106 protein-coding genes and 1 tRNA gene (2 of these 107 cut by a window edge) are annotated in these 114495 nt (G+C 61.1%); 59 read left to right on the top strand and 48 right to left on the bottom strand.

The genetic code is table 11. From position 1 onward, the window contains the following. From trpA to Cth01_RS00990, 10 genes are all read right to left on the bottom strand, one after another. A protein-coding gene (gene trpA, locus Cth01_RS01035) for a tryptophan synthase subunit alpha (protein WP_045838329.1) crosses the window boundary here: on the bottom strand, positions 1-409 show its 5' portion. The gene continues 401 nt to the left of window position 1, outside the view; only the first 409 of its 810 coding nucleotides appear in the window; it begins with the start codon at positions 407-409; its stop codon lies beyond the left edge, outside the window. Further along, positions 406-1698: a tryptophan synthase subunit beta gene (gene trpB, locus Cth01_RS01030; RefSeq protein WP_003064250.1), complete on the bottom strand. Its 1293-nt coding sequence runs from the start codon at positions 1696-1698 to the stop codon at positions 406-408. The genes trpA and trpB overlap by 4 nt, the downstream gene beginning before the upstream one ends. Then, positions 1623-2408 (bottom strand): phosphoribosylanthranilate isomerase, encoded by a 786-nt coding sequence (locus Cth01_RS01025; protein WP_034353420.1) that lies wholly within the window; start codon positions 2406-2408, stop codon positions 1623-1625. The genes trpB and Cth01_RS01025 overlap by 76 nt, the downstream gene beginning before the upstream one ends. Before the next feature lie 56 nt (positions 2409-2464). Further along, entirely contained in the window at positions 2465-3295 is an 831-nt protein-coding gene (gene truA, locus Cth01_RS01020) for a tRNA pseudouridine(38-40) synthase TruA (protein WP_034389371.1), read from the bottom strand. Between the two features lie 40 nt (positions 3296-3335). Beyond that, positions 3336-6245 (bottom strand): motility hub landmark protein FimV, encoded by a 2910-nt coding sequence (locus Cth01_RS01015; protein WP_045838328.1) that lies wholly within the window; start codon positions 6243-6245, stop codon positions 3336-3338. 371 nt (positions 6246-6616) lie between these two features. Further along, positions 6617-7729, bottom strand: coding sequence for an aspartate-semialdehyde dehydrogenase (gene asd, locus Cth01_RS01010; protein WP_034378706.1), 1113 nt, complete (start codon positions 7727-7729; stop codon positions 6617-6619). Positions 7730-8104: 375 nt separating this feature from the next. Continuing rightward, positions 8105-9181, bottom strand: coding sequence for a 3-isopropylmalate dehydrogenase (leuB, locus tag Cth01_RS01005; protein WP_034353433.1), 1077 nt, complete (start codon positions 9179-9181; stop codon positions 8105-8107). Positions 9182-9471: 290 nt separating this feature from the next. Then, positions 9472-10128: a 3-isopropylmalate dehydratase small subunit gene (leuD, locus tag Cth01_RS01000; protein ID WP_003057935.1), complete on the bottom strand. Its 657-nt coding sequence runs from the start codon at positions 10126-10128 to the stop codon at positions 9472-9474. A 125-nt stretch (positions 10129-10253) separates the two neighbouring features. Further along, a complete protein-coding gene (gene leuC, locus Cth01_RS00995; protein WP_034378709.1) occupies positions 10254-11675 on the bottom strand; it encodes a 3-isopropylmalate dehydratase large subunit in 1422 nt (473 codons plus the stop codon). 57 nt (positions 11676-11732) lie between these two features. After that, on the bottom strand, positions 11733-12701 hold the full coding sequence (locus Cth01_RS00990; protein ID WP_003064272.1) for a LysR family transcriptional regulator: 969 nt from the start codon (positions 12699-12701) through the stop codon (positions 11733-11735). A gap of 350 nt (positions 12702-13051) precedes the next feature. Between Cth01_RS00990 and Cth01_RS00985 the strand changes: the two genes are divergently transcribed. Beyond that, positions 13052-14356 (top strand): tetratricopeptide repeat protein, encoded by a 1305-nt coding sequence (locus Cth01_RS00985; RefSeq protein ID WP_082085623.1) that lies wholly within the window; start codon positions 13052-13054, stop codon positions 14354-14356. Positions 14357-14420: 64 nt separating this feature from the next. Here Cth01_RS00985 and dnaJ read toward each other — a convergent pair whose 3' ends face one another. The 3 genes from dnaJ to grpE all read right to left on the bottom strand — a co-directional run bounded on the left by dnaJ (position 14421) and on the right by grpE (position 18266). Then, the gene (dnaJ, locus tag Cth01_RS00980) at positions 14421-15551 is read right to left on the bottom strand and encodes a molecular chaperone DnaJ (RefSeq protein WP_003064279.1); all 1131 of its coding nucleotides are present in this window, start codon (positions 15549-15551) and stop codon (positions 14421-14423) included. Between the two features lie 100 nt (positions 15552-15651). Then, entirely contained in the window at positions 15652-17595 is a 1944-nt protein-coding gene (gene dnaK / locus Cth01_RS00975; RefSeq protein ID WP_003064285.1) for a molecular chaperone DnaK, read from the bottom strand. A 125-nt stretch (positions 17596-17720) separates the two neighbouring features. Beyond that, complete coding sequence (gene grpE / locus Cth01_RS00970) at positions 17721-18266, bottom strand: nucleotide exchange factor GrpE (protein ID WP_045838327.1); 546 nt, start codon at positions 18264-18266, stop codon at positions 17721-17723. Positions 18267-18580: 314 nt separating this feature from the next. Between grpE and rpsF the strand changes: the two genes are divergently transcribed. From rpsF to dnaB, 5 genes are all read left to right on the top strand, one after another. Then, on the top strand, positions 18581-18943 hold the full coding sequence (gene rpsF / locus Cth01_RS00965) for a 30S ribosomal protein S6 (RefSeq protein WP_003064289.1): 363 nt from the start codon (positions 18581-18583) through the stop codon (positions 18941-18943). Between the two features lie 20 nt (positions 18944-18963). Then, positions 18964-19254, top strand: a complete 291-nt coding sequence (gene priB / locus Cth01_RS00960) for a primosomal replication protein N (protein WP_003064293.1) — start codon at positions 18964-18966, stop codon at positions 19252-19254. 18 nt (positions 19255-19272) lie between these two features. Beyond that, complete coding sequence (gene rpsR / locus Cth01_RS00955) at positions 19273-19554, top strand: 30S ribosomal protein S18 (protein ID WP_003057920.1); 282 nt, start codon at positions 19273-19275, stop codon at positions 19552-19554. Between the two features lie 11 nt (positions 19555-19565). Next, positions 19566-20018: a 50S ribosomal protein L9 gene (rplI, locus tag Cth01_RS00950; protein WP_003064296.1), complete on the top strand. Its 453-nt coding sequence runs from the start codon at positions 19566-19568 to the stop codon at positions 20016-20018. A 150-nt stretch (positions 20019-20168) separates the two neighbouring features. Then, positions 20169-21602 (top strand): replicative DNA helicase, encoded by a 1434-nt coding sequence (gene dnaB, locus Cth01_RS00945; protein ID WP_034359740.1) that lies wholly within the window; start codon positions 20169-20171, stop codon positions 21600-21602. 157 nt (positions 21603-21759) lie between these two features. On the opposite strand, the gene Cth01_RS00940 is transcribed toward dnaB, so the two are convergent. From Cth01_RS00940 to Cth01_RS00925, 4 genes are all read right to left on the bottom strand, one after another. Further along, on the bottom strand, positions 21760-22164 hold the full coding sequence (locus tag Cth01_RS00940) for a hypothetical protein (RefSeq protein ID WP_045838326.1): 405 nt from the start codon (positions 22162-22164) through the stop codon (positions 21760-21762). Beyond that, the gene (locus Cth01_RS00935; protein ID WP_045838325.1) at positions 22165-23877 is read right to left on the bottom strand and encodes a PhoH family protein; all 1713 of its coding nucleotides are present in this window, start codon (positions 23875-23877) and stop codon (positions 22165-22167) included. 220 nt (positions 23878-24097) lie between these two features. Further along, entirely contained in the window at positions 24098-24586 is a 489-nt protein-coding gene (locus Cth01_RS00930; protein ID WP_003057908.1) for a peroxiredoxin, read from the bottom strand. Positions 24587-24725: 139 nt separating this feature from the next. After that, the gene (locus Cth01_RS00925) at positions 24726-25094 is read right to left on the bottom strand and encodes an Mth938-like domain-containing protein (RefSeq protein WP_003064306.1); all 369 of its coding nucleotides are present in this window, start codon (positions 25092-25094) and stop codon (positions 24726-24728) included. 166 nt (positions 25095-25260) lie between these two features. Between Cth01_RS00925 and Cth01_RS00920 the strand changes: the two genes are divergently transcribed. The 9 genes from Cth01_RS00920 to Cth01_RS00880 all read left to right on the top strand — a co-directional run bounded on the left by Cth01_RS00920 (position 25261) and on the right by Cth01_RS00880 (position 35041). Then, a complete protein-coding gene (locus tag Cth01_RS00920) occupies positions 25261-26550 on the top strand; it encodes a pyridoxal phosphate-dependent aminotransferase (protein ID WP_003057902.1) in 1290 nt (429 codons plus the stop codon). Positions 26551-26618: 68 nt separating this feature from the next. Next, positions 26619-27953, top strand: coding sequence for a homoserine dehydrogenase (locus Cth01_RS00915; RefSeq protein ID WP_003064309.1), 1335 nt, complete (start codon positions 26619-26621; stop codon positions 27951-27953). A 91-nt stretch (positions 27954-28044) separates the two neighbouring features. Further along, positions 28045-29241: a hypothetical protein gene (locus Cth01_RS00910; RefSeq protein WP_045838324.1), complete on the top strand. Its 1197-nt coding sequence runs from the start codon at positions 28045-28047 to the stop codon at positions 29239-29241. A 155-nt stretch (positions 29242-29396) separates the two neighbouring features. Beyond that, the gene (thrC, locus tag Cth01_RS00905) at positions 29397-30821 is read left to right on the top strand and encodes a threonine synthase (RefSeq protein ID WP_045838323.1); all 1425 of its coding nucleotides are present in this window, start codon (positions 29397-29399) and stop codon (positions 30819-30821) included. A gap of 128 nt (positions 30822-30949) precedes the next feature. Next, positions 30950-31492, top strand: coding sequence for a molybdopterin-guanine dinucleotide biosynthesis protein B (gene mobB, locus Cth01_RS00900; protein WP_034389379.1), 543 nt, complete (start codon positions 30950-30952; stop codon positions 31490-31492). A gap of 14 nt (positions 31493-31506) precedes the next feature. After that, positions 31507-32763, top strand: coding sequence for a molybdopterin molybdotransferase MoeA (locus Cth01_RS00895; RefSeq protein ID WP_045838322.1), 1257 nt, complete (start codon positions 31507-31509; stop codon positions 32761-32763). 11 nt (positions 32764-32774) lie between these two features. Beyond that, positions 32775-33029, top strand: coding sequence for a molybdopterin converting factor subunit 1 (gene moaD, locus Cth01_RS00890; protein ID WP_003064318.1), 255 nt, complete (start codon positions 32775-32777; stop codon positions 33027-33029). Between the two features lie 234 nt (positions 33030-33263). Then, complete coding sequence (locus Cth01_RS00885; RefSeq protein ID WP_003064320.1) at positions 33264-34691, top strand: short-chain fatty acid transporter; 1428 nt, start codon at positions 33264-33266, stop codon at positions 34689-34691. Beyond that, positions 34688-35041, top strand: a complete 354-nt coding sequence (locus Cth01_RS00880) for a recombinase family protein (protein ID WP_034359753.1) — start codon at positions 34688-34690, stop codon at positions 35039-35041. The genes Cth01_RS00885 and Cth01_RS00880 overlap by 4 nt, the downstream gene beginning before the upstream one ends. Before the next feature lie 109 nt (positions 35042-35150). On the opposite strand, the gene Cth01_RS00875 is transcribed toward Cth01_RS00880, so the two are convergent. Continuing rightward, on the bottom strand, positions 35151-36344 hold the full coding sequence (locus Cth01_RS00875; protein WP_045838321.1) for an MFS transporter: 1194 nt from the start codon (positions 36342-36344) through the stop codon (positions 35151-35153). Positions 36345-36439: 95 nt separating this feature from the next. Here Cth01_RS00875 and Cth01_RS00870 point away from each other — a divergent pair, with 95 nt between their 5' ends. The 3 genes from Cth01_RS00870 (at position 36440) to Cth01_RS00860 (ending at position 38112) form a co-directional block, all read left to right on the top strand. Next, on the top strand, positions 36440-37006 hold the full coding sequence (locus Cth01_RS00870; protein ID WP_039049982.1) for a TetR/AcrR family transcriptional regulator: 567 nt from the start codon (positions 36440-36442) through the stop codon (positions 37004-37006). Between the two features lie 171 nt (positions 37007-37177). After that, entirely contained in the window at positions 37178-37528 is a 351-nt protein-coding gene (locus Cth01_RS00865; RefSeq protein ID WP_045838320.1) for a GIY-YIG nuclease family protein, read from the top strand. Next, positions 37525-38112, top strand: a complete 588-nt coding sequence (locus Cth01_RS00860; protein WP_045838319.1) for a hypothetical protein — start codon at positions 37525-37527, stop codon at positions 38110-38112. The genes Cth01_RS00865 and Cth01_RS00860 overlap by 4 nt, the downstream gene beginning before the upstream one ends. An 84-nt stretch (positions 38113-38196) precedes the next feature. Here Cth01_RS00860 and Cth01_RS00855 read toward each other — a convergent pair whose 3' ends face one another. Together Cth01_RS00855 and Cth01_RS00850 are read right to left on the bottom strand one after the other, a co-directional pair. After that, positions 38197-38523 (bottom strand): hypothetical protein, encoded by a 327-nt coding sequence (locus Cth01_RS00855; RefSeq protein WP_034389383.1) that lies wholly within the window; start codon positions 38521-38523, stop codon positions 38197-38199. A gap of 3 nt (positions 38524-38526) precedes the next feature. Beyond that, entirely contained in the window at positions 38527-38781 is a 255-nt protein-coding gene (locus Cth01_RS00850; protein ID WP_003057869.1) for a hypothetical protein, read from the bottom strand. A gap of 53 nt (positions 38782-38834) precedes the next feature. Between Cth01_RS00850 and moaE the strand changes: the two genes are divergently transcribed. Further along, positions 38835-39293 carry a molybdopterin synthase catalytic subunit MoaE gene (gene moaE, locus Cth01_RS00845; protein ID WP_034359810.1) on the top strand — a complete coding sequence of 153 codons (459 nt, stop codon included), beginning with the start codon at positions 38835-38837 and terminating at the stop codon, positions 39291-39293. Positions 39294-39381: 88 nt separating this feature from the next. Here the strand turns inward: moaE and Cth01_RS00840 are convergent, their stop codons facing one another. Beyond that, complete coding sequence (locus tag Cth01_RS00840) at positions 39382-40275, bottom strand: DMT family transporter (RefSeq protein ID WP_034359762.1); 894 nt, start codon at positions 40273-40275, stop codon at positions 39382-39384. 207 nt (positions 40276-40482) lie between these two features. On the opposite strand from Cth01_RS00840, the gene Cth01_RS00835 reads away from it, so the two are divergent. The 6 genes from Cth01_RS00835 (at position 40483) to Cth01_RS00810 (ending at position 48109) form a co-directional block, all read left to right on the top strand. Next, positions 40483-41319, top strand: coding sequence for a helix-turn-helix domain-containing protein (locus Cth01_RS00835; RefSeq protein ID WP_233425093.1), 837 nt, complete (start codon positions 40483-40485; stop codon positions 41317-41319). A 131-nt stretch (positions 41320-41450) separates the two neighbouring features. Further along, on the top strand, positions 41451-44063 hold the full coding sequence (gene clpB, locus Cth01_RS00830) for an ATP-dependent chaperone ClpB (protein ID WP_034359764.1): 2613 nt from the start codon (positions 41451-41453) through the stop codon (positions 44061-44063). 29 nt (positions 44064-44092) lie between these two features. After that, positions 44093-44449, top strand: coding sequence for a hypothetical protein (locus Cth01_RS00825; protein WP_034378739.1), 357 nt, complete (start codon positions 44093-44095; stop codon positions 44447-44449). Between the two features lie 180 nt (positions 44450-44629). Then, positions 44630-46069 carry a coniferyl aldehyde dehydrogenase gene (locus Cth01_RS00820; protein WP_034389384.1) on the top strand — a complete coding sequence of 480 codons (1440 nt, stop codon included), beginning with the start codon at positions 44630-44632 and terminating at the stop codon, positions 46067-46069. Positions 46070-46336: 267 nt separating this feature from the next. Next, positions 46337-46861, top strand: coding sequence for a GNAT family N-acetyltransferase (locus tag Cth01_RS00815; RefSeq protein WP_034348967.1), 525 nt, complete (start codon positions 46337-46339; stop codon positions 46859-46861). Between the two features lie 33 nt (positions 46862-46894). Beyond that, the gene (locus Cth01_RS00810; RefSeq protein ID WP_045838318.1) at positions 46895-48109 is read left to right on the top strand and encodes a methyltransferase; all 1215 of its coding nucleotides are present in this window, start codon (positions 46895-46897) and stop codon (positions 48107-48109) included. Positions 48110-48120: 11 nt separating this feature from the next. Here the strand turns inward: Cth01_RS00810 and Cth01_RS00805 are convergent, their stop codons facing one another. Next, positions 48121-48732, bottom strand: coding sequence for a hypothetical protein (locus Cth01_RS00805; protein ID WP_052703247.1), 612 nt, complete (start codon positions 48730-48732; stop codon positions 48121-48123). A 172-nt stretch (positions 48733-48904) separates the two neighbouring features. Between Cth01_RS00805 and Cth01_RS00800 the strand changes: the two genes are divergently transcribed. Next, a complete protein-coding gene (locus Cth01_RS00800; RefSeq protein ID WP_045838317.1) occupies positions 48905-49948 on the top strand; it encodes a tRNA dihydrouridine synthase in 1044 nt (347 codons plus the stop codon). On the opposite strand, the gene Cth01_RS00795 is transcribed toward Cth01_RS00800, so the two are convergent. The 9 genes from Cth01_RS00795 to Cth01_RS00755 are packed head-to-tail and all read right to left on the bottom strand — an operon-like array spanning position 49902 to position 60636. Next, positions 49902-51617 carry a phospholipase D-like domain-containing protein gene (locus Cth01_RS00795; protein WP_052703245.1) on the bottom strand — a complete coding sequence of 572 codons (1716 nt, stop codon included), beginning with the start codon at positions 51615-51617 and terminating at the stop codon, positions 49902-49904. The two genes, Cth01_RS00800 and Cth01_RS00795, sit on opposite strands and share 47 nt — an antisense overlap. A 52-nt stretch (positions 51618-51669) precedes the next feature. Next, on the bottom strand, positions 51670-52779 hold the full coding sequence (gene ribD, locus Cth01_RS00790) for a bifunctional diaminohydroxyphosphoribosylaminopyrimidine deaminase/5-amino-6-(5-phosphoribosylamino)uracil reductase RibD (RefSeq protein ID WP_045838316.1): 1110 nt from the start codon (positions 52777-52779) through the stop codon (positions 51670-51672). 30 nt (positions 52780-52809) lie between these two features. Continuing rightward, positions 52810-53250, bottom strand: coding sequence for a type IV pilin protein (locus tag Cth01_RS00785; RefSeq protein ID WP_003064356.1), 441 nt, complete (start codon positions 53248-53250; stop codon positions 52810-52812). A gap of 30 nt (positions 53251-53280) precedes the next feature. After that, entirely contained in the window at positions 53281-56976 is a 3696-nt protein-coding gene (locus Cth01_RS00780) for a pilus assembly protein (RefSeq protein WP_045838315.1), read from the bottom strand. 38 nt (positions 56977-57014) lie between these two features. Next, positions 57015-57842, bottom strand: a complete 828-nt coding sequence (locus Cth01_RS00775) for a pilus assembly PilX family protein (RefSeq protein WP_045838314.1) — start codon at positions 57840-57842, stop codon at positions 57015-57017. Between the two features lie 5 nt (positions 57843-57847). Next, a complete protein-coding gene (locus Cth01_RS00770; RefSeq protein WP_012837307.1) occupies positions 57848-58708 on the bottom strand; it encodes a PilW family protein in 861 nt (286 codons plus the stop codon). Between the two features lie 9 nt (positions 58709-58717). Next, a complete protein-coding gene (gene pilV / locus Cth01_RS00765) occupies positions 58718-59422 on the bottom strand; it encodes a type IV pilus modification protein PilV (RefSeq protein ID WP_045838313.1) in 705 nt (234 codons plus the stop codon). After that, positions 59410-59994 carry a GspH/FimT family pseudopilin gene (locus Cth01_RS00760; RefSeq protein ID WP_174446995.1) on the bottom strand — a complete coding sequence of 195 codons (585 nt, stop codon included), beginning with the start codon at positions 59992-59994 and terminating at the stop codon, positions 59410-59412. Before Cth01_RS00760 ends, pilV begins: the two co-directional genes overlap by 13 nt. A 57-nt stretch (positions 59995-60051) precedes the next feature. Then, positions 60052-60636 carry a GspH/FimT family pseudopilin gene (locus Cth01_RS00755; protein ID WP_045838312.1) on the bottom strand — a complete coding sequence of 195 codons (585 nt, stop codon included), beginning with the start codon at positions 60634-60636 and terminating at the stop codon, positions 60052-60054. A 597-nt stretch (positions 60637-61233) separates the two neighbouring features. On the opposite strand from Cth01_RS00755, the gene rpsO reads away from it, so the two are divergent. The 22 genes from rpsO (at position 61234) to Cth01_RS00645 (ending at position 81892) form a co-directional block, all read left to right on the top strand. Next, positions 61234-61500: a 30S ribosomal protein S15 gene (gene rpsO, locus Cth01_RS00750; protein WP_003057844.1), complete on the top strand. Its 267-nt coding sequence runs from the start codon at positions 61234-61236 to the stop codon at positions 61498-61500. Positions 61501-61704: 204 nt separating this feature from the next. Continuing rightward, positions 61705-63948, top strand: coding sequence for a polyribonucleotide nucleotidyltransferase (gene pnp, locus Cth01_RS00745; RefSeq protein ID WP_003064373.1), 2244 nt, complete (start codon positions 61705-61707; stop codon positions 63946-63948). Positions 63949-64079: 131 nt separating this feature from the next. Beyond that, positions 64080-65087, top strand: coding sequence for an NAD(P)H-quinone oxidoreductase (locus Cth01_RS00740; RefSeq protein ID WP_034349079.1), 1008 nt, complete (start codon positions 64080-64082; stop codon positions 65085-65087). After that, on the top strand, positions 65084-65830 hold the full coding sequence (gene tpiA, locus Cth01_RS00735) for a triose-phosphate isomerase (RefSeq protein WP_034359791.1): 747 nt from the start codon (positions 65084-65086) through the stop codon (positions 65828-65830). The genes Cth01_RS00740 and tpiA overlap by 4 nt, the downstream gene beginning before the upstream one ends. 57 nt (positions 65831-65887) lie before the next feature. Further along, entirely contained in the window at positions 65888-66283 is a 396-nt protein-coding gene (secG, locus tag Cth01_RS00730) for a preprotein translocase subunit SecG (protein ID WP_045838311.1), read from the top strand. 120 nt (positions 66284-66403) lie between these two features. After that, a tRNA-Leu gene (locus Cth01_RS00725) sits at positions 66404-66488 on the top strand. A gap of 74 nt (positions 66489-66562) precedes the next feature. After that, the gene (locus Cth01_RS00720) at positions 66563-66922 is read left to right on the top strand and encodes an NADH-quinone oxidoreductase subunit A (protein WP_003064381.1); all 360 of its coding nucleotides are present in this window, start codon (positions 66563-66565) and stop codon (positions 66920-66922) included. Between the two features lie 22 nt (positions 66923-66944). Beyond that, positions 66945-67424 (top strand): NuoB/complex I 20 kDa subunit family protein, encoded by a 480-nt coding sequence (locus tag Cth01_RS00715; RefSeq protein ID WP_003057832.1) that lies wholly within the window; start codon positions 66945-66947, stop codon positions 67422-67424. A 9-nt stretch (positions 67425-67433) separates the two neighbouring features. Then, positions 67434-68045 carry an NADH-quinone oxidoreductase subunit C gene (locus Cth01_RS00710; protein WP_012837316.1) on the top strand — a complete coding sequence of 204 codons (612 nt, stop codon included), beginning with the start codon at positions 67434-67436 and terminating at the stop codon, positions 68043-68045. Between the two features lie 29 nt (positions 68046-68074). After that, positions 68075-69328, top strand: coding sequence for an NADH-quinone oxidoreductase subunit D (locus tag Cth01_RS00705; RefSeq protein ID WP_003076498.1), 1254 nt, complete (start codon positions 68075-68077; stop codon positions 69326-69328). Continuing rightward, a complete protein-coding gene (nuoE, locus tag Cth01_RS00700; RefSeq protein WP_003057829.1) occupies positions 69325-69816 on the top strand; it encodes an NADH-quinone oxidoreductase subunit NuoE in 492 nt (163 codons plus the stop codon). The genes Cth01_RS00705 and nuoE overlap by 4 nt, the downstream gene beginning before the upstream one ends. Continuing rightward, positions 69813-71177: an NADH-quinone oxidoreductase subunit NuoF gene (gene nuoF / locus Cth01_RS00695; protein ID WP_003064388.1), complete on the top strand. Its 1365-nt coding sequence runs from the start codon at positions 69813-69815 to the stop codon at positions 71175-71177. The genes nuoE and nuoF overlap by 4 nt, the downstream gene beginning before the upstream one ends. Positions 71178-71200: 23 nt before the next feature. Continuing rightward, positions 71201-73318 carry an NADH-quinone oxidoreductase subunit NuoG gene (gene nuoG, locus Cth01_RS00690; protein ID WP_045838310.1) on the top strand — a complete coding sequence of 706 codons (2118 nt, stop codon included), beginning with the start codon at positions 71201-71203 and terminating at the stop codon, positions 73316-73318. After that, positions 73315-74391: an NADH-quinone oxidoreductase subunit NuoH gene (gene nuoH, locus Cth01_RS00685; protein ID WP_003057825.1), complete on the top strand. Its 1077-nt coding sequence runs from the start codon at positions 73315-73317 to the stop codon at positions 74389-74391. The genes nuoG and nuoH overlap by 4 nt, the downstream gene beginning before the upstream one ends. A gap of 11 nt (positions 74392-74402) precedes the next feature. Next, a complete protein-coding gene (gene nuoI / locus Cth01_RS00680) occupies positions 74403-74912 on the top strand; it encodes an NADH-quinone oxidoreductase subunit NuoI (protein WP_003057824.1) in 510 nt (169 codons plus the stop codon). A 34-nt stretch (positions 74913-74946) separates the two neighbouring features. Next, the gene (locus Cth01_RS00675; RefSeq protein WP_003076492.1) at positions 74947-75627 is read left to right on the top strand and encodes an NADH-quinone oxidoreductase subunit J; all 681 of its coding nucleotides are present in this window, start codon (positions 74947-74949) and stop codon (positions 75625-75627) included. After that, entirely contained in the window at positions 75624-75932 is a 309-nt protein-coding gene (gene nuoK / locus Cth01_RS00670) for an NADH-quinone oxidoreductase subunit NuoK (protein ID WP_003057821.1), read from the top strand. The genes Cth01_RS00675 and nuoK overlap by 4 nt, the downstream gene beginning before the upstream one ends. 30 nt (positions 75933-75962) lie before the next feature. Beyond that, entirely contained in the window at positions 75963-77999 is a 2037-nt protein-coding gene (gene nuoL / locus Cth01_RS00665) for an NADH-quinone oxidoreductase subunit L (protein ID WP_174446994.1), read from the top strand. Between the two features lie 16 nt (positions 78000-78015). Then, entirely contained in the window at positions 78016-79491 is a 1476-nt protein-coding gene (locus Cth01_RS00660; RefSeq protein WP_003064396.1) for an NADH-quinone oxidoreductase subunit M, read from the top strand. Between the two features lie 24 nt (positions 79492-79515). Beyond that, the gene (nuoN, locus tag Cth01_RS00655; RefSeq protein ID WP_003064398.1) at positions 79516-81009 is read left to right on the top strand and encodes an NADH-quinone oxidoreductase subunit NuoN; all 1494 of its coding nucleotides are present in this window, start codon (positions 79516-79518) and stop codon (positions 81007-81009) included. Between the two features lie 56 nt (positions 81010-81065). Continuing rightward, complete coding sequence (locus tag Cth01_RS00650) at positions 81066-81371, top strand: DUF2818 family protein (RefSeq protein ID WP_003076486.1); 306 nt, start codon at positions 81066-81068, stop codon at positions 81369-81371. 8 nt (positions 81372-81379) lie between these two features. Beyond that, entirely contained in the window at positions 81380-81892 is a 513-nt protein-coding gene (locus Cth01_RS00645; RefSeq protein WP_034389394.1) for a DUF1178 family protein, read from the top strand. Positions 81893-81937: 45 nt separating this feature from the next. Here the strand turns inward: Cth01_RS00645 and Cth01_RS00640 are convergent, their stop codons facing one another. The 3 genes from Cth01_RS00640 to Cth01_RS00630 are packed head-to-tail and all read right to left on the bottom strand — an operon-like array spanning position 81938 to position 83655. Then, positions 81938-82726 (bottom strand): anti-sigma factor family protein, encoded by a 789-nt coding sequence (locus tag Cth01_RS00640; RefSeq protein ID WP_034389395.1) that lies wholly within the window; start codon positions 82724-82726, stop codon positions 81938-81940. An 11-nt stretch (positions 82727-82737) separates the two neighbouring features. Continuing rightward, complete coding sequence (locus Cth01_RS00635) at positions 82738-83265, bottom strand: RNA polymerase sigma factor (RefSeq protein WP_045838308.1); 528 nt, start codon at positions 83263-83265, stop codon at positions 82738-82740. Further along, a complete protein-coding gene (locus tag Cth01_RS00630; RefSeq protein ID WP_003064405.1) occupies positions 83266-83655 on the bottom strand; it encodes a COG4315 family predicted lipoprotein in 390 nt (129 codons plus the stop codon). A gap of 718 nt (positions 83656-84373) precedes the next feature. On the opposite strand from Cth01_RS00630, the gene Cth01_RS00625 reads away from it, so the two are divergent. The 7 genes from Cth01_RS00625 (at position 84374) to Cth01_RS00595 (ending at position 92659) form a co-directional block, all read left to right on the top strand. Further along, the gene (locus Cth01_RS00625) at positions 84374-85144 is read left to right on the top strand and encodes an ABC transporter ATP-binding protein (protein WP_045838307.1); all 771 of its coding nucleotides are present in this window, start codon (positions 84374-84376) and stop codon (positions 85142-85144) included. Between the two features lie 116 nt (positions 85145-85260). Beyond that, the gene (locus Cth01_RS00620; RefSeq protein WP_003064410.1) at positions 85261-85980 is read left to right on the top strand and encodes an ABC transporter ATP-binding protein; all 720 of its coding nucleotides are present in this window, start codon (positions 85261-85263) and stop codon (positions 85978-85980) included. A 55-nt stretch (positions 85981-86035) separates the two neighbouring features. After that, the gene (locus Cth01_RS00615) at positions 86036-87232 is read left to right on the top strand and encodes an ABC transporter substrate-binding protein (protein ID WP_034378762.1); all 1197 of its coding nucleotides are present in this window, start codon (positions 86036-86038) and stop codon (positions 87230-87232) included. A gap of 48 nt (positions 87233-87280) precedes the next feature. Beyond that, complete coding sequence (locus Cth01_RS00610) at positions 87281-88165, top strand: branched-chain amino acid ABC transporter permease (protein WP_003057801.1); 885 nt, start codon at positions 87281-87283, stop codon at positions 88163-88165. Between the two features lie 12 nt (positions 88166-88177). After that, positions 88178-89170 (top strand): branched-chain amino acid ABC transporter permease, encoded by a 993-nt coding sequence (locus Cth01_RS00605; protein WP_034389398.1) that lies wholly within the window; start codon positions 88178-88180, stop codon positions 89168-89170. 221 nt (positions 89171-89391) lie between these two features. Further along, positions 89392-91821, top strand: a complete 2430-nt coding sequence (locus Cth01_RS00600; RefSeq protein ID WP_045838377.1) for a membrane-bound PQQ-dependent dehydrogenase, glucose/quinate/shikimate family — start codon at positions 89392-89394, stop codon at positions 91819-91821. Between the two features lie 157 nt (positions 91822-91978). Further along, entirely contained in the window at positions 91979-92659 is a 681-nt protein-coding gene (locus Cth01_RS00595) for a TetR/AcrR family transcriptional regulator (protein ID WP_034389400.1), read from the top strand. Here Cth01_RS00595 and Cth01_RS00590 read toward each other — a convergent pair. The 9 genes from Cth01_RS00590 to Cth01_RS00550 form a co-directional block, all read right to left on the bottom strand. After that, positions 92648-93820, bottom strand: a complete 1173-nt coding sequence (locus Cth01_RS00590) for a lipocalin-like domain-containing protein (RefSeq protein WP_045838306.1) — start codon at positions 93818-93820, stop codon at positions 92648-92650. The genes Cth01_RS00595 and Cth01_RS00590 overlap by 12 nt on opposite strands. Before the next feature lie 64 nt (positions 93821-93884). Continuing rightward, on the bottom strand, positions 93885-94325 hold the full coding sequence (locus Cth01_RS00585) for a VOC family protein (protein ID WP_034378766.1): 441 nt from the start codon (positions 94323-94325) through the stop codon (positions 93885-93887). Between the two features lie 87 nt (positions 94326-94412). Next, positions 94413-97037, bottom strand: coding sequence for an FtsX-like permease family protein (locus Cth01_RS00580; RefSeq protein WP_045838305.1), 2625 nt, complete (start codon positions 97035-97037; stop codon positions 94413-94415). Between the two features lie 20 nt (positions 97038-97057). Then, positions 97058-97792: an ABC transporter ATP-binding protein gene (locus tag Cth01_RS00575; RefSeq protein ID WP_045838304.1), complete on the bottom strand. Its 735-nt coding sequence runs from the start codon at positions 97790-97792 to the stop codon at positions 97058-97060. A gap of 38 nt (positions 97793-97830) precedes the next feature. Further along, positions 97831-98838 carry a tRNA (adenosine(37)-N6)-dimethylallyltransferase MiaA gene (gene miaA, locus Cth01_RS00570; RefSeq protein WP_045838303.1) on the bottom strand — a complete coding sequence of 336 codons (1008 nt, stop codon included), beginning with the start codon at positions 98836-98838 and terminating at the stop codon, positions 97831-97833. A gap of 121 nt (positions 98839-98959) precedes the next feature. Next, positions 98960-100282, bottom strand: a complete 1323-nt coding sequence (locus Cth01_RS00565) for a sulfatase family protein (protein WP_034408709.1) — start codon at positions 100280-100282, stop codon at positions 98960-98962. Positions 100283-100298: 16 nt separating this feature from the next. Next, the gene (locus Cth01_RS00560; protein ID WP_034378779.1) at positions 100299-101297 is read right to left on the bottom strand and encodes a tripartite tricarboxylate transporter substrate-binding protein; all 999 of its coding nucleotides are present in this window, start codon (positions 101295-101297) and stop codon (positions 100299-100301) included. A 116-nt stretch (positions 101298-101413) separates the two neighbouring features. Beyond that, on the bottom strand, positions 101414-102589 hold the full coding sequence (locus Cth01_RS00555; RefSeq protein WP_034378782.1) for a multidrug effflux MFS transporter: 1176 nt from the start codon (positions 102587-102589) through the stop codon (positions 101414-101416). A 158-nt stretch (positions 102590-102747) separates the two neighbouring features. Then, a complete protein-coding gene (locus Cth01_RS00550; protein WP_045838302.1) occupies positions 102748-103611 on the bottom strand; it encodes an alpha/beta hydrolase in 864 nt (287 codons plus the stop codon). A 182-nt stretch (positions 103612-103793) separates the two neighbouring features. On the opposite strand from Cth01_RS00550, the gene Cth01_RS00545 reads away from it, so the two are divergent. Next, positions 103794-104669, top strand: coding sequence for a methylglyoxal synthase (locus Cth01_RS00545; protein ID WP_012837335.1), 876 nt, complete (start codon positions 103794-103796; stop codon positions 104667-104669). A 16-nt stretch (positions 104670-104685) separates the two neighbouring features. Here Cth01_RS00545 and Cth01_RS00540 read toward each other — a convergent pair whose 3' ends face one another. The 3 genes from Cth01_RS00540 to Cth01_RS00530 all read right to left on the bottom strand — a co-directional run bounded on the left by Cth01_RS00540 (position 104686) and on the right by Cth01_RS00530 (position 106714). After that, entirely contained in the window at positions 104686-105048 is a 363-nt protein-coding gene (locus Cth01_RS00540; RefSeq protein ID WP_034389405.1) for a YfeK family protein, read from the bottom strand. Positions 105049-105141: 93 nt separating this feature from the next. Continuing rightward, positions 105142-105594, bottom strand: a complete 453-nt coding sequence (locus Cth01_RS00535) for a cupin domain-containing protein (protein ID WP_082085621.1) — start codon at positions 105592-105594, stop codon at positions 105142-105144. Positions 105595-105772: 178 nt separating this feature from the next. Beyond that, positions 105773-106714, bottom strand: a complete 942-nt coding sequence (locus Cth01_RS00530; RefSeq protein ID WP_080747119.1) for a Bug family tripartite tricarboxylate transporter substrate binding protein — start codon at positions 106712-106714, stop codon at positions 105773-105775. A gap of 443 nt (positions 106715-107157) precedes the next feature. On the opposite strand from Cth01_RS00530, the gene Cth01_RS00525 reads away from it, so the two are divergent. After that, complete coding sequence (locus Cth01_RS00525) at positions 107158-109863, top strand: HAD-IC family P-type ATPase (RefSeq protein ID WP_045838301.1); 2706 nt, start codon at positions 107158-107160, stop codon at positions 109861-109863. Positions 109864-109967: 104 nt separating this feature from the next. On the opposite strand, the gene gdhA is transcribed toward Cth01_RS00525, so the two are convergent. After that, complete coding sequence (gene gdhA / locus Cth01_RS00520) at positions 109968-111314, bottom strand: NADP-specific glutamate dehydrogenase (RefSeq protein WP_003064453.1); 1347 nt, start codon at positions 111312-111314, stop codon at positions 109968-109970. A gap of 524 nt (positions 111315-111838) precedes the next feature. Between gdhA and Cth01_RS00515 the strand changes: the two genes are divergently transcribed. Together Cth01_RS00515 and Cth01_RS00510 are read left to right on the top strand one after the other, a co-directional pair. Then, a complete protein-coding gene (locus Cth01_RS00515) occupies positions 111839-113335 on the top strand; it encodes an MFS transporter (RefSeq protein WP_045838375.1) in 1497 nt (498 codons plus the stop codon). Continuing rightward, positions 113332-114036 (top strand): aspartate/glutamate racemase family protein, encoded by a 705-nt coding sequence (locus Cth01_RS00510; RefSeq protein WP_045838300.1) that lies wholly within the window; start codon positions 113332-113334, stop codon positions 114034-114036. Before Cth01_RS00515 ends, Cth01_RS00510 begins: the two co-directional genes overlap by 4 nt. A 99-nt stretch (positions 114037-114135) precedes the next feature. On the opposite strand, the gene Cth01_RS00505 is transcribed toward Cth01_RS00510, so the two are convergent. Further along, positions 114136-114495, bottom strand: the 3' portion of a protein-coding gene (locus Cth01_RS00505; protein WP_034378795.1) for a MurR/RpiR family transcriptional regulator. The gene runs 516 nt beyond the window's last position; the window shows 360 of its 876 coding nt (coding positions 517-876); its start codon lies off the right edge, out of view — the gene reads right to left on this strand; the stop codon is at positions 114136-114138.

Below are 114495 nucleotides of genomic sequence, written 5' to 3'. Positions count from 1 at the left end.
GCGGATAGTCCACGATCAGCACGCCGTCGACGCCGGCAGCGGTCGCATGGTTGACGAAGGCATCCTCGCCATGGATCTGGTCGTAGCGTTCCACGGGGTTGGCATAGCCCATCAGCACCACGGGCGTGGTCTGGTCCTTTTTGCGGAACTCGGCCACATAGGCTAGTACCTGGCTCAGGCCCACGCCGTTGGCGATGGCCTTGTCGCCCGCGCGCTGGATGGTGGGGCCGTCGGCCATGGGGTCCGAGAAGGGCACGCCCAGCTCGATCACGTCGGCACCGGCTTCCACCATGCCGTGCATGAGGGAGGGGGTGATGGCTGCAAATGGAAAGCCTGCAGTCACATAGGGAATCAGGGCCTTGCGGCCTTCTTCCTTGAGCTTGCTGAAAGTGGCGGTAATTCGGCTCATAACTTGTTGCCCCCTGCGGCAGCCTTGGCTGCATCATGTCCGGGAGCGCCCTTGACGGTGAGACCGCGCATGGAGGGACGGTCGAAATATTCGGCACCCGAGAGGTCGGCCACGGTGCCGATGTCCTTGTCGCCACGGCCCGATAGGCTGACGAGAATCGACTGGTCGGCGCGCATGGTCTTGGCCAGCTTCATGGCATAGGCTACGGCGTGGCTGGACTCGAGAGCCGGGATGATGCCTTCGGCGCGGCACAGATAGTGGAAGGCGTCCAGCGCCTCCTGATCGGTGATGCCCACATACTGGGCACGGCCGATTTCCTGCAGCCATGCATGTTCAGGGCCCACACCGGGGTAATCCAGGCCGGCGCTCACCGAGTGGGTCTCGGTGATCTGGCCGTTTTCGTCCTGCAGGATGAAGGTGCGGTTGCCGTGCAGCACGCCCGAGCTGCCTTTTTGCAGCGAGGCTGAGTGCTTGCCGGACTCCAGGCCTTCGCCCGCCGCTTCCACACCGAACAGCTGGGTGTTCTCGTAGGGGATATAGGGGTAGAAGATGCCCATGGCATTGCTGCCGCCGCCCACGCAGGCGACTACCGCGTCGGGCTGCTTGTCGGCGCCCAGGAACTCGGGCATCTGCGTCAGGCACTCGTCGCCGATGACTTTCTGGAAGTCGCGCACCATCATGGGATAGGGATGGGGGCCGGCCACGGTGCCGATGATGTAGAAGGTGTTGTCCACATTGGCCACCCAGTCGCGCATGGCTTCGTTGAGCGCATCCTTGAGCGTTCTGGAGCCCGATTCCACGGGCACCACGGTGGCGCCCAGCAGCTTCATGCGGTAGACATTGGGGCTTTGACGCTTCACGTCCTCGGCGCCCATGTAGACGATGCATTCGAGGCCGTAACGAGCGCAGATGGTGGCCGTGGCCACGCCGTGCTGGCCGGCACCTGTCTCGGCAATGATGCGCGGCTTGCCCATGCGCTTGGCGAGCATGGCCTGGCCGATCACATTGTTGATCTTGTGTGCGCCCGTGTGGTTGAGGTCCTCGCGCTTCAGATAGATCTGCGCGCCGCCCATTTCACGGCTCATGCGCGAGGCGTGATAGACGGGCGAGGGACGGCCTACATAGTGTGCCAGCTCGGACTGGAATTCGGCGATGAATTCGGGGTCGTTCTGATACTTTGCGTAGGCCTCACGCAGCTCGGTGAGCGCGTGGGTCAGGGTTTCGCTGGCGAAGCTGCCGCCGTAGCGGCCGAAATGGCCGTGGACGTCGGGATACTGGTATTCAAACATGTGTCAGTCTGCAAAATTTGGGCATCAGCTGCACGTACGGCAGCAATGAAGCGATGAATCTTGTGGGCATCCTTGATGCCTTTGAGGGGCTTGCCGTCGGGGCCTTCGGCCTCGACTCCAGAGCTCACATCAACGGCCAGAGACAACCCGCGAGGGCGCACTTGCAAGATGCCATCGGTCACGTTTGCAGGCGTGAGTCCACCAGACAAAACGAGGTGAGAGTCGACGCTTGTTGGCAGAAGTGACCAATTGAATGCCTTGCCGCCGCCACCATAACCATCGACATGGGCGTCGAGCAGGATGGCTTGGGCCTTTGAATAACGTTGGGCATATTCTACGAGGTCAAATCGCGCCGCATCGTCTCCAAGGGGTATGCGCGCCGCGCGCAACCAGGGCTGCACGCCCCGGGTGGCGGCCTCGCAATCCGCAGCCGATTCATCACCATGAAATTGCACGCAGGCGTTGGGTATTAGGTCGCAAGCAGCTATCACATTGGTAGCTGTTTCATTCACAAAGAGCAAAACAGGTGTGACAAAGGGCGGCAGTCGCCGGGCCAGCTCGGCCGCGCGCTGCAGCGTCACGGCGCGCGGGCTTGGCGCATAGAGCACAAAGCCGACGGCATCGGCACCGGCGGCCACTGCAGCATCGACATCCTGCTCGCGGGTCAGGCCGCAGATCTTGATGCGGGTGCGGGGGGCAATGGAAGACATGGCAAATCTCTGACGTTGCAGCAATCGTTGGCCGTTGGCCGCTGGCCGCTGGCCGCTCAGGGCAGCCAGGCAAACGGGGGGGTGTCTACAGGCAGGCCCCAGCGCGTATCGTAAATGGGGCCGAGAAAGTACAGACCGTCAGGGGAGAAGGTGGGGGCGGCCACTTCGCGCGAGCGTGCCTCCAGCACTTGCTGCATCCATTCCACGGGCTTGGAGCCCTGACCCACGTAGATCAGGCAGCCCATGATGTTGCGGATCATGTGGTGCAGAAAAGCGCTGCCCTCGAACTCGAAACGCCAGTAGCCGCATTCCATCTGTCCGTCGCGCATGGGTGCCTGGCCTGCGGGGCGGTAGTGGATGTCGATGCGGCGCAGGGTCTTGATCGGGCTCTTGGCCTGGCAGCCTGCAGCGCGAAAGGACGAAAAATCATGCTCGCCCAGCAGCAGGTCGGCGGCTGCACGCATGCGCTGCGCATCCAGGGCCTGAAACACCCAGCCCACGCGGCCATGGTCGACGCTGGGGCGCACGGGCGACTGCAGCAGCACATAGGCATAGCGGCGTGCAGTGGCACAGGCCCTGGAGTGGAAGCCATTCGGGCCGTCGGCGACCTCGGCCGCCCATTGCACGGCGATGTCCTTGGGCAAAAAGGTGTTGGTGCCGCGCACCCAGGAGTTGGGCGCGCGCTGCAACTCGGTGTCAAAGTGCACGACCTGCATCAGGCCGTGCACACCGGAATCGGTGCGACCGGCGCAGATGGTGGAGACTTCTTGAGCAGCAAAGCGGCCCAGGGCCGCTTCGAGTTTGTCTTGTACGGTGTTGCCATCGGGCTGGCTTTGCCAGCCGCGATAGGCTTGTCCGTTGTAGCTGACGCCAAGAGCTATGCGCATGGCATGGCTCCCGGCGCGGGGTCTGAATGCATCAAATCAATCAACCAATCTGAGAGAGAAGGCTGTGAGCCTTGGCCTTGAGATCGCCATGGGCTTCGGCGATCACTTCCTCGATCAGTGTACGCGCTCCGTCGCTGTCGCCGATGGCATTGAACTCCTCGGCCAGGGCCAGCTTGGTGGCCAGCGGGTCTTCGGGTTCGGAGGGCGCTGGCACGGCATCGATTGGCGCAGCGATATCGGATGTGCCCAGATCCAGCGACAGGCCGCTGAGGTCGAAAGTCACATCGGCTTGCGCAGGGGCGGCGGCAGGGCTGGCGGCCTCTTCACCCGGCTGCTGCAAGGTCAGGGCTTCGATGTCCTGCTCTGTGTCCAGGCGCTCCTGGCTGGAAGACAGTTCCGGCGGCGCAGTTTCCTGTCCGCTCTCGGCCTCGGGCTGTGCCTGCGAAGGCAGTGTGAAGCTGTCGAGGTCGAACTCGAGCGCATTCAGGGAGCTTTGCTCGGCGGGCGCGGGAGCTGCGACAGGGGCCGGGGCTTGAGATGCCGTGGCGGGCAGGCTGAACGAGGCCAGGTCGTCGAGGTTCAGGTTCAGGCCATTGTCTGCTGCGGGTGCTGGCTCGGATGCGGTGACAGGGATGTCCCACTGTGCCAGTGCCGCGAAATCCTGCTCGTTGGGCAAGGAGACGGGTTCGGAGGCCACAGGCGCTGCGCTGGCTGCGGTGTCAGGCAGGTCCGCCGGCAGCTCCAGATCCATGTCGAAGTCCATGCCGGCGGGCTCTGTGGGTGGCCCTTCGTGGCTGGCAGCGGCTTCCGCAGCCTGTGCAGCAGCCAGTGCCGAGCCAAAGCCCACGGCGGCGGCCACACCGCCTTGCAGGGCGCTTGAGGGGGCGGTGGGGCTGAAGGCGCTTGGGGTCGCAGCTGCCGCTGCATGAGCCTGGGGAGCTCCGCCCAGCTGGTAAGTCAGATTTTCCGGGTCCAGGATACGGCCCTGATCGGCCAGCCGCTGCCATTCGGGTCCCTTGCCCTGGGTCAGGGCAAAGACGTTGTTGGCTACAGATGCGTAGGCCATGCGGTCATGGCGCTTGGCATAGATTTCAGCCAGCTTCTGGTGCAGCACCAGGCGGTTGGGGTCGCTGCGCAGCGCTTCCTTGAGGATTTCCTCAGCCTGCAGGTCGCGGCCGTAAGCCAGGTACACATCGGCTTCGGCCAGCGGGTCCACATCGCCGGCGTCAAGCTGGCTGGGAGAGTACTGCATGGACTGGCCCGACATCTGGCTGCTGCTGGTCGTGGTGTCCACGCGCTGGCCGCCGCTGGCGCCGAAGAAGGAGTCCGCCGACAGCTGGCTGTCGCCCAGCGTGCTGTCCGCGCCTGCCGCAGCGGCTTTGCGACGCTGAGAAACACGGTAGCCGCCATAGCCCAGAAGCAGGGCCAGCAGTGCTGCACCAGCCAGTGGGATGGTCGGGTCTTCCATCAGGCTGTCGATAAAGCTGGGCTCCTCGGGAATGGGGGCCGGTGCTGCAACAGGCTTGGGAGGTGCAACCGGTGCCGGTGCGGGCGCTGCAGGCTCGGCTGCGGCTTGTGCCGGTTCGCCTTCGGCCGGAGTTGGTGCAGGCGCGGTGTCGCCTGGCTTGCCAGCATCGGCTGCAGCCGCCTCGGGTGTGGCTGGGGGAGCAGACGTTGCAGCCGCATCAGCAGCCGGAGCGGAGGCAGGCGCTGCAGCATTGGCGGCGCTGGCCGCAGGTACGGTGACTGCAGGGCTTGCCGCTGGTGCAGCTGCTGCCGGTGTGCTTGCAGCGGGAGCTGCAGCCGTACCTGCAGGTTTGGTGGCTGCCGCAATCTGGCTCAGCTCGGCCATATTGCGTTTGAGCTCATCGGCGCGCGCAGATTGGTCTGCGGCCTGTTTTTGCTGGGCCACTTGCTCATCTGCGGCCACGCCCTTGACGGAGCCCTTGGACAGGGTCAGCTTGTCGGGGGCTGCGGTGTTGGCCTTGGCATCGGCGACATGGGCCTGAACCTGGCCCGAAGCGCTGCGCGATGCCGCTTCCACAGGAGCCACAGGTGCCACGCCAGCCAGTTGACGGCGGAACTGGTTGAAATCCTGAGACTGGGCCGCCATGATCTGGCGGGCTTCCTTGGCCGAGGTGGCCTGGGCGGCCGCCTGATCGGGCAACTGAATCACCGCGCCGCTGCGCATGCGGTTGATATTGCCATTGACAAAGGCCTGCGGGTTGCTGCGCAGCATGGCGACCAGCATCTGATCAAGCGAGACGCCTGCTGGCTTGTGCGCTGCAGCAATGCGACCTGCGGTGTCGCCTGTCCTGACACGAACTTCATCGCTGCTGCCAGCCGGTGCTGCAGTGCCTGCCTGGCGTTTTCGCTGAGGCTTGGTTGCAGCTTCGTCCTGATCGCGGTCATTGCGCAGGTCCCGGCCGGCCGTGTTGACAGGGCTGGACGCCGGGCGTGCAGTCACAGCGGGACGCGCAGGTGCAGGCACCACGGCAGGCGTGGCCTGGGCAGCGGTGGTGGGCGCAGGAGCAGGGCGGCGCGTTGCAGGAGGGTCGAGCAGCAAGGTGTAGTTGCGCTGCAGCTTGCCCGATGCCCAGTTGGCATCGATCACCAGGTCGACAAAGGGATCATTGACCGGCTGAAAGCTGCTGAGCTTGAGCACGGCCGAGCCGTTGGCGCGTTTTTGCACCTGCACGCGTACCGAGTTGGCCGTGCCCGTGAATTCCATGCCCTGGGCGCGGAATGCAGCTGGCGATGCGATAGCGGCCTGCAGGCTGTCGGCCTCGGCAGCGCTGAGTTGAGGGATCTCGACCTCGGCACGCAAGGGCTCGCCCAGAGCCGACTGCACCGTGATGCGACCCAGCGCCAATGCCCATGCATCGGTGGCCGGGAGGCTTGACAGTGCGAGGGTGGCTGCGGCGAGCGCAGATAGTTTCCAGCGTTGCATAGGGCTCAGACTTGATTCGTGCAGCCTACAGCCCTCTTGTTCTTGATCGGGTTTGTGGCTGCGGTGCACATAAAAATTGGAAATTCCAGCAGGCGGCAAAGGTCTCTTGGCCCGGCGGACACAGTTTGCATTGTCAACGACGCTATTGCAATGTGAGCAAAAGCATGGCTGGCAAGGCTCTCAATTGTTGTCGATTGGCAACGAGATGAAACCTAATGTAGGTTTGCTGACGGTTTGCATTCGCCCGAATAAGCGGGCAATTGTCGCCCAAGCCTGGAGCTTGGACATGAAAAAAGCGCCGGCCATCACGAGGATGACTGGCGCTTTGCTGTGCTGGATCAAGCCATTCGCAGGCTTGATGGTGGACGGGATCAGGCTGCCAGTAGGATGCGCAGCATGCGACGCAGCGGCTCGGCAGCGCCCCACAGCAGCTGGTCACCGATCACGAAGGCCGAGACATATTCGGGGCCCATGTTGAGCTTGCGCACACGACCGACGGCCACTTCCAGACCGCCGGTGGTGGCAGCAGGAGTCAGCTCCTTGACGGTCAGTGCGCGGTCGTTGGCCACGAACTTGACCCAGGGATTGCCGCCCTTGATCAGGGCCTCGATCTCTTCCAGGGGCAGGTCCTTCTTGAGCTTCAGGGTCAGGGCCAGGGAGTGGCAGCGCATGGCGCCGATGCGCACGCACAGGCCGTCCACGGGGATGGCGGCCTCGGTGCCGAGAATCTTGTTGACCTCGGCCTGGCCCTTCCATTCTTCCTTGGACTGGCCGTTGGGCAGCTGCACATCGATCCAGGGGATCAGGCCGCCGGCCAGAGGCGCGCCGAAGAATTCGGTGGGCACATCTTCGCGGATGGTCTGGGCCACCTTGCGGTCGATTTCGAGAATCGCGGAAGCAGGAGTCGCCAGCTCGTCGGCCACGGCGGCGTGCACCACGCCCATGCCCTTGAGCAGCTCGCGCATGTGGTTGGCGCCACCGCCCGATGCGGCCTGGTAGGTCATGGAGGAGACCCATTCCACCAGACCGGCCTTGAACAGACCGCCCAGACCCATCAGCAGGATGGAGTTGGTGCAGTTGCCGCCAATCCAGTTCTTGCCGCCGGCAGCCAGCTTTTGCTGGATCAGGTCGTCGTTGACGGGGTCCAGCACGATGACGGCGTCGCCCTCCATGCGCAGCGAGGAGGCTGCGTCAATCCAGTGGCCGTTCCAGCCAGCGGCGCGGATCTTGGGGAAGACTTCCTTGGTGTAGTCGCCGCCCTGGCAGGTGATGATGATGTCGCACTTGGACAGCTCGGCGATGTCGTTGGCGTCCTTCAGCTCGGTATGCACCGTGGCCATGGCCGGGGCCTTGCCGCCGGCATTGGAGGTGGAGAAGAACACGGGCTCGATCAGCGCGAAGTCGCCTTCGGCCTGCATACGATCCATCAGCACGGAGCCGACCATGCCGCGCCAGCCCACCAAACCTACCAATTGCTTGCTCATTTGAAACGCCTTTTCAGTTTTGAAAACAGTAGCTTGAGACTGCTTCGTCCGGCTCGTCAGGGCCGGAAGGGGCGCGCGACGAACCGGGCTGGGTCAGCCTGTAATCGTCTTAATGGTGATTGCGCGCGCATTCACACCGGCAAGCTTTGCGGGTGTGAGGGTCTCGGGAGCGAAGGTGCGTGCGGCAAACATAAGAGTTGTCATTCTAGCGACTAGAGCCAAAGCTTGAAGAATTAAAAGTGCTTGAAACTCTAGTCAAAACGTCGAAATAAATGATTTATTTTTGACGTTTTGTTTTGTTTGGCGCCGAAAATTGCGTCGAACAAAAAAGCCACCGCTTTGCGGCGGTGGCCTGGTATCAGCCGTTTCCGGGCCTCAGACTCCTGCCAGTGCCTTGACCACGGCATCACCCATTTCACGGGTGCTGACCTTGGTCGTGCCTTCGCTGTAGATGTCGGCGGTGCGCAGGCCGTCGGCCAGCACCTTTTGCACGGCAGCTTCGATCTTCTGGGCGGCGGCTTCCTGGCCCAGGCTGAAGCGCAGCATCATGGCGGCCGAGAGAATGGTGGCCAGAGGATTGGCAATGCCCTTGCCGGCGATGTCGGGGGCCGAGCCGTGGCTGGGTTCGTACAGGCCTTGCTTCTTGTCGTTGAGGCTGGCGCTGGGCAGCATGCCGATGGAGCCGGTCAGCATCGAGGCTTCGTCGGAGAGGATGTCGCCAAACATATTGCCGGTCACCACCACGTCGAAGCGCTTGGGTTCCTTGACCAGTTGCATGGCGGCGTTGTCCACGTACATATGGTCCAGCGCCACGTCGGGGTACTGCTTGGCGACTTCGCTGACCACATCCTTCCAGAGCTGGAAGGTTTCCAGCACATTGGCCTTGTCAACGCTGGTCACGCGCTTGCTGCGCTTCTGGGCGGCCTGGAAGGCGACATGGGCGATGCGCTCGATCTCGGGACGGGTGTAGCGCATGGTGTCGAAGGCTTCTTCGGCACCGGGGAAATGGCCGTCGGGAGCGACACGGCGGCCGCGCGGCTGGCCGAAGTATATGTCGCCGGTCAGCTCGCGGATGATGAGGATGTCCAGACCTGCCACCAGTTCGGGCTTGAGGCTGGAAGCATGGGTCAGCTCCTTGTAGCAGATGGCGGGGCGGAAGTTGGCGAACAGGCCCAGGGCCTTGCGCAGGCCGAGGATGGCCTGCTCGGGACGCAGGGGGCGGTCCAGCGTGTCGTACTTCCAGTCGCCCACGGCACCGAACAGGATCGCATCGGCTTCCTGGGCCAGCTTCAGCGTGGCAGGAGGCAGGGGGTGGCCGGCAGCTTCATAGCCGGCACCGCCCACGGGAGCGGTTTCCATCTCCAGACCCAGATTCAGGGCCTCGAGCACCTTGACGGCTTCCGCGACGATTTCGGGACCGATGCCATCACCGGGCAAAACTGCAATCTTCATGATGTTCCTTTGATTAATTTGATAGCTGCTTGCGCTCGTTATTCATAGATTTCAGATTGAATATTTATCGAAGTCTATTGATGACAATCGTAAGCAGCTCATTTATTGATAGTTTTACTTCGGGCTCAAGAGGCGGGCATCCCTCAACTGAGTGAGACCGGCACAGCAGAGAACCTTACCTCCAACATGGCCAAAGTGAGAGACGGCCAGCAAGAGCCGCCTCGCGGCAAAGGCCGTCGTCCCCCTCTGGGGGAAGCCGCGGGGCCGCCTAGGCAACGCGGCTCAGGGGGTTACTTCTGAATCAAGGTATGCGCCAGCCAGGGCTTTTGCGCCAGACGCTCGGCCTCGAAGGCCTTGATCTTGTCGGCATGGCGCATGGTCAGGCCGATATCGTCGAAGCCGTTGAGCAGGCAGTATTTGCGAAAGGCGATGACGTCGAAGGCGATCTCTTCGCCCTGGGGCCTCAGGATCACCTGGCGCTCCAGATCGATGGTCAGCTCGTAGCCGGGGAAGGCCGCGACGTCGTTGAACAGCTGGTCGATCGTGGCCTCGGGCAGCACGATGGGCAGCAGGCCGTTCTTGAAGCTGTTGTTGAAGAAGATGTCGGCAAAGCTGGGGGCCAGGATGGCGCGGAAGCCGTACTGGTCCAGGGCCCAGGGCGCGTGCTCGCGGCTGGAGCCGCAGCCGAAGTTCTTGCGCGCGATCAGGATGCTGGCGCCCTTGAAGCGGGGCTGGTTGAGCACGAAGTCGGGATTGGGCTTGCGGTCGGCTTCGGGTACGCCGGGCTGGCCGGGCTGGTCCAGATAGCGCCACTCGTCGAATAGATTGGGGCCGAAGCCGGTCTTCTTGATGGACTTGAGGAACTGCTTGGGGATGATGGCGTCGGTGTCGACGTTCTCGCGGTCCATGGGGGCAACGAGGCCCTTGTGCACGGTGAATTTTTGCATGGTGTGATTCCAGAATCTTTAGTCTTGGCGACGTTCGCGTCTTGCATCAGAGACGGCCAGCAAGGGCCGCCCCGCAGCAAAGGCCGTCGTCCCCCTTGGGGGAAGACGCGCAGCGACTCAGGGGGTTACGCAAATTTACGGATATCGACAAAGTGGCCGTGGATGGCTGCCGCAGCGGCCATGGCGGGGCTGACGAGGTGGGTGCGGCCACCGGCGCCCTGACGGCCTTCGAAGTTGCGGTTCGAGGTCGACGCGCAGCGCTCGCCGGGCTCCAGGCGGTCGGCGTTCATGGCCAGGCACATGGAGCAGCCGGGTTCGCGCCATTCAAAGCCGGCGGCCTTGAAGATCTGGTCCAGGCCTTCGCGCTCGGCCTGTTCCTTGACCAGACCGGAGCCGGGCACGACCATGGCCAGCTTGATGTTCTTGGCGACCTTCTGGCCCAGCTTCTTGACCACGGCGGCGGCTTCGCGCATGTCCTCGATGCGGCTGTTGGTGCAGGAGCCGATGAACACCTTGTCGACAAAGATGTCGTTGATGGGCTTGCCGGGTTCCAGTGCCATATAGGTCAGCGCACGTTCGATGGCGCCGCGCTTGTTAGAGTCCTTTTCCTTGTCGGGATCGGGGACGGCGGCATCGATGCCCAGCACCATCTCGGGGCTGGTGCCCCAGGTTACCTGCGGCACGATGTCGGCGGCGTTCAGCTCCACCACGCGGTCGAACTTCGCATCGGCGTCGGAATGCAGTGTCTTCCAGTAGCTGACGGCGGCATCCCATTCGCCACCCGTGGGCGCCAGGGGGCGGCCCTTGATGTAGTTGATGGTCTTGTCGTCCACGGCTACGAGACCTGCGCGGGCGCCGCCTTCGATGGCCATGTTGCAGACCGTCATGCGGCCTTCCACGCTGAGGTCGCGGATGGCTTCGCCGGCAAACTCTATGGTGTAGCCCGTGCCGCCGGCGGTGCCGATCTTGCCGATGATGGCCAGCACGATGTCCTTGGCGGTGATGCCGGGCGCGACCTTGCCGTTGACCTGCACCAGCATGTTCTTGGCCTTCTTGGCCAGCAGGGTCTGGGTGGCCATCACATGCTCGACCTCGGAGGTGCCGATGCCGTGGGCCAGCGCGCCGAAAGCGCCGTGGGTGGAGGTGTGGCTATCGCCGCAGACCACGGTCATGCCGGGCAGGGTTGCGCCTTGCTCGGGGCCCATGACGTGAACAATGCCCTGGCCCTTGTCCATGAAGGGGAAGAAGGCGGCCGAGCCGAACTCGGCGATATTGCTGTTCAGCGTGGTGATCTGTTCCTTGCTGATGGGGTCGGCAATGCCGTCATAGCCGCGCTCCCAGCCGTCGGTGGGGGTGTTGTGGTCGGCCGTGGCCACGACCGAGCTGACGCGCCACAGCTTGCGCCCGGCCATGCGCAGACCTTCGAAGGCCTGGGGGCTGGTGACTTCGTGCACCAGATGGCGGTCGATATAGAGGACGGAGGTGCCGTCTTCCTCGGTGTGAACGACGTGCTCGTCAAAAATCTTGTCGTAGAGGGTGCGTCCCATGGTGGTCTCGTGAGGTTGGTTTGTTGGGAGGATTCTGTTGTGGCTTGATGCGATGTTTCAAGCCTTGGCGCTGGCGGGGCAGAGGTGATCGACCAGCAGGCGGGTGGTCACCGGCAGCGCTTCGAAGTCGCGGGCCACCACGCAGAGTTCGCGGTGCGCCCAGTCGTCGGTGAGCTGCACGGCGCGCAGATGGCCCACGCCATGCATCAGCTCGAATGCGCGGTCGGGCAGCAGGCCCAGTCCCAGGCCGTTGTCGATCATGCGGCACATGGCGTCCAGGCTGGTGACCTGGATGCGCTGGTGCAGCGGGTGGCCTGCCTGGGCTGCAGCAGCGCGCATGGCCAGGCTGATCGAGGAGCCCGCATGAAGGCTGACGATGTCCCATTCCAGCACTTCCGTGAAGGCGACGCTTTCGCGGTCGGCCAGGGCGTGGCGCTCGGGCACGACGACGACCAGTCGGTCTTTGCGATAGCTGCGGTACTGCAGCGGCACATTGCCCTGGGTCAGTTGCACGGTGGCCTGATTGCCTTCGCTGCTCCTGATATTGCCCAGCGTGCAGATGCCGATATCGGCCGTTCCCTCGGCCACGGCGCTCAGCACGTCGGGGCTCAGGTGCTCCTGCAGATCGATCTTGATCTGGCTGTGTTCGCGCGCAAAGGCTCCCAGGTCTTCGGGCAGAAACTGCACGATGGCCGACATATTGGCGTGCATGCGCACATGGCCGCGCACGCCGTCGGCGTATTCGGAGAGCTCGCCCTGCATGCGCTCCAGCCCGTAGAGCACATTGCGCGCATGGTGCAGCAGGCTCTCGCCGGCCGGCGTCAGCGTCACGCCGCGGCTGTGGCGATAGAGCAGGGCGGTGTCCACCGTCGCTTCCAGGTCGGACAGCCGCTTGCTGACGGCCGAGGCTGCAATGAACTCGCGTTCAGCGGCGCGGCCAATGCTGCCCAGTTCGCACACGGCGACGAACAGCTGAAGCGAGGTGAGATCGATGCGGCGCGCAAAACTGCGCTCTGAATTCTTCATGGGGTAGGCTCAAGTCTTCTCGTTTCGAGAAGTTTTCAGCATTTTTACCGATTAATCTAGCTACATCCATCTTTGAATGAGATGTCTTGCTTGGCGATGGGTAAATTTTGGAGATGGGTGATTTCTTGCTTTGCGATGACTTGGCGAAACCTGGGAAAGCGATGTTGCATTTGTCAGTCTTGTGTACTTGCATTTTCATAGCGAAGACTCTAGATGCCAGAATCGTTCAAGCCTGATCAGGTCTGAGGAACAAAAGTTTTTCAGGTGCCTGAGTTCCGGCATCTTTTTACAAAGTAAATCGTCAGTAAAGCAGCCAGGAATCGACGCTATTCGCTGCAAAAATGTGAGTCATGAGAGTTCCCAATCATCCGATGTCCGACAGTGAGCCTTCCGAGTTGCCAGCTATGGCTTCGGGGTCGCTCCTCTTGCACCGCAGCCGTTGCTGGGGTCAGGTTTGCCTGCTGGCAACTGCGCTGGCGCTGGGCGGCACTGCCTTGCCAGCTGTGGCCAAAGGCAAGACCCCGGCCAAGTCCAGTGCGGCCGCGCCAGCCAAATCGTCCAAGTCCACCAAGAGCACGACTGCAGGTGCCGCCAAATCTTCATCGGCCAAGTCCGCCGGCAAGGCCGGTAAAAAAGGGCGCACCGGCCGCAATGCAGCGGTCGCTGGTGCTGCGGCAGCAGGTGCGGCAGCGGCAGCTCCGCTGGGTCGTGAGCATTGGACGCCGGAGGCCAGGAACAATCAGGCCGAAGATGCCAAGGAACTGGCCGCCATGCGTGCAGCAGCACAGACGGGCGACGCCAAGGCCCAGTATCTGCTGGGCTCGCGCTACCGTTTTGGCAAAGGTGTGAATCAGGATCTGGCACAGGCCGTGCACTGGTATCGCCAGTCGGCCGACCAGGGCTATGCACCTGCGCAATCCGACCTGGGAGTGCTCTACGCCAACGGGCGGGGTGTGACTCTGGACGAAGTGCAGGCCGTGAGCTGGTATCGCAAGGCGGCAGAGCAGGGCGACGGCATTGCGCAGAACAATCTGGGTCTGATGTATGCCGAGGGCCGCGGCGTGGCGGCCGATGATGCGCAGGCCGTGCAATGGTTCGAGCGTTCGGCCAAAAGTGGCGAGGCTGCAGGCCAGTACAGCCTGGGAGTGATGCTCTCAAGCGGCCGGGGCGTCAAGGAGGATGGCCGGGCCGCCCTGCAGTGGTTTGAACAGGCGGCCGAGAAAGGCCATGCCGACGCCCAGTACAACACCGGCATGATCTATGCCGTAGGCGCGCTGGTGCCGCAGGATCTGACGCGCGCGGCGCGGTGGCTGGAGAAGTCCGCCGGTCAGGGCAATGCGGCGGCTCAGTCGTCTCTGGGTTTTCTCTATGCCAACGGCCAGGGCGTGCCGCAGGATGCAGGCCAGGCGGCGCGCTGGTTCGATCGCGCCGCCAAGCAGGGCTACACCCTGGCACAGTCGAATCTGGCAGCCATGTATGTCAGCGGTCAGGGCGTGCAGAAAGACATGGGCAAGGCCTATTTCTGGCTGGCTATCGCTCATGCCAAGGATCCCTCGCTGCAGAGCCGCATGCAGACGGCCGAGCAGGCATTGGGCCCCGCAGAGCGGCTGAAGGTGCAGCGCGAGGTGCGCAACTGGAAGCCCGCCAAGGAGTGATTGGCGAGCCATGAAAAAAAGCCCATCAGGCACTGCCGATGGGCTTTTTGTTGGGTGCAGGAGCCTAGCTGAAGAAACTCTTCAGGCGGTCCGTCCAGCTTTCGCCGCTGGGCGAATGCTTGGAGCCACCCTTCTTGAGCGATTCGTCCAGATCCTTGAGCAGCTTGCGCTGGTACTCGGTGAGCTTGACCGGAGTCTCCACCACGATGTGGCAGTACAGATCACCGGGGTAGCTGGAGCGAATGCCCTTGATGCCCTTGCCGCGCAGGCGGAACTGCTTGCCGGCTTGCGTGCCTTCAGGGATGTCGATCGCCGCCTTGCCTTGCAGCGTGGGCACTTCGATCTCGCCGCCCAGAGCGGCGGTGATGAAGCTCACGGGCACATTGCAGTGCAGATCGTCACCGTCGCGCTCGAAGATGTCGTGGTCCTTGACGCGAATCTCGATATAGAGGTCGCCTGCCGGGCCGCCATTGGTGCCGGGCTCTCCGTTGCCGGCCGAGCGGATGCGCATGCCGTCGTCGATGCCGGCGGGAATCTTCACTTCCAGCGTCTTCTGGCGCTTGACCTTGCCCTGGCCGCCGCAGGATGTGCAGGGCTCGGGGATGATCTTGCCTGTGCCGCGGCAGTGCGGGCAGGTCTGCTGCACGCTGAAAAAGCCCTGGCGCATCTGTACTGTGCCCATGCCGTTGCAGGTGGTGCAGGTCTTGGTGCTGGTGCCGGGCTTGGCGCCGCTGCCGCTGCAGGTGTCGCAGCTGTCCCAGCTTGGAATGCGGATCTGGGCATCCTTGCCCTTGGCAGCCTCTTCCAGGGTGATTTCCATGGAATAGCTGAGGTCGTTGCCGCGGTAGACCTGACGGCCGCCGCGACCGCCGCGGCCGCCACCGTTGAACATATCGCCAAAGATGTCGCCAAAGGCCTCGGCAAAGCCGCCAAAGCCCTCGCCGCCGCCCATGCCGCGATTGGGATCCACGCCGGCATGGCCGTACTGGTCGTAGGCCGCGCGCTTCTGGCTGTCGGAAAGCATCTCGTAGGCCTCTTTGACCTCCTTGAACTTTTCCTCGGCTTCCTTGGCCTTCTCGCCCTGATTGCGGTCAGGGTGGAACTTCATCGCCAGCTTGCGATAGGCCTTCTTGATGTCATCGTCCGAGGCGCTTTTGGCAACGCCCAGAACTTCATAGTAGTCACGTTTGGACATGTGAGTTTTCGGTCGGATGGAACAGGAACGCCGCGCCAGCTCCTGAGAGCCCGGCGCGGCGGCAAGCGGTCAATGGTTTGAGGCCAGGACCTGCCCGCGCTTAGTCCTTCTTGACTTCCTTGACTTCGGCGTCAACCACGTTGTCGTCAGCGGCAGCCGATGCGCCGGCACCGGCGGAGGCACCTGCTGCGGCAGCAGCAGCTTCGGCACCGCCAGCGGCCTGTGCGTCGGCATACATCTTCTCGCCCAGCTTCTGGCTGGCCGTCATCAAGGCCGTTGTCTTGGCGTCGATGGCGTCCTTGTCCTCGCCCTTGAGCGCTTCTTCCAGCTCCTTGACGGCAGTTTCGATGGCGCTCTTTTCGGCGGCATCCAGCTTGTCGCCATGCTCGGCCAGGCTCTTGTTGACGCTGTGAACAGCGGCTTCGCCCTGGTTCTTTGCGGTCACCAGCTCCAGCTTCTTCTTGTCGTCGGCTGCGTTCAGCTCAGCATCCTTGACCATGTTCTGGATTTCTTCTTCCGACAGGCCAGAGTTCGCCTTGATGGTGATCTTGTTTTCCTTGCCGGAAGCCTTGTCCTTGGCGGACACGTTCAGGATGCCGTTGGCGTCGATGTCGAAGGTCACTTCGATCTGGGGCACACCACGACCTGCGGGCGGAATGCCTTCCAGGTTGAACTCGCCCAGCATCTTGTTGGCGCTGGCGATCTCGCGCTCGCCCTGGAACACCTTGATGGTCACGGCAGGCTGGTTGTCTTCAGCCGTGGAGAAGGTCTGCGCGAACTTGGTGGGAATGGTCGTGTTCTTGCTGATCATCTTGGTCATGACGCCGCCCAGGGTTTCGATACCCAGAGACAGGGGAGTCACGTCCAGCAGCAGCACGTCGGAGCGCTCGCCACCCAGCACCTGGCCTTGCACGGCAGCGCCCACGGCCACGGCTTCGTCGGGGTTCACATCCTTGCGGGGATCCTTGCCGAAGAATTCCTTGACCTTTTCCTGCACCTTGGGCATGCGGCTCATGCCGCCGACCAGGATCACGTCGTGGATGTCGGACACGGAGATGCCTGCATCCTTGATGGCGGTGCGGCAAGGTGCAATCGTGCGCTCGATCAGATCGTCCACCAGCGACTCCAGCTTGGCGCGGGTCAGCTTGATGTTCAGGTGCTTGGGGCCTGTGGCATCGGCGGTGATGTAGGGCAGGTTGATGTCGGTCTGTGCGGAGTTGGACAGCTCGATCTTGGCCTTTTCGGCAGCTTCCTTCAGGCGCTGCAGGGCCAGCACGTCCTTGGACAGGTCAACGCCTTGTTCCTTCTTGAACTCGTCGATGATGTAGTTGATGATGCGCTGGTCGAAATCTTCGCCGCCCAGGAAGGTGTCGCCGTTGGTCGACAGCACTTCGAACTGCTTTTCGCCGTCCACGTCGGCGATTTCGATGATGGAGACGTCGAACGTGCCGCCGCCCAGGTCATACACGGCCACCTTGCGGTCGCCCTTGCCCACCTTGTCCAGGCCGAAGGCCAGGGCAGCAGCGGTAGGTTCATTGATGATGCGCTTGACTTCCAGACCCGCGATGCGGCCGGCGTCCTTGGTGGCCTGGCGCTGTGCGTCGTTGAAGTAGGCGGGCACGGTGATGACGGCCTCGGTCACGGCTTCGCCCAGGAAGTCCTCGGCGGTCTTCTTCATCTTGCGCAGCACTTCGGCGCTGATCTGGGGAGGGGCCAGCTTCTGGTCGCGCACTTGCACCCAGGCGTCGCCGTTGTCGGCCTTGACGATCTGGAAGGGCATCAGGTCGATGTCCTTTTGCACCTCGGCTTCGGCGAACTTGCGGCCGATCAGGCGCTTGGCAGCGTAGATGGTGTTTTTGGGGTTGGTGACGGCCTGGCGCTTGGCGGATGCACCGACCAGGATTTCGCCGTCTTCTTGATAGGCAACGATGGAGGGGGTGGTGCGGGCACCTTCGCTGTTCTCGATCACGCGGGTGTTGTTACCCTCCATGATGGCGACGCAGCTGTTGGTGGTACCCAGGTCAATACCGATGATTTTTCCCATAATTCTCTCCGTAATCTGTTGAATGTTTGCTTGATTCGTCACTTGTGGGCGTAGTGGCCGGCTTCAAGAGCCGTCACTTACTATTTTTTGCCCTGACGGTTGTTTTTTTGGGGTGTCTAGCCGGCTCAGCCCTGGGCAACGGTCACCAGCGCGGGGCGCAGGATGCGGTCGGCGATCACATAGCCCTTTTGCAGCACGGCAACCACGGTGTTGGCGGGCTGGTCGGCGGGAACCATGGAGATGGCCTGGTGGTGGTGAGGGTCGAACTTCTCGCCCGCAGCGGGATTGATGGCCAGCACCTTGTTGCGTTCCAGGGCCGAATTCAGCTGGCGTAGCGTGGCGTCCGAGCCTTCGCGCAGCTGTTCGGGCGTGGCGTTCTGGATGGACAGGGCCGCGTCCAGGCTGTCGATCACGGGCAGCAGGCTTTCTGCAAAGCTCTCGATGCCGAACTTGCGTGCCTTGGCGACCTCTTCTTCGGCGCGACGGCGCATGTTTTCGGCGTCGGCCTTGGCACGCAGGTATTGGTCGGCCAGATCGGCGCTCTTGGCCTTGAGTTCTTCCAGCTCGGCCTGCAGACGTCCCAGTTCGTCCGACGCATTGGCTGCCAGGGCCGCTTCCAGTTCCTCGGGGCTGGCGTCGTTGATGGTGTTGGGGTTGTGGTTCTCGGTCATAGTTGGTGAAGGTTTCTCAAAACTTAAGACAATCTGTCTGCCAGATGCGCTCCGCCAGGTCTATTTCAAGACCCGTGCCGCTCAACAAAGGGCGACGGGCGCAGCGGATGGGGTGAGTCTGCAGCATTTGCGGGACATTCCAGGGGAGTGAGTACTTGTGATTTCAAGACATCTCGCCTTGATTGACCAATGCTAATCGCAGGTTTATAGGCCCCAGAGTGTACAGATAGTCTGCCACTCGGCTAGAATCTCACGTTTTGCCTTGCCGCACCGCTACAGACGCAGTGGGCGGCGTTTACCCAAAAGGAGTCGTTATGCGTCATTACGAAATCATTTTGTTGATCCATCCGGATCAAAGCGAACAAGTTCCCGCGATGCTGGAGCGCTACAAGGGCATGATTGCCGCTGGTGGCGGCAAGGTGCATCGCGAAGAAGATTGGGGCCGTCGTCAGCTGGCTTACATGATCAACAAGCTCGCTAAGGCTCACTACCTGTGCCTGAACATCGAAGCCGACCAGGCTGTGATGGCTGAACTGGAACACGCCTTCAAGTTCAACGATGCCGTGCTGCGTCACCTGACTGTGCAGAAGAAGAAGGCTGAAACAGCTGCTTCCGCCATGATGAAGAGCGTTGAGCGCGAAGAAGCCCGCAAGGCCAACCAGGCTGAGCACGCTTAATAGCATCAGACACTGAAGGAGTGGAAAACCGCGTTGTATTGACGGGCCTTCTCGTAGAGCAAGCTGCTTTGCGCTACACGCCCGCCGGATTGCCGGCCCTGGATTTGCGAATTGAACACAGTTCGCAGCAACAAGAGCTGGGCAGTGCGCGCAACGTGAATGCATCTGTCAAGGCTGTTGCCTTTGGCGCCCTGGCTGAAAAGCTGGCCCGCCAAGCACCCGGTAGTCAATGGACCTTTCAAGGTTTTCTGGCCACGCCGCGCAATAGCAAGATGCTGGTTTTACACATTCAGGATATTCAACAAAATTAATTTTCAAGAGGTCCAGCAATGGCCACGTTCAAGAAATTCAACAAGGACAAGCGTCCTAAGCGCAACACCCAGTCGCTGCTGTTCAAGCGCAAGCGTTTCTGCCGCTTCACAGTCGCCGGCGTCGAAGAAATCGACTACAAGGATGTCGACACCCTGCGTGACTTCATCGCCGAAAACGGCAAGATTGTGCCCGCACGCCTGACCGGCACGCGCGCCATCTACCAGCGTCAGCTGAACACAGCCATCAAGCGCGCTCGCTTCCTGGCTATGCTGCCCTACTCTGACCAGCACAAGATCTAAGGAGCACGACTATGCAAATCATTCTGCTCGAAAAGGTTGTGAACCTGGGTAACCTGGGCGATATCGTCAAGGTTAAGGACGGTTACGCTCGTAACTTCCTGATCCCCTCCGGCGCTGCACGTCGTGCAACAGCTGCTGCCAAGGCTGAATTCGAAGCCAAGCGCGCTGAGCTGGAAAAGGCTGCCGCCGAGAAGCTGGCTGCCGCTCAAGAACTGAGCGAAAAGCTCAACGGCGTGAACGTGAAGATCACTCAGAAGGCTGGCGTTGACGGTCGTCTGTTTGGTTCCATCACCAACGCCGACATCGCTGAAGAACTGGTCAAGGCCGGTTTCGCAGTGAACAAGTCGCAAGTGCGCATGCCCAACGGCCCCATCAAGACCGTTGGCGATGCCACTGTGGTGGTGGCTCTGCACACCGACGTGGCTGCAGAAGTGGCCGTCTCCGTGTACGGCGACCACTCCTAATTCAGGCTCTGTTCTGAATTGGCAAAAAGCCGCCTTCGGGCGGTTTTTTGTTTTCTGGTAATTGTTTGTCTCGCCAGCGTTTTTATCGTCACCCGCCGTGACGTCGCCACCGCCTCCCGCTACGATGGAGGACTTGTCTCTAGGAGTCTCATGTCGTCAGTAATGCCCCCGCTTGATCTGCAAGATGATGCATTCGCCCCGGTTCCCACTGCCGATCAGCAGGTGGCGCAACTGCGTGTGCCGCCGCACTCCATGGAGTCGGAATCTTCGGTGCTCGGCGGTCTGCTGCTGGACAACAATGCCTGGGAGCGCGTTGGTGATCTGCTTGGCGACGGCGACTTCTACCGGCACGAGCACAAGCTGATCTACGAAGCCATCGGCAAGCTGATCAATGCAAGCAAGCCGGCCGACGTGATCACGGTTTATGAGCATCTGCAGGGCATGGGCAAGGCCGAGGAAATCGGCGGCCTGATGTACCTGAACCAGCTGGCGCAGTATGTGCCCAGTGCCAGCAATATCCGCCGCTATGCGGAAATCGTGCGCGAGCGCGCCATCTTGCGCAAGCTGGTCACGGCCAGCGACGACATCGCGACCAATGCCTTCAATCCGCAGGGCAAGACCGTGGAGCGCATCCTCGACGAAGCCGAGCAGAAGATCATGGCGATCGGCGAGGAGGGAGCGCGCAACAAGCAGGGTTTCCAGTCGCTGGATTCGCTGGTGGTGGACCTGCTGGACCGGGTCCAGGAGATGGCCGACAACCCCATGGATGTGACCGGCGTGCCCACGGGCTTTGTCGATCTGGATCGCATGACCTCGGGCCTGCAGGCCGGCGACATGGTGGTGCTGGCGGCGCGTCCCTCCATGGGCAAGACCTCGTTTGCCGTGAATATTGCCGAGCATGTGGCGCTTAATGAGGGCTTGCCGGTCGCCATCTTCTCCATGGAAATGGGCGCGGCCCAGCTGGCGGTTCGTATCGTCGGCTCCATCGGCCGCGTCAACCAGGGCAATCTGCGTACCGGCAAGCTCAGCGACGACGAGTGGCCGCGTCTGACCGAGGCCATCGAGCGCCTGCGCACCGTGTCGCTGCATATCGACGAAACGCCGGGCCTGTCTCCAACCGAGCTGCGTGCCAATGCGCGTCGTCTGGCGCGCCAGTGCGGCAAGCTGGGCCTGATCGTGGTTGACTACCTGCAACTGATGAGCGGATCGGGATCTGCCGCCAGTTCCGACAACCGCGCGACCGAGCTGGGCGAAATCTCGCGGGGTTTGAAGATGCTGGCCAAGGAGCTGCAATGTCCGGTGATTGCGCTGTCCCAGCTCAACCGCTCGGTGGAGCAGCGTACCGACAAGCGCCCCATGATGTCCGACCTGCGCGAATCGGGCGCCATCGAGCAGGACGCGGACATCATCATGTTCATCTACCGCGACGACTACTACAACAAAGAGAGCAAGGAGCCCAATATTGCCGAGGTCATCATCGGCAAGCAGCGTAACGGGCCGACGGGGACGGTGAAGCTCTTCTTCCAGAAGAACCAGACGCGTTTCGAGAACCTGGCGCAGGGCTACGGCACGGATGAATACTAAAAATCATAGCTGCTAAGGCTTGTTGGATGAGGATTTCATAACTCTATGAATATGAAAGCTATGAATATCAAGCGCTGCCAGCTATCAAATTGAAGGGTATAAGAAAAGCCCGCAAGGCACAGACCTTGCGGGCTTTGTTTTTTGAGCAGCTGCGGGGTTAGCGGCTGAACAGGTAGACGCCAAGACCGATCACGCACAGTCCCAGCACGCCGCAGGCCCAGGCCAGGCGCTGTGCACCTGTGCGCAGCGCGCCCACGGTTGCGACGATCTGGGCATTTTGCTGGGCCAGCTTCTCGATGATCTCCAGTGACTGGCGCTGCGATTGCTCGAGCTGGGTGATGCGCTCCTCCTGCTGCTGGATCAGCAGCAGAGCCTGCTCGCCGGCGGAGGCCGGTGGCGAAATGCGCTGCGCAGCGCTTTGCGCGCTGGCGTCCTGCTCGCGCGCTTCGGCCTGGGCTTCTTTCTTCTTGAGCATGCCCTGGGCGGCCTTCACCACCTGAGGCGTGGCCTTGATGACCTCGCCCCAGGGCACGAGCTTGAGTGCCGCGATCCAGCTCGCCACTTACAGCACCTCGCTGGCGAAGTCTGCCAGGCGCGAGCGTTCGCCGCGCGCCAGCGTGATATGGCCGCTATGGGGCCAGCCCTTGAAACGGTCCACCACATAGGTCAGGCCCGAGCTGCCTTCTGTCAGGTAGGGCGTGTCGATCTGGGCCAGATTGCCCATGCAGATGATCTTGGTGCCGGGGCCGGCACGTGTGATCAAGGTCTTCATCTGCTTGGGGGTCAGGTTCTGGGCCTCGTCGATGATGACGTATTTGTTCAGAAACGTGCGACCGCGCATGAAGTTCATGCTCTTGATCTTGATGCGGCTGCGGATCAGCTCGTTGGTGGCGGCGCGCCCCCACTCGCCGGCATTGCCGCCGTCGCCCTTGGCCAGGAACTCCAGGTTGTCATCCAGGGCGCCCATCCAGGGGCCCATCTTTTCCTCTTCCGTGCCGGGCAGGAAGCCGATGTCCTCGCCCACGCTCACCGTGGCGCGGGTCATGATGATCTCGGTGTAGCGGCGCTCGTCCAGCACCTGGGCCAGGCCGGCGGCCAGGGCCAGCAGGGTCTTGCCGGTACCTGCCGTGCCTGTCAGTGTGACAAAGTCCACTTCGGGGTTGACCAGCAGGTTCATGGCGAAGTTCTGCTCGCGATTGCGTGTGGACACGCCCCAGACGGCATTCTTGGGATTGCCGAAGTCGCGCAGCGTCTTGAGCACGGCCGTCTTGTCGCGGATTTCGGTCACGCGCATATAGAGGCTGGGCTCGCCCGGTGCTTCGTAGTAGACGAACTGGTTGATCATCAACTGGTCGACGATGGCGCCGCTGACGCGGTAGTAGGTGATGGCGCCTTCCTGCCAGCTCTCCACATTCTTGCCGGCCTTGGCCCAGAAGTCGTGGGGCAGGGCCAGTGCGCCCGAATACAGCAGATCGCCGTCTTCCAGCACCTTGTCGTTCTGGTAGTCCTCGGCGGCCAGGCCCAGGGCGCGCGCCTTGACGCGCATATTGATGTCCTTGGACACCAGCACGACTTCGCGATCCTTGTGCTGCTCGCGCAGGGCTGCGACCACGCCCAGAATCTGGTTGTCGGCCTTGCCCTGTGGCAGGCTCTCGGGCAGGGATGCATCCAGAGGGTTGGTCTGGAAGTACAGCGTGCCGGTGGCGCTGCGCTGACCCGTGGCATTGAGCGGCAGGCCTTTTTCCAGACCGTCGGCGGGCTGGGAGGCAACCAGGGAGTCCAGGGTGCGGCTGACCTGGCGGCCGTTGCGCGCCACTTCGGTCATGCCCTTTTTGTGGTTGTCCAGTTCTTCCAGCACCACCATGGGCAGGAAGATGTCGTGCTCTTCAAAGCGGAACAGGCTGCTGGGGTCATGCAGCAGCACATTGGTGTCCAGCACGAACAGCGTGGTCGGGCCGGTGCGCGTATTGCGGGCGCGGCGAGCAGGCTTGGCAGTCGCGTCGGCGGGTTTGGCAGGTGCTGCAGCGGCGGTTGTGGCAGCGGTCTTGCGCGGCGCTTTGGCTGCAGCAGTTGCAGCGACAGTGGGCTTGCTGGCACTGCGACGGGACTTGGTGACTGCAGGGGCGGGCTCAGGAGCCGCACTCAGGGCGGCTCCGTCGGAGGGGTTCAGATCCTCGTCAAGTTCTGCAGTCTGCTTGGCAGGCTTGCGGATGGACGAAAAGGCTTCTGCGGAGAGCTTTGCGGCGCGGTGGCCGGGTGCGGGGGGCAGGGGCATAGTGGACGAACCGTTCTCAACAAGATTCAAAAAGCACAAAGCCGCCTGGAAACCGAGGCGGCTTTGGTGGGGTGAACAGAGAATACTGCGTAGCACTGAGGCATGCCCCATTATGCATAGGCTCCGAGGGCCTGAAGCAGTATTTCCTGTTTTGCCTTGTTTAAAGACTTTGAAATACTTTGCGTGTAGATGATTGCAAGGTTTCAGTCCCGGGCGAGGCTCAGGCCACCTTCTTGTCTTGAGTCTTTAGGCTTTTGACGGCCTTGAGTACTTCGTCCACGTGGCCGGGGACCTTCAGGCCGCGCCATTCTTGCATCAGGATGCCGTCGGCGCCGATCAGGAAGGTGGAGCGCTCGATGCCCTTGACCTTCTTGCCGTACATGATCTTGTTCTTGACCACGCCAAACATGTGGCACATCTTTTCTTCGGTGTCGGCAATCAGCTCGAACGGCAGTTCCAGCTTTTCCTTGAAGTCGTTGTGCGAGTTCATGTTGTCGCGCGACACACCGAACACGGTGGCGCCAGCCTTCACGAAATCCTTGTACTTATCGCGGAATTGCATTGCTTCCGTGGTACAACCCGGCGTGTTGTCCTTGGGGTAGAAATACAGGATCAGAATCTGGCCGTTGTGCGAGGTGTTGGACACCTTGACGCCGCCGGTGGCGTTGGCTTCAAATTCTGGGAGTGGTTTGTTGACAACGATCGCCATGCGCTTGTATCTCTCGGGTGTGTTCGTTGAAATGCCGAGGGCGTCGGTGGTATTTTTGTTTTTATCAATCGATCGCCCCCAACCGCAACCTGCGATTTTACCCTGAAATACGTATTTCTCTCAATGTAAGCTCAGAAGTCTATGCTAGCAGCAGGGCTGCGACTACGTTGCGGCCTTCGCTGGCCAGAACGTTATAGGTACGGCAGGCCGAGGCGGTGTCCATGCTCTCCAGGCCAATGCGTTTGGCGATCAGCGGCTTGAGCCAGGCCACGGGTGGAAAGCGGTTCTTGCTGCCGCTGCCAAAGAGGACGACTTCCGCATCCAGCTTGGCGAGTTCCTCGAAATGCTCGGCCGTCAGGTCTTCGAAACGGGCGCAGTTCCACTCGGTCAGCAGGCCGCGGGCCCCGACCAGCAGACTGGTTTCGTGGTTTTGCTTGTCAACCGCGATCCAGCCCGGGCCATAGCCGGTGATGGTTTGCGCATCGGATTTGTCTGCCTGAAATTTCATGATGGAGAGTGTGCGCAATCGGCGCGCTGGACGGGTGCGATGGCTGCTGTCTCCATACAGAGAGGGTGGGGACATTGCTGCAGCGCGGAACTGTGCTTAAATTATAGGTTTCACCATGGCGTTTAATGCGCCCTGGCGTGCCTGAAATCCTTTTGCATTGATTCGCATGAAAACCGTTCAAAAATCCGCCAAGTTAGCAAACGTCTGTTACGACATCCGCGGGCCGATCATGGACGCGGCGAAGAAGATGGAGGACGACGGCCAGAAGATCATTAAGCTCAATATCGGCAATCTGGCCGTGTTCGGCTTCGATGCTCCCGAGGAAGTGCAGCAGGACATGATCCGCAACCTGCCCAACTCGGCAGGCTACTCTGACAGCAAGGGCATTTTCGCGGCGCGCAAGGCCGTGATGCATGAAACCCAGCGCCAGGGCATCAAGGGCGTGACGCTGGACGACATCTATCTGGGCAACGGTGCTTCGGAACTGATCAGCCTGGCCACCAACGCGCTGCTGGACAATGGCGACGAGATGCTGCTGCCTGCGCCCGACTATCCGTTGTGGACGGCTGCCACCAGCCTGTCCGGCGGCACGCCCGTGCATTACATGTGCGACGAGTCCAATGGCTGGATGCCCAATATGGACGACATCCGCGCCAAGATCACGCCGCGCACCAAGGGCATCGTCGTCATCAACCCCAACAATCCTACGGGTGCGCTGTACTCCAGGGAGCTGCTGCTGCAGATCGTGGAGCTGGCGCGCGAACATGGCCTGGTCATCTTCGCAGACGAGGTCTACGACAAGGTGCTGTACGAGGATGCCAAGCACACGCCGCTGGGCAGCCTGTCCATCGATGTGCTGACCATCACCTTCAATTCCCTCTCCAAGGCCTACCGCTCCTGCGGCTACCGTGCCGGCTGGATGGTGATTTCGGGCGACAAAAAGCCCGCCAAGGATTACATCGAGGGCCTGAACATGCTCTCCAACATGCGCCTGTGCGCCAATGTGCCCGGCCAGTGGGCCGTGCAGACGGCGCTTGGCGGCCACCAGAGCATCGACGCCCTGGTGCAGGAGGGCGGTCGCCTGCGTGTGCAGCGCGATCTGGCCTGGGAGCTGATCAACGCCATTCCCGGCGTGAGCTGCGTCAAGCCTCAGGGCGCGCTATACATGTTCCCGCGCCTCGATCCCGCCGTCTACCCTATCCAGGACGACCAGGAATTCTTCCTCGAAGTGCTGCAGGAAACCAAGGTCATGCTGGTGCAGGGCACGGGTTTCAACTGGCCCGAGCCTGATCACTTCCGCATCGTGTTCCTGCCGCATGAGGCAGATCTGCGCGAGGCCATCAACCGGCTGGCAGCCTTCCTCGAGAAGTACCGCAAGCGCCATGGCACGGACAAGCCCAAGGCAGTGCCGGCAGAAAAGGCACTCAAGCCTGCCAAGGCTGAGAAAGCCGCGTAACACATCTTTTTGATAGCTGGTGGCGCCTGATTTTCGAGCGCTTCAGCGCTTTTTTGACCTTAGAACTTATGAAACCCATCCAAGTAGGCCTGTTGGGCATTGGCACCGTAGGCAGCGGTACTTTCAATGTGCTGGAACGCAACCAAGACGAGATTCGCCGTCGTGCGGGTCGTGGCATTGAAATTACCATGGTCGCCGACTTGGATACCGAACGCGCCAAGAGCGTGGTGGGTGACAAGGTCAAGGTGGTCGGCGATGCACGTGAAGTCATCGCCAACCCCGATATTGATGTGGTGGTCGAGCTGATCGGCGGCTACGGCATTGCCAAGGCCCTGGTGCTGGAAGCCATCGCGGCCGGCAAGCATGTGGTGACCGCCAACAAGGCTCTGCTGGCCGTGCACGGTACGGAAATCTTCAAGGCCGCAGCCGAGAAGGGCGTGATGGTGGCCTATGAAGCTGCCGTGGCCGGTGGCATTCCCATCATCAAGGCCTTGCGCGAAGGCCTGACCGCCAACTCCATCCAGTGGGTGGCCGGCATCATCAACGGCACGACCAACTTCATCCTGTCCGAAATGCGCGACAAGGGCCTGGACTTCGACGTGGTGCTCAAGGAAGCACAGCGTCTGGGCTACGCCGAAGCCGACCCCACCTTCGACATCGAGGGTGTGGACGCTGCCCACAAGGCCACGCTGATGAGCGCGATTGCCTTCGGCATTCCCGTGCAGTTTGACAAGGCCTATGTTGAAGGCATCACCAAGCTGGCCGGTGCCGATATCCGTTACGCAGAGCAACTGGGCTACCGCATCAAGCTGCTGGGCATCACCAAGCGCACGGACAAGGGCATCGAGCTGCGTGTGCACCCCTCGCTGGTTCCTTCCAAGCGTCTGATCGCCAATGTGGAAGGCGCGATGAACGCCGTGGTGGTGAACGGCGATGCCGTGGGCACCACGCTGTACTACGGCAAGGGCGCCGGGTCCGAGCCCACCGCTTCCGCCGTGGTGGCCGACCTGGTGGATATCGCCCGCATGGACGGCTCCGATCCTGCTCACCGCGTGCCTGCCCTGGCCTTCCAGAGCAGCAGCCTGGCTGCAGCCGGCAGCGAGCTGCCCGTGCTGCCCATGGCCGAGGTCGTGACCAGCTACTACCTGCGCATCCGCGTGGCTGACGAAGCCGGAGTGCTGGCCAAGATCACCGGCCTGCTGGCCGGTGCCGGCATCAGCATCGATGCGGTGCTGCAGCGCGAGGCCGACGAAGTGGGCGGCGAAGGCTCGACCCAGACCGATCTGATCATTCTCACGCACGACACGCGCGAAGGGGATATGGACAAGGCCCTGGCCGAAATCCAGGGCTTGCCCACGGTGCTGGCTCCCATCACCCGCATCCGCAAGGAAGAGCTGAACTAAGGACTTGAGCATGTACCGTCGCACTCAAACCGGTTTATTCCCTGTTCAGTGCGGTGTCGGTATTGCAAACTCCTTCAAAGGCTGGCGCCCCATGGCGCCAGCCTTTTTGTTTTTGGTGGCAGCGGGTGCGCAAGCGGCGCCCGTCGATGTCTATCGTGGCACGCTGGGCGGCTCGGCGGTGGTGATGGAGCTGGGCAAGCCGGGTGAGGGTGGTGAACGCCAGGGGCGCTATTTCTATCTGCGGCATGGAGTGGATATTCCACTCCGGGGCTCGCTGAATGCGCTGTCTGAGGCACGTCCTTTGAATAACGACTGGGCGCGTGAAAGCGGTGGCGAGCCTCCCGTGTTGACCGACTCCCAACAGCGCCGCATTGTTTGGCAACTGCGCCAGCAAGGCAGTGCTTTGGCTGGTGAGTGGTTGGATGATATTCACGGCAAAAAACTGCCGCTAGCCCTTACCCATATTGCGCAGTACGACCCTGAAAAGATAGCGCCATTCGGTGTGGAGGCCGTGACGTTGGCGATTGTGCAAGGTGCGGGCAGCGGTATTGCATCGGGCGTTGCCATCTCGGCAAAGGCCACGCCCTACGACTATCTGAAAGTGGCCGAGCAAAAGCTGGAGCAGGGCAAGGAAGTGGTGGTCAGCCCCACGCTGGCCTGGAGGCCGGTGCGCGATGCGCGTACCCAGTTCTGGTATCCGCGCCTCACGCGTCACCCGGATAGCAAAATTCTGGCGCAGACCAATACCGTTCTGGAGCAGCGCCACTGGGCCATGAGTCTGGAGGCGCTGGCCTGTGTGGGCTCGATCTACCAGAACGCTGGCCCGGCGGCAGGCTCGCTGGGGGACTTCAATAACGAGTCGATCAAGGTGACCTACCTCTCAAGCGCCTTGATGAGTGTGGTGGAGTCCGGTTCAACCGGTTGCGGTGGCGCGCACCCCAACAATCATTACGACCCCTTTGTGCTGGACTTGCTGCGGGGCGGCTATATGGACTTCACCCGCCTGCTCAAGGACGTGAAATATGGCGAGTACAAGCTGGAGTATGGTGATCGGCTGTCGCGTTTTCTGAGCAAGGCCGTGAACCGGCATTCCGAGGATGACAAGGAGTGCACCGAGTTGCTGCCCCAGTACATGGCGCTGATGTTCGACAAGCCCGACAAGATGAGCTTTGTGATTTCAGGCATAGGCCATGCCATGGGTGTGTGCCTTGGCAGCGGCGTCAGTGTCCCGTTCAAGGAGCTGAAGGCCTATACCAAGCCGGGGGCGCAACGCTATTTCCAGCCCTGAGCCCCTTCCGGCACGATATGAGGCAATGGCGTTGGCCGGTCTCTGCATTCGCGCACAGTCAAATCGGGCTTGCTGACCGATAATGGTCGGCTTGGCGGCATGACTTCTGTCCGTTTGGCTGTCCGTTCCGAATTTTAGTTTTTGGCGAGTTTGAGATGCTGTATCTGTCCACCCGCGGCCATGCTGACCGCAAGCGTTTTTGCGACATTTTGCTCGAAGGCCTGGCTCCCGATGGCGGCCTGTACCTGCCCGTCGAGTATCCCCAGATCGACGATGCCAAGCTGAGCCAGCTGCGCGAGACGCTGGCCAACAAGGGCTATGCGGCCCTGGCCTTCGAGATTCTGTCGCTCTATATCGACGACATTCCGGCCGAAGATCTGCGCGCCCTGTGTGCCAAGACCTATACCAGGGAAGTTTTTGGCAGCGACGCCATCGTGCCCGTGCGTCAACTGGACGGCGTGCTGCACATCGAAGCCCTGTCCAACGGCCCCACGCTGGCCTTCAAGGACATGGCCATGCAGCTGCTGGGCAATCTGTTCGAGTACGAACTGGCCCGCCGCAACGAGGAACTGAATATCCTTGGCGCCACCAGCGGGGACACCGGCAGTGCGGCCGAATACGCCATGCGCGGCAAAAAGGGCGTGCGCGTCTTCATGACCAGCCCACACGGTCGCATGAGCCCCTTCCAGCAGGCGCAGATGTTCAGCCTGCAGGACGAGAACATCCACAACATCGCTATCGAAGGTGTGTTCGACGACTGCCAGGATATCGTCAAGGCCGTCTCCAACGACCACGCCTTCAAGGCCCAGTACAAGATTGGTACTGTCAACTCCATCAACTGGGCACGTCTGCTGGCCCAGGTGGTCTACTACTTTGCCGGCTATCTGCAGGCCACCCGCTCCAATGACCAGAAGGTGAGCTTCACCGTGCCTTCGGGCAACTTCGGCAATATTTGCGCAGGCCATGTGGCGCGCCAGATGGGTCTGCCCATTGCCAAGCTGGTGGTGGCCACCAACGAAAACGATGTGCTGGACGAGTTCTTCCGCACCGGCGTCTACCAGGTGCGAGGCTCGGCCAATACCTACGAGACATCGAGCCCCTCGATGGACATCTCCAAGGCCAGCAATTTCGAGCGCTTTGTGTTCGACCTGGTGGGACGCGACGGCGTGCGCACCAGGCAGCTGTTCGCCGAAGGCGTGGCCAAGGCCGGCAAGTTCGATCTGAACACAGATCCCGCCTTCAAGGATGCGGCCGGCAAGTACGGTTTTGTGAGCGGCAAGAGCACGCACGCCGACCGTCTGGCCACCATCAAGGACACTTTCGAGCGCTTTGGTCAGATGATCGACACCCATACCGCCGACGGCGTGAAGGTGGCGCGAGAGCATCTGGGCGCCGAGCCCATGCTGGTGCTGGAAACCGCTCTGCCCATCAAGTTTGCGGCGACTATCGAAGAAGCGTTGGGCCGCCAGCCCGACCGTCCCGCCAAGTTCAACGGCATCGAAGACCTGCCCAAGCGTGTGGTCGTCATGTCCTCCGACGTGGACAAGGTCAAGGCCTTTATCGCCGAAAACTGCAGATAAAGTCCTGCGGCGTTAAGCTTGAAAAGCATCTGTGGCTTGGCGACAGGTGCTTTTTTCTTTGGATGAAATTGGTATTTTTCGCTTACCCATAGAGTGTTGGTAGCTATCAAAAATATATTGAAATCAAGATGAAGGTCATAGGCTTTGCCGGATATTCGGGCGCGGGCAAGACCGCCTTGGTCGAGGCGCTGGTGATGCTGATGAAGCAGCGCGGACTCAGGGTCTCGGTCATCAAGCATGCCCACCATGACTTTGATGTGGATCGCGAGGGCAAGGACAGCTGGCGTCACCGCAAGGCTGGCGCTTATGAAGTGCTGCTCGCGTCCGATAGACGCATGGCGCTGATGCGCGAATACGAGCAGCCTGCTCAGCTGAGCGTGCACCATATGCTGGCGCAGCTGGATCCCAGCGTGGACTGGGTGCTGGTCGAAGGCTTCAAGCATGGCGAGCTGCCCAAGATAGAGGTCTGGCGGCGGCAGCAGGACAGGCTGGATAAAGGCAAAAGTCTGGAGCCGCTGTTTGCGCATGACCCTCGGGTGCTGGCAGTGGCCACCGACGCTGCCCATGACCTGCCGCAAGCGCCCGTCCAGCCCGTGCTGGATCTGAACCAGCCCCAGCTTGTGCTGCAATGGCTGCTGGCTCATTCGGACTCTCTGCAATACAAGAACTAAGGAAAGACACAGCAATGCAAGCACCACAGACGCCTCGCAAGCCGCTCAAGCCTCTGGATGAAGCCCTGCAGGAGCTGCTGGCCCATGCCCAGCCCCAGGCCGGCGCACAGATGGTGGACACCTTTGATGCCGATGGCCGCGTGCTGCTGCAGGCCGCCGTCTCGCCGCTGCAAGTGCCGCCTCAGGACAACTCGGCCATGGACGGCTATGCGGTGCGCATCGCCGAATGTGCCGACGGCGCTGCGGTGCTGCCGGTGTCGCAGCGCATCCCTGCCGGCACCTCGCCCGAGGCGCTGGCCGCTGGCTCCGTCGCCCGGATCTTCACGGGTGCGCCCGTGCCGGCCGGGGCCGATGCCATCGTCATGCAGGAGGACTGCGAATTGCTCGAGGACGGCCGCGTGCGCATCAAGGCCCAGCCCAGGGCTGGGCAGTGGATTCGCCGCGCGGGCGAGGACATCACGCAGGGCGCCACCGTGATCGAAGCCGGTACCCGCCTCACTCCGGCCCATCTGGGTCTTGCAGCCAGCATGGGCTTTGCCAGCCTGCAGGTGGCACGCAAGCCGCGTGTGGCCCTGTTCTCCACCGGCGACGAACTGGTCATGCCCGGTACCGTGGCACCGCAGGACATGCCAGCGGGCAGCATCTACAACAGCAACCGCTTCTTCCTGCGTGCATTGCTGCTGCGCATGGGCTGCGAGGTGACGGATCTGGGCATTGTTCCCGATGACCGCGAGGCCACGATTGCCGCGCTGGCCGATGCCGCCATGGACCACGACGTGATCGTCACCAGCGGCGGCGTCTCCGTGGGCGAGGAAGACCATATCAAGCCCGCAGTGCAGGAGCTGGGTCAGCTGGACCTCTGGCAGATCAACATCAAGCCTGGCAAGCCTTTTGCCTATGGCCGCGTCAATCGCGAGTCCGGCACGGGCTTTGCGCATTTCATCGGTCTGCCGGGCAACCCGGTCTCCAGCTTTGTCACCTTCCAGGTGCTGGTGCGCCCGTTCCTGCTGCGTCTGCAGGGCGTGCAGCATGTGCTGCCGCGAGCCATAGAGGCGCGCGCCGATTTCGTTTGGCCAAAGGGCGACAAGCGCAGAGAGTTTTTGCGAGTGCGCTACAACGAGCGTGGCGGACTGGAGCTGTTCAGAAACCAGAGCTCGGGCGTGCTGACTTCCACGGCTTGGGGCGACGGCGTGGTGGACAACCCTGCCGGCACCACGATTGCCATGGGCGACAGTGTGCGCTTTATCCCGTTTGCCGAGCTCATGGCCTGATGGAGTTGTAGATGAAGACCGTTACGATTCGATATTTCGCCTCTATCCGGGAAGCCTTGGGTACGGGCAGCGAAAGCCTGCAGACCCCGGCAGCCACTGTGGGAGCATTGCGCGAGCAACTGATGAGCCGCAGCGATGCGGCTGCCCAGGTGCTGGCTGCCAGCAAGGCTGTGCGCATGGCGCTGAACCAGGATATCTGCGATGCCGATGCCGTGCTCAGCAATGGCGACGAAGTGGCATTTTTTCCGCCAGTGACGGGGGGCTGATGAGTCTCTGAGCGCTTGTGAGCCTCTACAAACGGTTTCTGAAGAAGCCTGAAGTCCACAGAAGGCCTGTGCAAACCGCTTGCACAGGCCTTTTTGCTGTCTGTCGGTTTCCAGGTGCCGGCCTTGAACGTGAGATTGCTTACTAGGGTTTTCTTGGGCGTATTTTCGTGAATCTGACGAGATTCATTTTGGAGAATCCGCGCTTTCTACAAGAAAGACAGAAAGCACTTACTCATGACAACTCACGTCAATATGGAGGAGACCCGCTCTGCGCGCTTTGCCATGCGCTGCGCCAGCTGGGCGGAGAAGTGGTTCCCGGATTCCTGGGTGTTTGCCGTGGTCGGCATCTTCATCGTGGTGCTGGCAGCGTTTGCCATTGGTGCGCCGGTGCAGGAAACCAGCAAGGCCTTCGGCAAGGGCTTCTGGAGTCTGATCCCCTTCACCATGCAAATGGCTTTTGTGGTGATTGGCGGTTATGTGGTGGCCAGCTCCAAGCCCGCATCTGCACTCATCAAGGCGCTGGCCCGTGTGCCCAAGACCGGCCGTGGCGCCGTGGCCTGGGTGGCGTTTGTGGCGCTGAGCGCCTCGCTGCTGAACTGGGGGCTGAGCCTGGTGTTCGGCGGTCTGCTGGTCAAGGAACTGGCACGCCGCACCGACATCAAGATGGACTACCGTGCCGCCGGTGCCGCCGTCTATCTGGGTCTGGGTGCCGTGTGGGCGCTGGGCATTTCGTCTTCGGCGGCGCAGCTGCAGGCCAACCCTGCAAGCCTGCCTCCCGGCATTCTGGCCATTACCGGCGTGATTCCGTTCACGCAGACGATCTTTCTGTGGCAGTCCGGCGTAATGCTGGGCGTGCTGATGGTGATCTCCATCGTCGTGGCTTACATGACGGCACCCGGTGAGAAGACCGCGCGTGATGCGGCCCAATGCCAGGTCGACCTGGGCACAGAAGTCGTGCAGGAAGTCAAAAAGCCCAGCCGCCCCGGCGAATGGCTTGAATACAGCCCCATCCTCATCATCTTGCTGGTGGCGCTGACCGTGGGCTGGATGGTGGAGGAGTTCTCGAGCAAGCCTTTCATTCAGGCAATCTCTGGGCTGAACACCTACAACCTGCTGTTTCTCATGGCCGGTGCGCTGTTGCACTGGCGCCCCCGCAGCTTTCTCGATGCCGTGGCACGTGCCGTGCCCACTACGACCGGCGTGCTGATCCAGTTCCCTCTGTATGGTGCGATTGCGGCCATCATGACGGACGTCAAGGGTGACGGCGGTGCCAGCATTGCCCACCATATCTCCACCTTCTTCACCAGCTTTGCCACGCATGACACCTATGCACTGCTGATGGGCACCTACTCGGCCGTGCTGGGCTTCTTCCTGCCTTCTGGCGGTGGCAAGTGGATTGTGGAAGCACCTTATGTGATGCAAGTGGCCAATGATCTGCAGTACCACCTGGGCTGGGCCGTGCAGATCTACAACGCTGCTGAGGCTCTACCTAATCTGATCAACCCCTTCTACATGCTGCCGCTCTTGGGCGTGCTGGGCCTCAAGGCGCGTGATCTGATCGGCTTCAACTTTGTGCAGTTGCTGGTTCATGCGCCCGTGGTGCTGTTCCTGTTATGGTTCCTGGGTCAGACCCTGAGCTATATCCCCCCTGTAATGCCATGACCGAAACCGCCGATTTGCCATCTACCGAAGTGAACCCAGAGATCAGCGCCCGTACCCGCAAGGCGTTGGCCCAAGCGCGTGAGCGCGGAGTCAAGCTGGGCACGGCCGGTGCGACCAATATCCGCGCCACGGTGGAAAAACGTAAATCGGCAGCCGATGCCTTTGCCAGGCAGCACGAAGCACTGTTCGCCGAATTGCTGCAACAAGGTCTGACCCACCGCGCCATGGCGGCCGAACTCAATGCGCGGGGCATTGCGGCCGCCAAGGGCGGTGAGTGGACCCATGGGCAAGTGCAGCGCATTCTGAACCGCTACGCAGACTGGAAGGCTGCCGAGTCGATCCAGGCCTGAGGCCGTCATGCCGATCAAAAAAGCCGTGCTGCGTTTGCAGCACGGCTTTTTTGATGGAGGTCGGGGACGAATGAGTCAGGCAATGTAGAGCAAGACCGCAACGCACAGTTTATGCGCCATGCCGTGCGACCGCTTTCTGCCTTGTGGCAGCCAGTGCCAGCAAGCCAAGCACAATCAGCATCAGACCATAGCCATAGGTGGTGGGCACCAGCCCCAGGCTCTGGGTCAGCAGGCCTGCGGCGATGGCAGGCAGGCTGAAGGCCAGATAGCTCAGCACATAGATGGTGGACAGCAGGCCGCCGCGTTCATGCGGCTCGGCCAGCGGCAGCACGCTGCGCAGCGCCCCTTGAAAGCCCACGCCAAAGCCCGCACCGGCAATGATGGAGGCTGCCACCATCAGTGTCAGGCTGTGGCTGGCCACGCCCAGCAGAAGAATCACGATGCCCAGCGGCAGAACCGAACCACCGAAGCGCAGCATGCGCTGGGCCGTCCAGTGGCGAAGCAGCCAGATGGCCGCTGCGGCGCTCAGGGTGTTGATGCACACGGCCAGGCCTGCCATCAGGGTGGAGCCGGTGATCACGCGCAGCAAGGTGGGGCCTAGCGACAGATAAAAGCCCGCCAGCGCCCAGGCAGCGATGTCCAGCGGTGCCATGCGCAGGAATGCAGGGCGGATATGCGCGGGAAGGCGGATGCGAGGGCGCATGGAGGCCACAGCCCCGCTGCGGCGGCTGACGGTTTCAGGCATCACGGCAATGGCCCAGGCCGATGCCGCAAATACCAGCAGCAGCCACCAGTAGACCTGGTGCAGCCCGTCATGACCGTGGCTGGCCAGTTGGTTGGCGCCGAACACGCCGGCTGCCATACCCAGCATGGGGGACAGCGTATTGATCAGCGCACCGCGTTCACGGTCCAGATCGAGCAGGGCCGCGCCCAGGGCTGCACTCGCCATACCGGTGGCAAAGCCCTGCACCACACGCGACCAGAGCAGAGCCTGCGCATCCTGTGCATGGGCGAACATCAGCATGGAGACCGCCTCCAGTCCCAGGGCGGCAAGAATGACGGGGCGCCGGCCCAGGTAATCGGACAGTGCGCCCATGGTGAGCAGGGCGACGAGCAGACTGAAGGCATAGACCGCGAAGATCAGGGTCAGCATGCCCGAGGAAAAGCCCCAGGCCTGCTGGTAGAGCCTATACAAGGGCGTGGGAGCGCTGGATGCCGCCAGAAAGCTGGCCAGGGTCAGGGCGACAGCAGCCATATTGCGAGTGCTGGACACCGCAGTCAGGGATACAGAGGATGTGGGCATGGAAAAGCAGGCTCCGCTACCATAAAAGCAAATTTTTTGCGTTTGCGTATTCTGCGTTAGTTTGCTGTTAACGCAAATATTTAGCTTTAATGACCATGATTGCAAAAGACCCAGTCCAATCCCGGCCGGGCGGGCGCAGCTCCCGTGTACAGGCCAGCGTGCATCAGGCGGTGAGGAAACTGCTGGAGCACATGCCGCGCGAGGAGCTGACCTTTCCCCTGATCGCCACCGAAGCCGGCGTGACGCCTTCCACGCTGTACCGCCGCTGGGGCGATCTGCCGCAGTTGCTGGCCGATGTGGCGCTGGAGCGCATCCGTCCCATTGCCGAGCCTGCGGACACGGGCAGCCTGCATGGCGATCTGCAGGCCTGGACCGAGCAATACATCGAGGAAATGGGCTCTCCCCTGGGACGAACCTTGCTGCGCGATACCTTGGTGGCAACCCAGGAAGACCAGGTGACCTGCGCCTGCGTGGACATCATTCGCGACCAGCTTGGCATCGTGCTGGGCCGGGCCCGTGCGCGTGGCGAAGAGGCGCCCGATGTGGAAGCCATGCTGGACCAGTTGGTGGCACCCATCGTCTATCGCATTCTTTATGGTCTGCAGCCCGATGTGGCGTTCGGACGCAAGCTGGTCGAACAACTGGTGCCTGAACAGGTCTGAGGCTCTTGCCCTAGAATCGCGGCTCACAGGTGCCAAGGGACGCCTGCCCGCACAAGAGGCTCTCACCCTTGCTTTCGACAGCGTGTTCACGCTCGATTTCGATGTTCTGTCAGACCATGGTTGTTCTAGGGGCCCAGCGCGGGAGGCTCCGATGCAACCTGGAGCACTGTCATGACTTCATCTCTCCACACCCAGGCGCGGCGCGCGCTGACGCGGGACTACAAACAGGCTTTTCCCGCCATGGGCATCTACGCGGTGCGCTGCGATGCCGCTGGCTTGTTGCGCCTGGGTGCCAGCCGCAATGTGGACGCAACGCTCAACCGCCTGCGGTTCGAGCTGAGCAATGGCTCCCGGCGCGATGCGGCACTGGCCCAGGCCTGGGCTTGCCATGGCGCACGGGCATTTCGTTTTGAAGTACTGGACCGAGTCAAGGAGCGCGACGACCCCTTGTTCGACTATGACGCCGAACTTCAGGCCCTGCTTTCCCTGTGGCAGCAAGCGCTGCAAGGGGTACAGCCATGAGCAGTGAAACCGTGAATGTCGTGTGCTCAGGCCAAGCGCTGCTCGGTGGTACTGCAGCCATTGATCCGTCGAGTCCGGCCATGGGGGCCGGTTCTGTTTGCGGATTCGTTTCGCCGCAGGCCCCGGTCGACGAACTCAAGGTGCGCGCCCGCGTGCGCCTGAACCGTGCGCGGCGCGAGGGTGCTGCGGGCTCGGCCACATTGCGCGACCATTTGCATCAGGCGGCGCGCGAGGTCGGCTTTGCCGGCTGGGAGCAGGCGCGTCGGGTGCTGGGGGCGCTGGCGGCACCGGGAGATGACATGGGCAGCTTCTGGCATGTGCCGCGTAGCGGCATTCTTCTGCACATCTGGTTCAGCGAGTACGCACAGGCGCGCAATGTGCTCGCACAGCAGGCGGATGGCTTTTTGCTGCCTTATCGGCGCCAGTGCTTCATCGTGCAAGCGCCGTTCATCGAGGCTTTGGGCTTGAACCCGGCAGATCCGGCCTGGGCTGCCATAGGGCGAGATCTGGTCGCTGCCTATGGCACGCCTGACTGGCGGGCCTTGGCTTGGCAGCGTCTGCATGCGCCTGTCGGAGCCTTCTAATCTGCTTCGACGTGGAGGAAACTCCTGAAACTGGAGCGAAAAATGCCTGTCTGAAAGCGCTGAAGATCCGTTGTGCCCGGGTTTTCAGGCCGGGTCTGCTGGAGTGGGGAACTGCGGTGTACGCCATTCCAGCAGCTCGGCCAGGCGCTGCACGATCCAGCCCGCCTCAGGCGCCGTGACGACCGAGCCCTCCGCGGCCAGGCCCGCGTGCATGCCCAGCAGCACCTGTTCTTCGGAGGAGTTGCCCGAGTGATAGAGCGTCTGTGCCTGCTCGGTCAGATGGCTTGCCAGGTCTTCGCATAGCTCATAGCGTGCGACGACCTCGGCAATCGGGACGGACAGCTTGCCGCTGCGCGTGCGAAACAGCTCGGCAAAGCTGGTCGGCGGCTGAATCTGGCTGGTGTCGTCCATGGCTTAGCTTGGTTCGAACAGGCGCTCGAAGCGCTCGATGTCCACGGCCAGCTCGCAGGTAATGAGCTGGCCCGATTTGTTGTCGCGCTTGCGGTGGGCGGCAAACAGCGTGGCCTTGCCTTTGAAGTTGTAGTCGGGCAGGTGGATCAGCTCATAGGGATAGGGCACAAAGAGCTGGAACTCGAAAATCATCCGGTGCTCATTGCGCGGAGAGGGGTACAGCGTGTACTCCGGCAGATTGATGGTTTGTGTGGCCATGGCCCAATGCTAATGCGGCAGACATGCCCATGCTGGCCTGCGACAATGCAGGCATGACTGAAGCACGTGTATCCATTCAGACCCAGGACTTTGACCTCTCGGCCGAGATTGCCGCCCTGCGCGCCGGCGATGCACGCGTGGGCGCGGTCTGCAGCTTTGTCGGCACGGTGCGCGATCGCAACGAGGGCGATGCCGTCTCCAGCATGGAGCTCGAGCATTACCCCGGCATGACCGAGAAGTCGATCGAGGCCATCATCGACAAGGCCGTGGCGCGCTTTGGGATCTATGGCGCGCGCGTGATTCACCGCATCGGCCTGCTGCAGCCCATGGACCAGATCGTGCTGGTGGCGGTGACCAGCGCCCACCGCGGCAAATCCTTCGAGGCCTGCGAATACATCATGGACTATCTGAAGTCCGAAGCGCCGTTCTGGAAGAAAGAGCAGACCGAGCAAGGCGCACGATGGGTGGATGCGCGTGTCAGTGACGAGCAGGCATTGGCGCGATGGCAATAATTCTATGAATTGATAGCTGCTTTCGCATTTATTCATTGAGTTTCAGTCGAAAAATCATCTGAAATGAAGTGCATAAGAGCGGTAGATGCTATGCTTTTTGTAGACCGTTCGGCTGCAGCCAGCGTGGCGGCCTGAAGACCAGCACATTGCCGGCCATCACCAGGGCCAGGCCCAGCAGTCCCACAGCAGTCCATTCATAGCCTTCCACCACGGCCGAGATATTGAGCGCCACTATGGGGAACAGCACCGTGGCATAAGCGGCTTTCTCGGGGCCCAGTCGACCCACCAGTGTGAGGTAGGCGGTAAAGGCAATCACCGAGCCGGGAATGGCCAGATACAGCAGTGCGCCTGCATATTGCGGGCTGGTGTCAAAGTGCCAGGGCAGACCGGCGATCAGCGCATACGCTAGCAGCAGCAGCGTGCCGGCCAGCATGCCCCAGGCATTGGTGTGCAGCGGCTTGTAGCCCAGGCCCTGCAGCGATGCAGAAAGCATGTTCCCGCAGGAAAAGCACAGCGTTCCACCCAGCGCCCACAACAGACCTTGCCAGCTGGCGTGCTGACCCTGCTGCAGCTCTGGCCAGAACAGAATCACCAGACCCGTCAGGCCCAGAGCGCTGCCTGCGAGCACATTGGGCGCAAGCCTGCGGCCATGGATGACTCGCGCCAGAAATGCATTCCAGATGCTGGCACTGGAAAACACCACGGCAGCCAGGCCGCTGGTCAGGGTCTCGCTGGCGTGCATGAAGCAGACAAAGTTCAGGCTGAACAGGCATAGTCCCTGGCCCAGCACGCGTGGAATGGCTGCGCCGCGGGGGACGCGCCACTGGCGGGTCAGCAGCAGCCAGGCAAAAAGCACCAGGGAGGCAAGACCAAAGCGGTAGGCGATGGACAGCTCTACGGGGACGCTGCCCAGTTGCATCTTGAGAGCGATCCAGGTGGAGCCCCAGATCAGCACGACCAGGGCATAAAGAGGTAAAAGCATGGCAAGTCTTGGTGCTTGGAAGAACCAGATCTTGCGCGCCTGGATTGGCTCTGCATTGCACATTCCTGCGGTTTTGTGGCGCTGCAGCAAGCGCGGCCAGATAGCTGGCGCCACAATGCAGGCATGCCCGCCAGCGCTGTATCCGCCCCGTCGCATCTGAGTCATGTACTGGCTCGGTCACGCGCCCAGATCAGGCGCAGAGCGGGTTTGAGTCAGTCGCTGGAATTGGCAATCTGGACCAATCACGATGATGAGGTGCACTACCGGCAGCAAGGCCATCACACGCTGTCTGTCTATCTGGCCGGAGGTCGGGGATCGCAACTCAAGGGCGATGCACTGGCCCGAGGCGAAGCAGGGCGCTTTTGCGTTCTCCCGGCCGAGCATGAATCGCGCTGGCTGGTGCGTGAGCCTGTGCAGTTTCTGCACCTGTATGTCTCTGACATTGCCTGGGCCGACCGAGTGGTGCGCCTGCTGGATGCCGAGCCGCGCAGCATTACGCTGACACCGCAGATTTATTCCCAGGATCCAATCTATGCGCAATGGTCGCAGGCGCTGTGGCGACTGGACTGGAGTGAGGCTCACGACATATGGCGAGCGGACTTCCTGAGCCAGCAAGTGCTGGATCGGCTGGTGCTGCAATCGGCGGCGCCCTGGCAGCGGCACAAGCTGCTGAAACCGTTGGGTGGCCTGTCATCCACGGCCCGGCGCAAGGTGCTTGACTATGTGGAGGCTCATCTGGCCGACAGCAAAGCCCTGAGCTTGCCCGCGCTGGCGCAGGTCGTGGCCTTGTCCGAATATCACTTTGCCCGTATGTTCCATCAAAGCATGGGATGCACCGTGCATGACTGGGTCATGCAGCGGCGTCTGCAGCAGGTCTGCGCCCGCCTGCTGGGCAGCGCAGGCGGTGCAAGAGGACGCACGCCGCAGCTTGCATGGCTGGCCGCCGAAACGGGGTTTGCCAATGCCAGTCATTTGCTGCGCAGCTTTCGCAAGCACTATGGGCTTACTCCTACGCAACTGGCTCGTTGCTGGCGCGATGCTTGAACTTGATATACCGCAAGCAGGGCGGTTGCGGATCTGCTTTTTGCTGTTTTTTGCGCATTCGGGTCTTGAAACCCCCTGTTTGACTATCAGATAAATGGCAATGAATCTGATTGGAGCGAAAGCGACAAACCATGCGAATTGACAAACTGACGACCAAATTCCAAGAAGCCTTGGCCGACGCGCAGTCCCTGGCGCTCGGTGCTGATCAATCCACCATCGACCCTCTGCACCTGCTGGTTGCCATGCTGCGCCAGGACGACGGCCCGCGTGCGCTGCTGCAGCGCGCCGGCGGCAATGTGCAACAACTCAAGAACCTGGCAGAACAGGCCATGGCTGATCTGCCGCGCGTGCAGCAGCAAGGCGATGTGCAGGTCGGCTCCGAGCTGGCTCGGCTGCTACAGGCCAGCGAAAAAGAAGCCCTCAAGCGCGGTGACCAGTTCATCGCCAGCGAGCTGTTTCTGCTGGCGCTGGCCGATGCCGCAGGCTCGGCCACGCGTGCCGGTGCCTTGCTCAAGCAGAGCGGCGTGAGCAAATCCAGCCTGGAGGCAGCCATCAATGCCGTGCGAGGAGGGCAGAACGTGGACAGTGCAGAAGCCGAAGGCCAGCGCGAAGCGCTCAAGAAATACACGCTGGATCTGACCGAGCGCGCCCGCAGCGGCAAGCTCGATCCCGTGATCGGCCGCGACGATGAAATCCGCCGCGCCATCCAGGTGCTGCAGCGCCGCAGCAAGAATAACCCCGTGCTCATCGGCGAGCCCGGCGTGGGTAAGACCGCCATTGTCGAAGGCCTGGCCCAGCGCATCGTGGCCGGCGAAGTGCCCGAGAGCCTGCAGAACAAGCGCGTGCTGTCGCTGGACATGGCGGGCCTGCTGGCCGGTGCCAAGTACCGCGGCGACTTCGAGGAGCGCCTCAAATCCGTGCTCAAGGAAATCGCACAGGACGAAGGCCGCATCATTCTTTTCATCGACGAGATCCACACCATGGTGGGTGCCGGCAAGGCCGATGGCGCCATGGACGCCGGCAATATGCTCAAGCCCGCGCTGGCGCGCGGCGAGCTGCATTGCGTGGGTGCGACCACGCTCGATGAGTACCGCAAGTACATCGAAAAGGATGCCGCTCTGGAGCGCCGCTTCCAGAAGGTCATCGTGGACGAGCCTTCGGTGGAAGACACCATCGCCATTCTGCGCGGCCTGCAGGTGAAGTACGAGGCGCATCACAACGTCGATATCACCGACCCCGCCATCGTTGCCGCTGCGGAGCTGAGCCATCGCTACATCACCGACCGCTTCCTGCCCGACAAGGCCATTGACCTGATCGACGAAGCCGCGGCCAAGATCAAGATCGAGATGGACTCCAAGCCCGAGGTGATGGACAAGCTCGAGCGCCGCATGATCCAGCTCAAGATCGAGCGCGAGGCCATGAAGCGCGAGAAGGACGAGGCTTCGCAAAAGCGTCTGCAGCTGATCGAGGAAGAGCTCGAAAGCCTGGAGCGCGAGTACGCCGACCTTGAGGAGATCTGGAAGGCCGAGAAAGCCAGCGCTCTGGGTTCGGAGCAGATCCGCAAGGAAGTGGATCAGCTGCGCATACAGATCGAGGAGTTCAAGCGCAAGGGCGATTTCAACAAGGTGGCCGAGCTGCAGTACGGCAAGCTGCCGGCACTCGAAAAGCAGCTGCACGAAGCCCAGGCCAAGGAAGAGGGCCAGGACGGCGCGACTGCCAACAAGCTGCTGCGCACCCAGGTCGGAGCCGAGGAGATCGCCGAGGTAGTGAGTCGTGCCACTGGCATCCCCGTGGCCAAGATGATGCAGGGCGAAAAAGACAAGCTGCTGCACATGGAAGACAAGCTGCACGAGCGCGTGGTGGGCCAGGAGGAGGCGATTAGCGCCGTGGCCAATGCCATTCGCCGCTCGCGCTCGGGTCTGTCCGATCCCAATCGCCCCACCGGCTCCTTCCTGTTCCTCGGCCCCACGGGCGTGGGCAAGACAGAGCTGTGCAAGGCGCTGGCAGGCTTCCTGTTCGACAGCGAGGACCATCTGGTGCGTATTGACATGAGTGAGTTCATGGAAAAGCACTCTGTGGCACGCTTGATCGGTGCGCCCCCCGGCTATGTGGGTTACGAGGAAGGCGGCTACCTGACGGAAGCCGTGCGTCGCAAGCCCTATAGCGTGCTGCTGCTGGACGAGGTGGAAAAAGCCCACCCTGATGTCTTCAATGTATTGCTGCAGGTTCTGGACGATGGCCGGTTGACCGATGGCCAGGGCCGCACGGTGGACTTCAAGAACACCGTGATCGTGATGACCAGCAATATCGGCTCGCATCTGATACAGGCCATGGTTGGCGAGGATGCCGATGATGTGAAGGAAGCGGTCTGGGGGGAACTTAAAAACCATTTCCGACCCGAATTCTTGAACCGCATCGATGAAACCGTGGTCTTCCATGCACTGGATGCCAAGAACATCGAGGCGATTGCCAGGATTCAGCTGAAGTTGCTGGAAAGCCGTCTGCAGAAGATGGAACTGAGCATGCAGGTGTCCGAGCAGGCCCTGGCCGAGCTGGCCAAGGTGGGCTTCGATCCCGTGTTCGGTGCCCGTCCGCTCAAACGCGCAATCCAGCAGCGTATTGAAAACCCGCTGTCCAAGTTGTTACTTGAGGGGAAATTCCCGCCCAAGAGTACGATAGCTGTGACAGTCGACCCGGTGAATGATCCCGGGGTGTTCCGGTTCGAGTCCGCAGGCGCTGCCTGAGGACCTGAACCCTAGAAAGAGGTATTGCTTTGAACGATTTCGCCGCCACTGCAACCCGCTGGGCCGTCCGCATCATGCTGATGCTGGTGGGCTTGGTGTTTTTCCTGTGCCTGATGGCCGTGGCCTGCCTCATCGCCCTGGCCTGGGGTGCGCGCGCCCTGTGGGCCAGGCTCACGGGCCAGCCCGTGGTGCCCATGAGCATGGGTGCCATGAGCCCCTTTGCCGGCTGGCAGACGGTGTACCGCTCGGGGGCCGAGTGGATGGCGCAATCGTCGGGCAATGCCGATGCCAAGAAGGATGGGCGTGAAGCCCGCGGGCGTCGCGGCGTTCTGCCGGGTGCCGGCGATGTGACCGATGTGCAGCCACGCGAGGTGCACGAGTCGTAATGACAAGCGCTTACACAGGCTTCATACTTTGGAGCAGGTGAGGCAATAAAGGGCCGCAGGCTTGTTTCGCGGTCAACACACAAGAGCCTGTGCAGTGTTGCATCAGGCTCTTTTTTTACGCTGTGTTTACGCAGTCTCGCGGTATGGTCGGGACTGTGATCTTGGGATTTTCAGACAGGCATGAACTACATGGACTTGCACCGCATTTTTGACTTGCAGTACCAAGCCAGCCGCACGCAGGTCGATGTACCTTTGCTGGTGCGCCGGGAGAGGCTGCTGCGTCTGCAGAAGATGCTGGACGAGAACGGCCCGGCTTTGTGCGCGGCGGTGGAGCAGGACTTTGGCGTGCGCTCCGAGCGCTGGACCGAGATGCTGGATCTGATGCTGGTGCGCAATATGCTCAGGCACACGCTCAAGCATCTGCCCAAGTGGAGCAAGCGTCAGCGCGTGCGCACGCCACTGATGCTGCAGCCGGGCAAGGCCTGGGTGGAGCGCCAGCCTCTGGGCGTGGTGGGCATCATCTCGCCCTGGAACTATCCGCTGCAGCTATCGCTGGCGCCGGCCATCACGGCTCTGGCGGCGGGAAATCGCGTGATGCTCAAGCCCAGCGAGCTGACGCCGCATACCTCGGCAAAAATGGGCGAGCTGGTCGCCCAGTTCTTTGCACCCGAAGAGTTCTGCGTGATCGAGGGAGACGTGGCCGTGGCCACGCAGTTCTCGGGTCTGCAATTCGATCATCTGCTGTTCACAGGCTCCACGGCCGTGGGGCGGCGTGTGGCGCAGGCGGCAGCCGTGCACCTGACACCCACCACGCTGGAGCTCGGGGGCAAGTCGCCCTGCATCATTGCGCAGGACTGCGATATGCAGGCCGCTGCGCTCAAGGTGGCCTATGGCAAGCTGGTCAATGCCGGGCAGACCTGCATTGCTCCCGACTATGTGCTGCTGCCGCGCGGCAAGGAGCAGGAGTTTGCCGAGGCCTATCAGGCGGCGGTGCAGCAGCTGTACCCGCGCATCTCGGGCAACCCGGATTACACGGCCATCATCAGCAAGCGCCATCTGGCACGACTCAAGCAGATGCTGCGTCAGGCGCAAAGCCTGGGAGCGCAGGTGCACTGGATGCATGAGGCCGCAGCCCCTGCGGTCGATGGCGACACCACGGCCTGGGGCGAGGCGGTGGAGCGCCAGTTCGCTCCGGCGCTGGTGTTCGGCGCCACGGGCGAGATGCAGCTGATGCAGGAAGAGATCTTCGGCCCCATCCTGCCTGTGATCTCCTATGAGCATATCGAAGACGTGATCAATGCCATCAACGCCAGCCCGCGCCCGCTGGCGCTGTACTGGTTTGGCAACGACGAGGCCGAGCGCAATGCGGTGTTGATGCGCACCGTCAGCGGAGGCGTCTGTGTGAACGACACCTTGCTGCATGTGGCGCATGAGAACTTGCCATTCGGTGGTGTCGGCGACAGCGGCTGGGGTGCCTATCACGCAGAGCAGGGCTTTTTGCGCTTTGTGCACCAGAAGGCGGTTTTCGTGCAGTCGCGCTGGGCGGCGACTTCCCTGCTGTACCCGCCGTTCGGGGAGAAATTCGACCGGGTGATGGACTTCATGCGACGCTGGCTCTGAAGTTTCTTGACCGTCGAACAGGGATTGAGCGCTTCGGTGCTGTCGTGAGCGCTTGCCAGATTGTCATCAAATGTGACGCAAACCATTGATGGTTGCGGGCTTGCTGCTCTGCTTAGTGGAGCGCATAGCACATAGATTGCGCCATAGCAAGAAATTGCGAACAGCCGCAGTTGAGCAAATGGCTAACCACTGCACCGCGTGCCAAAACTCTGAATCTGTAGACAATTACGCCCTTCTATTCTTACATGTTTCCGCCCCGGTTTTTCCATGTCTAGTATCCAGGTCCGTCCCGCTACTCTTCGCGATGCAAAAGCGATTGCCCAGATCCATACTGCTTCCGCACTGGAGGCTTATCGAGGTCTGGTTCCCGATGATCAACTGAAGGCCATGTCCTCGGTTGAAAAGCGCCAGGCTTACTGGCGCGAAGCTATTGAATACTGTGAGCCACAGGTCCAGGTCGCCATTGACGGCGACAAGATCGTTGGCTTTGTCGGCTTTGACCGCTCCCGTGATGAAAAGTCCCGCCAGACCACCGGCGAGATCTGGGCTATCTATGCAGCTCCCTCGCACTGGAATCAAGGTGTTGGCGTTGCCCTGTGGGACGCCGCCCGAGATGGTCTGCTGGAAGAAGGCTGCACCAATGTGACAGCCTGGATTCCGCTGCGCAACGAGCGTGCCCTGCGTTTCCATGAAATGGCAGGCTTCAAGCGTGAAATGTCCACGGCCAAGACGGCTGTGATTGGCAGCATCAAGATTGAAGAAGTGCGCGTCAAGCGTCCTCTGAACGGCTGATCACAGCGTTCAGCACTCACTGAAAGACAGGCCGTGACGTCTCCCAACAGCAAGCTCGCGGCCTCAGTCTGCGCTCCCGCATCTGCTTTCGACCTGCTGCAATGGCAGGAGCAAGCCCAGGCCCATACGGCTTTGTGGCGCAGCGAAAGCAGCTTGCCCAAGCCCCGCCGCATCGAAGTTGCCGATGACACCATGCCCGCTGATACGGCGTTTCGCCATATCAGTGAAGGTGCGTCGCTGCTGTGGCGCGGTGATTTTCAGAATGCGCGTCAGTTGTTGCTGGCACTGGGCCGCCGGCTGGACAAGAAGTCGCGACGCAAGAGCCCGGCAAAGAGCCCTGCTGCTGCAGGTTTTCCCCACGCTTTTCATCTGTACCGCCAGTCCCAGGCCCAGCGTGCACGCATGCTGGCCAGCATTCTGATCGAGCTGAATGTTCAATGGCATTGCGCCTTGCGCCGGGCTCCTGACTGGAGCCAGGCCTGCTCTGAAGCTTGGGGCACAGTTCCGGCCGAAGTGGATGCGCAGTCCGTGCTGGTGCCGCTGCGCGATCTGCTGGGGGTGGTCGGCGCCCATGAGTGGCGCAAGAAGGGGGTGGAGATTCCTGCCCTGGATGGCGCCCGCATTCATGCGCACTACGGTGTTTTCTCACCCGTGCGCGGCGAGTATCTCGATCTGGTGGCGCGTGCGAGCATTCCCGCAGCCGGTCTGGAGCAGGCCTGGGATATTGGTGTCGGCACGGGCGTGCTCTCGGCATTGCTTCTCAAGCGCGGCGTGAAGTCGGTGGTCGCCACCGATACCAGCGAGCGTGCGCTGGCCTGCGCCTGCGAGAATCTGCAGCGCCTGGGTCATGCTTCCCGGGTGGAGCTGCAGCATGCCGATCTGTTTGCGCAAGGGCAGGCCGGTCTGATCGTCTGCAACCCGCCCTGGCTGCCGGGAAAGGCAGCATCGGTGCTCGATCAGGCGATTTATGACGAAGACAGCCGCATGCTGCGCGGCTTTCTGCAAGGGCTGGCGGCACACCTGCTGCCAGGTGGCGAAGGCTGGCTCATCATCTCCGACCTGGCCGAGCATCTGAAGCTGCGCACGCGTGACGAGCTGCTGGGCTGGATTGAAGCCGCCGGACTCAAGGTGCTGGGGCGTGAAGATGTTCGCCCGCATCATGGCAAGGTACAGGACCGAGAGGACCCTCTGCACATTGCGCGCTCTGCCGAAGTGACCTCGCTCTGGCGTCTGGCCAAGGCGGGCTGACAGTCAGGCTGCTAGGCCGCTGCGCCTTGCAGTTCCTGGCAGGTTGGATCGGCTGCTTCCCCATGCGCTAGCAGGGCCGCCAGCCTCTCGCGCAGCGAATGTGCGCGCTCTTCGCCTGCATATTCCTGTACCGCCGCCAACAGGCTGATGCCTGCGCTGCGCAAGCTGTGCAGGTCTCTGGCCTCGCGCAGTTGGGTGCGCAAGGTCTGGGCCAGGGCCTCATGGCGGTTGGCAAACAGGCGCTCGCCCATATCGAATAAATACATGCGCGTGCCCGCCATATTGATGGCTGGTGTCGAATCAGTGGCTTCTTCGGCTGGCGCCAGGGCAGGTGTGGCCGGGCTGTCTCCAACTTTGGCGAGAGGGATCGCTGGATGAGTGGCCAGACTGCGCGCTTTGGAGCCGCTGGTTGGCACCAGTTGAAGATATCCCTGCTCCACCAATTGCTGGGCCAGTGCGGCATGATCGCTGCCCAACATGGCGGCAAGTTCTTCCATGCTCTTACCGCCGGCCAGCAACAGCAGGGAGCGCGCGCGCTGCGGCAACTGGCGCGATCCGGGCTGAAGTTCCTCCTGTGCCTTGGCGGTTTTCTGCAAAATCATGGCTGCTTCTGTCTGGCGCATTACAAGTGCGGATGCGCTATTGCATGGGCTGACGATGACACTGGTGTGAATCTGCGCCAATTCGCAGTGGATCGGCCAGTCATTACTGCCCAAGCTTGCCAATTGCTTCTGAATTAATAGCTGCTGGCGTTTTCTGAATAAGCGCCGCAGGCCAATCTGATTTGAATCTGAAATGAGACTGCTGCTTGCGCCCATGGAAGGGCTGCTGGATTTTGTGTTGCGCGATGTGCTGACCCGAGTGGGCGGCGCGGATCGCTGTGTGTCCGAATTCATTCGCATCAGCGGCTCGCTGCTGCCGGACAAGGTTTATCTGCGTACCATGCCCGAGCTGCGCAACGGCAGCCGGACGCTGGCCGGCGTGCTGGTGCGGGCGCAACTGCTGGGCTCGGACCCCGTCAGCATGGCCGAGAACGCGGCCAATCTGGCGCGCCTGGGCCCCGAGGGCATCGATCTGAATTTCGGCTGCCCGGCCAAGGTGGTCAACCGCCATGGCGGCGGTGCATCGCTGCTGCAGGATCCCGAGCAGATCGTGCGCGTGGTGGACGCCGTGCGCCGTGCCGTGCCCGCGCAGATGCCGGTGTCGGCCAAGATGCGGCTGGGTTTCAACGACCGGGCGCTGATGACCGAATGCGCCCAGGCCATGGAGCAGGGCGGTGCCTGTGAGATCGTCGTCCATGCGCGTACCAAGCTGGACGGCTATCGTCCGCCGGCCTATTGGGAAGAGATTCCGCGCATCCGCGAGGCGGTGGGCGTGAATGTGGTGGCCAATGGGGAGATCTGGACTGTGGAAGAGGCCTTGCGCTGCCGCGAAGTTTCGGGCTGCGACGATCTGATGCTCGGGCGTGGCATTGTGGCCGACCCGGGTCTGGCCCTGGCCGTGCGCCGCGCCGTGGAGCACGGCAGCGTCAGCACGGTCGCTGGCATTGACTGGCTGGTGCTGGTGCCCCAGGTGCAGCGTTTTTGGCATATGGTCTGCGAGGATCTGGAGCCGCGCCAGCGTGCGGGTCGCCTCAAGCAGTGGCTCAACCTCATGCGCAGACGTTTTCCCGAGGCCGAGCTGGCTTATCAGGAAGTGCGCACCCAGACCGATCAACGCGCCATCAGCGACTGGGTACATGCGCTGCCACAGCGTGATCTGCAGCAGGAATGGGCCTGGCCGCAAACCACGCCTAAAGCAGACTGTCCGGAGCCAGAGGCCCGAGCAGCAGCAGCATAAGGCGCAGCCCCAGGCTGGCATCGGGCTCCGAGTAAGAGTCCGCTAGCCCGCTGTCCTGAGGTGCACGCCAGACCAGCTTTCCCTTGGGATCCAGGTCCACCCGCCAGCTGTTTTCGGGCAGGCTTTCATCGATGCTGTCGCCGGCCAGCTGGCTGAAGCGGCGGCTGGCGATCAGCACGGCGATCTCGGTGTTCTGCAGGCGTGAGCGCATATCCAGATTCATGGAACCCACGGCGACCAGCCGCCCGTCTATGACCAGCAGCTTGGTGTGCAGCATGGCCCGCGAAGCACCGGAGCTGCCCCCGCTGGAGCCCGTGCCGCCTGCGCGCAGGGCGGAGCTGACATTGGCCGCTTCGCTGCGCATTTCGTGCAATTCGATGCCCATCTCCAGTAGTGCCTTGCGGTGGCGGGCATAGCCGGCATGTGCCAGTGGAGCATCGTTGGAGGCCAGGGAGTTGGTCAGTACCCGGATGCGTACGCCTTTGCTGCGTGCGGTGCGAAAGGCATCCATGATCTCCGACCCCGGTACAAAGTAGGGCGAAACGACCAGCAAGTCCCGCCTGGCAGAGCGAATCAGAGCCAGCAGACCATCGACCACCGACTCGGCATTCAGCGCTGGTGTGGCCAAGGGGGGGAGGCTGTTGGCGTCGTCGGCCTTGAGCACCGCTGCTTCGAATGACTCATCGGCGGCAGTCCGCTCCGCCCCTTCTGCGGGAATCTTGGTCGGGCTGTCGGCCAGCACCATGGCCTGGGCCCAGATCCATGGGATCTGGTTCAGATTCAAAGGGCTGTCTTCGGGTTCCGGCTTGGGGACGGTGGTGTTACGGGCATGCTCGGCTTCGCTCCTGGCGTCTTCCTGTTCAAACTGCTTTTTGAGTTTGAGCAAGTCAGGCTCGCTGATCAGCGACTGCACGGGGTAGGCGCGCACATTGTTCCAGTAGCGGTCGAAGCTGCGCGACAAATCCTTGACGACCGGGCCGCCGGTCAAGACATCGAGATCGACAAAATTGCCTTCATTGGAGGCGTCAAAGTAGGCATCGCCCAGATTGCGCCCGCCAATCACGGCCAGGGTGTTGTCGGCTACAAACAGCTTGTTGTGCATGCGCTGCTGCGCGCGCTGAAAGTCGGTCAGCAAGGTCCAGGCGCGGCCGATGGTGGAGGCGCGCGAGCCGGCCAGCGGGTTGAACATGCGCATCTCCACATTGGGCACAAAAGCCAGGCGCATGACCTGCGCGTCCGGCCCCGTGCTGTGGAAGTCGTCCAGCAGCACGCGTATGCGCACGCCGCGCCTGGCAGCCTGCACGACGGCGCGCAGCAGTCGCCCGGTACTTTGGTCTGCATGGATGGCGTAGTACTGCAGATCCAGCGTTTTCTGTGCGTTTTCCACCAGCGCCATGCGGCTGCTGAGGGCATGCTTGGGGCCGGAGAGCAAGGCAAAAGCCGAGGCATCTGGCTTTGCCTTGGCCGGGCGAGCCTGAGAGATGAACAGGCCCAGCTCGGTGCTTTGGGGCTGGCTCAGTGCGGTGCTGACGGGGCGCTCCACATCCTTGGGCAGCGACGCCGCGCAACCTGTGAGCAGTATCGCGGCAATGACGCCGGCAAGCAGCGCCAGATGCTTTTGCGGCCCTGATGGCTGCAGCCGTGACGATGTTGAGATAGAAGCCGTCATTGCTGCTTTGTAACCCATGATGACCGGGTTCACATGTCGGACACAGACTGCGCTAGAACTGCTCTCGGCCCTGGACTCTGGCAACAATGCGCAGGTCCGGTCCAAGGCGGGCGATATCATGGAACACCAGTGGCAGACCTTGGTCCAGGGTGTCGAGCGGGCCGAAGTTGGCAATACCCATGGCACCCATTCCCAGCAGCCTGGGGGCCTGATAGAAGAGAAGCTCATCGACCAAGCCTTCGCGAATCAGTGAGCCGTTGAGCTTGAAGCCAGCTTCCACATGCAGTTCATTCGTGCCGCGCGCGGCCAGATCCCGCAGCATGGCCGCCAGATCGACCTTGCCTGCAGCATTGGGCATAGCAATAACCGTAGCGCCTAGCGCTTGCAGTGCTTCAATTTTGGATTGCTTTGTGCTGCAGGTATAGATGAGGCAACCGCTAGGTGCTTTCAAAACATGAGCATCCAGCGGGATGTCCAGCTTGCTGTCCACCACGGCAATGCGTGGCTGGCGTGGCGTGTCTACATCACGCACATTCATGCGCGGATTGTCTTCAAGCACCGTGCCTATGCCGGTCAAAATTGTGCAGGCACGGGCACGCCAGGCATGTCCGTCGGCCCGGGCGGCCGCCGAGGTAATCCACTGGCTTTGGCCGTTGTGCAAGGCCGTGACGCCGTCCAGCGAGCTGGCAGCCTTCATGCGCACCCAGGGTGTGCCGCGAATCATGCGGCTGAAAAAGCCGATATTGAGCTCGCGTGATTCAGCTCCGCCGGGGCCGATCTCCACATTAACACCCGCAGCGCGCAGCCGCTCGAAACCCTGGCCGGCCACTTGCGGATTGGGATCCGTCAGTGCTCCCACCACCTTGCCGATGCCGGCTGCGATCAAGGCGTCGCAGCAGGGGCCGGTACGGCCATGGTGCGAGCAGGGCTCCAGCGTCACATAGGCCGTGGCTCCACGCACATCGTTGCCTTTGGCTGCAGCATCGCGCAAAGCCATCACCTCGGCGTGCGGGCCACCGGCCTGCTGGGTAAAGCCCTGGCCGATGATGCGGTCCGAGGCATCGACGATCACGCAGCCAACACGCGGGTTGGGTGAAGAAAGAAAAAGCGCCTGAGCAGCCTGCTCAAGCGCTTTGTTCATGAAGTGGGCAGAGGGTGTCATGCCCAGGATGGTAATGCAGAGGGCTCTGCGTTACTTGGTCCAGCAGTCCGAGGCCGTGGTACCGCTTGCTAGATTGTCAGCACTCTTGACCCCTGTGTTGCTGAGGGTGAAGTCTCCGCACTTGTCAGTTGCCTGCGCTCCCGGGTTTTTGCGTTTGGCGATCAAAGTGTAGGCGGCAGTGGAGCTGGCTTTCATTTCGATCTGGTAGCGCTTGCTGGCGTCGGTGGACCAGGACAGGTTGGCGGGTAGCACCTTGGTGAGGTCTGCATTGGTTGGATAGACCCCGGTTGCCGTGGCTGCACGCTCCATCCAGAGCTGGGCTTGCAGCAGGCCGGCGCGTGCATCCGCTCTATGGCCGCGGCGCACATACTCGGTATAGCTGGGGTAGGCGATGGCACTCAGGATACCGACGACGGCCACGACGATCATCAATTCGATCAAGGTGAAGCCTTTTTGCTGTTTTTTTTGCATTTTCATTTTTCCTCATGAAGCAGGCAGCGCTCAACGCAGCTGACGCCAGCTGGGGCGCAGCGACTGCTCGGGCATGCGTGCCAGCATCTCTTTATCATTCTTGGTGTCGATATCTGCGATCTTGTTTTTCTGGGCTATTAGCGTGTGGGAGCCTTTGCTTACCTTGACGCGAGACACATTCAGATCCAGCGAGTTGTAGAGACCGTCGTTGTTTTTATCAACGATCTGAACCGACGGACGAAGCCCATCCATGATGTTGATAAAGGTGCGGTACTGGCGCTCTCCATCGACCGTCGTGGATTCACAGCTTTCCACATTGGGGTCTACATCGGTGCCCTTGGCCGGAACCTGAGAGTAAATGGCCAGGATATTGCTGCCGTCATAGAACTCCATGGGTTTGAGCTGACGCTCTCCTACGGCCGGCAAGTCCAGATACCAGCCGTTGTAGTTGGCCCAGGTGCTGGTGGTGAGCTTGTTGTCGTCATTACTTGCTCCAACAGCGCCAAAGTCACCGTTGCTCAGTTCCGTAATGCTTTGCTGAGCAAGCTTGGCTGCGGTTACGCCGGTGCCCAAGGCCGTGGGGACTGGAATGCAGGTTCCGTTGGGGGTTGTGCAGGATGTATTGCCACTATTGACTTGTACGCGTGGGCCAAGGTTTGTGGTAATCAAGTTGTAGCGTGTGTTGTCCAGGACGGAGTAAATGGTTTGCACATTCCGGTTGTTTTCGTCAGCTTTGGTAGCGTTGCGGCCTGTGCCAAAAGCAACCATCATGCCGCCTACAGCAATGGTTTTCTTGTCGTTGCCTGTTCCAATGGTCATTTTCCGGTCGTTGGCACGCACAGTTGGTGGGGCCGTAATGGACTGGACAAGAGTTCTGGTGCTGTTCAAGGATGCGGGGCCTTGCGCAGTGAATAATGGCCTTCCGCTGAAAGCGACTCCCCAGTTGCTTGCATCAGCACTGGTGAGATCAAACTTCCACATATTGCCCAAGTTATCACCAGCGTATGCAATATCAGGCAATCCATCACCATTGAGGTCAACCAAGCGGGGGGCAGCCAGGCCATTGTCGTTGGCAATGCCACTACCTGTACCAATGTCTGCAGTACTCGCATCAACGGCGCCTACGACAGGGATACGCTTGAGTTCCATATCGTTGTCCAGATACTGAATCAGCAATACGGGGCGTTGGTTGCTGCTGTTGTAGCCGTTACCCATAACAACTGCCCAGCGGTTGTTATTCATGCGCGTGATCTGTGTGGTGCGCATAGGGTTGTTCTCATCAGCGACGGGTGTTGCTGTGATGTTACCAATGTCACGATCCTCCGATACGGCTTTGGCACAGGCCGTCTTTTCGGGAGTACTCATGCCAGTCAATGCGCAGTTGGGTGCTGCTGCGGCATTCATCGCAGCATCAGTACTGCGAGTTCGGTCTAATTTGACGAGGCTCGAAGCCGCTGTCGTGGAAAAGCTATCTGGGTTGGTGACATCCAAAACAAAATAACCTTTTCCGCCAGCGCCCAGTGAACCAACCAGAATTGTTTTCCAGTTGTTGCCAGGGTTGGTGTCTGTGTCGATGTTTGAGCCGATATAGATATCCCCTGTCATTGGGGAGCCGTCAACAAAATTGCGATGCTTTTGGTTGTATGTGGGGTCTGTAAGGCGACCTAAGCTAGGGATGATTCCCTGCGGAATGTATGCAATTTTCTCTGTGCCATCAGCAGCAGAGAATCCATGCAGCATTCCGTCATTGCCACCTGCATAAATCATCGGCGTTCTTGTACCCTTGGATCGGGTGAAGTCTGCATAGCCCTTTAAAGCGTAGTTGCTCGAAGGAGCTCCAGTAAACCAGATAATGGAGTTGATGATGTCTCCTTGGATACTCTTGCGCTCACGAAACGGCTTGGCTGCTGTGTAGCCGGTGCTTTCAGAGCCTTCAAGGGTTCGTATGCCTCGTATAAAGTTCAGGCGGTTTTGCCCAGCTGCTGCACCTTCGTCGGTTCCAGATCCATCAGGCTTCTTCTGTAACCATAGCTTTTGGGCTGTGCTTAGTGTGGATTCATCATTTGCCCACAGGAATGGAACGCCACCCTGATACTTGTCCTCGCTCCCCCATTTGTCACTCCAGCTGAGGATGGTTCTGCTGGTTGTATTTTTTGTGGCACCTGTTGCATTTAAGGCGTCAAGCTTTTCTGCCGTATTCTGACCACCCCATCCAGGAGTGGATATTATCGATCCATCTGTTCTGACAGTTTCAGCCTTGATGAAGCCTTTCCAGCCATTTTTGGGTTCATAATTTCCTGTGAACTTTCCAACGTCATAGCGCGTATTATTGGATCCACTTGTAGCAGTGGATGTCATATCTGGATCAGTTTGGGTGTTGATTTGCCCAAAAATTTCACGGAATGCTTTTTCTAGATCTTCACCTTTCTCAACAGCATAAAAGCGACCACGACCATTTAAGGCAGCATGCCAAAGATCAAGAGATCTCTTGTTTTCATTGTCCATCGCAGGCCAGGATTTGTTTCCTGTAACGAAATCAAGAAAGCTTCCGTTGTATCCAAATGGAACTTTATTAGTCGGTGCAATAATGTCAGATGCGCCAGGCCAAGTTACAGCCATATTGCTGAATCCAATGGTGTAGGTGACCATATGGGGCCAGTTGGCAGGGTTGAACTTTGGGTTCCAGTATCTCTCTAAAATTGCATCGTTGCCTTTTGAGTCTTTTCCGAAATTTTCTTGTTGAGGGGCATTGTCATATTCTGGAGAGGGTTGTATGGATCCTTTTAATCCTTTAACTCCATTTGTCTCGTCTTTTGCTGTTTGTAATGGCGTTCCCCAGCTGTAGAAAGCCCAATCAGCTAGGGTTTCTGTGTGGGAGTCTCTATATAAAGATGTCTGTTTTTGTTGGGCTTGTGTTCCACCATAAATGGTCTCATCTGGTAGGGTTATGTTGGTTGCATTATCTCGACGATTTGTGTCGCCGATGTCATATGATGTATTGTTCCAGCGGCCATCCGTCATCATGATATGGTAGTTTCGACGACAACCGAGGTAAGGTGTAGCTTGACTCCCCGGGTCTGATGCCCAGGGACTATTGATTGATAAGTCGCGACGCATGTAGGCGTCGGCTTGTTTGAACATTAAATGGGAAGGTGTGCCATTATTTGCATCTAATCCATTGATGAAGCTAATGAAGTTATTTCTATGCGTTTCTCCTAAGAAACGCATGGAGTTTTGATTCATTTTATCGGAGTCGACATTCTTTGCGTCAGCTGCACCTCCGTTATTCCACATGGCTTGCCAAGATAGACGAATTTTTCTATCTGGAAGTAAATTTCTATCTCGGAAAACGCCGCCTTCCCAAGTTCCATCGCTCTTTTGTGCTCCAATTAATGCATATTTAAGAACATTAATGCGGCGGCTTGTTACGGGCCAGGTTCCATCTGCATTCGGCTGAGATTCATTGGTGGCGCCACCCCAAATTGCGTTGCCTCTTCTGTCATAGCCTGTAATTACGCATTTGGATGAGCTTTCTGCATTTGAGCAGTAATCCATGCTTCCAGAATCGTCGACGGAGATAATCACATTAGGTGTGACATAGGGCTGCACTGTGCCCGGAGGGGCCTGAAGCAACTCGATGGATGTTGCGATCGAGGGTATTAGAACTGCGCCTGCTGCTATGGCAAGTGACTTTCTTTTGAAGTGAGCGGGCATTTTTTTTTGCATGGCGATCACCTGATCTGATAAGTAGAGAACATGGGTATCTAGTCTTTGAGTTTTTGTCTTGCATACGTCTGCTGAAGCACAACCATTGTGTTGGGATTGCGTCCATACGCCAGAGCTGTAATTCGATAGACGATATTAGGTGTCAGGTTTAGTGCCAAAATGCTTTGTGGGTTTATTGCATCTGTTCCAGTGTTGTTGACAAGAACACCGGAATTCTTGCTGCTATCGTCATAGGGGAGAATTTCGATCCAGTACCAGGCCCCTTGCTTGGCAGCACTTCTGTTTCGCAATATGGCGCTTGCCGGACTATCATCATCTCCGATTGCTGCGCCTGTGAATTGACCATAGCGCGCGCCGACGGGCGTAGTGGTGCCTGTATGAACACCGGTCATTTGTGTCAGCGTAATGCCCTTGGTCGAATCTGTGTTGTTCCAGAAGTCCTGTTTGTCTTTGATGTCAGGGCGATCAGCGCGCTTGATGCAAATGCCGTTTTTGCATTTCGGCGCTGTGCTGGCAATCTTGGTGGGGTCTGCCAGGTCCGCCAGAAGAGTGCCCACCTCCTGTGCTTCTAGCGGGATTTTCTCTGCAGTCGTGCGTCGGCATATGTTTCCGTCGCTGTCATTGGGTGTGCAAAAGCTGCCATCAGAGTTTTCTCCGCGAATATCGAGTTCGGCATCTTGCAAGATGGCCTGGGCTGCCTCGAAGGCTCGCTGGTAATCGGCATCATTGCCGACGATCAACTCATTGAAAAGCGATGTGCGGGATGCCCACAGGGCCAGCAGCATGGAGAGCATGACAAAGATGATTACAACGAATAGTGATATACCTCGTTGTTTTCTTTGCCGGGGAATTTTGAATGTATTCATGATATTCAGCTGACGGTAGTCAGTCCCTGGCTGCGCAGCTGGTAAATGTTGCGGAAAACCATGTGCGCTCGCCGCGTACGTGGGGCAGCCAATGTATTCATGGTGACGGATGTAGTGTTGTCGCAGTCCAGGTAGGTGGTGTTGTCCGGCATATCAATGGCTTCATTGCCATAAAGCACCAGACATATTTCCACGCCGACAACCTGCGGCCAGGCGCTTGCCACAGTAGCTGCATCGACATAGCTGATCTGCGGGGATCCACTGGATGCTGATGTCTGCAGCAAATATCGCACTTGAAAATTAGCGACATTCTGAATGATGGGCTGCGGGTTTCCTGATGCGCCCACGCAGCGCAATTCATTATTTGTGGAATTGAGCGAGAACCGGCTTTGAATCAAATTGTCATTGGGTGATTGACCGAGGCAATCGCGCAGCATGGATGCCGCATTTGTAGATGTATATACCGGCTCTTTATAGTTGCGATAACCCAAGGTGAGCTTGTATTCATTGGTGCCGGGGCTGTCCATACCGCTGATGGTATTGACCGCGGGATCGAAATCTGTGGCTTTGGTCTCAAAGGCTACCGGATCCGACATATCGATATCGGCTCCTTCTGACTTCTGTGAGGCCAGATTCAGTCTCAAGGAGCCAGCCTGGCGGATCTGTTGCCCGATGACGCGAAAAGCGTATGCGGCTTGTTGCTGCAGCATGCTGCTATCGCTGACCGTGCCGGTAACGCCTCTTGAGACCATCAGCGCACCCATGGCAACGGCTACCGTCAGAAGTCCGATGACGATGCCGACGAGTAGTTCAATCAGAGTCACGCCGCGCTGAGGCTGGCTTCTCGCGATGCTGGAGGCTTTCATAGGGATGCGTCAGGTTCCGGGGCAGAAAAACAAAGGTGCACTATTGCCTGCACGAAAGTCAGGTGCGCAGCGTGCACTGACTGGTATGTATTGAAGATGGCAAGTGAAGTTGGCGGGGCAGGAGGTGGGATCTTTGGTGCTGATGCTGCCGTCGCTCTTGATGCTGGCTCCGGTGTTGATGGCGTCCTTGTAGGCTTTTTTGGCAGCAGTGCCGGTGGCATCGCTTGCAAAGTCTTCGCGCTCGTTTTCCCGCCAGCGTATGAGCACGCCCAGTTGCCGGCGGTTGGTGATGCTGCTGGAATCGCCGTCGGCAAGGGCCAGGAAGGTGGCGGCATTGCCAAGCGGGAGAGAGCGCTCCACCAGGCGTTTCCATTCCTTGAGATCGTACTCGGCCAATTCGGCCTGGGTGCAGGTAGTGCTGCCAACGCATTTTTTGGTCGCCGCAGTGGTTGGCGGTGTTGCGGTCCAGCCCGTGACGTAGGTGTTGATGCCGCTCAGTGCATTGGGATTTACCTTCATGCGCTCGCTGAGGTCTTCAATCAAACGGATGGCTTGAGCGCGGCGCATGCTGGTCTGGGTGTCGGTCAGCGTGCGCATTTGTACGCCGAGGATGCCGAGGATGCCCAGTGCGGCAACGACAATGGCAATCAACGATTCCAGCAAAGTGATGCCTCGCTGTTTACCGGGTTGGCGAGTGTGATTCAGTTGGTGCATGGCACGTCTTTTTGTTCAATGACTCGAATTCGTCCGCCCGAAGACATGCAAATGCCCTTGGTGGCGGCAGAGGCTATTCCGGCAGGCTGAGGTGCTATCGTGAAGCCGATCAAATTGGCGCCATCCATCATTCCCCAGCGGTCGACACGGATGGTGGCGCCTGATTTGGTTCTGGTGACGGTTACTTTGGTTGGTGGTTCATAGCGCTGGATTTCCTCTCCGCTGTTCCAGCGCCTGTTGCCATTGCTGTCCACGAAGACGACCCAGCCGCAATCCCAGTCCTGGTTGGTCCCGTCGGTGACGCAGCCAACAGTGGTTCGGGGAAGCTTTTCCAGATATACGTTGCCACCGCGCTTGATAGCTTCTGAGCGGGCGAACATCAGACTGGATTTCATGATCTCCACGGCCTCCATGACGCGCCAGCGCTCAAAAATAAAATTGAAGCTGGGCACTGCAATGGCGCTGAGGACTGCGGCTATGGCAACGGTCACTATCAGCTCAATGGAAGTGAATCCGTAACTGCTGAAACCGGGGGCTGCGAGGTGCGGAGCGTTGTTTAAGCCGGGGTACATACATATTCCTCGTTGAGGGCGGGCCTGTGCCGCTGCCCAATGATCCTGTTCGTTTGGTTAACTGCATGAGCCGGTTGCAGAGTCGAGTCGCTTGATGCGTCCGCTGCTGCTGACGCAGATTGAGGATGCGCTGGCGGCGCTGCCACTTTTTGGGGTCAATCGAAATGCAAAATCGATGGCGGCATTCGTGCTTGAGAACCTTCCCCAGCGGTCGACCTTGATCGGGTCGGTCAGCTTGGCATCGCTGGTATTGGTGAACTGCACGCTTACCTTGTTGGGGGCGGGGGCAGTCTGCAATGTGTCTTCGCCGCTATCCTGCGCGCCGTCGTTGTCCAAGTCGGCAAACACAATCCAGCCGCAGCTCCAGAGGCTGGTGTCTGTGCCCACTTCTGTGCAGCCTCCGCCATCATCGCTGCGCAAAATAGTCACATTGCCGCCGCGCTTGATGGCTTCGGAGCGCGCAAAGTAAAACGTGGACTGCAATTCCTCGGATGCCTGGCGCACTCGCCAGCGTTCAATGATTGGATTGAAGCTGGGCGCGGCAATGCCGGCCAAAACGGCCAGAATGGCAACCGTGACCATGAGTTCAATGGCTGTGAAGCCTCTGGAAAAATGGCGACGCATGAGGAGCAAATTGGGCATGCTGGCATATTACGTTTCGTTGCATGCCGAATGCTTTATGACTGGATGAGTGGTCTTGATGGGGAGATCGGTGGTCGCTTTCAGCGGCGGCGGCCGGAAGCCGGGTAGGCATACCCCGCGCATGCCCCGGAGTTGGGTCTTCCCTGGCATTCCCGATAGAGTCGTCTATCGCGTTCGGCAGTTGTCTCTTCCGAACTGCTCCGGGTGTTCTGGATCTTGACCTTGCCGCTTTGCTTCTTGGCTGCTTTGTGGTTGCGCTGGCCTGCGTTGGCTGCGAGTGCTGACTGATCTGCGAGAGCGAAGGCCATCAGGGTCGCAGTGCAGAGGCTGGCAAACGAATAGCGTCTAGAAAAGCTGGTCATTGCAGATCCCCGGCTGGAGGTGATGGGCGCATTGTCCGAGTCTCGCTTAGGAGCGGGCAAGCGGGTTTGCCTGCCTTGGTCTGGTGCCTAGTCGTGCTACTGCATAGGGGATAAATCGCCTCTTGATATAATCGCCAAGTTTTGCATGGTGCAAGACGCACGCTGAGGCCTTTCCAGCCTTGGCGCAAGTAACCAAGGTGCTCCTCGTCGAGTGCCAAATCCTAAGGAAAACAAAATGATCGCTGCCGATAAGAAGGCTGAAGTTGTCAAGGCCAATGCTCGTTCCGAAAACGACACTGGTAGCCCCGAAGTGCAAGTGGCTCTGCTGACAGCTCGCATCAACGAACTGACTCCCCACTTCAAGGCTAACGCCAAGGACCACCACGGTCGTCGCGGTCTGCTGCGCATGGTGAGCCGTCGCCGCAAGCTGCTGGACTACCTGAAGTCCAAGGACGCTGACCGCTACACAGCACTGATCGCCAAGCTGGGCCTGCGCAAGTAAGCACGGTGAAAGATCGAAACGCCTGAGTTAGATTGCCTAGCTCAGGCGTTTTTTACTTCGGAGTTCGCAAAACAGAGCGAAGCTGTGTCATTCCAATGCTGCACTATTGATAGCGCTCAGCGCAGCACTGGAATGGCATCGTGTTCTGTTTGCACTCCAAATCAAGACTGGATAAGCGCATCCAGCTATTCATAAAGGAGTCATATGACCATGTTCAACAAAGTTACCAAGACCTTCCAGTGGGGCCAGCATACGGTCACCATGGAAACCGGCGAAATCGCGCGTCAGGCCTCCGGCGCCGTGCTGGTCAACATCGACGACACCGTGGTGCTGGCCACTGTCGTGGGTTCCAAGATCGCCAAGGCCGGCCAGGACTTCTTTCCCCTGACCGTTGATTACATCGAGAAGACTTATGCCGCCGGCAAGATCCCCGGCAGCTTCTTCAAGCGCGAAGCCAAGCCTTCCGAGCTGGAGACTCTGACCTCGCGTCTGATCGATCGCCCCATCCGTCCCCTGTTCCCCGAAGGCTTCTACAACGACGTGCATGTGGTCATCCACACCATTTCGCTGAATCCCGAAGTCGACGCCGACATCGCTGCCATGATCGCCACTTCGGCGGCCCTGGCTGTGTCCGGCATTCCCTTCAGCGGCCCCATCGGTGCTGCTCGCGTGGGTTACATCAACGGCGAATATGTGCTGAACCCCGGTCAGACCCAGCGCAAGGATTCTCAGATGGATCTGGTCGTTGCCGGCACCGAATCCGCCGTGCTGATGGTGGAATCCGAAGCCCTGCAACTGCCTGAAGAAGTGATGCTGGGCGCCGTGGTGTTCGGTCACGAGCAAGGCAAGATCGCCATCGACGCCATCCATGATCTGGTGCGTGAAGGCGGCAAGCCCGCATGGGACTGGACTGCTCCCGCCAAGGACGAAGCGCTGATCGCCAAGGTGGCCGAGCTGGGCGAAGCCAAGCTGCGCGCCGCTTACCAGGAGCGCAACAAGCAGGTGCGTACCCTGGCTTGCCGCACTGCATACGCTGATGTCAAGGCCGCCTTGACCGAGCAAGGCGTGGCGTTCGACGGCGTCAAGGTCGAAGGCATGCTGTTCGACATCGAAGCCGGCATCGTGCGTTCGCAGATCCTGGCGGGCGAGCCCCGCATCGACGGCCGCGACACCCGTACCGTGCGCCCCATCGAGATCCGTTCCTCCGTGCTGCCCCGCACTCACGGCTCCGCGCTGTTCACGCGTGGTGAGACTCAGGCCCTGGTGATCTCCACGCTGGGTACCGAGCGCGATGCTCAGAAGATCGATGCGCTGGCTGGCGAGTTCGAAGACCGCTTCCTGTTCCACTACAACATGCCTCCCTTTGCCACCGGTGAAGTGGGCCGCATGGGCTCGACCAAGCGCCGTGAAATCGGCCACGGCCGTCTGGCCAAGCGCGCTCTGGCGGCTTGCCTGCCGACCAAGGAAGAGTTCCCCTATACCATCCGCGTGGTGTCGGAAATCACCGAGTCCAACGGTTCCTCGTCCATGGCTTCGGTCTGCGGCGGCTGCCTGTCCATGATGGACGCCGGCGTGCCCATGAAGGCGCATGTGGCCGGTATCGCCATGGGTCTGATCAAGGAAGACAACAAGTTTGCCGTGCTGACCGACATCCTGGGTGACGAAGATCACCTGGGTGACATGGACTTCAAGGTGGCCGGTACCACCAACGGCATCACCGCCCTGCAGATGGACATCAAGATTCAGGGCATCACCAAGGAAATCATGCAGGTCGCCCTGGCTCAGGCCAAGGAAGCGCGCATGCACATCCTTGGCAAGATGCAGGAAGCCATGGGTGAAGCCAAGACCGAAGTCTCCAGCTTCGCGCCCAAGCTCTACACCATGAAGATCAACCCCGAGAAGATCCGTGACGTGATCGGCAAGGGCGGCGCCACCATCCGTGCGCTGACCGAAGAAACCGGCACCCAGATCAACATCGAAGAAGACGGCACCATCACCATTGCCGCCACCGATGGCGCCAAGGCCGAAGCCGCCAAGCTGCGCATCGAGCAGATCACGGCCGAAGTCGAGATCGGCAAGATCTACGAAGGCCCCATCGTCAAGATCCTGGAATTCGGTGCCCTGGTCAACCTGCTGCCCGGCAAGGACGGCCTGCTGCACATCAGCCAGATTGCTCACGAGCGCGTGGAAAAGGTCACTGACTACCTGCAAGAGGGTCAAGTGGTCAAGGTCAAGGTTCTGGAAACCGACGACAAGGGTCGTGTCAAGCTGTCCATGAAGGCGCTGACCGAGCGTCCTGCCGGCATGCCCGAGCGTGAGCCGCGCGAACCCCGTGGCGATCGCGAGTACCGCGAACGTGCTCCTCGCCAGAATCGCGAACCCCGCGAGAATCGCGAGCCACGTGAAAACCGCGCAGCCGCTGACGAGCAGCAGCAACAGCAGCAGTAATGGCTGAGCAGGAGTCCGCCGCGAGGCGGTCTCCTGTTTTGTCGTTTGCTGGCTGATCCTGATTTTGTAGCTGCAGGCGCTTTCTGTATAAGCGTTTGAGCTTGATTTCTTTGATAGAGCAAAGCCTGACTATGGAAGCCAACACAATGCGAGCGGTGGAAATCACCAGCTATGGTGCGCCAGACGTGCTGCGCATGGGTGTACGTCCCATGCCGGTGGCGGCTGAGGGGGAGGTGCTGATTCGCGTTGCCGCGAGCGGCATCAATCGCCCCGATGTGCTGCAGCGCAAAGGTCATTACGCGCCGCCTGCCGGGGCCTCCGATCTTCCGGGGCTGGAGGTGGCGGGTGTGATCGTGGCGGGCGATGAGGCGGCCATGGCCAAGGCGGGCTTCAAGCTCGGCGACCGCGTCTGCGCGCTGGTGGCCGGTGGCGGCTATGCGAGTTTCTGCGCTGCGCCCGTGGACCAGTGCCTGCCGGTGCCGGCGGGCTTCAGCGACGTGCAGGCGGCTGCCTTGCCCGAGACCTTTTTCACGGTCTGGAGCAATGTGTTTGACCGGGGGGCTCTGCAGCCCGGTGAAACCTTGCTGGTGCAGGGCGGCAGCAGCGGCATTGGCGTGACGGCGATTCAGCTGGCCAAGGCCTGGGGCGCGACGGTCATTGTCACGGCGGGCAGTGATGCCAAGTGCGATGACTGTCTTAAGCTCGGTGCCGACCACGCCATCAACTACAAGACCCAGGACTTTGCGGCAGAAGTGCAGCGCATCACGGCGGGCGAGGGCGTCAACGTCATTCTCGACATGGTCGCCGGCAGCTATGTGGCGCGCGAAGTCCAATGCCTGGCTCCCGATGGTCGCCTGGTCATCATCGCGGTGCAGGGCGGCGTCAAGGCCGAGTTTGATGCCGGCCTGGTGCTGCGCAAGAGACTGACCGTGACCGGCTCCACGTTGCGCCCGCGCTCCGTGGCCTTCAAGGCGGCGATCGCCGAGGCGCTCAAGCGCAATGTCTGGCCCCTGCTGGAGTCCGGCAAGGTGCGCCCAGCCATCTATCGTGAATTCGATGCTGCTGATGCGGCGCAGGCTCATGCGCTGATGGAATCCAGCCAGCACACCGGAAAAATCGTTTTGACTTGGGAAACATGAAGCAAAAACTCATTGTTGGCAACTGGAAGATGAACGGCAGCTTGGCTGCCAATGCTGCTTTGTTGCAGGCCATCAAGCAGGGTTTGCCTGCTGGCAACAAGGCGGGCGTGGCCGTGGCTGCTCCTGCGCCCTATCTGGCTCAAGTCCAGGCGGAACTTGCGGGGACATCCATTGGTGTGGGCGCACAGGATGTGTCCCAGCACGAGCAGGGCGCATTCACGGGCGAAACTTCTGCTGTCATGCTCAAGGAGTTCGGCGTGCGCTATGCGCTGGTCGGTCACTCCGAGCGTCGTCAATATCATGGCGAGACCGATGCGGTGGTCGCTGCCAAGGCCCAGGCCGCGCTGGCCAAGGGCATTACGCCCATCGTCTGCGTGGGCGAGACCCTGGCGGAGCGTGAGGCCGGTCAGACCGAGGCGGTGGTCAAGCGTCAGCTGGCAGCCGTGATTCATCAGGTCGGCCACTGCGTGAGCGAGCTGGTTGTGGCCTATGAGCCTGTCTGGGCCATAGGCACCGGCAAGACTGCCACTCCCGAGCAGGCTCAGCAGGTGCATGCCGTGCTGCGGGCGCAGCTGGCGGCGGCCAGCGACAAGGCTGATCGCGTGCCTCTGCTTTATGGCGGCAGCATGAATGCAGGCAATGCGGCACAGCTGCTGGCTCAGGCCGATATTGACGGTGGCCTGATCGGTGGCGCTGCTCTCAAGGCCCCGGATTTCCTCACCATTATTGCGGCAGCGCAATAATTCGTCTGCGCCGCACTCCGGTGTGGTGCGCAATGATTCAGACTTTTAGGTTTTGATATGAACGTCTTTTCCAGCGTCATTCTCGCGGTCCAGATGCTGGCCGCTCTGGGCATGATCGGCCTCATTCTCATGCAGCACGGCAAGGGTGCCGATATGGGGGCTTCCTTTGGTAGCGGTTCGTCGGGTAGCCTGTTTGGCGCCTCGGGCAGCGCCAACTTCCTGTCGCGTTCCACCGCGGCTCTGGCCACCGTGTTCTTCGTGGCTACATTGGCACTGGCTTATCTGGGCAACGCTCGCCCAGTGAGCTCGGGTAGTGTGCTGGAGGGCGCTGCTCCTGTTTCGGCTCCTGCGCCTGCTGCCAATGTGCCGCCCGCAGCTGCTGGCGATGCTGCCGTGCCTCCTGCTGCTCCGGCGGCTGGTGCTGAGGGCGCAGCCCAGATCCCAACGAAATAATTTGGAGAAAATCCTGAAGAACCCCAAAGAGTGGGGTTTTTCAGGCTAGAATCTAGGGATTGTCTGGGGATCAGAATCTTTGCAACGAAGGTTCCAGGGATTGCCGGACTTTGAGACGAAGCCGTCGTGGTGGAATTGGTAGACACGCTATCTTGAGGGGGTAGTGGCGAAAGCTGTGCGAGTTCGAGTCTCGCCGACGGCACCAACACATAACTAAAAACCTGCCCTGCTGATCAGGCAGTGATCGGTGAGGCATGTTTTCATAACAAGGCCCACTCGATGAACATCGATCAGTACCTTCCCGTTCTTCTGTTCATTCTTATTGGCATGGCTGTGGGTGTTGTACCCCTGGTGCTCGGCTACGTGCTGGGTCCCAACCGCCCTGATGCTGCCAAGAACTCCCCCTACGAATGCGGTTTCGAGGCGTTTGAAGACGCTCGAATGAAGTTTGATGTGCGCTACTACCTGGTCGCCATCCTGTTCATTCTGTTCGACTTGGAAATCGCATTTCTGCTGCCCTGGGCTGTCGCACTCAAAGATGTCGGCGGCGTGGGTTTTGTTGCTGTCCTGATTTTCCTGGCCATTCTGGTCGTGGGCTTTGCCTACGAGTGGAAAAAAGGCGCCCTGGATTGGGAATAAGCAGCTTTTCTGAGGAAACACGATGATCGAAGGCGTGATGAAGGAAGGCTTCGTCACCACCAGTTATGACACGGTGGTGAACTGGGCCAAGACAGGGTCGATCTGGCCCATGACATTTGGCCTGGCCTGCTGTGCGGTGGAGATGATGCACGCAGCAGCTGCTCGCTATGACATCGGTCGCTTCGGCTCCGAAGTGTTCCGTGCCAGCCCCCGCCACTCTGACCTGATGATTGTTGCCGGTACGCTGTGCAACAAGATGGCTCCCGCGATGCGCAAGGTGTACGACCAGATGTCCGAGCCGCGCTGGGTAATTTCCATGGGCTCCTGCGCCAATGGTGGCGGTTACTACCACTACAGCTACTCGGTGGTGCGTGGTTGCGACCGCATTGTTCCCGTCGACGTCTATGTGCCTGGTTGCCCCCCGACAGCGGAAGCGCTGATCTACGGCATCATCCAGCTGCAGCAGAAGATTCGTCGTACCCACACCATCGCTCGCGTTTAAAGGGCTGAGATGACTGCAATTGCAATTCACCCCGAGAAGCTTCGGGATGTGGTTACTGCTGCCTTGGGTGACAGGGTGCGCTCCGTCACTCTGGCCTATGGCGAAGTGACGGTGGAAGTATCCGCTGACAAGTATCTGGACGTGATGCAGATTCTGCGCAATGCCCCGGACTGCCAGTTCGAGATGCTGCTGGATCTGTGCGGCGTGGACTATTCCACTTATGCGGAAGTCGGCAAGGACGGTCCGCGTTTTGCCGTTGTATCCCACCTGATGTCTCTGACGTTGAACCAGCGCCTGCGTGTGCGTGTGTATTGCGCCGACGACGACTTCCCCGTGGTGGCCTCGATCAACCCCATCTGGAACTCGGCCAACTGGTTCGAGCGCGAAGCCTTCGATCTGTTCGGCATCGTGTTCGAAGGTCACGAAGACCTGCGTCGTATCCTGACTGACTATGGCTTCATCGGCCATCCATTCCGCAAGGATTTCCCCCTGTCCGGTCACGTGGAAATGCGCTACGACGCCGAACAGCAACGTGTGGTGTACCAGCCCGTCACGATCGAGCCTCGCGAAATCACGCCGCGCATCATTCGTGAAGAAAACTACGGCGGAGGCCTGCACTAAAGGCGCACGTCGCCTTTTGACGGAAGACCATGGCTGAAATCAAGAACTATTCCCTGAACTTTGGTCCGCAGCACCCGGCAGCGCACGGTGTGCTGCGTCTGGTGTTGGAGCTCGATGGCGAAGTGGTGCAGCGCGCCGACCCGCACATCGGTCTGCTGCACCGCGCGACCGAAAAGCTGGCCGAAAGCAAGACCTATATCCAGTCGCTGCCCTATATGGACCGTCTGGATTACTGCTCGATGATGAGCAACGAGCACGCTTACTGCCTGGCCATTGAAAAACTGATGGGCATCGAAGTGCCCATCCGTGCCCAGTACATCCGTGTGATGTTCTCGGAAATCACCCGCATCATGAATCACCTGATGTGGCTGGGTTCCTCGGGCAACGATGCCGGCAGCTCGACCATCCTGATCTACAGCTTCCGCGAGCGCGAAGCGCTGATGGACATGTACGAAGCAGTGTCGGGTGCGCGCATGCACGCGGCTTACTTCCGTCCCGGTGGCGTGTATCGCGACCTGCCGGACAGCATGCCCCAGTACAAGGCCAGCAAGGTGCGCAATGTGCGCTCCATGGAGGCCATGAACGAAGACCGCAAGGGCTCGCTGCTGGACTTCATCGATGCTTTCACGCAGCGCTTCCCCAAGTGCGCGGACGAGTACGAAACCCTGCTCACCGACAACCGCATCTGGAAGCAGCGTAACGTCGGCATCGGTGTGGTGTCTGCGGAACGCGCCATCAATCTGGGCCTGACCGGTCCCATGCTGCGCGCCTCGGGCCTGCCCTGGGACATGCGCAAGACCCAGCCCTACGAGGTCTACGACAAGCTGGACTTCGATATTCCTGTGGGTGCCACGGGCGACTGCTACGACCGCTACCTGGTTCGCATGGCCGAGATGCGCGAGTCCAACAAGATCATCAAGCAATGCGTGGACTGGCTGCGTGTCAATCCCGGCCCGGTGATCACGGACAATCACAAGGTTGCGCCCGCAAGCCGTGAAGCCATGAAGTCCAACATGGAAGAGCTGATTCACCACTTCAAGCTCTTTACCGAAGGCTTCAAGGTTCCCGAAGGCGAGGCTTACGCTTCCGTCGAGCATCCCAAGGGTGAGTTCGGCATTTATTTGATCAGCGATGGTGCCAACAAGCCCTATCGACTGAAGATTCGTCCACCAGGATTTGCGCACATGGCTGCTCTCGATGAACTGAGCCGTGGCCATATGCTGGCTGACGCCGTGATGGTGCTCAGTACCCTGGACATCGTGTTTGGAGACGTTGACCGATGATTACCGAAGCGACCAGAGAACGCTTTGCGCGTGAGGTGGCAAAGTATCCGGCTGACCAGAAACAGTCTGCCGTCATGGCTTGCCTGTCTATCGTGCAGCAGGAGCAGGGCTGGGTCAGCCAGGAAAGCGAGGCAGTGATTGCCGAAGTCCTGGGCATGGCCGAGATTGCGGTGCACGAAGTCACCACTTTCTACAACATGTACAACCAGCAACCCGTTGGCAAGTACAAGCTCAATGTCTGCACCAATCTGCCATGCCAGCTGCGTGACGGCTACAAGGCCTTGCACCACCTGGAGCACAAGCTGGGCATCAAGATGGGCGAGACCACCAAGGATGGCCTGTTCACGCTGCAGCAGTCCGAGTGCCTGGGCGCCTGCGCCGATTCGCCCGTGATGCTGGTCAACGACCGTTGCATGTGCAGCTTCATGAGCAATGAAAAGCTCGACGAGCTGGTCGACGGCCTGCGCGCAGCGGAGGGCAAGGCATGAGCACGATTCTGAACAATCCTGCCGCCAATGCCGTGCTGGCCAAGTTCGCATCGACCGGCAATGAAACCTGCTTCCACGACCGTCACATCAACCCCCAGATCTATGCGGATCTGAACGGCAGCAACTGGTCCATCAAGGACTATGAAGCACGCGGCGGCTATCAGGCCCTGCGCAAGCTGCTGGGCAAGGATGGCGGCGAAGGTCTGACGCAAGATCAGGTCATCGCGACGCTCAAGGAGTCCGGTCTGCGCGGCCGTGGCGGTGCGGGCTTTCCCACGGGTCTGAAGTGGAGCTTCATGCCCCGCCAGTTCCCCGGTCAGAAGCACCTGGTCTGCAACTCGGATGAGGGCGAACCCGGTACCTGCAAGGACCGCGACATCCTGATGTTCAACCCGCACATCGTGATCGAAGGCATGATCATTGCCGCTTTCGCGATGGGCATCAGCATCGGCTACAACTACATCCACGGCGAGATCTTCGAAGTCTATGAGCGCTTCGAGGCGGCCCTGGAAGAAGCCCGTGCGGCCGGCTACCTGGGTGACAACATCCTGGGCAGCAGCTTCAGCTTCCAGCTGCATGCCCACCATGGCTTTGGCGCCTACATCTGCGGCGAAGAAACCGCGCTGCTGGAATCGCTGGAAGGCAAGAAGGGTCAGCCCCGCTTCAAGCCGCCATTCCCCGCCAGCTTCGGTCTCTACGGCAAGCCCACGACCATCAACAACACCGAGACTTTTGCGGCCGTTCCCTGGATCATCCGCAACGGTGGCCAGGCCTATCTGGAATGTGGCAAGCCCAACAACGGCGGCACCAAGATCTTCTCGGTCAGCGGCGACGTGAACCTGCCCGGCAACTACGAAGTTCCCATGGGCACGCCTTTCAGCAAGCTGCTGGAGCTGGCCGGCGGTGTGCGCACCGGACGCAAGCTCAAGGCCGTGATCCCCGGCGGCTCTTCGTCGCCCGTGCTGCCTGCCGACATCATCATGGACTGCACGATGGACTATGACTCCATCTCCAAGGCCGGCTCCATGCTGGGTTCGGGCGCCGTGATCGTGATGGATGATTCGCGCGACATGGTCGAGTGCCTGCTGCGTCTGTCGTACTTCTATTCGCACGAGTCCTGCGGCCAGTGCACGCCCTGCCGTGAAGGCACGGGCTGGCTGTGGCGCGTGGTGAACCGTATTCAGCACGGCGAAGGCCGTCCGGAAGATATCGAGCTGTTGGACTCGGTATCCGTGAACATCATGGGCCGCACGATCTGTGCGCTCGGCGACGCGGCAGCCATGCCGGTTCGCGCCATGATCAAGCACTTCCGCCACGAGTTCGAAGCGAAGATCCAGAACGCTTCCAAACAGGCAGCATGAGCGCCTGATCGCGAGACAAGCATATGGTTGAAATTGAACTGGACGGAAAAAAGGTCGAGGTGACGGAAGGCAGCATGGTCATGCATGCAGCCGAGAAGGCCGGCACCTACATTCCTCACTTCTGCTACCACAAGAAGCTATCCATTGCGGCCAACTGCCGCATGTGCCTTGTGGATGTGGAAAAGGCTCCCAAGCCCATGCCCGCCTGCGCCACGCCAGTGACGCAGGGCATGATCGTGCGCACCAAGAGCGAGAAGGCCATCAAGGCACAACAGTCGGTGATGGAGTTCCTGCTCATCAATCACCCGCTGGACTGCCCCATCTGCGACCAGGGCGGCGAATGCCAGCTCCAGGATCTGGCAGTGGGTTATGGCAGCAGCTCTTCGCGTTACGAAGAAGAAAAGCGCGTGGTGTTCCACAAAAACGTGGGGCCGCTGATTTCCATGGAGGAAATGAGCCGCTGCATTCACTGCACACGTTGCGTGCGCTTTGGCCAGGAAGTGGCCGGCGTCATGGAACTGGGCATGATTCACCGCGGCGAGCACTCCGAGATCACCACCGTGGTGGGCGATAGCGTGGACTCCGAGTTGTCGGGCAATATGATCGACATCTGCCCCGTGGGCGCGTTGACCAGCAAGCCCTTCCGCTACAGCGCCCGTACCTGGGAACTGTCGCGCCGCAAGTCGGTGGCTCCGCACGACTCCACAGGCTCCAACCTGATCGTTCAGGTCAAGAACCACAAGGTCATGCGCGTTGTGCCCTTCGAGAACGAAGAAGTCAACGAATGCTGGATTGCCGACCGCGACCGTTTCTCCTATGAAGCGCTGAACAGCGACGAACGCCTCACCAAGCCCATGCTCAAGCAGGGCGGCGAGTGGAAGGAAGTCGACTGGCAGACCGCCCTCGAATATGTGGCTAACGGCCTGCAGCAGATCAAGAGCAACCATGGCGCCAGCGCCATCGGCGCTCTGGTCAGCCCTCACAGCACAGTGGAAGAGCTGTTCCTGGCCGGCAAGCTGGTGCGCGGCATCGGTAGCGAGAACATCGACTACCGTCTGCGCAATGCCGAGTTCGCTGCCACGCAAGGCGTGCAGTGGCTGGGTCTGCCCATCGCTGCATTGAGCAACCTGCAGTCGGCTCTGATCGTGGGCTCCAACCTGCGCAAGGACCATCCGCTGTTCGCGCAGCGCATTCGCCAGGCTGCCAAGAAGGGCTGCAAGGTCTTCGCCATCAACGATCGCATCCATGACTGGGCCTTGCCTGTCAACGCATCGGTGGTCGCTGCCGGCGACTGGGCTCAGGCTCTGGCCGATGTGGCCGCTGCCGTGGCCGAAGCCAAGGGTGTCTCGGCACCCGTGGCCGGTCAGGCCCATGACGAAGCCAAGGCGATTGCCGCTGCATTGCTGGCCGGCGAGCAAAAGGCCGTGCTGCTGGGCAATGCCGCAGCGCACCATGCTCAGGCTTCTGCACTGCTGGCTCTGGCCAGCTGGGTTGCCGAACAGACCGGTGCTGCCGTGGGCTATCTGACCGAAGCCGCCAACACCGTGGGCGCGCAATGGGTCAAGGCCATGCCTGCTGGCAACGGTCTGAATGCGGCTCAGATGATTGACGGTGGCCTGAAGGCTGCCATCTTGCTGAACAACGAGCCCGAGTTCGACAGCGCTGCCGGCAAGGCCGCCATCGCTGGTCTGAACAAGGCCGAGATGGTGGTGACTCTGAGCCCCTTCAAGGCCAATCTGGAATTCAGCGATGTGCTGCTGCCCATTGCTCCGTTCACGGAAACCTCGGGCAGCTTTGTCAACGCCGAAGGCCGTCTGCAGAGCTTCCACGCCGTGGTCAAGCCTCTGGCCGACACGCGTCCCGCATGGAAGGTGCTGCGCGTGCTGGCCAACCTGATGGGTGTGCCGGGCGTGGACTATGAGACGTCGCAGGACGTGCTGGCTGAGGCCACCGGCGGCGCTGCACAAGTGCCTGCCAATGTGCTGAGCAACGCGGCCCAGGCCGTGAGCGCAGTGCCTGCCGGCACAGTGACTGCGCCTGCAGTCGCCAGCATTTACCAGCTCGACAGCATCGTGCGCCGCGCTACGTCGCTGCAATTGACGGCTGACGCTCGTCAGGTTCGTGAGGGAGGCGCCGCATGATCGACGCATTGAAAGCCTGGGGCGCGGGCCTGTCCGCCGCTCCTTTCTGGACCGATGTGGCCTGGCCCGTCATCTGGATTCTGCTCGGCATCGTGGCCATCGTGGCTCCCCTGATGGGTGCCGTGGCCTACCTCACATTGTGGGAACGCAAGCTGCTGGGTTTCATGCAAATCCGTCTGGGCCCCAACCGCGTGGGTCCCTCGGGTCTGCTGCAGCCTCTGGCTGACGGCCTGAAGCTGCTGACCAAGGAACTGATTCAGCCCACGGCAGCTGCCAAGGGCCTGTTCTATGTGGGCCCCGTCATGGCCATCATGCCGGCCCTGGCGGCCTGGGTGGTGATTCCCTTTGCCCCCGATGTGGCCCTGGCCAACGTGAATGCAGGTCTGCTGCTGCTCATGGCCATCACTTCCATCGAAGTCTATGGCGTGATCATTGCGGGCTGGGCTTCCAACTCCAAGTACGCCTTCCTGGGCGCGCTGCGTGCCTCGGCCCAGATGGTGAGCTACGAAATCGCGCTGGGCTTCTGTTTCCTGGTGGTCATCATGGTCACGGGCAGCATGAACCTCTCGGCCATCGTGATGAGCCAGGGTCAAGGTCAGTTCGCATCCATGGGCATGAGCATCCTGTCCTGGAACTGGTTGCCCCTGCTGCCCATCTTCATCGTCTACCTGATCTCGGTCGTTGCCGAAACCAACCGTCACCCGTTTGACGTGGTCGAAGGCGAAGCCGAAATCGTGGCAGGTCACATGGTCGAGTACTCGGGCATGGGCTTTGCGGTCTTCTTCCTGGCCGAATACGCGAGCATGTGGCTGGTTTCCATCCTGGCCGTGATCATGTTCCTGGGCGGCTGGTTGCCTCCGTTCGACTTCCTGGGTTTCATCCCCGGTTGGATCTGGCTGGCGATCAAGACCTTCCTGGTGGTGTCGTGCTTCATCTGGATTCGCGCTACCTTCCCGCGCTTCCGTTATGACCAGATCATGCGTCTGGGTTGGAAGATCTTCATTCCCGTCACCCTGGTGTGGCTGGTGGTTGTGGGTGCTTGGCTGTACTCGCCCTGGAACATCTGGAAATAAGCGGAGTACGTATGTCTGCAGTAGCTGCAACACCTTTCTCCTTCAAGGATTTCCTCAAGAGCTTCATGCTCTGGGAACTGGCCAAGGGCATGGCCCTGACTGGCCGCTACACCTTCCGTCGCAAGATCACGGTGCAGTTCCCTGAGGAAAAAACACCTCAGTCGCCACGCTTCCGTGGTCTGCACGCCCTGCGCCGTTACGAAAACGGCGAAGAGCGCTGCATTGCCTGCAAGCTTTGCGAAGCCGTGTGCCCTGCCATGGCCATCACCATCGAGTCCGATGTGCGTGACGACGGCTCGCGCCGTACCACGCGCTATGACATCGATCTGACCAAGTGCATCTTCTGCGGCTTCTGCGAAGAAAGCTGCCCGGTGGACTCCATCGTGGAGACGCACATCTTCGAATACCACGGCGAAAAGCGCGGTGATCTCTACTTCACCAAGGACATGCTCCTGGCAGTGGGTGACCGTTATGAAGCCGAGATCGCTGCCAACAAGGCAGCAGATGCCAAGTACCGCTGAAGCGGCTCCTTGATCACTTGAAAAGATTCGATCCATGGACGCCAAAACTGGTTTTTTCTATCTGTTCTCGGTCGTGCTGCTGTTTGCAGCCTTCCGGGTTGTCACGGCTCGCAACCCTGTGCACGCCGTGCTCAATCTGATTCTGGCCTTCTCGCAGGCTGCCGCCATCTGGCTGCTGCTCAAGGCTGAATTCCTCGGCATCGCTCTGGTGCTGGTCTATCTGGGCGCTGTGATGGTGCTGTTCCTGTTCGTGGTGATGATGCTCGATATCCGTATCGACTCCATGCGCCGCGGTTTCTGGAAGCATTTCCCGTTCGCCGCCCTGATCGGTGTGCTGATCGCCTTTGAAATGGGCATGGTGCTGATGGGCGGTTTCGGTGATGTCGAAGACGCCAAGGCTGTTGGTGCGACCATGGTCAATGCCGCCGGCCAGACCGTTCCTTACTCGAACACACAGGCTCTGGGCAAGCTGCTGTACACGGAATACCTGTATCCCGTGGAAATTGCGGCCGTGATCCTGCTGGTGGCCATGATTGCCGCAATTGCCCTGACGCTGCGCAAGCGCAAGGACAGCAAGGCCATGAACCCTGCAGATCAAATTCGTGTACGCGCCTCTGACCGCATCAAGCTGGTCAAGGTCGACAGCACCAAGCCTGCACAAAAACCTGACGCTGAAGCCGCGGCTGCAGCGCCTGCTGTGGAGACAAAAGCATGACGCTGACTTTGGGCCACTTCCTGACGCTGGGTGCCATGCTGTTTGCACTCTCCGTGGTTGGCATCTTTCTGAACCGCAAGAACCTGATCGTCTTGCTCATGGCCATCGAGCTGATGCTGCTGGCCGTGAACATGAACTTTGTCGCGTTTTCCAGCTATCTGGGCGACATGCACGGCCAGGTGTTCGTGTTTTTCATCCTGACAGTGGCTGCTGCTGAATCGGCCATCGGTCTGGCGATCTTGGTGCTGCTGTTCCGTAACAAGACAAGCATCGATGCGGAAGATCTCAACGCCCTCAAGGGTTGAGTCCGCCGTAACTTGCAAGGTTCTCAAGAAATGAGTCAAACCCTTTCTGCATCCATGCTGCTTGCGGTGCCGTTGGCACCGCTGGTCGGCTCCGCACTCGCGGGTATCTGGGGCACGGCCTTTGGCGGCAACAAGATTGGTCGCACCGGCAGCAGTTCCCTGACGATTCTGAGCGTGCTCCTGGCCTTCGTTCTGTCGGCCCTCACGTTCAAGGCTGTCGTGTTCGACGGCGCAAAGTTCAACGAAACCATCTACACCTGGATGGTTGTCGGTGGCCTGAAGATGGAAGTCGGTTTCCTGATCGACTCCATCACGGCCATGATGATGTGCGTGGTGACCTTTGTGTCGCTGATGGTTCACATCTACACCATGGGCTACATGGAAGAGGATGACGGCTACAACCGTTTCTTCTCCTATATCTCGCTGTTCACCTTCTCCATGTTGATGCTCGTGATGAGCAACAACCTGCTGCAGCTGTTCTTCGGCTGGGAAGCCGTGGGCCTGGTGTCCTATCTGCTGATCGGCTTCTACTACAAGAAGCCTACGGCCATCTTCGCGAACCTGAAGGCCTTCCTGGTCAACCGCGTGGGTGACTTCGGCTTCATTCTGGGTATCGGCCTGATTGCGGCCTACACCGGCACGCTGAACTACTCTGAAATCTTTGCCAAGCTGCCAGAGATCCAGAACACCCAGCTGCCCGGTACGGGCTGGCTGCTGGTGACCGTGACTGCCATCTGCCTGTTCATCGGCGCGATGGGCAAGTCGGCCCAGTTCCCGCTGCACGCCTGGCTGCCGGACTCCATGGAAGGCCCCACGCCTATCTCCGCGCTGATTCACGCAGCGACCATGGTGACGGCTGGCATCTTCATGGTGTCGCGCATGTCTCCTCTGTATGAGCTGTCGGATGTTGCGCTGAACTTCATCCTGGTGATCGGCTCCATCACAGCGCTGTTCATGGGTATCCTGGGCATCATCCAGAACGACATCAAGCGCGTGATTGCGTACTCCACGCTGTCCCAGCTGGGCTATATGACCATCGCTCTGGGTGTGTCGGCCTACTCGGTGTCTGTGTTCCACCTGATGACCCACGCCTTCTTCAAGGCGCTGCTGTTCCTCGGTGCGGGCTCCGTCATCATGGGCATGCACCACAATCAGGACATCCGCTGGATGGGCGGCGTGCGCAAGTACATGCCCATCACCTGGATCACCTTCCTGCTGGGTAACCTCGCGCTGATCGGCACGCCGTTCTTCTCGGGCTTCTACTCCAAGGATGCCATCATCGAGGCGGTTCACGCTTCCAACCTGCCTGCTGCCGGCTTTGCCAATTTTGCAGTTCTGGCCGGTGTGTTCATCACGGCTTTCTACTCCTTCCGTCTGTACTTCATCGTCTTCCACGGCAAGGAGCGCTACGACCAGAACCCCGATGCCCACCATGATGACCACCACGGTCATGACGACCACGGCCATGGCCATGATGCCAAGCCCCACGAGTCGCCTCTGGTGGTGACCGGTCCTCTGGTGCTGCTGGCCATTCCTTCGGTGGTGATCGGTGCGATTGCGCTGATGCCCATGCTGTTTGGCGACTTCTTCAAGGGCGTGATCCACGTCGATGGCCCCAAGCATGGCGCCATGGCCGAACTGGCCGAGAAGATCCACGGCTGGGTGCCCATGGCACTGCACGGCTTCACGGCTGCACCGTTCTGGCTGGCTCTGGCCGGTGTGGTGGTGTCCTATGTGTTCTACATGGTCAAGCCCGAGATTCCTGCCGCCATCATGGCTTTCTCCAAGAAGATTGGTCTCTACCAGGTTCTGGAAGGCAAGTACGGCGTGGACTGGGTGTACGAGAACATCTTCGCCCGCGGCTCCCGTGCCTTCGGTACCTTCTTCTGGAAGGCCGGCGATCAGGCCATCATCGATGGCGCCATCGTGAACGGCTCCTGGAAGCTCATGGCCAAGTTCGGTCAGTGGGTGCGCGGCCTGCAAACAGGCTATCTCTATCACTACGCGTTGGTCATGCTGCTGGGTATCGTTGCCCTCATGACGTACTTCGTGTGGCTCAACAAGTAGTAGGGGAAGAACAAAAATGGGTTTGTTGAGTCTTTCTATCTGGGTGCCGATTGCTTTTGGCGCCCTCCTGCTGGCCTTCAGCAAAGAAGGGCAGGCCAACGCGGTGCGCTGGCTGGCACTGATCGGTGCGCTGATCGGTTTTGCGGTGACCATTCCTCTGGTCACCGGCTTCGACACCACGACTGCCAATATGCAGTTTGTGGAGAACGCGCTCTGGATTGAGCGCTTCAACATCCACTACCACCTGGGCGTGGATGGCATCTCCATGTGGTTTGTGCCGCTGACGGCCTTCATCACCGTCATCGTGGTGATCGCCTCTTGGACCAACATCACCGAGCGCGTCAACCAGTACATGGCCGCTTTCCTGATCCTGTCGGGTCTGATGATCGGTGTGTTCGCGTCTCTGGATGGCATGCTGTTCTATGTGTTCTTCGAAGCGACTCTGATCCCGATGTATCTGATCATCGGTATCTGGGGTGGTCCGAACAAGATCTACGCAGCCTTCAAGTTCTTCCTGTACACCTTGATGGGCTCGCTGCTCACACTGGTCGCTCTGATCTATCTGTACACCCAATCGGGCGGCAGCTTCGAGATCCTGGACTGGCACAAGCTGCCCCTGTCCGGTACCGCACAGACGCTGATCTTCTTCGCCTTCTTCGCCGCTTTTGCGGTGAAGGTGCCCATGTTCCCGGTCCACACCTGGCTGCCTGACGTTCACGTTGAAGCTCCTACCGGCGGTTCCGCCGTGCTGGCCGCCATCATGCTGAAGCTGGGTGCCTATGGTTTCCTGCGCTTCTCTCTGCCCATTGCTCCCGATGCGGCGCATGAGTGGTCGGGCCTGATGATCACGCTGTCGCTGATTGCCGTGATCTATGTGGGTGTGGTGGCTCTGGTGCAAAAGGACATGAAGAAGCTGGTAGCTTATTCGTCCGTGGCTCACATGGGCTTTGTGACCCTGGGCTTCTTCATGTTCAACAACCTGGGCATCTCCGGTGGCCTGGTGCAGATGATTGCCCACGGTTTCGTGTCCGGCGCCATGTTCCTGTGCATCGGCGTGCTGTACGACCGCGTTCACTCCCGCGAAATCGCCGCTTACGGCGGTGTGGTCAACACCATGCCCAAGTTCGCTGCCTTTGCCCTGCTGTTTGCCATGGCCAACTGCGGTCTGCCTGCAACCGCCGGTTTTGTCGGCGAGTGGATGGTGATCCTGGGTGCCGTGCAATACAACTTCTGGATTGGTCTGGGCGCTGCAACCGCTCTGATCTTCGGCGCTGCCTACACCCTGTGGATGTACAAGCGCGTGTACCTGGGTGCCGTGGCCAACGACCATGTGGCTGAACTCAAGGACATCAACTGCCGCGAATTCCTGGTGCTGGGCCTGCTGGCTGCGGCCGTGCTGGTCATGGGTCTGTATCCCAAGCCCTTCACCGATGTGATGGATGTGTCTGTGGCAGAGCTCATCAAGCATGTGGCTGTGAGCAAGCTCAACTGACCAGACTGAAACGAGAGACACGAGATGATTGACAACATCAGCTGGCTGGCGATCTACCCGGAGATCACTCTCCTGGTCATGGCCTGCGTCATTGCCTTGGTGGACCTGGGCGTTAAGAGCGCCCGTCGCACCGGCACCTATGTTCTGACCATGCTCACCCTGCTTGTCGTGGCGGTGATGCAAGGCATGTACGCCGCGAGCGGCAATACCTTCTACGGCTGGGGCAACATGGTTGTCTCGGACGCCATGGGCAACTGGCTCAAGTGCTTTGCCACTATCGCCGTGATGATCACCATGGTCTACGGCCGCCCTTATGCGGCCGAGCGCGACATGCTGCGCGGCGGTGAGTTCTTCACACTGTCCATGCTGGCCCTGCTGGGCATGTTCATCATGATCAGCGGCAACAACTTCCTGGTCCTGTATCTGGGCCTGGAGCTGCTGACACTGTCCAGCTATGCGCTGGTGGCTCTGCGCCGTGACCACACCGTGTCCGTCGAAGCCGCCATGAAGTACTTCGTTCTGGGCGCCATGGCTTCCGGTTTCCTGCTGTACGGCATGTCTATGCTCTACGGCGCCACCGGTTCGCTGGATATCGGACAGGTCTTCAAGGCCATCAATTCCGGTGAAATCAAGCACCAGGTGCTGGTCTTCGGTCTGGTCTTCGTGGTCGCCGGTCTGGCCTTCAAGCTGGGTGTGGTTCCCTTCCACATGTGGGTGCCCGACGTTTACCAGGGTGCACCTACCGCCATCACTGCCTTGATCGGTGGCGCACCCAAGCTGGCTGCCTTTGCCATGACCATCCGCCTGCTGGTGGACGGCCTGCTGCCGCTGGCCATCGATTGGCAGCAGATGCTGATGGTGCTGGCCGTCTGCTCGCTGCTCATCGGCAACCTGGCCGGTCTGCAGCAGACCAGCCTCAAGCGCATGCTGGCTTACTCGACGATTTCCCAGATGGGCTTCGTGCTGCTGGGTCTGATGTCGGGTGTGGTGGACGGCAAGGTCGATCCTGCCACCGTCGAAAATGCCTACAGCTCGGCGATGTTCTACATCGTGACCTATGTGCTGACTGCCCTGGCTTCCTTCGGCGTGATCCTGTTGCTGGCCCGCGAAGGCTTTGAAAGCGAAGAGATCGCCGATCTGGCCGGCCTGAACCAGCGCAGCCCGCTGTACGCCGGCGTGATGGCGATCTGCCTGTTCTCCATGGCCGGTATTCCTCCGCTGGTCGGCTTCTACGCCAAGCTGTCCGTGCTGCAGGCACTGGTCGCTTCGGGCAGCAGCCTATACATCGGTCTGGCCGTGTTCGCCGTGATCATGTCGCTGATCGGCGCCTTCTATTACCTGCGCGTGGTCAAGGTCATGTACTTTGATGCTCCAATCACTGCTACCAGCGTGTCTGCCCCTCTGGATGTACGCGTTGTGCTGACGATCAACGGTGCGCTGGTTCTGCTGCTGGGTATCCTGCCCGGCGGTCTGATGGCCTTGTGCGCTGACGCCGTTGTGCGTGCCCTGGCTTCCTGATAAGACGAATGTGATGAGGGCTTGATGCCCTCATCGCTTTTTCTAGGAATGGCTTTGTGTCTATAACCGCCTCTATCTGGCTCATCATCTTGGCTGCCCTTGTGGCAGCCAATTTGCCTTTTATCAACCAGCGTCTGGGCATCATCGGCCCCGTCATGGCCGGTCGCAAGCCGCTGTGGGTGCGCCTGCTGGAAATGATTGCCCTGTACCTGCTGGTGGGCGGCCTGGGCTTGCTGCTGGAGCGTCGCGCCGGTCAGATATCTCCCCAAGGCTGGGAGTTCTATGCCATTACTGCTACGCTGTTTTTGACGCTGGCATTTCCCGGCTTCGTTTATCGCTATCTGGTTCACCGCAAGGGTTGAGTGGCGCCATGAAAGTGCTTGATCTTCACTGCCCTGCAGGCCATGTCTTTGAAGGCTGGTTTGCTTCGGAAGATGATTTTCAGAATCAGCTGCAGCGCAAGCTGGTGGAATGTCCTGTTTGCGGCGACAGTGATGTGACCAAGCGCTTGAGTGCTCCCCGTCTCAATCTGGGCGCACAGCCGCCCAAAGCTGCCCAGACTGCGAAGCCGGCTCCTGCCGCAGCGCCGGAGCTTCCCGTCGCCGTACCCGAGATCAGCGCCGAGGCGCGGGCACATCTGCAGTCCATGCATGCCGCCTGGATGCAGTGGTCGCGCCAGGTTGCGCAAAATACCGAGGACGTCGGCAAAAAATTCGCCGAAGAGGCGCGTCGCATTCACTACGGTGAAACCGAGGAGCGTGCCATTCGCGGCCAGACCAGCGCCCAGGAGGCCATGGAGCTGCTGGAAGAGGGCATTGGCGTTCTGCCCCTGGCCTTGCCCGAGTCGGCCAGTGGCGAAGGCGGCAGCGGCAGCCTGCAATAAGCCCAGACCTTCACTCTCCCTTGCACGACGCCAGGGGCTGTAGCTTCAGCTCAGTTGCTGATAGATCGCGTTGGCCAGAGTCTGCAGGCGCTCGCGCGGCAGGGAGGCACTCAAGGCATAGCCTTGCCGGCCGTCGATCCAGTAAAAGCCATGGCTTGCACCGTCGCTGCTCCATTGAAAGGAGGCAGGGGCGGTGGTGGCTGCCGTCCCGGGCTTGAGCACTGAGACATACAGGGTGACGCGCTGGCCGGCCTGATCCTCGTACATGAACTGGGCGCGGGCCTGGCCGGTCTCCCCGGGCAGCAGCCGCCCGCCCATGAGATGAAAGCCCTGGGCTTCCAGCACCGGCGGCTTGAGTGCAACGCCCAGCCGCTTGGACAGCCACTGCACCAGATGCGCCTGCTGCTGTGCCGCGACCTCGACGGGGTGGCGCTGCTCGGGCACATAGACGGCATGGGCAGCAGCCGCCTCGCGGACAAAGCCTGGCAACTGCACGGCCGTGTCCGCTGGCAGCGAGCCGGATTTTTGCTGGCCTGCACCATAGCCAAGTCCCAGGCCCACGCTGAGCATGATGCCTGCGGCCAGCGCATGTTGCCAGCGCCACTGCAGCGCCGGCTTTTGCAGGGATAGTATGAGCCGGGGCGGGACCGGCTCTTCGAGCAATTGCGCATGCAGAGCCTGAAGGCCCGCGTTCTGGGCCTGAATGGCGGCCATGCGCGCTGCTTCTTCGGGGTGTTCGGCCAGCCATTGCGCCACGGTCGCAGCGGCATCGGGCTGCAACTCTCCATCCACCCAGGCATGCAGCGTGGTTTCATCGGGGCGCTGGGGTGTCATTGCACTTTCCTTCATTTGACAGCCCTCAACATGGTCGTCGCGGGTCTTTCTCCTTCCATGAGGCGCCTGAGCTGCTCGCGGGCGCGCGAGAGGCGCGACATCACCGTTCCCACGGGAACGCCCAGCATCTGCGCGGCTTCGCCATAGCTGAACTGCTCCATGCCGATCAGCAGCAGCACCTCGCGTGCCTGCGGCGTGAGATGGGACAGGGCCCGCTCCAGATCCAGTTGCAGCGTCAGTCTGGGCATGGGGTCGTGAGGCGTGTCCTGCGCCTCGTCAAGCTCCACCATGCGATGCCGCGAGGACTGCTGCCACTGATTGGCATAGAGGTTGTGCATCAAGGTCAGCAGCCAGCTGAGCAAGGCCTTTTGCACCTGCTCGGTCGAGGCGGCGGCCGGCGGCTGCCACAGGGCCCACTTCTGGCAGGCGCGCTCCAGGGTGTCCTGCACCAGATCGTCTGCCAGTGCGGCATCGCCCGCCAGCGCACGCGCATAGCGGCGCAGGCGGGGAATATGGACCAAGGCGGCGTCGACCTTCACTCAAGGCTTGGCGACATGCCAGCTATTGTTGAGAAAGCCGTCACCCGTCATGTCGCCGGGCTTGGCATCCTTGACCCAGTGATAGAGGGGGCGGCCCTTGTAAGCCCACTGCTTGCTGCCGTCGTCGCGCATCACCACGCTCCAGTCGCCGATCGGCGCCGCATTCGCGGGGGCCATCAAAGGCGGCCAGTTGGTGGCGCAGCCGCCGTTGCAGACGCTTTTGCCGGAGCCTGCGGCATCCTTGTCAAAGACGTAGAGCGTCATCTGGGTCGGTCCGACCAGCACGCCGTTGAGGGTGGTGGCAGGGGATTTTGCCGAAGTGACCGAGCCGGTCGAGCAGGCCGCCAGCAGGGCGGCGGAAGCTAGCGTCAGAGAAGCGATGCGAAACATGAGGTCTCTCCTTGTGGTTGACCTGCAGTAAACAGTTCTGCAAGGGGTTTTATTCCATTCGTTTTCACGCAGGAACTCAAGAGCAGCGCGGCAGGTCTTGCAGGCATGGCCTCAGGCATCGATTGCTGAATAATTTGATAGCTGCTATTGCCGATTGAGTATTTATTTCATGGATAAAAGAGCATGAAATTCATATGAGGCAATCGGAAGAAGCTTTTAAATTAATAGCGATATGGCTGTTCTTTGTCGCCCTTGGTTTTTAAGGACGACAAATGGCAAGCATATTTGCGAGCATTGGGCTAGTAACCCGGTTACTCCAGTGGGAATTGAGCGACTCAGGGTTTACGGCATCAGGGCCAATCTGGGGAGCGCTGTGCTATGAGGGCGCATTTCGCCCAGTCTTACTAATATTGATAGCGCAATATGTATAAGGCATAAGCTTTTTTAGAGATTCCGAAGTGGATGCTGACATTCCCGGGGATGCCGCTGTCTCTGGCGTGGCTTGCAGTTGCGATGAGTTTGAAGTTTGCAGTTACTTCTGTTGTTGCTATTTGTTTTATGGAAGATTAGGGAAAGCATAAGTCTGATGGCTCTTCATTCCTAGGAGTTTCCCGCTGCGGCACTGCAGCATGAAAGACCAAGATGCCGCTCAGGCAGAGGAAGTACAGCAAGTTGCTCCCCTCTTTGTTTTGCAGCATTCAGGACTGACGGCCAGCGCATGAGCGACCTTATTCTCGAAACCAGGCAACTCACCAAAGAGTTCAAAGGCTTTACCGCCGTCAGCAAGGTGGATCTGGCCGTGCAGCGTGGCTCCATTCACGCGCTGATCGGGCCCAATGGAGCAGGCAAGACCACTTGCTTCAATCTGCTGACCAAGTTTCTGGAGCCCACTTCCGGGAGCATCCAGTTCAACGGACTGGACATTACCCGCGAGGCGCCGGCACAGATTGCGCGACGCGGCGTGATTCGCTCGTTTCAGATTTCCGCCGTGTTTCCGCACTGCACCTTGCTGGATAACGTGCGCATAGGCCTGCAGCGCCAGCTGGGCACGGCCTATCAGTTCTGGACCAGCGAGAAGACGCTCAATCAGCTCAATGACCGCGCCATGGAACTGCTGACCGAAGTCGGGCTGCAAGACCTGGCCGATGAAGTGACCGTGAACCTGCCTTATGGGCGCAAGCGCGCCCTGGAAATTGCGACCACGCTGGCCATGGAGCCCGAGCTGATGCTGCTGGACGAACCCACACAGGGCATGGGCCATGAGGATGTGGATCGCGTGACCCAGCTCATCAAGAAGGTCTCTGCCGGCCGCACCATCCTGATGGTGGAGCACAACATGAAGGTGATTGCCACCATCGCCGATCGCATCACCGTGCTGCAGCGCGGCGCCGTTCTGGCTGAAGGGCGCTACGAAGAGGTTTCGCGCAATCCGCAGGTGATGGAAGCCTATATGGGGACCACGGACGGGCAGCTTCAGGGAGGGCATTGAATGCTCCCCCTGTGCCGCTCACGCGGCTTCCCCCTGAGGGGGACGGCAGCCTCGGTGCGGGGCGGCCCTTCCTCACTGCCTCTTTGATGGTTTCGTGCGTGATTTGAGTGATACGAATGAATAAGACAAGTACTCCGGCGCTGGAAATTTCGGGACTCAATGCCTGGTATGGCGAATCCCATGTGCTGCATGGCATGGATCTGGTGGTCAATCCCGGCGAGGTGGTGACCCTGCTGGGCCGCAATGGCGCGGGACGCACTTCCACGCTGCGCGCCATCATGGGGCTGACCGGCTCGCGCAAGGGCTCGATCAGGATCAATGGCGTGGAAACCATTCACATGCCCACGCACAAGATCGCCCACCTTGGGGTGGGTTACTGCCCCGAGGAGCGCGGCATTTTCTCCAGCCTGTCCTGTGAAGAGAATCTGATGCTGCCGCCGCCGCTCAAGACCGGCGAGCCGGGGATGAGCATCGACGAGATCTACCAGATGTTCCCCAACCTCTATGAGCGCAGGAACAGCCAGGGCACGCGCCTTTCGGGCGGCGAGCAGCAGATGCTGGCCGTGGCGCGGATCCTGCGCACGGGCGCGCGCCTGCTGCTGCTCGATGAAATTTCCGAAGGCCTGGCCCCCGTCATCGTCCAGACCCTGGCTCGCATGATCACCACGCTGCGCGAAAAGGGCTACACCGTGGTGATGGTGGAGCAGAACTTCCGCTTTGCCGCGCCGCTGGCCGACCGCTTCTATGTGGTCGAGCACGGTCATGTCGCTTTGCGCTTCGGAGCCAGCGAACTGGACGAGAAGATGTCCGTACTCAACGAGCTGCTGGGTGTCTGAGCCTGCAAGCAATTCCATTTCGTTCATAACAAAGAACCAACCCGTGGAGATAAAGATGAAAGCAAAACTGAGCGTTCTCTCGTGCATGCTGGCCGTGGCCGGCCTGTCCAGCCCTCTGGCCCAGGCCCAGGAAAAGGTGAAGATCGGTTTCGTCACCGATATGTCCAGCCTGTACGCCGACGTGGAGGGCAAGAACGGTGCGGTCGCCATGCAGATGGCAATCGACGACTTCGGCGGCAAGGTCCTGGGCCAGCCTATCGAGCTGGTCAGCGCAGACCATCAGAACAAGGCCGACATCGCCGCGTCCAAGGTGCGCGAATGGATTGATACGCAGGGCATCTCCATGGTCTTCAGCGGCACCAATTCCGGCACGGCACTGGCGGTTTCCCAGATCGCCAACGAGAAAAAGCGCGTTCACTTCAACAGCGGCGCGGGTTCTTCCGCGCTGACCAACGAGCAGTGCAACCCCTATACCGTGCACTACGCCTACGACACCGTGGCCCTGGCCAAGGGCACGGGCGGTGCGGTGGTGGATCGCGGCGGCAAGGACTGGTTCTTCCTGACGGCCGACTATGCATTCGGCCAGGCACTGGAGGCCGACACCACCAAGGTCATCAACGCCAAGGGCGGCAAGGTGCTGGGCTCGGTCAAGCACCCGCTCAACGCCTCGGACTTTTCGTCCTTCCTGCTGCAGGCGCAAAGCTCCAAGGCGCATATCCTGGGTCTGGCCAATGCGGGCGGCGACACCATCAATGCCATCAAGGCCGCCAAGGAGTTCGGCATCAACAAGACCATGAAGACCGCCGGTCTGCTGGTCTTTCTGACCGACATCCACAGCCTGGGCCTGAAGAACACCGAAGGCCTGCTGCACACCACCAGCTGGTACTGGGACATGAACGACGAATCGCGCAAGTTCGCCAACAAGTTCTTTGCGAAGACCAAGCGCATGCCTACCGATGTGCAGGCCGCCGACTACTCGGCCGTGATGAACTACCTGAAGGCCGTGGAAGCGGTGAAGACCACCAATGCCGACAAGGTGATGGCCCATCTCAAGAGCACGCCCATCAACGACTTCTACGGCAAGGGCGTGATCCGTCCCGACGGCACTTTCGCCCACGATATGTATCTGGTCGAAGCCAAGAAGCCCAGCGAATCCACCAAGCCCTGGGACTACCTCAAGGTGCTGACCAAGTTGCCTGCCGATACGGTCTGGACCACCAAGGCCGAAACCAAGTGCGCGCTCTGGAAGTAATGGCGCTACCGGTTTGATGCACACCTCACCCTCACCAGCGTATCTCTCATGGAAATCTTCGGCGTTTCATTGCCCGGCCTGATGAGCCAGCTCCTTCTGGGGCTGGTCAACGGTTCGTTCTACGCAATTCTGAGTCTGGGCCTGGCCGTGATCTTCGGCCTGCTCAATGTCATCAACTTTGCGCATGGCGCCCTGTTCATGCTGGGGGCCATGTGCACCTGGATGGCCATGAGCTATTTCGGCATCAACTACTGGGTGATGCTGATCCTGTCGCCGGTGCTGGTGGGGATTCTGGGGGTGTTGATCGAGCGCTTTTTGCTGCGCTGGATCTACAAGCTCGATCATCTCTACGGCCTGCTGCTGACGCTGGGGCTGTCGCTGCTGATCGAGGGGGTGTTCCGCTCCGTCTATGGCGTCTCGGGCCTGGGCTATGACACGCCCGAGCTGCTCGAAGGCGCGACCAATCTGGGCTTCATGATCCTGCCCAATTACCGTGCCTGGGTGGTCGTGGCTTCCATCGTGGTGTGCGTGGCAACCTGGTTTGTGATCGAGAAGACGCGCATCGGTGCCTATCTGCGTGCCGGTACCGAAAACCCGCGCTTGGTTGAGGCTTTCGGCGTCAACGTGCCCGTGATGATCACGCTGACCTATGCCTTCGGTGCCGCGCTGGCGGCTTTTGCCGGCGTGCTGGCCGCTCCCGTCTACCAGGTCACGCCGCTGATGGGGCAGAACCTGATCATCGTGGTGTTTGCCGTGGTGGTGATTGGCGGCATGGGCTCCATCATGGGATCGATTCTCACCGGTCTGGCGCTGGGCGTCATCGAAGGGCTGACCAAGGTTTTCTGGCCTGAAGCATCGTCCACCGTCGTGTTTTTCATCATGGTCATTGTTTTGCTGATTCGCCCCGCTGGCTTGTTCGGTAAAGAAAAATAAGAGGGGCACGACATGAAATCCAAGACGCTTGTTCAACGCATTGCCCCCGTGGGCTATGGCCTGCTGCTGCTGGGCCTGATCGTCGCGCCCTTCCTCGGTGCCTATCCGGTTTTTGTCATGAAGCTGATGTGCTTTGCACTGTTTGCTTCGGCCTTCAATCTCTTGCTGGGCTATACGGGTCTGCTGTCCTTCGGCCACGCCGCGTTTCTGGGCGGTGCGGCCTATGTGGCTGGCTACACCATCAAGGCCTGGGGCTTTACGCCCGAAGTCGGCATGTTGCTGGGCACGGTGGTCGGTGGTCTGCTGGGCCTGATCTTTGGCTGGCTGGCCATCCGTCGCCAGGGCATTTATTTCTCCATGATCACGCTGGCGCTGGCACAGATGCTGTTCTTTGTCGCGCTGCAGGCCAAGTTCACAGGCGGCGAAGACGGCCTGCAGGGCGTGCCGCGCGGCAAGCTGTTCGGCGTGATCGATCTGAGCAGCGATATGGTCATGTACTACGTGGCGCTGATCATCGTGGCAGCGGCCTTTCTGCTCATCGTGCGCACCATTCATTCGCCGTTCGGGCAGGTGCTCAAGGCCATCAAAGAGAACGAGCCGCGCGCCATCTCCCTGGGCTATGACGTCAACCGCTTCAAGCTGCTGGCCTTTGTCATCTCTGCGGCCCTGACGGGTCTGGCCGGCTCTCTGAAGACTCTGGTGCTCGGCTTTGCGACCTTGTCCGATGTGCACTGGACCACCTCCGGGCATGTGATTCTGATGACGCTGATGGGCGGCTTGGGCACGCTGTCGGGTCCGCTGCTGGGCTCGGCCGTCGTTGTGGCGCTGGAAAACAAGATCGGCGAGTTCGGTACCTTTCTGGCGCACACCACGGGAGTGGAGTGGTTTGGCACGCTGGGCGAATCGGTCACCATCGTCACCGGCCTGATCTTTGTGCTCTGTGTGCTGCTGTTCCGCAAGGGCATCATGGGCGAGTTGATCGCCTGGCTGTTGCGTCGCAAATAAGGCGCTTCGCCCTCTCTCCAAAGGCCGCATCTGCGGCCTTTTTTATTGTCCTGACTTCAGCGTGGAAATCGAAATTTCAGAGATTCCTGAAATTCCTGGTACACGTTTGCAAGCGATGGACTTTATTTCTCACAACAATGGACTTTTTTTCTCATTTCAAGAATGCCTGAGTGCAGCCGGATGCCGGTGCGCGTGCAGGCGCATACAGTTCGAGGTTCGATATGACACATCGGGAGCAGGCGCAGCCCTTGGCCGCGCGCATCTGGCTCTGGGTTCTGGGGGCGGCGCTGGCACTTGCCGGCCTGTTCTTCTTGATAGGCGGTGGCAAGCTCATCAGCCTGGGCGGCAGCTGGTACTTTTTGCTCGCTGGCCTGGGGCTGCTGCTATCCGGCGTGCAACTGGTTCGCCGCCGCGTGAGCGGCGCATGGTTCTACCTTGGCACTTTCGGCGCGACCGTGTTGTGGGCGCTGGCCGAAGTGGGCCTGGATTACTGGAGCCTGATTTCGCGTCTGCTGGCGCTGACCTTTGCAGCCGTGGTGGTGCTGGCCAGCATGCCCTTGCTGCGCAAGGCTGGCGAGCCGGGCAAGGCGCCATTTGCTGCAGCGGCGGTCATGCTGGTGGCTGGCATGGCGGCCTTTGTGTCCATGTTCCAGATTCACCCCGAGGTGCAGACCCCGTCTGCCGTGGCACGCAAGCCTGTGGATGCGGCCAGCGAGCAAAAGGACTGGAGTCATTACGGCAACAGCAGCAACAACGACCGCTTTGCCGCGCTGGATCAGATCAACGTGGACAACGTCAGCCAGTTGCAGGTGGCCTGGACTTTTCGCACCGGCGACGTACCCAAGTCCACAGGCGCCGGCGCTGAAGACCAGACCACACCGCTGCAGGTGGGCGACAAGGTGTTTGTCTGCACGCCCAGCAACAACGTGATCGCGCTCGACGCAGACTCTGGCAAGCAGCTGTGGCGTCATGACACCAACTCCCATGTGGGCGGTGTGTGGGAGCGCTGCCGCGGACTGGCCTACTTTGATGCGGATGCCGCACTGGTTCAGCCCAGCGTGCCGGGATCGACTCCGGTGCAGGCGGTGAGCCTGCCTGCTGGCGCCGCCTGCAAGCGCCGCATTCTGATGAACACCATCGATGCACGTCTGTTTGCCATCAACGCAGATAATGGCGAGTTGTGCGGCGAGTTCGGCGATCACGGCGTGGTCGACCTCAAGCAGGGCGTCGGCACTATTTCGAATCCCGCGTTCTACACCCTGACATCGGCGCCCACGGTGGCCGGCACCACGGTGGTGATCGGCGGCCGCGTGGCCGACAACGTACAGGTGGACATGCCCGGTGGCGTGATTCGCGGCTTCGATGTAATGACTGGCGCACAGCGCTGGGCGTTCGACTCGGGCTCGGCCACGCCCAATGAAGTGCTCAAGTCCGGCGAGACCTACACCCGCTCATCGGCCAATGTCTGGGCGGGAACAACTTACGATCCCAGCTCCAATACGGTGTACCTGCCCATGGGATCGGCTTCGGTGGACCTGTATGGCGCCACGCGCTCTGCAGCGGACCTGAAGTACGGTGCGTCCATCCTCGCGCTGGATGCTGCCACGGGCAAGGAGAAATGGGTGTACCAGACAGTGCACAACGACTTGTGGGACTTCGACCTTCCCATGGCTCCCACACTGATCGATTTCCCTTTGCCGGACGGCAAGACGACGCCAGCGCTGGTGGTCGGTACCAAGGCCGGTCAGATCTTTGTGCTGGACCGCCACAGCGGCAAGCCGCTGACCAAGGTGGAGGACATTGCCGTCAAGCCCGGTCATATTCCTGGCGAAAAGTATGCCCCGACCCAGCCTCTGTCCGTGGGCATGCCGCAGATCGGCGCCAAGACCCTGACCGAAGCCGATATGTGGGGCGCGACGCCGGTGGATCAGCTGATCTGCCGCATCAAGTTCAAGTCCATGCGCTATGAAGGCCTGTTCACCGCGCCTGGCACCGATGTGTCGCTGAGTTTCCCGGGTTCGCTGGGCGGCATGAACTGGGGCGGCCTGTCTGCGGATCCCGGCAACAATCTGATCTTTGTGAACGACATGCGTCTGGGCCTGTGGGTGCAGATGATGCCCCAGCAGAAAAAGGACAAGCTGTCCGACGGCGGTGAAGCGCCCAACACCGGCATGGGTCAGGTGCCGCTGGGAGGCACTCCCTATGCGGTGATCAAGGACCGCTTTATGTCGCCTCTGGGCATTCCTTGCCAGAAGCCTCCGTTCGGCACGCTGACCGCCATCGACATGAAGACCCAGCAAGTGGTCTGGCAGGTGCCCGTGGGCACGGTGCAGGATCAGGGTCCCATGGGCATCAAGATGCGCATGCCCATGCCTGTGGGCCTGCCCACACTGGGCGGCACGCTGGCGACCCAGGGCGGTCTGGTGTTCTTTGCCGGCACGCAGGATTACTACCTGCGCGCCTGGGATAGCGCCACCGGCAAGGAAATCTGGAAGGGCCGACTGCCAGTTGGCAGCCAGGGCGGCCCCATGACTTACAAGTCGCCCAGGACCGGCAAGCAATATGTGGTCATCTCGGCCGGCGGTGCCCGTCAGTCGCCCGACCGCGGTGACTACGTGATTGCCTACGCGCTGCCCGATAGCGGCAAATAAGCGACGCAGGCATTGAACCCGAACAGCCATGGCTCATCAGAGCCATGGCTTTTTTCATCGCCGGGCAGCGACCACACGCAGTGGGAAGCGTGGGGGCCTTTTTTCATGCCTGCGCTGCGTGTTACGCTCGCGCGCTTGAGTCAATGGAGATGTGGTCGTGAGCGAGCAGCAAGGTCCTGAAACTTCACTGAGCCAGCAGCCTTCGGCAGACGAGGCGTCGGCCGATATGCGCCGAGCCCTGCTGGATGCGGGCAAGACCGAGTTTGCCAATTACGGCTATGACGGAGCGCGGCTGGAACGCATTGCCGCCAAGGCGGGCTGCGCCAAGCGCATGCTCTACTACTACTTCGGCAACAAGAAAGACGTGTACCTCGCGGTCATCGAGCAGAGCTACTCGGATATTCGCGAGTCGGAGGAGCAGCTCAATCTCGATGCGCTGGAGCCCTTGCAGGCGCTGCATGCGCTGGCGCAAAGGAGCTTCGAGTATCACGAGCAGAACCAGGAGTTCACGCGTCTGGTGCTGCAGGAGAATTTCCAGGGCGGCGAGATGCTGGGCCAGATCTCCAAGACCGAGCTGTTGCGCAAGGCGGCGCTGGAGCCGATCGAGCGCATTCTGCAGCGCGGCGTGGCGCAGGGCCTGTTCAAGGACCAGCTGAGCGCGGTCGATGTCCACTATCTGATTTCGGCCCTGTCCGGCTTCCGCGTGGATCATGCCGCGACCTGGCAGAGCCTGCTGCAGGTCGATCTCTTGGGCGAGAGCTTGCGCGAACGCCATCTGCAGCTTCTGCTCGATCAGCTCGGCGCTCTGGTGTGCAAGCCCCAGGCCCTAAAGCCTTAGCGCATTCGCATAGCCTGTCATCTCCAGGTAGCCGTTGCCCACGCGGCGGCTTGTGCCATCGGCGCTTATGTTGCGCAGCTCGCACAGACCCTCCCAGTAAATGGCACCGGTGCTGGCGCGGCTGTCCAGTTCCTGGTCGTCCACCAACGCATGAACCTCGAAACGGCCCGCCGGTGTCTGCACGCTCCAGGCCACAGGGTAGCTTGCTTTGCTGTGCGGGCTGCTCCAGTGGCGCAGCGGTTTGAACCGTACCTGATCGGCGGCAAAGATTTGCGCAGTCTGGTTCTGTGCACGAAATGAGCCGCCGGCCCAGAGCGCCGAACCATTGTGGCGGCGAAGATGAAAGGCTGTGAGGGCGCTGCCGTCATCGAGATTCATGCCTATCCAGTCCCAGCCCTGAGCCTCAGGGTCCATGATGGCCGCGCTGCATTCATGGTCCAGCCAGGCGCGGTTGTGTGCGCTGGCTTGCACAGGCAGCTGCTGCCCGCCCACGGTGATGGAGCCGCCGACCTTGAGCTGAGGCTGACTGTAGTAGTAGCTGGCCTGTTCCTCACGCGGGCCTTTGCGTGAAAGACCATTCAAGCCCTGCAAAAGCAGTGGCTGCGTGCTGTCAAATTCAAGATCCAGTATGAAGTCCTGGTTGCTCAGCAGAGCTCTGTAGCGACTGGCTTCGCTGGCGCTTCGTCCTGGTACGGGTCGACGCTGGAGATACCAGTCGTTGATATGCACATCGGTATCGTTTTCGCTGGCTCCGGCCAGGCCCAGTCCCGCGCGCGCCATGCGCTGGTCGTGGCGTAGCTTTTGGCCCTCGACATCGCACAGGGCCGCATGGGCGAAGATCAACTGCTTGGCCGCAAGAGCCGATTGCAGGCCTTGCGCGGCTTCGATGCGCGAGCGAAAGAAAGTCAGCTGAAAGCCCCAGGGCTTGCCGCCGGCCTGCAACTGTCCGGTGATGTACCACCACTCCGTCTGCAGATCAGGGTGGCTGCCGAAGTCGCGTGGAAACTGCAAGGTTCTGGACGGCAAAGCCATGCCTGGCAGAGGCAGGCCCAGGGTAGCCCAGCCCAGCCCGGCAGCAGCCAGCCTCTGCAGGGACTGCCTGCGTGACAAGGCCAGCAGTGCCGGTTGTTGAGGCTGGGAGGGCGTGGGCTGATAAGGCATGGCCCATTGTCGCCCAGCCGATCAGCGCAATGTCATGAGCTTCGAGGTGCTGCTTTGCGCTGCCTCAGCCGATATCGATCAGGGGAACGATCACCATCCAGCTGACTCCGAAGCGGTCGGTCACCACGCCAAAACGGCGCGCAAAAAACGTGGTGTCCAGCGCCATCTGTACCTTGCCGCCCTGGCCGATGGCGGCAAAGATGCGGTCGGCCTCATTCTCGCTGGGCGCGGTGATGGACAGAGAAAAGCCTTTGAAGTCCGGCTTGCCGCTGTTCATGCCGTCAGATGCCATGATTTGCGTCTCGCCAATCTGGACATTGGCGTGCATGATTTTTTCGGGATCCATCTGTCCCGGGCCGCAGCCTTGCTGGGTCGATGACTCGGGCTGCGGAGGAGCATCCTTGTAGCGCATCAGCATGGTGATCTCGGCCCCAAGTGCGGCCTGGTAGAAATCCAGGGCCTCTTCGCAGCGGCCATCGAAAAAGAGATAGGGCTGGATTTGCATACGAACTCCTCGCAGCGGTGAAGGTTTCATTGTGCGCTGCGCAACGGCGCAATCATGTGAAAAACGCTGACAGGGGTGCAGGTATAGCTACCAGTCCTCCTTGACGGCCAGCACCGCGTCGGCACTGGCGGCCCGGCGTCCGGCCAGCCACGCGGTGATGACGCCTGCCAGCACCACGGCAGCGCCCAGCGCCAACAGGCGCAGCAGGGGCAGGCGCAGCTCCATGGTCCAGTGAAAGCTCTGCGGGTTGACCACATGCACGAGGATCACGGCCACGCCCAGGCCCAGCAGCGTGCCCGCGATGGTGCCCAGCATGGTCCAGGCCAGACCCTCGGCGGCAACCACGCTCAGCACATTGCGCCGTGTCAGGCCCAGATGGGCCAGCAGCCCGAATTCCTTGCGTCTGGCCAGTACCTGGGCGCTGAAGCTGGCCGCAATGCCGAACAGGCCTATGCCTATGGCCACGGCCTGCAGCCAGTAGGTGACGGCAAAGCTGCGATCGAAAATGCGCAGGGAGCGCTCGCGCAGCGCCTGGCTGCTGACAAACTCCAGCGCAGGGGGTGACTGCCCCGGCGTGCCGAGGGCCTGCTCTATCGCTGCTTGCAGATCGGTGCCAGACAACTGGCTTTGGGACTCCGGCCAGACGGCGATCTCGCTGATCTGCGCAGCATTGCCTGCATGACCCACCAGTGCCAGGTAGTCCTTCCAGTCCAGGGCCACGGCACCGAACTGACGCACATAGTCGCGCCACACGGATGCTATGTAAAAAGAAGCTCCCGGCGTTTGGTGGTCATGGGTTTGAAGGCTGAAAGCCTTGGAAAGCAGCGGCCACGCATCACCGGGCTTCAGGCCATAGAGCTGGGCCACGGCTTCGCTGATGTGCACGGCAATGCCTGGGCGAGTCTCATGGATGGGGCCTTCCACCCAGGGAAGCAGCATGGCCTGCTGCCCTTGAAGAGGTCGAATCAGCAGACTGATGGCCGGGCGCTCGGGGCTCAGCACCAACTGGCTGCTGCGCATGGCCTGGGCACGCGCTATGCCGGGCAACTGCTCCAGGCGCTGCGCCGCATCGGCCGGCAGCAGAGCTGCATCGACACGGCTGGAGCCGCCGGCGGCGCGCACATACATGGGGGCGGGCAACACGGCATCCAGCCACTCCATCATGCTGCCGCGAAAGCTGGTGACCATCACCGTCAAGGCTACGGCCAGGCTCAGGCTTGCCACCACACCGCCCACGGCCACGGTAGTGGCGTGGCGCATGCGCCGCGCGCGCTCCAGCGCCAGCATGGCCAGCGGCTGGCGCGAGAAGGCCTTGGGTACCAGTCCCAGCACCGAACCCAGCAGCCGGGGCAGGGCTGACATGCCGCCCAGCAACAGCAGGCCCACGGCCATATAGGCCGCCAGCGGGATACCTGCCACCGGTGGCATAAAGGCCAGCACCAGGCTGGCTGAAAGCAGCGTCACTGCGGGCCACAGGCGCGGGGCTCTCTCATGCGTGCTGCCCAGTCCCTTGAGCGTGGTCGCTGGCGGCAAATCCATGGCGGCGCGTGCGGGCCACCAGGCTCCGGCCAGCGTGGCGGCAAGGCCCAGCAGACCGAAGACCAGCGCTGCCACAGGGCTCCAGTGCAGGGCTGGCTGCACGCCGGCAAAGAAGCCGCCGCCCAGATCGCCGCCCAGCACCTGCAGCGCCACCCAGGCCAGTGCCGTACCCAGCGCAATACCGGCCAGGCTGCCTATAAGCCCCAGCGCCAGCGCTTCCAGCAGCACCAGTGCCATGCGCTGGCGCGGCGTGGCTCCGAGCACGGCCAGCAGCGCAAACTGCGGCGCGCGCTGTGCCACGCTGAGCGCCAGTACCGAGAACACCAGAAACGCTCCCGTGAACAAGGCCACCAGCGCCAGCACCGTGAGGTTGACGCGGTAGGCGCGCGACATCTCGCCCACGCGCTGCTGATCGTCGCTGGGCTGCTGGATCAATACCTGGTCTTGCCAGGCCGGCAGGGCGTGCAGGGCGGTGGTCACTTGACTGCGGCTGGCGCTGTCGGTCAGCAAAAGGTCCAACCTGTCGATACGGTCAAACAGGCCGAGCTTTTGCTGCAGTGCGCCAATGTCCATGACTGCGACCGGTGCGCCGCTGGCGGCGACCGTGCCCGCAATGCGAAGTTGCTGGGCCTGGCCGTTGAGCAGCCATTGCATGGGGGCGTTGGCGGCCTGTTCAGGATTCAGACGCAGGGCCTGCAAGGCGGCGGCATTGAGAAATACGGCATCGGGAGCAAACAGATCGAGCCGGTTGCCGCCTTCAAACAGGCGCGGCATCAGGGCCGGGGCGACAGGTGCCAGTTTGAGGGCATCGCTGCCGAGCACGCGCAAGCTCACGCCTTGCGCTGCTCCTAGCGTGCCGCGCGTCTGCAAATCTGCAGTGCTGCCCGGCAGCAACACCGTGGTTTCGACCCAGGGAACGGCGGTGGCGATGCCCCGGGTCTGCGCCACCTGCGGATAGAGTGCCAGCGGCAGACCGCCCTGCATGGCGTGCAGTTGCAGATCGGGCTGGCCGTTGACGCTGCGTACCGCCCTGGAAAATTCGTCCAGTGCCGACTGGTTGATCACATGGACGGCAAAGCCCAGTGCCACGCCAAGCATGATGGCAATCAGCGCCGTGGCCGTGCGCCAGGGATGCTGGCGCAGCTCCTGCCAGGAGAAGCTGCTCAGCAGCATAAGAAGCGGGGGGCGTGCAGTCACAGGCCTAGCGATGTTTGCTGCGACACCGAGAGCTCGGCCTGCATGCCGCCGGCCGTCAGCCGCAGCACGCGGTCGGCGCGTCTGGCCGCTTCTGCGGAATGGGTGACGAGCACCAGCGCCGTGCCGTTGTCGCGGGTTTGCTGCAGCAGCAAATCCATGATCTGCTGGGCTGTGGATGGGTCCAGATTGCCCGTGGGCTCATCGGCCAGCAGCAGAGGCGGCGAATGCACCAGGGCTCGCGCTATGGCCACGCGCTGCAACTGGCCGCCGCTGAGCTGCTGGGGCAGGCGCTGGCCCAGACCCGCGAGTCCCACGGCTTGCAGCACCTGCTGCACGCGCTGCTGACCCTGGCCGTCCATGCGCCCGAGCAGCATCAGCGGCAGGGCAACGTTCTGCGCCACATCGAGATGGGGCAGGACATGAAAGGCCTGGAACACAAAGCCCAGATGCGCGCGCCGCCAGATGGCACGCCGGGCTTCATCGAGCGTGGAAAGATCCGTGCCGTTGTGCAGAACCCGGCCTTGCTGCCAGCTGTCCAGCCCGGCCAGGCAGTTGAGAAAGGTGGACTTGCCCACGCCGGAGTTGCCGACGATGGCGACAAACTCGCCGGCGGCGATCTCGCAGCTCACCTGCGCGAAGACCGTGGTCTGGGCCTCGCCCTCGCCATAGCGTTTGGCAAGGTCGCTGACCTGCAGCAGCGGATGGGCGTAGGGTGAGTCGGTGGCAGCCATGCAGCGATCTTAACGATGGGCGGCTGCGGTCGTGGTGCTTAGCTGGCGTCTTGCTGTGCCGCGTCAATGGCAGCCATGGCGGCATCCAGCAATTGCTGCTGGGCGCCGGGTGCATCGCAGGCAATGGCATGGCGCTGGGGCATGGAGCGTAGCCAGGTGATCTGGCGCTTGGCCAACTGGCGTGTGGCGGCGATGCCGCGCTCGCGCAGGCCCGCCATGTCCAGCGGCTTGCCGGGATCGGCCTCCAGCGCGTCCAGCACTTCCCAGGCTTGGCGATAGCCCACGCAGCGCATCGAGGGCAGGTCCAGATGGAGATCGCCGCGTGCGCGCAGGCTGCGCACTTCGTCGAGGAAGCCTTGCTCCAGCATGAGATCAAAGCGCAGCGCAATGCGCTGATGCAGCCAGGCTCGCTCTGCAGGCTCCAGCGAAAAAAGCGTTGCAAGTCCCATCTGTTCGGCAGGGCCCGTCTTTTTCCTGGTCGTGTGAAAGCTTGAAAGCGGTTTGCCCGAGACATGCCAGACCTCGAGTGCGCGCTGGATGCGCTGGCTGTCGCCGGGGGCCAGGCGTGCTGCGGTGACGGGGTCCACCTGGGCTAGTCTGGCATGCATGGCTGGCCAGCCCAGCTCGGCGGCCTGCGCGTCCAGCATGGCGCGCACTTCGGGGTTGGCTGCGGGCATATCGTCCAGCCCGTCCATCAGCGCCTTGAAATACAGCATGGTGCCGCCCACCAGCAGAGGTATGGCCTGGCGGGCGCGGATTTCGGTAACCAGCTTTTGCGTGTCGCGCACGAACTCGGCCGCGCTATAAGCCTGCAGTGGATCGATGATGTCGATGAGGTGATGCGGCACGGCAGTCAGCTCGTCCCTTGTAGGCTTGGCTGTGCCGATGTCCATGCCCTGGTAGACCAGGGCCGAATCCACGCTGATGATCTCGGCCTTCTGCCCGCGCTGTGCCAGCCGCTCGGCCAATGCCAGCGCTGCCGCAGTCTTGCCCGAGGCAGTGGGGCCGGCAATGGCGATACAGGGCAGGGCGTGGGCAGCAGTCATGGGGCGAAATCCGTACAGGTCAAAGCACAAGAACCAATGACCGCCGGTCATTGGTTCTTGCTGGTTGTGAAGGATAACGCAGCCTGCCGCCTGGCGGCAGCGGCGGGGCTTAGTGCCCTGCCTAGCCCCGGCTCAGCCGTGCCGGCACATAGCGATCGGCCTGAATATCGGGCGAGAGGCCGTGGCTGTAGATTTCGGCCGTGATGGGCAGCAATTGCTCGTTCCATTCCTCCCATTGCCTGCGCAGGCCGGCAAAGATTGCTGGCTGATGCTCCTTGAGATTGGCGCGCTCGCGGGCGTCCTCCTCCACATTGAACAAGAACTCGTTGTCGTTGATCTTGAGGTATTTCCAGGGCCCCTGGCGCACGGCACGCTGGGTCTGTGATTTGTAGCGCCAGAACAGGCTGCGCTCGGTATTGGCTGCATGGCCCTCCAGGATGGGCAGGATGTTCTGGCCGTCGCTGGGGAAGTCGGGGTGTGGCCTGGCACCTGCAGCGGCCAGCAGCGTGGGCAACCAGTCGAAGCTGGCTGTGACCTGCTCCTGGACCTGGGGCTGGATGCGGGCGCTCCAGCGCAGCAATGTGGGCACGCGGATGCCGCCTTCCAGCAGCTCGGTTTTCTGGCCCGTGAAAGGCCAGGTCTTGGAAAAGCGTTCGCCGCCATTGTCGCTGGTGAAGATGACGATGGTGTTGTCGGCCTGGCCGGTGTCATCGAGCGCCTGCAGCACCTGGCCCACGGCCTTGTCCAGGGCCTCGACGATTTCTCCATATTTCTTGAGACTGCCGCCGTCGTAGTGGAACAGGTCCTTGATGCTGTGCGCGACATGCTCGTCGTCAGGCCCTTCCCAGGGCCAGTGCGGTGCCGTGAAGTGCAGCGACAGGAAAAAAGGCTTCTCCTGGTCCTTGCGCTCATGCACATAGCGTGTGGCCTCATCACCCAGGATATAGGTGTAGTAGCCCGTGCGCTCCACGGGCTCGTTGCCTTGCCAGAGGTCGGGGCTGAACTGCTCGCCCACGCCGGGCTTGTGCGTGAAGTAGTCAATGGCACCGCTGTGATTGCCGAAGAAATAGTCGTAGCCGCTGCGCTGCGGGCCGTAGGCGGGCGGCTTGCCCAGATGCCATTTGCCTATCAGCGCCGTGTCGTAGCCCGCTTGCTTGAGCAGCGATGGCAGCGTGGGGTGATCGGCAGGGAGGCCTAGTTGCGCGCCATGGCGTGCCAGCGGCTCTTCGAGCCCGGCCTGGAGCCGGTACTGATAGCGTCCGGTGATCAGCGCAATGCGTGTGGCGGAGCAGACGGCCGAGTTGGCATAGGCCTGATTGAAGCGCACGCCCTGGGCGGCGAGGCGGTCCAGATGCGGGGTCTTGAAATCGGTGGCTCCATAGACGCCCAGGTCGGCCCAGCCCAGATCGTCGGCCAGGATGAAAACGATATTCGGTGCGGTCATGAGTAGGTCGTTCTGCTTATTCGATGGCAAAGCCGGAGTTGGTGATCACGGGACGCCATTTGGCGACTTCGGCCACGCGCAACTGCTCCAGTGCCTGCGGCGTGCGAGGGTCCGGCTGCAGGGACAGCTCCGCCCATTTGGGCTGCAGCTTGGGATCCTGCAGCGCGTGGTTGACGGCGCGGTTGACGGCGGCAATGGCTTCGGGCGAAGTGCCTTTGCGTGCCCACAGGCTGTACCAGCCGCTGCCTGTGGCCTTGGGGTAGCCGGCTTCGGCAAAGGTCGGTACATCGGGCAGCTCGCGACCGCGCTGGCTGCCGAAGGTGCCCAGAATGCGCACCTTGCCTTCCTTGTGCAGCGGAGCGAGCTCGCTGGTGGTCTGGATGGCGGAGGCCAACTGGCCGCTGATCAGATCCGTCATCATGGCCGGACCGCCCTTGTAGGGCACATGCACGATGTTGACGCCGGCCGCTTCGCCCAGCAGCAGACCGAAGAAATGCGGCAGGCTGCCCACGGCAGGGCTGCCGAAGTTGGCTTTTTCAGGGTTGGCCTTGAGCCAGGCCACATATTCCTGAATATTGCGCGCCGGATGCCTGGCGGGGACGGCCAGGCCGAACTGGAAATGCGCGAGCAGACCCACCGGAGAGAAGTCGCGTGCAGGGTCGTAGCCGGGCTTTTTGTAGACGATCTGCGAGAGCACCGGGGTGATCAGCGGTGCGATCAGATAGGTGCTGCCGTCGCTGGGGGCGTTGAGCAGAGTCTGTGCGGCAATCTGGCCGTTGGCGCCGGGCTTGTTGTCCACCACCACGTAGTGGCTCCTGCCCAGCTGTGCGGCGATGTTTTCGGCCAGCACGCGTGCCAGCAGATCGATGCCGCCACCTGCGCCAAAGCCCACCAGAATGCGGCTGGACTGAGGAACGGCGGATATCTCGGCGGCCTTGGCCAGAGAGCTGAGGGAGAAACCAGCGGAGCTGGCGGCAAGCAGCGATTGCTGCAGAAAGGAGCGGCGGGAATGCATGGCTGGAGATCACAAAAGTGCGGCGCGTTGGCCAGTCCAGGCATTCTCAAAAAATCTCTATAAAAAGAAAAATAATAAAAACTGGTTTTTAAATAACACAAACATCTTATTTCAAATCATGATTTGCTGATGCCAAAACGCTGTACCAGCGTCCATGCCGTGATGGCAGTGCAAGCCGACCAGAACCAGATGCCGAAAGCCAGCGGCATGGTGGAATCCGCATCCAGATTCAGTCCCAGCCAGTGCCCCATGGCAAAAGCCATCAGCATCATCACCAGGCCGTTGATCGCCGAGGCCGTGCCCGCTGCCTGGGGGAAGGGTGCGATGGCATTGCTTTGTCCGCAGGGCATGTGAATGCCGTGGGCGATCTGGTAGAGACAGAAGGGCAGGGCATAGGCCCAGATGCTGCGCAGATCGCCCAGGGCCGCCAGGCCCATGATGGAGCCTGCCGTCAGCGACAGCACCCCCGCCACGGCCACGGTGCGCTGCACGCTCATGCTGCGCAGCAGACGGCGGCAGGCGAAGGTGCCGGCGATATAGCACAGCGCGTTGCCGCCCAGCATCAGCCCGTATTGCGTGCGCTCCATATGCAGCACGTTGATGTAGGTGAACGAAGAGGCCGCCAGATTGGTGAACAGGCCTGCATAGCTGAAGCAGGTCAGCAGGTTGTAGGCCTGGAACATGGGGTTGCGCACAATGCGCAACCAGGTGCGCAGCAGATTGCCCGCTTGCAGCGCCTGCGGGTTGCGCTGGGGAATCGACTCCCTGAAGCGCAGCACCACCAGCAGCCAGGCCAGGCAGCCCATGAAGGCCTGGGCCAGCATGGTGGAGCGCCAGCCCAGCCAGCCCACGAGCAAGCTGCCACTGATGGGGGCCAGAAAGGCCAGCACGCCCAGGCCTGTCAGCGCCTTGGACATGACTTGCGCGCCCATATGCGGTGCGTAGAGATCGCGAACCACGGCACGCGCGCACATCACACCGGCGCCCAGGGCTGCGCCTTGCAGGCTGCGCCAGGCAATCAAGGCCTCCATGCTCTGGGCGCTGGCGCAGCCCAGAGCGGCGATCACATAGCCGCTGATGCCCAGCAGCAAGACCGGGCGGCGGCCCAGCCGGTCCGACAGCGGGCCCCAGAAAATCTGCGAGCAGCCAAAGGCCAGCAAAAAGCCGGTCAGTGTCAGCTGGGCCTGCGAGACATGGGCGCCAAAGCCTTGCTGCAGCTGAGGCAGGGCGGGCAGATAGAGATCGGTTGCCAGCGGTTGCAGACCCAGCAGCAGCCCCAGTGTGAGAATCACGAGGGCTGCAGATTCAGGAGCACTCTTCGCTTGCTCATCAATGGATTGAGCGGGATTTTGCTTTGAGTTCAGGGCAGGCGGCGCAGACATAGCCAGACAGACTATCAGAACCTGCCCATTGATCCGTATGCTGACGAGACAGTATGTGGCGATGTCGCTCAGCGCGGATTCAGGCCGAACAGCTCATGCAGTGCCTGGCGGTATTGCGCCAGTGCCTTGGCCTGGGTGTTGTGGTGGCTGGCGCCCTCGACCAGGATCAGGCGCTTGGGCTCGCGCGCCGCATCGAACAGCTGCTGGCCCAGCCGGGCCGGAATCAGCGGGTCGGCCGTGCCGTGCACGACCAGCAGCGGCGAGCCGATGTCCGCCACGGTGTCGACCGAGTTGAAACGCTGCGTGATCAACCAGTTCACGGGCAGCCAGCCCCAGCGCATGGAGTCGAACACATCGGGAATGCTGGTGAAGGTGGACTCGACCAGCACCCCGCTTTCATCCTTGACGGAGCTGGCCAGATCGATGGCAACGGCGCCGCCCAGCGAGTGGCCGAAGATATAGCGCGGCCTGCCTGCGGCCTGCCGGCCCAGCCAGTCCCAGGCGGCACGGGCATCCTCGGCGGCCGAGGCCTGCGAGGGCAGGGCCGGGCTGCTCTTGCCAAAGCCGCGGTAGTCCACGGCCAGCACCGAAAAGCCCATGGCCTGCAGGCGCCGTATGCGTGGCGAGGAGCCCGTCACATTCCAGCGCGCTCCATGCAGAAACAGTAGCAGGGGAGCGCGTGCATCGCTGGATGGCATCCAGAGGGCATGCAGCCTGGCGGCGCTGCCGTCGCGGCTGCGAAAGTCTATCCATCGCTCCTGCATGCCGGCCGTGTTGGCTCCGGGCCAGCTGCGGTCGCTGGGCTGAAAAATCCAGACCCGCTGCCTGGCATCGAGTTCGCGCATGCCCCAGCTCGCGAGCACCAGCAGCAAGGCCAGACCGAGTGCAGCCGCGATGCGGCGAGGGCTCCAGAAGCGTGAGGTCTTGGGCATGGAAGAAGAGCGACGGAAGATGGCGGCTGTCAAGTGCTGTGCAAGTATGGCTGTCTGACCTGCCCCAGTCATCTGGAGTGCATGAATTGGCGATATTCTTGCGGGTGTTTCAAGCCGCAAATGCATAGCTGGTTACGCAGAGTTTGCGAGCGTTTGAAGCCTGTTTGAAGGATTAGTTCACTATGTCGATCTGCCTGGGTCTTGCCGCCAACAAACTCCACCACCAAACCGAGGACGCCGCGCTGTTTGCCCTGCTGCGCGCCTGCGAGGCCGGAATTCGCGAGCTCAAGCTGGGCTTTCATACCGTGGGCCGCACCTATGACGCCATCACGGCGGCCAGCATGCTTCAGGGCTACAAAGGCCTGGTGCGCTACCCCTATGGCCGCGAGGGCGGGCTCATGAGGCTGGTGGCCGAGGTGGTGGGCATGGAGGGTGACGAGCGCACTCTCGACGGCGCCATCTATCTGATGGACCCGGTGGATCCGTCGTCCATCTTCCCCGAAGCCCTGGCCCTGAAGCGCCAGTGCGTGATCCACGGCAAGCCTTTTCTTTCCACCGTCGCCTCCACGCGCGACTGGATAGAGATGGAGCGCATTCACGCCGGCCTGGCACGTGACCGTAATGCCGACCGCTTTCACGACTATGAAAACCAGACGCTGGCGCTGATTGCCCACGATGCCATGAAGCCCACCATGCTGGACTTTGCAGCACACAACTTCGAGTTGCTCAGCCGCTACCGCCGCCGCGTGGGCACGGGCACCACGGGTCAGAAACTCAACGAAATGGCCTGGAGCAAGGGCTGGCCTGCCGACAAGCCCTGGGTGGACCGCTATAACAGCGGTCCGCTGGGCGGTGATGCGCAGATTGCCGATCTGGTGCTGGAAAAGCGCTGCCACCGCGCCATCTTCTTCGAAGACCCGCATGTGGCACGTCAGCACGAAGCCGATATCCAGTTGCTGGAGCGCGCCGTGACCACGGTCACGCACGATGCCGTCTGCAGCACCTCGCCCCAGGTGGCGCAGCGCTGGTGTGATGCGGCCGTCAAGCGCGCAGGCTGATGCGGGTTGCTGAGCGCTACTGGCGGTTGCGGTAGCGCTTGAGCTCGGCCTGCAGCCAGCTGGCGCTGTCGGCCTCTTTGCCGCTGCAGCGCACCTGGTAGGGCTTGTGGCTGATGCTGCTCTCCGTGCCTGCGCGGGCAATGAAGTCCTCGGCTGTTGCCACCCAGCCCTTTTTGAGCAGATAGTCGTATTTGCCGCGCAGATGTTCGGCTGCCTTGGCGCTGTCATGCCAGCTGCCATTGCGCTGGAACTCGCAGCCCGAGGTTTTGAGGTGGCCGATCAGGTACTCGATCTCCTGAGTCGCGGCCGGCGTGGGCGATGCGGCAAGACTCAAGCTGCAGGCTGCACCCAGCAGCAGGGCGGTAATGGTGTGCTTCATGTGGGTTGATCCTACAGAAGAAGAGTCGAGCAAAAACAAAGGCCGCAGCGATGGACTGCGGCCTTGTGTTGGTCGGTCGAAGCTGTGCGGTGCTCAAGGGGCCGGCGTGGCCAGAGGCTTGCCCTTCTCCACGACATACACGCCAATCAGCTTGACCGTGCCATTGCTGGCATTGTGTGCGTCATGAATCACACCAGCGGGAACGACAAAGGTTTCGCCGGCCTTGAGCGTGCGCGGCGACTGGCCGTCGATCAGCAGATCGACCTCACCCTCGCTGATATAGCTGATCTCGTCGCCGGGGTGGGTATGGCGGCCCGCGCGTGAGCCTGGGGCGACTTCCACCTTGGCCACCACGGCTTCGCGGCCCGGTACCGAAACATCGGCCTTGCCGACCATGGTCCGGGACAGGCCTCCGGTCTGAGCCGCACCCGGCTGGGGCCCCCCCGCCTGGGGCGCACCCGCCTGGGCCAGGGCGCTCTGGCTGAACAGCATGAAGGCGCTGCTGCAAAGCAGGGTCGAAAAGCTGGCGCGGTGAGTCAAGGACATGAAATTACCCTCCAAGGTTTTTGACGGAGACAAGTGGTGAAACCTGTCACTTTTACCGGGAAGGAGCGCGGCCATGTCATGGGGGCTGCCCTAGTCGCAGGGTTGCCGAAAACAAACCCGGGCGCGGTGATGCAAGGTCCTGCGGGCAGAAAAGCCTATGGCGCTGCAGGCCGCTGCCTTAGTTGTCGCCCGTGATCCTCGCGAACTTCACCAGCTCGGCGTATTTATCCATGTCGGTGCGCATCACCTGGGCAAGGCTTTCATTGCCCTTGGCGGGCGGGGTTCCCGCTGCTTCCAGCTTCTGGCGGATGGCCGGGTCGGCGAGACCTGTCTGTATCGCTTTTTGCAGCTTGGTCAGCACTTCCGGAGGCAGACCCTTGGGGGCAGCCAAAGCAAACCAGCCGCTCAAGGCATAGCCCTTGAGCGCGGGGTGTTCTGCCAGCGCCGGCACCTCCTTGAGCGTGGCGATGCGGGTGGCGGTGGTTGCGCCAAGAATCTTGATTTTTCCGGACTGCGCCAGCGGTGCTGCAGCGGTTGGCGAGAGGATGGCGAAGTCCAGGTTGCCGCCGCCCAGATCGCTGGTCATGGCGGGAGAGCCCTTGTAGGGGATGTGAACCAGGTAGACACCCGCGGTCTTCTTGATCAGCTCTCCCGAAAAATGCGGCGTCGAGCCAATGCCGGGGCTGCCGTAGCTGTATTTGCCGGGGTTGGCTTTGGCCAGTTTGACGAAGTCATCCACGGTTTTGACAGGAACATGCGCACCGGCCACCCACAGATTGGGGGCCTGGGCGGTCAGGCTCACCGGGGTCAGATCTACAGCCGGATCGTACTTCTGCGCGGCATTCACAAACTTGGTGCCCGCCATTTCGTTGCTGGAGCCTGCCAGCAAGGTGTAGCCGTCGGGCTTGGCCGATACCACGCGTTGCGCTCCCACCACGCCTGCGGCGCCCGGCACGTTCTCGACCACGACGGTGGCGTTCAACTGCCTGGCCAGTATGTCCCCGACCACGCGGCCGACCATGTCGACAGAGCCGCCCGGGGCATAGCCAATCACGATGCGGATGGGCTTGCTGGGATAGGCATCCTGTGCCTGCACCGCGCCTGCGAACAGGCTGGTCATGGCACAGGCGATGCAAAGTCGGCGGGAAAGAGTGGCGCGGTCTGGATTCATAAGTTCCACAATTATTTGTGGCGAAGGTTGATTCAGTAATTGATGTTGAATTGCTCAACAAAATTTAATTGATTGTCATGAGATTTCATGTGGGGAGGAATCCATGAAAACCAGTGGTTCAACTGATTTTTAGCCGGTGCCTCGCGCCGGTAGGGCTGGCTGAGCCAGCTGCAGGGCGCACTGCCGAGCTTGAAAGTCCGATTTCGCTGCAGTGTTGGCTGGCAGGGGCAATCAGCCCGTTGGAGTCAATCAATGATCGATATTCCTGCTTATAGTCAGTGGCAAGGCCTGCCCAGCGCATTCCATGCAACGGCGCGTTCTCCGCGGCAGCCAGCCAACCGGGCACAGATCCGGCTCACAAGCGTTTCAGTTGAATTGTCAGGGAGTCTCAGATGCAGGAACAGAACCGCGTTGCCGCCTGGCACGCGTTGGCTACCGATACCGTACTCACTCAATTGCAATCGACTGCCGCCGGGCTGAGCTCTGGAGAGGCCCGCGAGCGCTTGCAGCAGCAAGGGCCCAATGCTCTGCCTGCTGCCGCTTCGCGCAGCATGCTGGCGCGCTTTCTGTCGCAGTTCAACAATCTGCTGATCTATGTGCTGCTGGGCTCGGCCGTGGTCACCGCCTTGCTGCAGCATTGGGTCGATACGGGGGTGATCCTCGCGGTGGTGCTGATCAATGCGGTCTTCGGATTCGTGCAGGAAGGCCGTGCCGAGAAGGCACTGGACGCCGTGAAGGCCATGGTTTCCAGTCGCGCCAATGTGCTGCGCGACGGCTTGCGCATGGCGGTGCCTGCAGAAGAACTTGTCGCCGGCGACTGCGTGCTGCTCGAGGCTGGCGATCGCGTCCCGGCCGATCTGCGCCTGCTGCGCGCCAGCAGCCTGAAGCTGGACGAGGCCATGCTGACCGGGGAATCGGTGGCCGTCGACAAGTCGGCCGATCCGGTGGTTGTCGATGCCGCTCTCGGCGACCGCTTTTCCATGGCCTACTCCGGCACCCTGGTTGCCGCGGGGCAAGGCCTGGGTGTGGTGGTAGCCACAGGCCCGCGTACCGAGCTGGGCCAGATCAGCACCATGCTGGGTTCGGTGCAGACACTGGCCACCCCGCTGACGCGGCTGATGGACCGTTTCGCGCGCCAGCTCACCGTCACCATACTGAGCCTGTCCGCGTTGATGTTCTGCTTTGCGCTGTGGGTGCGCGACTACGACACAGCCGGCGCCTTTATCGCTGTGGTGGGCATTGCCGTATCGGCCATCCCCGAAGGACTGCCCGTGGTCATGACGATTGCGCTGGCCATTGGCGTGCAGCGTATGGCCGCACGCTATGCCATCGTGCGCAGTCTGCCGGCGGTGGAAACACTGGGCGCCGTCTCGGTCATCTGCTCCGACAAGACCGGTACATTGACACGCAACGAAATGAGCGTGCGCGCCGTGGTGCTGCCCGGTTCCCGCTTCGACATAGAAGGCGAGGGCTATGCGCCACAGGGGCATTTCACCCTGGCGGGCGAGGAGATCGAGCCTGCGCTGCATCCACAGCTGCTGCACTTCGCCACGGGCGCGGCACTTTGCAACGACGCCCATGTAAGGCATGCCGAAGGTACGGCCTGGACAGTCGAAGGCGATCCCATGGAAGGCGCGCTGGTGACGCTGGCCACGCGCGCCGGTCTGGATGTGGAGCGCCTGCGTCAGGACTGGCGCCGACTCGACGAAGTTCCCTTTGATGCCGTCCACCGCTATATGGCCACTCTGCACCGCCCAGTTGATGCTCCAGCCGTGGTTTTCGTCAAAGGGGCTCCGGAGCAGGTTCTTGCCATGTGCCGCGACCAGCAGGGCGCTGAAGGCCTGCAGGCGCTGGATGCAGCCTATTGGCTGGAGCAGGTCGATGCCCTGGCGGCCAAAGGCTATCGTGTGCTGGGTCTGGCCAGCTTCGCGCCCGAAGATGCCAAGGACAGGGTGGACATGGCCGACGTCAAGGACCTGACCCTGCTTGGCGTGCTGGGCATGATAGATCCGCCGCGAGAATCGGCAAAGGAGGCCGTGCGCGAATGCCGCAGCGCCGGAATTGCCGTGAAGATGATCACCGGCGACCATGCTGCCACCGCTGCCGCCATCGCCAGGGAGCTGGCGCTGGCCGACACCATCCGAGTCACTTCAGGCCATGAGCTGGACGGGCTCAACGATGCCCAGCTGATCGACGTGGCCAGAGCCTCCACGGTATTCGCCCGTACCAGTCCGGAACACAAGCTGCGCCTGGTGCAGGCCCTGCAGGCAGATCGCAGCGTCATCGCCATGACTGGTGACGGCGTCAACGACGCACCGGCGCTCAAGCGTGCCGACATCGGTGTGGCCATGGGCATCACCGGCACGGCTGCCGCCAAGGAGGCAGCGGGCATGGTGCTGGCCGACGACAACTTTGCCACCATCGTCGCCGCCGTCAAGGAAGGGCGCACCGTCTACGAAAACCTGCGCAAGGTCATTGCCTGGACTTTGCCGACCAACGGCGGTCAGGCCATTGTCATCGTCGCGGCGATTTTGCTGGGCCTGTCCCTGCCCGTCACTCCGGTGCAGATTCTCTGGGTCAATCTGGTTACTGCCGTGGCCCTGGGCCTGACGCTGGCCTTCGAGCCGCCCGAGCCCACGCTGATGCAGCGCAAGCCGCGCTCGCCGGACGAGCAGTTGCTGCAGCCCTATCTGCTGTGGCGCGTCGCCCTGGTCTCGGTGCTGTTCGCGCTGGGCTGCTTCGGCATGTTCGAGTGGTCGCTGCGCCGCGGCGACTCGGTCGAACTGGCTCGCACCATCGTGGTCAATGCGCTGGTGATCATGGAGATCTTCTATCTGTTCAGCGTGCGCTACACGCAGGGAACCTCGCTGAGCCTGCGCGGCGTCCTGGGCACCCCGGCGGTGCTGCTGGGCGTGGCCGGCGTCACCCTGGTGCAACTGCTGTTCACCTACACCCCGCCCATGCAGGCACTGTTCGACAGCCGTCCTGTCGACCTGGCGGCCGGACTGCTGGCGATAGGGCTGGGTGTTGCCCTGCTGCTGTTGCTGGAGGTCGAGAAGCTCTTGGTGCGCTGGATGAGACTGGGCGTGCGGGCCTAGAGCGCTGTGCACGCAAGGCATTCAAGCAGCCGTTTCATCACCTGGCCGAGGGCATGAAAAAAGGCCCCGAAGGGCCTTTTTTGCGAGTGACGAGCAGCTGACGCTCAGATCACGCCTTGTGCCAGCATGGCGTCGGCCACCTTCACAAAGCCGGCGATGTTGGCGCCGTCGATGTAGCTGATGGTGCCGTCTTCGCGCTTGCCGTGCTTCACGCAAGCAGCGTGGATGCTTTGCATGATTTGCAGCAGACGGGCGTCCACTTCTTCTGCGGGCCAGGACAGGCGGGCCGAGTTTTGCGACATTTCCAGACCCGAAGTGGCCACGCCACCGGCGTTGGATGCCTTGCCGGGTGCGTACAGCACGCCGGCAGCTTCGAAGGCGCGGGCGGCTTCGTTGGTGGAGGGCATGTTGGCGCCTTCAGCCACGCACAGCACGCCGTTGGCGATCAGGGTCTTGGCATCGGCTTCGTTCAGCTCATTCTGAGTGGCGCAAGGCAGGGCCACGTCCACCTTGATGGACCAGGGGCTCTTGCCGGCCAGGAATTCCACGCCGGAAACCAGCTTGGCGTAGTCGCTGACGCGGCCGTACTTGTGGTTCTTCACGTCCATCAGGATGGCCAGCTTTTCGGTGGTGAAACCTGCAGCGTCGTACACGGTGCCCGAGGAGTCGGACACGGTCACGACCTTGGCGCCCAGTTCCATGGCCTTTTCCACGGCGTACTGAGCCACGTTGCCCGAACCGGACACGGACACGGTCTTGCCTTCAAAGGACTGGCCGCGAGTGGCCAGCATTTCACGGGCGAAGTAGACGGTGCCGTAGCCGGTGGCTTCGGGGCGGATCAGAGAGCCGCCGAAGGACAGACCCTTGCCGGTGAACACGGAAGCCGCAGTGTTCGACAGCTTCTTGTACATGCCGGCCATGTAGCCCACTTCACGGCCGCCCACGCCGATGTCGCCTGCCGGCACATCGGTGTCGGGACCCACGTGGCGGAACAGCTCGGACACGAAAGCCTGGCAGAAGCGCATGACTTCGGCAGGGCTCTTGCCCTTGGGGTCGAAGTCGGAGCCGCCCTTGCCGCCGCCCATGGGCAGCGTGGTCAGAGCGTTCTTGAAGGTCTGCTCGAAAGCCAGGAACTTCAGCACGGACTGGTTGACCGAGGGGTGGAAGCGCAGACCGCCCTTGAAGGGGCCGATGGCCATGCTGTGCTGGATGCGGAAGCCGCGGTTCACCTGCACCTGGCCCTTGTCGTCAGTCCAGCTCACGCGGAACTGGATGATGCGCTCGGGCTCGACCAGGCGCTCCAGCAGGGCGTGCTCGGCGTACTTGGGATTCTTCTCGATGAAGGGCCACAGGCTTTCCATCACTTCGGTGACGGCTTGCAGGAATTCGGGCTGACCGGGGTTGCGTTGTGCCACTTCTTCCAGGAATTGGCCTACGGACTCGTACTTCATAGAGAACTTTCTGACAGGGACAGAGGAATGCGCTGAAACTCGCGAAACCAAAATTATGCCAAAAAGTTATGCCGTCATGCATGGATTCGGTGCATGAGAGCGCAATTCTGGTGCGCCAATGCCCGAACTTGGAACATTGCTGCCGTATTTATTCTTAGTTTTCAGGCACTTGGATGGTGCAGTTGAAGTAAAGGATTTTTCATCCAGGTGTCGTAAAAACATTTTTGCTGCCTGTCGCACAAGTGTTTTCGTTTCGTGACGGCCGGCTTCATGCGCTCGCCCTGTCTTATCTGTGCTAGCACCATAGTGGTGCATGTGATTTCAGGCACGAAATCTGCAATCGTGAAAACTGATTTTCATGAACCAGGCCGCACGCCTCAGCAGGTGGACAGCGCAGCTGGCCTCAGGGCCTGGGTAAATCTGGATTTGAAATTGAAATTTCATATTTTTTAATAAGGAAAAATTTATTTCAATCGGCTTGCCGGCCCTGCGCCAGGCCAGCCCTCAACCAAGAGGAGGTGGATATGGCAGCTGAGATCCCCGTGACGCCCTCGGCGTCAGGCAAGGCCAGTGCGGCGCAGATGCAGCAACTGGAAAATGCGCTCAACCAGATCGGTGTGACGCGCTCGCACAAAAGCATCATCTTTCTGGTGGTCTGCGGCGTGCTCTTCGATGTGTTCGAACAGAACGCGGTCGGCCTGGTCGGCCCCCTGCTGCGCCAGCAATGGGGGCTGGATGCGACGGACATTGCCTTTCTCAACACCATCACTTTCTTTGCCGCCGCCATGGGGCGTTTGCTGTCGGGCTACCTGGCCGATCGCATGGGGCGGCGCTTCATGCTCAATGTGAACCTGGCGCTGTTCACGCTGGGTGCCGTCGGCTGCGCACTGGCACCCGATTACGCGTTTCTCGCCGTGGCGCGTGCCATCGTGGGCTTTGGGCTGGGCGGAGAAATCACCACGGCCGTGACCATGCTGGCGGAGTTCTGCTCGGCCCGCTTTCGCGGCACGGCAGTCGGTCTCATCAATGTAGGCGGCGGCGGTCTGGGCAATATGCTGGCGCCGGCATTTGCCCTGGGCGTGTTCACGCTGTTCCCGGGCGATGATTCCTGGCGCTGGCTGTTCGGCTGCCTGGTCATGCCGGCCATCTTCATCGTGTTCTACCGCCGCTTCGTGCCGGAGACGCCGCGCTTTCTGCTCTCCAAGGGACGGGTCGAGGAAGCCAATCAGGTGCTGAGCATGCTGGCGGCCGGCAAGCTGGCCAATGCGCAGTACGAGCTGCGCGAGTTCATCACCCCAGGCAGCGCACAAGAGCAGACGGCTGCCGCTCAGACCGTGCAGCGCAGCTCCTTCACCGACATCTTCAGGGGCGGCTATGCGCGGCGCACGATTGCCGTGGGCCTGGCTTCGTGGATGACGTTTGGCGCGCAGCTCTCGGTGCTCACGCTGATGCCGACGATTCTGGTCGCTCAGGGCTATTCCATCACCAAGAGCTTCAGCTTCACCATCGTCATGCAGATGGGCAGCCTGCTTGGGGCGATCGCGGCATCGACCATGGGCTATTACTTCCCGCGCAAGCGGGTGCTGACGGTAGGGGCGATTGCCGCCTGCCTTGCGGGGCTGGCGTTCGGCAACTTCACCGACAGCGTGGCCATGATCCTGGTCTGTGGTGCGCTGTTCCAGTTCTGCGTGCTGACGCTCAACACCTCCATCTGGATTTTTGCGCCCGAGCTCTACCCCACGCGCATTCGTGCGCTGGGAACCTCCTTCCTGCTGGCGCTGGGCACGATTGGCGGCGCCATGTCCCAGGTGCTGGCGGGCAAGATGTTCGACCTGCACGGCGTCTCCGGAATGTTCGGCATGATCGCCGCCATGTATTTCATCTTTGCGATTGCCGTGCAGTTTGCCCCCGAGACCTTTGGCCGCTCCATCGAGGAAGGCGCGGGCGGAGAATCCCATTCACAAGAGGAGTCTGCAGCGGCTGCAGGCGTACCTGCAAGCGCTCAGGAGCGCACGGCATGAAGGCTGGCATGCATATTCTGCTGATCAATCCCAATACCTCGCAGCAGACCACGGCGCTGATGCTCAGACAGGCGCGGGCCTGTCTGCCGCCCGGCGTACTGCTGCACGGTGCGACGGCCGAGCGGGGAGCGGCCATGATTACCGACGAGGCGGGACTGAAGCTCGCCGAGCAGGAGGTGCTGCGGCTGGGCCTGGGCTTTGCCCAGGGCGATGACAGCCAGGCTGGGCGGGCCATCATCGTGGCCGCGTTTGGCAATCCGGGGCTGGAGTTGTTGAGAGCGGCCTTGCCGGCCGGAGTTGCCGCCTTCGGCATTGGCGAGGCAGCGATGCTGCAGGCCGCTCGGGATGAGCAGGGGCGTCCGCGCCGCTTTGGCATTGCGACCACCACGCCGGGGCTGGAGGCTTCGATTGCCGCCTCGGTCGCGACGCTGGGCCTGGCGCCCTGGTTCTGCGGCACGCGCATTGCCCAGGGCGAGCCGTTGGTGCTGGCTGCAGATCCGGCCTTGCAGTGCGAGCGCCTGGGCGATGCCGTGGCCCAATGCGTGCAAAGCGATGGCGCACAGGCCGTGGTGATCGGCGGCGGCCCGTTGTCCGAAGCCGCGTTGTGGCTGGCGCCGCGCTTTCAGGTGCCGGTGCTGTCGCCCGTGGTGGCCGCAGTGCAGGCGGCGCTGGCCGGCCTGTCGCTCGCCGTCGCTAGCTGATCGCTATTGATTCAAGAGCTTCTATCGCCAATCATTCATGGATTTCAGATGGAAAAATGTCTGAAATCTATGAATAGCAGGCGCAGCAAGCTTTTGATTTCATAGCATCTCGTCCAGCGCATCGTGGCTGGTCTCGATAGCCGCCATATGTCTGCGCCCCGGCTGCCCGCTTTGCTGCAAGGTGGCCGTGGCAATCAGGTGGCAGAGCATGAAAAGCGCCGTGTGATTGTCCAGCGGTCCCGGGGCCGAGGTCTGCACGCGCAGCAGCCAGTCCGCCTCGGGGGCCGGGCTGGCATGGTCGGTGATGCAGATCAGGCGGGCGCCCAGCAGCCTGGCCTGGCGCGCGAACTCGCTGACCACGCGCACGCTGCGGCGCAGGGCAAAGATCACCACGACATCGTTTTCGCCTATCTGAGCCGCATATTCGCCCAGGGTCTCGCCGGCGCCGGGGATGACCTG

This window comes from Comamonas thiooxydans (assembly GCF_000964545.1).
Taxonomy (GTDB): Bacteria; Pseudomonadota; Gammaproteobacteria; order Burkholderiales; family Burkholderiaceae_C; genus Comamonas; species Comamonas thiooxydans.
This window is presented reverse-complemented; position numbering and strand designations above follow the sequence as displayed.

Coding starts and splice junctions, on each gene's coding strand:
- Cth01_RS00840 (WP_034359762.1), bottom strand. CDS start 40,275: ATGCTTTTACCTCTTTATGCCCTGGTCGTGCTGATCTGGGGCTCCACC.
- secG (WP_045838311.1), top strand. CDS start 65,888: ATGAACGTCTTTTCCAGCGTCATTCTCGCGGTCCAGATGCTGGCCGCT.
- pilV (WP_045838313.1), bottom strand. CDS start 59,422: ATGCACCAACTGAATCACACTCGCCAACCCGGTAAACAGCGAGGCATC.
- rplI (WP_003064296.1), top strand. CDS start 19,566: ATGCAAATCATTCTGCTCGAAAAGGTTGTGAACCTGGGTAACCTGGGC.
- Cth01_RS01015 (WP_045838328.1), bottom strand. CDS start 6,245: ATGCAACGCTGGAAACTATCTGCGCTCGCCGCAGCCACCCTCGCACTG.
- Cth01_RS00820 (WP_034389384.1), top strand. CDS start 44,630: ATGAACTACATGGACTTGCACCGCATTTTTGACTTGCAGTACCAAGCC.
- Cth01_RS00605 (WP_034389398.1), top strand. CDS start 88,178: ATGAAATCCAAGACGCTTGTTCAACGCATTGCCCCCGTGGGCTATGGC.
- dnaB (WP_034359740.1), top strand. CDS start 20,169: ATGTCGTCAGTAATGCCCCCGCTTGATCTGCAAGATGATGCATTCGCC.
- Cth01_RS00755 (WP_045838312.1), bottom strand. CDS start 60,636: ATGCCCAATTTGCTCCTCATGCGTCGCCATTTTTCCAGAGGCTTCACA.
- clpB (WP_034359764.1), top strand. CDS start 41,451: ATGCGAATTGACAAACTGACGACCAAATTCCAAGAAGCCTTGGCCGAC.
- Cth01_RS00865 (WP_045838320.1), top strand. CDS start 37,178: ATGACTTCATCTCTCCACACCCAGGCGCGGCGCGCGCTGACGCGGGAC.
- Cth01_RS00860 (WP_045838319.1), top strand. CDS start 37,525: ATGAGCAGTGAAACCGTGAATGTCGTGTGCTCAGGCCAAGCGCTGCTC.
- Cth01_RS00720 (WP_003064381.1), top strand. CDS start 66,563: ATGAACATCGATCAGTACCTTCCCGTTCTTCTGTTCATTCTTATTGGC.
- nuoN (WP_003064398.1), top strand. CDS start 79,516: ATGATTGACAACATCAGCTGGCTGGCGATCTACCCGGAGATCACTCTC.
- Cth01_RS00630 (WP_003064405.1), bottom strand. CDS start 83,655: ATGTTTCGCATCGCTTCTCTGACGCTAGCTTCCGCCGCCCTGCTGGCG.
- nuoL (WP_174446994.1), top strand. CDS start 75,963: ATGAGTCAAACCCTTTCTGCATCCATGCTGCTTGCGGTGCCGTTGGCA.
- truA (WP_034389371.1), bottom strand. CDS start 3,295: ATGCGCATAGCTCTTGGCGTCAGCTACAACGGACAAGCCTATCGCGGC.
- Cth01_RS00640 (WP_034389395.1), bottom strand. CDS start 82,726: ATGACACCCCAGCGCCCCGATGAAACCACGCTGCATGCCTGGGTGGAT.
- Cth01_RS00530 (WP_080747119.1), bottom strand. CDS start 106,714: ATGACCAGCCTGTTCGCAGGCGCGGTGCAGGCACAGGATGCCTATCCC.
- Cth01_RS00795 (WP_052703245.1), bottom strand. CDS start 51,617: ATGACGGCTTCTATCTCAACATCGTCACGGCTGCAGCCATCAGGGCCG.
- grpE (WP_045838327.1), bottom strand. CDS start 18,266: ATGACCGAGAACCACAACCCCAACACCATCAACGACGCCAGCCCCGAG.
- Cth01_RS00880 (WP_034359753.1), top strand. CDS start 34,688: ATGACCGAAACCGCCGATTTGCCATCTACCGAAGTGAACCCAGAGATC.
- Cth01_RS00575 (WP_045838304.1), bottom strand. CDS start 97,792: ATGGCTGCCACCGACTCACCCTACGCCCATCCGCTGCTGCAGGTCAGC.
- asd (WP_034378706.1), bottom strand. CDS start 7,729: ATGAGCAAGCAATTGGTAGGTTTGGTGGGCTGGCGCGGCATGGTCGGC.
- Cth01_RS00760 (WP_174446995.1), bottom strand. CDS start 59,994: ATGTACCCCGGCTTAAACAACGCTCCGCACCTCGCAGCCCCCGGTTTC.
- Cth01_RS00645 (WP_034389394.1), top strand. CDS start 81,380: ATGAAAGTGCTTGATCTTCACTGCCCTGCAGGCCATGTCTTTGAAGGC.
- Cth01_RS00775 (WP_045838314.1), bottom strand. CDS start 57,842: ATGAATACATTCAAAATTCCCCGGCAAAGAAAACAACGAGGTATATCA.
- Cth01_RS00705 (WP_003076498.1), top strand. CDS start 68,075: ATGGCTGAAATCAAGAACTATTCCCTGAACTTTGGTCCGCAGCACCCG.
- moaD (WP_003064318.1), top strand. CDS start 32,775: ATGAAGACCGTTACGATTCGATATTTCGCCTCTATCCGGGAAGCCTTG.
- Cth01_RS00935 (WP_045838325.1), bottom strand. CDS start 23,877: ATGCCCCTGCCCCCCGCACCCGGCCACCGCGCCGCAAAGCTCTCCGCA.
- mobB (WP_034389379.1), top strand. CDS start 30,950: ATGAAGGTCATAGGCTTTGCCGGATATTCGGGCGCGGGCAAGACCGCC.
- Cth01_RS00785 (WP_003064356.1), bottom strand. CDS start 53,250: ATGCAAAAAAAACAGCAAAAAGGCTTCACCTTGATCGAATTGATGATC.
- Cth01_RS00600 (WP_045838377.1), top strand. CDS start 89,392: ATGACACATCGGGAGCAGGCGCAGCCCTTGGCCGCGCGCATCTGGCTC.
- Cth01_RS00580 (WP_045838305.1), bottom strand. CDS start 97,037: ATGCTGCTGAGCAGCTTCTCCTGGCAGGAGCTGCGCCAGCATCCCTGG.
- Cth01_RS00715 (WP_003057832.1), top strand. CDS start 66,945: ATGATCGAAGGCGTGATGAAGGAAGGCTTCGTCACCACCAGTTATGAC.
- Cth01_RS00920 (WP_003057902.1), top strand. CDS start 25,261: ATGAAAACCGTTCAAAAATCCGCCAAGTTAGCAAACGTCTGTTACGAC.
- Cth01_RS00565 (WP_034408709.1), bottom strand. CDS start 100,282: ATGACCGCACCGAATATCGTTTTCATCCTGGCCGACGATCTGGGCTGG.
- Cth01_RS00910 (WP_045838324.1), top strand. CDS start 28,045: ATGGCGCCAGCCTTTTTGTTTTTGGTGGCAGCGGGTGCGCAAGCGGCG.
- rpsO (WP_003057844.1), top strand. CDS start 61,234: ATGATCGCTGCCGATAAGAAGGCTGAAGTTGTCAAGGCCAATGCTCGT.
- tpiA (WP_034359791.1), top strand. CDS start 65,084: ATGAAGCAAAAACTCATTGTTGGCAACTGGAAGATGAACGGCAGCTTG.
- Cth01_RS00510 (WP_045838300.1), top strand. CDS start 113,332: ATGAAGGCTGGCATGCATATTCTGCTGATCAATCCCAATACCTCGCAG.
- Cth01_RS00515 (WP_045838375.1), top strand. CDS start 111,839: ATGGCAGCTGAGATCCCCGTGACGCCCTCGGCGTCAGGCAAGGCCAGT.
- Cth01_RS00535 (WP_082085621.1), bottom strand. CDS start 105,594: ATGTCCTTGACTCACCGCGCCAGCTTTTCGACCCTGCTTTGCAGCAGC.
- Cth01_RS00805 (WP_052703247.1), bottom strand. CDS start 48,732: ATGCGCCAGACAGAAGCAGCCATGATTTTGCAGAAAACCGCCAAGGCA.
- nuoI (WP_003057824.1), top strand. CDS start 74,403: ATGTCTGCAGTAGCTGCAACACCTTTCTCCTTCAAGGATTTCCTCAAG.
- Cth01_RS00740 (WP_034349079.1), top strand. CDS start 64,080: ATGGAAGCCAACACAATGCGAGCGGTGGAAATCACCAGCTATGGTGCG.
- Cth01_RS00615 (WP_034378762.1), top strand. CDS start 86,036: ATGAAAGCAAAACTGAGCGTTCTCTCGTGCATGCTGGCCGTGGCCGGC.
- Cth01_RS00610 (WP_003057801.1), top strand. CDS start 87,281: ATGGAAATCTTCGGCGTTTCATTGCCCGGCCTGATGAGCCAGCTCCTT.
- Cth01_RS00850 (WP_003057869.1), bottom strand. CDS start 38,781: ATGGCCACACAAACCATCAATCTGCCGGAGTACACGCTGTACCCCTCT.
- Cth01_RS00895 (WP_045838322.1), top strand. CDS start 31,507: ATGCAAGCACCACAGACGCCTCGCAAGCCGCTCAAGCCTCTGGATGAA.
- leuC (WP_034378709.1), bottom strand. CDS start 11,675: ATGGGACGCACCCTCTACGACAAGATTTTTGACGAGCACGTCGTTCAC.
- Cth01_RS01025 (WP_034353420.1), bottom strand. CDS start 2,408: ATGTCTTCCATTGCCCCCCGCACCCGCATCAAGATCTGCGGCCTGACC.
- Cth01_RS00710 (WP_012837316.1), top strand. CDS start 67,434: ATGACTGCAATTGCAATTCACCCCGAGAAGCTTCGGGATGTGGTTACT.
- Cth01_RS00525 (WP_045838301.1), top strand. CDS start 107,158: ATGCAGGAACAGAACCGCGTTGCCGCCTGGCACGCGTTGGCTACCGAT.
- Cth01_RS00770 (WP_012837307.1), bottom strand. CDS start 58,708: ATGAAAGCCTCCAGCATCGCGAGAAGCCAGCCTCAGCGCGGCGTGACT.
- Cth01_RS00855 (WP_034389383.1), bottom strand. CDS start 38,523: ATGGACGACACCAGCCAGATTCAGCCGCCGACCAGCTTTGCCGAGCTG.
- trpB (WP_003064250.1), bottom strand. CDS start 1,698: ATGTTTGAATACCAGTATCCCGACGTCCACGGCCATTTCGGCCGCTAC.
- Cth01_RS00780 (WP_045838315.1), bottom strand. CDS start 56,976: ATGCAAAAAAAAATGCCCGCTCACTTCAAAAGAAAGTCACTTGCCATA.
- Cth01_RS00660 (WP_003064396.1), top strand. CDS start 78,016: ATGGGTTTGTTGAGTCTTTCTATCTGGGTGCCGATTGCTTTTGGCGCC.
- Cth01_RS00990 (WP_003064272.1), bottom strand. CDS start 12,701: ATGAAGAATTCAGAGCGCAGTTTTGCGCGCCGCATCGATCTCACCTCG.
- Cth01_RS00875 (WP_045838321.1), bottom strand. CDS start 36,344: ATGCCCACATCCTCTGTATCCCTGACTGCGGTGTCCAGCACTCGCAAT.
- Cth01_RS00585 (WP_034378766.1), bottom strand. CDS start 94,325: ATGCAAATCCAGCCCTATCTCTTTTTCGATGGCCGCTGCGAAGAGGCC.
- rpsF (WP_003064289.1), top strand. CDS start 18,581: ATGCGTCATTACGAAATCATTTTGTTGATCCATCCGGATCAAAGCGAA.
- rpsR (WP_003057920.1), top strand. CDS start 19,273: ATGGCCACGTTCAAGAAATTCAACAAGGACAAGCGTCCTAAGCGCAAC.
- Cth01_RS00550 (WP_045838302.1), bottom strand. CDS start 103,611: ATGCCCAAGACCTCACGCTTCTGGAGCCCTCGCCGCATCGCGGCTGCA.
- nuoF (WP_003064388.1), top strand. CDS start 69,813: ATGAGCACGATTCTGAACAATCCTGCCGCCAATGCCGTGCTGGCCAAG.
- Cth01_RS00800 (WP_045838317.1), top strand. CDS start 48,905: ATGAGACTGCTGCTTGCGCCCATGGAAGGGCTGCTGGATTTTGTGTTG.
- leuB (WP_034353433.1), bottom strand. CDS start 9,181: ATGAAGATTGCAGTTTTGCCCGGTGATGGCATCGGTCCCGAAATCGTC.
- thrC (WP_045838323.1), top strand. CDS start 29,397: ATGCTGTATCTGTCCACCCGCGGCCATGCTGACCGCAAGCGTTTTTGC.
- dnaJ (WP_003064279.1), bottom strand. CDS start 15,551: ATGTCCAAACGTGACTACTATGAAGTTCTGGGCGTTGCCAAAAGCGCC.
- dnaK (WP_003064285.1), bottom strand. CDS start 17,595: ATGGGAAAAATCATCGGTATTGACCTGGGTACCACCAACAGCTGCGTC.
- Cth01_RS00815 (WP_034348967.1), top strand. CDS start 46,337: ATGTCTAGTATCCAGGTCCGTCCCGCTACTCTTCGCGATGCAAAAGCG.
- moaE (WP_034359810.1), top strand. CDS start 38,835: ATGACTGAAGCACGTGTATCCATTCAGACCCAGGACTTTGACCTCTCG.
- pnp (WP_003064373.1), top strand. CDS start 61,705: ATGACCATGTTCAACAAAGTTACCAAGACCTTCCAGTGGGGCCAGCAT.
- Cth01_RS00620 (WP_003064410.1), top strand. CDS start 85,261: ATGAATAAGACAAGTACTCCGGCGCTGGAAATTTCGGGACTCAATGCC.
- nuoK (WP_003057821.1), top strand. CDS start 75,624: ATGACGCTGACTTTGGGCCACTTCCTGACGCTGGGTGCCATGCTGTTT.
- Cth01_RS00985 (WP_082085623.1), top strand. CDS start 13,052: ATGAGAGTTCCCAATCATCCGATGTCCGACAGTGAGCCTTCCGAGTTG.
- Cth01_RS00885 (WP_003064320.1), top strand. CDS start 33,264: ATGACAACTCACGTCAATATGGAGGAGACCCGCTCTGCGCGCTTTGCC.
- Cth01_RS00545 (WP_012837335.1), top strand. CDS start 103,794: ATGTCGATCTGCCTGGGTCTTGCCGCCAACAAACTCCACCACCAAACC.
- Cth01_RS00925 (WP_003064306.1), bottom strand. CDS start 25,094: ATGAAATTTCAGGCAGACAAATCCGATGCGCAAACCATCACCGGCTAT.
- Cth01_RS00915 (WP_003064309.1), top strand. CDS start 26,619: ATGAAACCCATCCAAGTAGGCCTGTTGGGCATTGGCACCGTAGGCAGC.
- nuoG (WP_045838310.1), top strand. CDS start 71,201: ATGGTTGAAATTGAACTGGACGGAAAAAAGGTCGAGGTGACGGAAGGC.
- nuoE (WP_003057829.1), top strand. CDS start 69,325: ATGATTACCGAAGCGACCAGAGAACGCTTTGCGCGTGAGGTGGCAAAG.
- Cth01_RS00930 (WP_003057908.1), bottom strand. CDS start 24,586: ATGGCGATCGTTGTCAACAAACCACTCCCAGAATTTGAAGCCAACGCC.
- ribD (WP_045838316.1), bottom strand. CDS start 52,779: ATGACACCCTCTGCCCACTTCATGAACAAAGCGCTTGAGCAGGCTGCT.
- Cth01_RS00625 (WP_045838307.1), top strand. CDS start 84,374: ATGAGCGACCTTATTCTCGAAACCAGGCAACTCACCAAAGAGTTCAAA.
- Cth01_RS00560 (WP_034378779.1), bottom strand. CDS start 101,297: ATGCATTCCCGCCGCTCCTTTCTGCAGCAATCGCTGCTTGCCGCCAGC.
- leuD (WP_003057935.1), bottom strand. CDS start 10,128: ATGCAAAAATTCACCGTGCACAAGGGCCTCGTTGCCCCCATGGACCGC.
- gdhA (WP_003064453.1), bottom strand. CDS start 111,314: ATGAAGTACGAGTCCGTAGGCCAATTCCTGGAAGAAGTGGCACAACGC.
- Cth01_RS00675 (WP_003076492.1), top strand. CDS start 74,947: ATGGACGCCAAAACTGGTTTTTTCTATCTGTTCTCGGTCGTGCTGCTG.
- Cth01_RS00590 (WP_045838306.1), bottom strand. CDS start 93,820: ATGCCTTATCAGCCCACGCCCTCCCAGCCTCAACAACCGGCACTGCTG.
- miaA (WP_045838303.1), bottom strand. CDS start 98,838: ATGACTGCTGCCCACGCCCTGCCCTGTATCGCCATTGCCGGCCCCACT.
- Cth01_RS00870 (WP_039049982.1), top strand. CDS start 36,440: ATGATTGCAAAAGACCCAGTCCAATCCCGGCCGGGCGGGCGCAGCTCC.
- Cth01_RS00540 (WP_034389405.1), bottom strand. CDS start 105,048: ATGAAGCACACCATTACCGCCCTGCTGCTGGGTGCAGCCTGCAGCTTG.
- nuoH (WP_003057825.1), top strand. CDS start 73,315: ATGATCGACGCATTGAAAGCCTGGGGCGCGGGCCTGTCCGCCGCTCCT.